The sequence below is a fragment of the Streptomyces canarius genome (assembly GCF_014650735.1).
GTDB lineage: Bacteria > Actinomycetota > Actinomycetes > Streptomycetales > Streptomycetaceae > Streptomyces > Streptomyces olivaceoviridis.
Window position 1 is genome coordinate 1 of sequence record NZ_BMVN01000021.1, and the last position, 115,343, is coordinate 115,343.

Annotated in this window: 87 protein-coding genes, 3 tRNA genes and 1 other RNA gene (1 of these 91 running past the window's edge); 54 read left to right on the plus strand and 37 right to left on the minus strand. The window is 72.6% G+C overall.

The window, feature by feature from the left end:
* Nucleotides 1-155: 155 nt before the first annotated feature.
* The 5 genes from IE294_RS26680 to IE294_RS26700 are packed head-to-tail and all read right to left on the minus strand — an operon-like array spanning nucleotide 156 to nucleotide 5,790.
* Nucleotides 156-1,466, minus strand: a complete 1,311-nt coding sequence (locus IE294_RS26680) for a DUF58 domain-containing protein (RefSeq protein ID WP_189890252.1) — start codon at nucleotides 1,464-1,466, stop codon at nucleotides 156-158.
* Nucleotides 1,466-2,458: an AAA family ATPase gene (locus tag IE294_RS26685; protein ID WP_189890254.1), complete on the minus strand. Its 993-nt coding sequence runs from the start codon at nucleotides 2,456-2,458 to the stop codon at nucleotides 1,466-1,468. The genes IE294_RS26680 and IE294_RS26685 overlap by 1 nt, the downstream gene beginning before the upstream one ends.
* Nucleotides 2,455-3,651, minus strand: coding sequence for a DUF4350 domain-containing protein (locus IE294_RS26690; RefSeq protein WP_189890256.1), 1,197 nt, complete (start codon nucleotides 3,649-3,651; stop codon nucleotides 2,455-2,457). Before IE294_RS26690 ends, IE294_RS26685 begins: the two co-directional genes overlap by 4 nt.
* The gene (locus IE294_RS26695; RefSeq protein ID WP_373315853.1) at nucleotides 3,648-4,436 is read right to left on the minus strand and encodes a DUF4129 domain-containing protein; all 789 of its coding nucleotides are present in this window, start codon (nucleotides 4,434-4,436) and stop codon (nucleotides 3,648-3,650) included. The genes IE294_RS26690 and IE294_RS26695 overlap by 4 nt, the downstream gene beginning before the upstream one ends.
* Nucleotides 4,437-4,440: 4 nt before the next feature.
* The gene (locus IE294_RS26700) at nucleotides 4,441-5,790 is read right to left on the minus strand and encodes a proline-rich domain-containing protein (RefSeq protein ID WP_189890258.1); all 1,350 of its coding nucleotides are present in this window, start codon (nucleotides 5,788-5,790) and stop codon (nucleotides 4,441-4,443) included.
* Nucleotides 5,791-5,930: 140 nt separating this feature from the next.
* Here IE294_RS26700 and mtnA point away from each other — a divergent pair, with 140 nt between their 5' ends.
* The 7 genes from mtnA (at nucleotide 5,931) to IE294_RS26735 (ending at nucleotide 14,807) form a co-directional block, all read left to right on the plus strand.
* Nucleotides 5,931-7,076 carry an S-methyl-5-thioribose-1-phosphate isomerase gene (gene mtnA / locus IE294_RS26705; RefSeq protein ID WP_189890260.1) on the plus strand — a complete coding sequence of 382 codons (1,146 nt, stop codon included), beginning with the start codon at nucleotides 5,931-5,933 and terminating at the stop codon, nucleotides 7,074-7,076.
* Between the two features lie 118 nt (nucleotides 7,077-7,194).
* Entirely contained in the window at nucleotides 7,195-7,884 is a 690-nt protein-coding gene (gene mtrA, locus IE294_RS26710; RefSeq protein ID WP_005316841.1) for a two-component system response regulator MtrA, read from the plus strand.
* Between the two features lies 1 nt (nucleotide 7,885).
* A complete protein-coding gene (gene mtrB / locus IE294_RS26715) occupies nucleotides 7,886-9,997 on the plus strand; it encodes an MtrAB system histidine kinase MtrB (protein ID WP_189890262.1) in 2,112 nt (703 codons plus the stop codon).
* Nucleotides 9,987-11,819: an LpqB family beta-propeller domain-containing protein gene (locus IE294_RS26720; RefSeq protein WP_229917354.1), complete on the plus strand. Its 1,833-nt coding sequence runs from the start codon at nucleotides 9,987-9,989 to the stop codon at nucleotides 11,817-11,819. The genes mtrB and IE294_RS26720 overlap by 11 nt, the downstream gene beginning before the upstream one ends.
* Nucleotides 11,820-11,946: 127 nt before the next feature.
* Nucleotides 11,947-12,849, plus strand: coding sequence for a ComF family protein (locus IE294_RS26725; RefSeq protein WP_189890264.1), 903 nt, complete (start codon nucleotides 11,947-11,949; stop codon nucleotides 12,847-12,849).
* A gap of 312 nt (nucleotides 12,850-13,161) precedes the next feature.
* Nucleotides 13,162-13,860 (plus strand): ribosome hibernation-promoting factor, HPF/YfiA family, encoded by a 699-nt coding sequence (gene hpf, locus IE294_RS26730; protein ID WP_189813664.1) that lies wholly within the window; start codon nucleotides 13,162-13,164, stop codon nucleotides 13,858-13,860.
* Nucleotides 13,861-14,063: 203 nt separating this feature from the next.
* A complete protein-coding gene (locus IE294_RS26735; RefSeq protein ID WP_189813663.1) occupies nucleotides 14,064-14,807 on the plus strand; it encodes a response regulator in 744 nt (247 codons plus the stop codon).
* 3 nt (nucleotides 14,808-14,810) lie between these two features.
* Here IE294_RS26735 and IE294_RS26740 read toward each other — a convergent pair whose 3' ends face one another.
* Both IE294_RS26740 and IE294_RS26745 read right to left on the minus strand, forming a co-directional pair.
* Nucleotides 14,811-15,986, minus strand: coding sequence for a winged helix-turn-helix domain-containing protein (locus tag IE294_RS26740; RefSeq protein WP_189890266.1), 1,176 nt, complete (start codon nucleotides 15,984-15,986; stop codon nucleotides 14,811-14,813).
* Nucleotides 15,987-16,058: 72 nt separating this feature from the next.
* On the minus strand, nucleotides 16,059-16,628 hold the full coding sequence (locus tag IE294_RS26745; protein WP_189890268.1) for a GNAT family N-acetyltransferase: 570 nt from the start codon (nucleotides 16,626-16,628) through the stop codon (nucleotides 16,059-16,061).
* Between the two features lie 253 nt (nucleotides 16,629-16,881).
* Here IE294_RS26745 and secA point away from each other — a divergent pair, with 253 nt between their 5' ends.
* A complete protein-coding gene (secA, locus tag IE294_RS26750) occupies nucleotides 16,882-19,692 on the plus strand; it encodes a preprotein translocase subunit SecA (RefSeq protein ID WP_189890270.1) in 2,811 nt (936 codons plus the stop codon).
* 150 nt (nucleotides 19,693-19,842) lie between these two features.
* Here the strand turns inward: secA and IE294_RS26755 are convergent, their stop codons facing one another.
* The gene (locus tag IE294_RS26755; RefSeq protein ID WP_189890272.1) at nucleotides 19,843-20,337 is read right to left on the minus strand and encodes an Rv3235 family protein; all 495 of its coding nucleotides are present in this window, start codon (nucleotides 20,335-20,337) and stop codon (nucleotides 19,843-19,845) included.
* A gap of 337 nt (nucleotides 20,338-20,674) precedes the next feature.
* Between IE294_RS26755 and IE294_RS26760 the strand changes: the two genes are divergently transcribed.
* A complete protein-coding gene (locus IE294_RS26760; RefSeq protein WP_189890275.1) occupies nucleotides 20,675-21,187 on the plus strand; it encodes a DUF6912 family protein in 513 nt (170 codons plus the stop codon).
* 57 nt (nucleotides 21,188-21,244) lie between these two features.
* The gene (locus tag IE294_RS26765) at nucleotides 21,245-21,913 is read left to right on the plus strand and encodes an HAD family hydrolase (RefSeq protein ID WP_189890277.1); all 669 of its coding nucleotides are present in this window, start codon (nucleotides 21,245-21,247) and stop codon (nucleotides 21,911-21,913) included.
* A gap of 327 nt (nucleotides 21,914-22,240) precedes the next feature.
* Here the strand turns inward: IE294_RS26765 and IE294_RS26770 are convergent, their stop codons facing one another.
* Complete coding sequence (locus tag IE294_RS26770; protein WP_189890279.1) at nucleotides 22,241-22,807, minus strand: DJ-1/PfpI family protein; 567 nt, start codon at nucleotides 22,805-22,807, stop codon at nucleotides 22,241-22,243.
* A gap of 610 nt (nucleotides 22,808-23,417) precedes the next feature.
* Between IE294_RS26770 and IE294_RS26775 the strand changes: the two genes are divergently transcribed.
* Nucleotides 23,418-28,364: an NAD-glutamate dehydrogenase gene (locus IE294_RS26775; RefSeq protein WP_189890281.1), complete on the plus strand. Its 4,947-nt coding sequence runs from the start codon at nucleotides 23,418-23,420 to the stop codon at nucleotides 28,362-28,364.
* 248 nt (nucleotides 28,365-28,612) lie between these two features.
* Complete coding sequence (locus IE294_RS26780) at nucleotides 28,613-30,007, plus strand: hypothetical protein (RefSeq protein ID WP_229917362.1); 1,395 nt, start codon at nucleotides 28,613-28,615, stop codon at nucleotides 30,005-30,007.
* A 39-nt stretch (nucleotides 30,008-30,046) separates the two neighbouring features.
* On the opposite strand, the gene IE294_RS26785 is transcribed toward IE294_RS26780, so the two are convergent.
* From IE294_RS26785 to IE294_RS26800, 4 genes are all read right to left on the minus strand, one after another.
* Nucleotides 30,047-31,711, minus strand: a complete 1,665-nt coding sequence (locus tag IE294_RS26785) for a glycosyltransferase family 2 protein (RefSeq protein WP_189890282.1) — start codon at nucleotides 31,709-31,711, stop codon at nucleotides 30,047-30,049.
* The gene (locus IE294_RS26790) at nucleotides 31,708-33,918 is read right to left on the minus strand and encodes a CDP-glycerol glycerophosphotransferase family protein (RefSeq protein WP_189890284.1); all 2,211 of its coding nucleotides are present in this window, start codon (nucleotides 33,916-33,918) and stop codon (nucleotides 31,708-31,710) included. Before IE294_RS26790 ends, IE294_RS26785 begins: the two co-directional genes overlap by 4 nt.
* Nucleotides 33,919-34,020: 102 nt before the next feature.
* On the minus strand, nucleotides 34,021-34,920 hold the full coding sequence (locus tag IE294_RS26795; RefSeq protein ID WP_189890286.1) for an ABC transporter ATP-binding protein: 900 nt from the start codon (nucleotides 34,918-34,920) through the stop codon (nucleotides 34,021-34,023).
* Complete coding sequence (locus tag IE294_RS26800) at nucleotides 34,913-35,827, minus strand: ABC transporter permease (protein ID WP_189890288.1); 915 nt, start codon at nucleotides 35,825-35,827, stop codon at nucleotides 34,913-34,915. The genes IE294_RS26795 and IE294_RS26800 overlap by 8 nt, the downstream gene beginning before the upstream one ends.
* A 203-nt stretch (nucleotides 35,828-36,030) precedes the next feature.
* On the opposite strand from IE294_RS26800, the gene IE294_RS26805 reads away from it, so the two are divergent.
* Complete coding sequence (locus IE294_RS26805) at nucleotides 36,031-36,669, plus strand: TetR/AcrR family transcriptional regulator (protein WP_189813650.1); 639 nt, start codon at nucleotides 36,031-36,033, stop codon at nucleotides 36,667-36,669.
* Nucleotides 36,670-36,881: 212 nt separating this feature from the next.
* Here the strand turns inward: IE294_RS26805 and IE294_RS26810 are convergent, their stop codons facing one another.
* On the minus strand, nucleotides 36,882-38,498 hold the full coding sequence (locus IE294_RS26810; protein ID WP_189890429.1) for a glycosyltransferase family 2 protein: 1,617 nt from the start codon (nucleotides 38,496-38,498) through the stop codon (nucleotides 36,882-36,884).
* A gap of 66 nt (nucleotides 38,499-38,564) precedes the next feature.
* Nucleotides 38,565-39,836: a glycosyltransferase 87 family protein gene (locus IE294_RS26815; protein ID WP_189890290.1), complete on the minus strand. Its 1,272-nt coding sequence runs from the start codon at nucleotides 39,834-39,836 to the stop codon at nucleotides 38,565-38,567.
* Nucleotides 39,837-40,061: 225 nt separating this feature from the next.
* On the opposite strand from IE294_RS26815, the gene IE294_RS26820 reads away from it, so the two are divergent.
* Nucleotides 40,062-41,546, plus strand: coding sequence for a glycosyltransferase family 39 protein (locus IE294_RS26820; RefSeq protein WP_189890293.1), 1,485 nt, complete (start codon nucleotides 40,062-40,064; stop codon nucleotides 41,544-41,546).
* Here the strand turns inward: IE294_RS26820 and IE294_RS26825 are convergent.
* Complete coding sequence (locus tag IE294_RS26825; protein WP_189890295.1) at nucleotides 41,494-41,958, minus strand: MarR family winged helix-turn-helix transcriptional regulator; 465 nt, start codon at nucleotides 41,956-41,958, stop codon at nucleotides 41,494-41,496. The genes IE294_RS26820 and IE294_RS26825 overlap by 53 nt on opposite strands.
* Nucleotides 41,959-42,059: 101 nt before the next feature.
* Between IE294_RS26825 and IE294_RS26830 the strand changes: the two genes are divergently transcribed.
* Nucleotides 42,060-42,473: an organic hydroperoxide resistance protein gene (locus IE294_RS26830; RefSeq protein ID WP_041665938.1), complete on the plus strand. Its 414-nt coding sequence runs from the start codon at nucleotides 42,060-42,062 to the stop codon at nucleotides 42,471-42,473.
* Between the two features lie 59 nt (nucleotides 42,474-42,532).
* On the opposite strand, the gene IE294_RS26835 is transcribed toward IE294_RS26830, so the two are convergent.
* The 7 genes from IE294_RS26835 to IE294_RS26865 form a co-directional block, all read right to left on the minus strand.
* The gene (locus IE294_RS26835; RefSeq protein WP_189890297.1) at nucleotides 42,533-44,734 is read right to left on the minus strand and encodes a bifunctional glycosyltransferase/CDP-glycerol:glycerophosphate glycerophosphotransferase; all 2,202 of its coding nucleotides are present in this window, start codon (nucleotides 44,732-44,734) and stop codon (nucleotides 42,533-42,535) included.
* A gap of 6 nt (nucleotides 44,735-44,740) precedes the next feature.
* Entirely contained in the window at nucleotides 44,741-46,942 is a 2,202-nt protein-coding gene (locus IE294_RS26840; RefSeq protein WP_189890299.1) for a bifunctional glycosyltransferase/CDP-glycerol:glycerophosphate glycerophosphotransferase, read from the minus strand.
* Nucleotides 46,943-47,067: 125 nt separating this feature from the next.
* Nucleotides 47,068-49,275, minus strand: coding sequence for a bifunctional glycosyltransferase/CDP-glycerol:glycerophosphate glycerophosphotransferase (locus IE294_RS26845; protein ID WP_189890301.1), 2,208 nt, complete (start codon nucleotides 49,273-49,275; stop codon nucleotides 47,068-47,070).
* Nucleotides 49,276-49,430: 155 nt separating this feature from the next.
* The gene (locus tag IE294_RS26850; protein ID WP_189890303.1) at nucleotides 49,431-50,339 is read right to left on the minus strand and encodes a carbohydrate ABC transporter permease; all 909 of its coding nucleotides are present in this window, start codon (nucleotides 50,337-50,339) and stop codon (nucleotides 49,431-49,433) included.
* Nucleotides 50,336-51,616: a carbohydrate ABC transporter permease gene (locus tag IE294_RS26855; protein WP_189890431.1), complete on the minus strand. Its 1,281-nt coding sequence runs from the start codon at nucleotides 51,614-51,616 to the stop codon at nucleotides 50,336-50,338. Before IE294_RS26855 ends, IE294_RS26850 begins: the two co-directional genes overlap by 4 nt.
* Nucleotides 51,617-51,686: 70 nt before the next feature.
* Nucleotides 51,687-53,069 (minus strand): ABC transporter substrate-binding protein, encoded by a 1,383-nt coding sequence (locus tag IE294_RS26860; RefSeq protein WP_189890305.1) that lies wholly within the window; start codon nucleotides 53,067-53,069, stop codon nucleotides 51,687-51,689.
* A gap of 234 nt (nucleotides 53,070-53,303) precedes the next feature.
* Nucleotides 53,304-56,882 (minus strand): FtsK/SpoIIIE domain-containing protein, encoded by a 3,579-nt coding sequence (locus IE294_RS26865; RefSeq protein WP_189890307.1) that lies wholly within the window; start codon nucleotides 56,880-56,882, stop codon nucleotides 53,304-53,306.
* A 396-nt stretch (nucleotides 56,883-57,278) separates the two neighbouring features.
* Here IE294_RS26865 and IE294_RS26870 point away from each other — a divergent pair, with 396 nt between their 5' ends.
* From IE294_RS26870 to IE294_RS26885, 4 genes are all read left to right on the plus strand, one after another.
* A complete protein-coding gene (locus IE294_RS26870; protein WP_189890309.1) occupies nucleotides 57,279-58,982 on the plus strand; it encodes a serine/threonine-protein kinase in 1,704 nt (567 codons plus the stop codon).
* 111 nt (nucleotides 58,983-59,093) lie between these two features.
* Nucleotides 59,094-60,320 (plus strand): serine/threonine-protein kinase, encoded by a 1,227-nt coding sequence (locus IE294_RS26875; protein ID WP_189890311.1) that lies wholly within the window; start codon nucleotides 59,094-59,096, stop codon nucleotides 60,318-60,320.
* An 84-nt stretch (nucleotides 60,321-60,404) separates the two neighbouring features.
* Complete coding sequence (prfB, locus tag IE294_RS26880; RefSeq protein WP_189890313.1) at nucleotides 60,405-61,511, plus strand: peptide chain release factor 2; 1,107 nt, start codon at nucleotides 60,405-60,407, stop codon at nucleotides 61,509-61,511.
* Between the two features lie 296 nt (nucleotides 61,512-61,807).
* Nucleotides 61,808-62,809 carry a hypothetical protein gene (locus IE294_RS26885; protein WP_189890315.1) on the plus strand — a complete coding sequence of 334 codons (1,002 nt, stop codon included), beginning with the start codon at nucleotides 61,808-61,810 and terminating at the stop codon, nucleotides 62,807-62,809.
* Nucleotides 62,810-62,885: 76 nt separating this feature from the next.
* On the opposite strand, the gene IE294_RS26890 is transcribed toward IE294_RS26885, so the two are convergent.
* Nucleotides 62,886-63,086: a hypothetical protein gene (locus IE294_RS26890; protein WP_189890316.1), complete on the minus strand. Its 201-nt coding sequence runs from the start codon at nucleotides 63,084-63,086 to the stop codon at nucleotides 62,886-62,888.
* 274 nt (nucleotides 63,087-63,360) lie between these two features.
* Here IE294_RS26890 and ftsE point away from each other — a divergent pair, with 274 nt between their 5' ends.
* The 5 genes from ftsE to ssrA all read left to right on the plus strand — a co-directional run bounded on the left by ftsE (nucleotide 63,361) and on the right by ssrA (nucleotide 67,366).
* Nucleotides 63,361-64,050 carry a cell division ATP-binding protein FtsE gene (gene ftsE / locus IE294_RS26895; protein ID WP_030610589.1) on the plus strand — a complete coding sequence of 230 codons (690 nt, stop codon included), beginning with the start codon at nucleotides 63,361-63,363 and terminating at the stop codon, nucleotides 64,048-64,050.
* Between the two features lie 42 nt (nucleotides 64,051-64,092).
* Nucleotides 64,093-65,010 (plus strand): permease-like cell division protein FtsX, encoded by a 918-nt coding sequence (gene ftsX / locus IE294_RS26900; protein WP_189813635.1) that lies wholly within the window; start codon nucleotides 64,093-64,095, stop codon nucleotides 65,008-65,010.
* 68 nt (nucleotides 65,011-65,078) lie between these two features.
* Nucleotides 65,079-66,266 carry a S41 family peptidase gene (locus IE294_RS26905; RefSeq protein WP_189890318.1) on the plus strand — a complete coding sequence of 396 codons (1,188 nt, stop codon included), beginning with the start codon at nucleotides 65,079-65,081 and terminating at the stop codon, nucleotides 66,264-66,266.
* Nucleotides 66,267-66,334: 68 nt separating this feature from the next.
* On the plus strand, nucleotides 66,335-66,877 hold the full coding sequence (gene smpB / locus IE294_RS26910) for an SsrA-binding protein SmpB (protein ID WP_229917363.1): 543 nt from the start codon (nucleotides 66,335-66,337) through the stop codon (nucleotides 66,875-66,877).
* 119 nt (nucleotides 66,878-66,996) lie between these two features.
* Nucleotides 66,997-67,366: a transfer-messenger RNA gene (ssrA, locus tag IE294_RS26915) on the plus strand.
* Nucleotides 67,367-67,432: 66 nt separating this feature from the next.
* Here ssrA and IE294_RS26920 read toward each other — a convergent pair.
* The gene (locus tag IE294_RS26920) at nucleotides 67,433-68,671 is read right to left on the minus strand and encodes an MFS transporter (RefSeq protein WP_229917357.1); all 1,239 of its coding nucleotides are present in this window, start codon (nucleotides 68,669-68,671) and stop codon (nucleotides 67,433-67,435) included.
* 84 nt (nucleotides 68,672-68,755) lie between these two features.
* Between IE294_RS26920 and IE294_RS26925 the strand changes: the two genes are divergently transcribed.
* The 3 genes from IE294_RS26925 (at nucleotide 68,756) to IE294_RS26935 (ending at nucleotide 73,748) form a co-directional block, all read left to right on the plus strand.
* Complete coding sequence (locus IE294_RS26925) at nucleotides 68,756-69,733, plus strand: LysR family transcriptional regulator (RefSeq protein WP_189890320.1); 978 nt, start codon at nucleotides 68,756-68,758, stop codon at nucleotides 69,731-69,733.
* Nucleotides 69,734-69,958: 225 nt separating this feature from the next.
* A complete protein-coding gene (locus tag IE294_RS47840) occupies nucleotides 69,959-71,575 on the plus strand; it encodes a hypothetical protein (RefSeq protein ID WP_229917358.1) in 1,617 nt (538 codons plus the stop codon).
* Nucleotides 71,576-71,597: 22 nt separating this feature from the next.
* Nucleotides 71,598-73,748 (plus strand): bifunctional polysaccharide deacetylase/glycosyltransferase family 2 protein, encoded by a 2,151-nt coding sequence (locus IE294_RS26935; protein WP_189890322.1) that lies wholly within the window; start codon nucleotides 71,598-71,600, stop codon nucleotides 73,746-73,748.
* A 10-nt stretch (nucleotides 73,749-73,758) separates the two neighbouring features.
* Here IE294_RS26935 and IE294_RS26940 read toward each other — a convergent pair whose 3' ends face one another.
* Nucleotides 73,759-74,094, minus strand: a complete 336-nt coding sequence (locus tag IE294_RS26940) for a hypothetical protein (RefSeq protein WP_189813630.1) — start codon at nucleotides 74,092-74,094, stop codon at nucleotides 73,759-73,761.
* Between the two features lie 149 nt (nucleotides 74,095-74,243).
* On the opposite strand from IE294_RS26940, the gene IE294_RS26945 reads away from it, so the two are divergent.
* A complete protein-coding gene (locus tag IE294_RS26945; RefSeq protein WP_189890324.1) occupies nucleotides 74,244-74,546 on the plus strand; it encodes a hypothetical protein in 303 nt (100 codons plus the stop codon).
* A 73-nt stretch (nucleotides 74,547-74,619) separates the two neighbouring features.
* Here the strand turns inward: IE294_RS26945 and IE294_RS26950 are convergent, their stop codons facing one another.
* Nucleotides 74,620-75,771, minus strand: a complete 1,152-nt coding sequence (locus IE294_RS26950) for a uroporphyrinogen-III synthase (protein WP_189890326.1) — start codon at nucleotides 75,769-75,771, stop codon at nucleotides 74,620-74,622.
* An 86-nt stretch (nucleotides 75,772-75,857) separates the two neighbouring features.
* Nucleotides 75,858-77,231, minus strand: coding sequence for a nitrate/nitrite transporter (locus IE294_RS26955; RefSeq protein WP_189890328.1), 1,374 nt, complete (start codon nucleotides 77,229-77,231; stop codon nucleotides 75,858-75,860).
* 269 nt (nucleotides 77,232-77,500) lie between these two features.
* Between IE294_RS26955 and IE294_RS26960 the strand changes: the two genes are divergently transcribed.
* From IE294_RS26960 to IE294_RS26985, 6 genes are all read left to right on the plus strand, one after another.
* A complete protein-coding gene (locus IE294_RS26960; RefSeq protein ID WP_189890330.1) occupies nucleotides 77,501-78,094 on the plus strand; it encodes a CGNR zinc finger domain-containing protein in 594 nt (197 codons plus the stop codon).
* A gap of 228 nt (nucleotides 78,095-78,322) precedes the next feature.
* Complete coding sequence (locus IE294_RS26965; protein WP_009188888.1) at nucleotides 78,323-78,907, plus strand: sigma-70 family RNA polymerase sigma factor; 585 nt, start codon at nucleotides 78,323-78,325, stop codon at nucleotides 78,905-78,907.
* A 50-nt stretch (nucleotides 78,908-78,957) separates the two neighbouring features.
* On the plus strand, nucleotides 78,958-79,737 hold the full coding sequence (locus IE294_RS26970; RefSeq protein WP_306433469.1) for an anti-sigma factor family protein: 780 nt from the start codon (nucleotides 78,958-78,960) through the stop codon (nucleotides 79,735-79,737).
* 271 nt (nucleotides 79,738-80,008) lie between these two features.
* Nucleotides 80,009-82,354, plus strand: coding sequence for a HelD family protein (locus IE294_RS26975; protein WP_189890336.1), 2,346 nt, complete (start codon nucleotides 80,009-80,011; stop codon nucleotides 82,352-82,354).
* A 376-nt stretch (nucleotides 82,355-82,730) separates the two neighbouring features.
* Entirely contained in the window at nucleotides 82,731-84,146 is a 1,416-nt protein-coding gene (locus IE294_RS26980; protein WP_189890338.1) for an NAD-dependent malic enzyme, read from the plus strand.
* 322 nt (nucleotides 84,147-84,468) lie between these two features.
* Nucleotides 84,469-84,750 (plus strand): HU family DNA-binding protein, encoded by a 282-nt coding sequence (locus IE294_RS26985; RefSeq protein WP_014673024.1) that lies wholly within the window; start codon nucleotides 84,469-84,471, stop codon nucleotides 84,748-84,750.
* A gap of 177 nt (nucleotides 84,751-84,927) precedes the next feature.
* On the opposite strand, the gene murA is transcribed toward IE294_RS26985, so the two are convergent.
* Entirely contained in the window at nucleotides 84,928-86,268 is a 1,341-nt protein-coding gene (murA, locus tag IE294_RS26990) for a UDP-N-acetylglucosamine 1-carboxyvinyltransferase (protein WP_189890339.1), read from the minus strand.
* Between the two features lie 280 nt (nucleotides 86,269-86,548).
* Between murA and IE294_RS26995 the strand changes: the two genes are divergently transcribed.
* The 10 genes from IE294_RS26995 (at nucleotide 86,549) to IE294_RS27035 (ending at nucleotide 97,487) form a co-directional block, all read left to right on the plus strand.
* Nucleotides 86,549-87,121 (plus strand): YqgE/AlgH family protein, encoded by a 573-nt coding sequence (locus IE294_RS26995; protein WP_189890341.1) that lies wholly within the window; start codon nucleotides 86,549-86,551, stop codon nucleotides 87,119-87,121.
* Between the two features lie 29 nt (nucleotides 87,122-87,150).
* Entirely contained in the window at nucleotides 87,151-87,432 is a 282-nt protein-coding gene (locus tag IE294_RS27000; protein ID WP_030651613.1) for a DUF3039 domain-containing protein, read from the plus strand.
* A gap of 205 nt (nucleotides 87,433-87,637) precedes the next feature.
* Nucleotides 87,638-89,275, plus strand: a complete 1,638-nt coding sequence (locus IE294_RS27005; RefSeq protein WP_189890343.1) for a beta-N-acetylhexosaminidase — start codon at nucleotides 87,638-87,640, stop codon at nucleotides 89,273-89,275.
* Nucleotides 89,276-89,524: 249 nt separating this feature from the next.
* Nucleotides 89,525-90,418 (plus strand): FAD binding domain-containing protein, encoded by an 894-nt coding sequence (locus IE294_RS27010; RefSeq protein WP_014673019.1) that lies wholly within the window; start codon nucleotides 89,525-89,527, stop codon nucleotides 90,416-90,418.
* Nucleotides 90,415-92,511: a 2Fe-2S iron-sulfur cluster-binding protein gene (locus IE294_RS27015; RefSeq protein WP_189890345.1), complete on the plus strand. Its 2,097-nt coding sequence runs from the start codon at nucleotides 90,415-90,417 to the stop codon at nucleotides 92,509-92,511. The genes IE294_RS27010 and IE294_RS27015 overlap by 4 nt, the downstream gene beginning before the upstream one ends.
* Nucleotides 92,508-94,817, plus strand: a complete 2,310-nt coding sequence (locus tag IE294_RS27020; RefSeq protein ID WP_189890348.1) for a xanthine dehydrogenase family protein molybdopterin-binding subunit — start codon at nucleotides 92,508-92,510, stop codon at nucleotides 94,815-94,817. The genes IE294_RS27015 and IE294_RS27020 overlap by 4 nt, the downstream gene beginning before the upstream one ends.
* Entirely contained in the window at nucleotides 94,814-94,942 is a 129-nt protein-coding gene (locus IE294_RS49080; protein WP_268252813.1) for a hypothetical protein, read from the plus strand. The genes IE294_RS27020 and IE294_RS49080 overlap by 4 nt, the downstream gene beginning before the upstream one ends.
* 199 nt (nucleotides 94,943-95,141) lie before the next feature.
* The gene (locus tag IE294_RS27025) at nucleotides 95,142-96,299 is read left to right on the plus strand and encodes an SUKH-4 family immunity protein (protein ID WP_189890349.1); all 1,158 of its coding nucleotides are present in this window, start codon (nucleotides 95,142-95,144) and stop codon (nucleotides 96,297-96,299) included.
* A gap of 106 nt (nucleotides 96,300-96,405) precedes the next feature.
* Nucleotides 96,406-97,281, plus strand: coding sequence for a helix-turn-helix domain-containing protein (locus IE294_RS27030; protein WP_189890351.1), 876 nt, complete (start codon nucleotides 96,406-96,408; stop codon nucleotides 97,279-97,281).
* Entirely contained in the window at nucleotides 97,278-97,487 is a 210-nt protein-coding gene (locus IE294_RS27035; protein WP_189890353.1) for a DUF397 domain-containing protein, read from the plus strand. Before IE294_RS27030 ends, IE294_RS27035 begins: the two co-directional genes overlap by 4 nt.
* Before the next feature lie 70 nt (nucleotides 97,488-97,557).
* Here the strand turns inward: IE294_RS27035 and IE294_RS27040 are convergent.
* The 3 genes from IE294_RS27040 to IE294_RS27050 form a co-directional block, all read right to left on the minus strand.
* Nucleotides 97,558-97,629, minus strand: a tRNA-Cys gene (locus tag IE294_RS27040).
* Between the two features lie 18 nt (nucleotides 97,630-97,647).
* A tRNA-OTHER gene (locus IE294_RS27045) sits at nucleotides 97,648-97,745 on the minus strand.
* 18 nt (nucleotides 97,746-97,763) lie between these two features.
* Nucleotides 97,764-97,861: transfer RNA gene (locus IE294_RS27050), tRNA-OTHER, on the minus strand.
* 178 nt (nucleotides 97,862-98,039) lie between these two features.
* Here IE294_RS27050 and IE294_RS27055 point away from each other — a divergent pair.
* From IE294_RS27055 to IE294_RS27070, 4 genes are all read left to right on the plus strand, one after another.
* A complete protein-coding gene (locus IE294_RS27055; protein WP_189890355.1) occupies nucleotides 98,040-99,485 on the plus strand; it encodes an MFS transporter in 1,446 nt (481 codons plus the stop codon).
* A gap of 172 nt (nucleotides 99,486-99,657) precedes the next feature.
* Entirely contained in the window at nucleotides 99,658-101,457 is a 1,800-nt protein-coding gene (locus IE294_RS27060) for a DEAD/DEAH box helicase (RefSeq protein ID WP_189890357.1), read from the plus strand.
* 405 nt (nucleotides 101,458-101,862) lie between these two features.
* Nucleotides 101,863-102,504, plus strand: coding sequence for an IclR family transcriptional regulator (locus IE294_RS27065; RefSeq protein ID WP_189813605.1), 642 nt, complete (start codon nucleotides 101,863-101,865; stop codon nucleotides 102,502-102,504).
* A gap of 186 nt (nucleotides 102,505-102,690) precedes the next feature.
* Complete coding sequence (locus tag IE294_RS27070; RefSeq protein WP_189890358.1) at nucleotides 102,691-103,482, plus strand: S16 family serine protease; 792 nt, start codon at nucleotides 102,691-102,693, stop codon at nucleotides 103,480-103,482.
* A 20-nt stretch (nucleotides 103,483-103,502) separates the two neighbouring features.
* Here the strand turns inward: IE294_RS27070 and IE294_RS27075 are convergent, their stop codons facing one another.
* Complete coding sequence (locus IE294_RS27075) at nucleotides 103,503-103,982, minus strand: Lrp/AsnC family transcriptional regulator (RefSeq protein WP_189890360.1); 480 nt, start codon at nucleotides 103,980-103,982, stop codon at nucleotides 103,503-103,505.
* Between the two features lie 122 nt (nucleotides 103,983-104,104).
* On the opposite strand from IE294_RS27075, the gene hppD reads away from it, so the two are divergent.
* Entirely contained in the window at nucleotides 104,105-105,253 is a 1,149-nt protein-coding gene (gene hppD, locus IE294_RS27080; RefSeq protein ID WP_189890362.1) for a 4-hydroxyphenylpyruvate dioxygenase, read from the plus strand.
* 9 nt (nucleotides 105,254-105,262) lie between these two features.
* On the opposite strand, the gene IE294_RS49085 is transcribed toward hppD, so the two are convergent.
* Complete coding sequence (locus IE294_RS49085) at nucleotides 105,263-106,729, minus strand: tetratricopeptide repeat protein (protein ID WP_268252814.1); 1,467 nt, start codon at nucleotides 106,727-106,729, stop codon at nucleotides 105,263-105,265.
* 92 nt (nucleotides 106,730-106,821) lie between these two features.
* Between IE294_RS49085 and IE294_RS27090 the strand changes: the two genes are divergently transcribed.
* On the plus strand, nucleotides 106,822-108,228 hold the full coding sequence (locus IE294_RS27090) for an FAD-binding oxidoreductase (protein ID WP_189890364.1): 1,407 nt from the start codon (nucleotides 106,822-106,824) through the stop codon (nucleotides 108,226-108,228).
* A gap of 44 nt (nucleotides 108,229-108,272) precedes the next feature.
* Here the strand turns inward: IE294_RS27090 and IE294_RS27095 are convergent, their stop codons facing one another.
* Nucleotides 108,273-108,686, minus strand: coding sequence for an SsgA family sporulation/cell division regulator (locus IE294_RS27095; RefSeq protein WP_189890366.1), 414 nt, complete (start codon nucleotides 108,684-108,686; stop codon nucleotides 108,273-108,275).
* Between the two features lie 232 nt (nucleotides 108,687-108,918).
* On the opposite strand from IE294_RS27095, the gene IE294_RS27100 reads away from it, so the two are divergent.
* Nucleotides 108,919-110,406, plus strand: coding sequence for an RDD family protein (locus tag IE294_RS27100; RefSeq protein WP_189890368.1), 1,488 nt, complete (start codon nucleotides 108,919-108,921; stop codon nucleotides 110,404-110,406).
* Nucleotides 110,407-110,471: 65 nt separating this feature from the next.
* Nucleotides 110,472-111,179 (plus strand): RDD family protein, encoded by a 708-nt coding sequence (locus IE294_RS27105; RefSeq protein WP_189890370.1) that lies wholly within the window; start codon nucleotides 110,472-110,474, stop codon nucleotides 111,177-111,179.
* 93 nt (nucleotides 111,180-111,272) lie between these two features.
* On the opposite strand, the gene IE294_RS27110 is transcribed toward IE294_RS27105, so the two are convergent.
* Nucleotides 111,273-111,509 (minus strand): hypothetical protein, encoded by a 237-nt coding sequence (locus IE294_RS27110; RefSeq protein WP_189890371.1) that lies wholly within the window; start codon nucleotides 111,507-111,509, stop codon nucleotides 111,273-111,275.
* Between the two features lie 360 nt (nucleotides 111,510-111,869).
* Here IE294_RS27110 and IE294_RS27115 point away from each other — a divergent pair, with 360 nt between their 5' ends.
* The gene (locus tag IE294_RS27115; RefSeq protein ID WP_189890373.1) at nucleotides 111,870-114,227 is read left to right on the plus strand and encodes an immune inhibitor A domain-containing protein; all 2,358 of its coding nucleotides are present in this window, start codon (nucleotides 111,870-111,872) and stop codon (nucleotides 114,225-114,227) included.
* Nucleotides 114,228-114,348: 121 nt separating this feature from the next.
* Complete coding sequence (locus IE294_RS27120) at nucleotides 114,349-114,675, plus strand: hypothetical protein (protein ID WP_189813595.1); 327 nt, start codon at nucleotides 114,349-114,351, stop codon at nucleotides 114,673-114,675.
* 84 nt (nucleotides 114,676-114,759) lie between these two features.
* Here the strand turns inward: IE294_RS27120 and IE294_RS27125 are convergent, their stop codons facing one another.
* A protein-coding gene (locus IE294_RS27125; RefSeq protein ID WP_189890375.1) for an isochorismatase family protein crosses the window boundary here: on the minus strand, nucleotides 114,760-115,343 show its 3' portion. It continues 10 nt past the right edge of the window; only the last 584 of its 594 coding nucleotides appear in the window; its start codon lies beyond the right edge, outside the window; its stop codon occupies nucleotides 114,760-114,762.

A 115,343-nucleotide genomic window follows, 5' to 3' on the forward strand; every position in this document is an offset into this window, starting at 1 on the left:
CTCACAGCGCCGATGGTACTGCAGGGGGGACCCTGTGGGAGAGTAGGACGCCGCCGAACAAATGTTGAGAAAACCCCCGCACCTTCGGTGCGGGGGTTTTCTGCGTTTGAGGGCAATTCGACGTCCCCGAGGGGACGCCGACGGGTCGAAGCATTTCAGAGTCGACCCGCCGCTTTGAGAGCCAGATACGCATCCGCAAGCGCCGGCGCCAGATCCTCAGGGGTCGCGTCCACCACCGTCACCCCATGACGGCGAAGCTGCTCGGCAGTGCGCCGACGCTCGCTCTGTGCCTGAGCCGCTGCCGCCGCTTCGTACACCGCCTCGGTGTCACCCCGGGCCTGCGCCATACGGGCAATGTGCGGATCCGCCACCGAGGCGACCAGAACAGTATGGCGTTGGGTGAGTTGCGGGAGCACGGGAAGCAGTCCCTGCTCCACCGGTGCCGCGTCCAGCGTCGTGAGGAGCACGATCAGGGAGCGGCGAGGCGCGGCACGGAGCGCGGTGGCGGTGAGGCCGCGAGCGTTGGTCTCGACGAGTTCCGGTTCCAGTGTCGCCATCGCATGGACCAGGGAAGGCAGTACATCACCCGCCGCGCGGCCCTGGACCAGGGCGCGGACCCGGCGGTCGTAGGCCAGCAACGCCACGCGGTCGCCTGCGCGCGAGGCGAGAGCAGCGAGCAGCAGGGCCGCGTCCATGGAGGCGTCCAGGCGCGGTGCGTCGCCCACCCGGCCGGCCGAGGTACGGCCGGTGTCCAGGACGAGCAGGATGTGGCGGTCGCGTTCGGGGCGCCAGGTGCGGACGGCGACGGCCGACTGCCGGGCCGTGGCGCGCCAGTCGATCGATCGGGTGTCGTCACCGGGGACGTACTCGCGCAGGCTGTCGAACTCGGTTCCCTCCCCGCGGGTCAGCACGCTGGTTCGGCCGTCGAGTTCACGCAATCGGGCGAGTTTCGAGGGGAGGTGCTTGCGGCTGGTGAACGGGGGCAGAACCCGTACTGTCCAGGGGACCTTGTGGGTGCCCTGGCGGGAGAAGAGTCCGAGGGGGCCGTAGGAGCGGATCGTCACGCGGTCGGCTTGGCGGTCGCCGCGGCGGGTGGGGCGCAGTCGGGTCGTCACGCGTCGGCGCTCACCCGGTGGCACGGTCAGCAGGTGCCGGGAGGCGTCGATCTCGGTGCCCGGCTGCCAGCTGCTCGGTGGCCACGCGTCCCGCAGCCGTGCCCGCAGCGGGCGGCGGGACGGGTTCGTGATCGTGAGTGTGACGTCGGCGCTGTCGCCGAGGCGGATGGAGCTGTCGCCGGAGCGGGCGAGCTGGAGACGGCGTACCGGCGCGGCCAGTGCGTAGTCGCAGGCGCAGGCCAGGGCCAGGGGGCCGTTGACCGCGAGGATGCCCGTCCAGCTTGGTTCCAGGACGCCGACGGGGATCGAGCCGAGGGCCGCGAGGAGGGCGGCGCGTCCGGTGAGTGCCATCAGCGGGGGACCGGGACGTGGGCGAGGATCGCGTGGATGACCGAGTCCGTGGTCACGCCTTCCATCTCGGCCTCGGGGCGCAGCTGGACCCGGTGGCGCAGCGTGGGCAGGGCGAGGGCCTTCACGTCGTCGGGGATGACGTAGTCGCGGCCGGTCAGCCAGGCCCAGGCGCGCGAGGTGGCGAGCAGGGCGGTGGCGCCGCGCGGGGAGACGCCCAGGGTGAGGGAGGGGGACTCGCGGGTGGCGCGGCAGATGTCCACGACGTAGGCGGTGATCTCGGGGGAGACGGCCGTCGTGGCGACCGCGGCACGGGCGGCCTCCAGGTCGGCGGGGCCGGCGACCGGGCGTACGCCGGCGGCGCGCAGGTCGCGGGGGTTGAAGCCCGAGGCGTGCCGGGTGAGGACGTCGATCTCGTCCTGCCGGGAGGGCAGAGGGATCGTCAGTTTGAGGAGGAAGCGGTCCAGTTGGGCTTCGGGGAGGGGATAGGTGCCCTCGTATTCGACCGGGTTCTGCGTCGCGGCGACGAGGAAGGGCTCGGGGAGCGGGCGGGGGGTGCCGTCGACCGTGACCTGGCGTTCCTCCATGGCCTCCAGCAGGGAGGACTGGGTCTTGGGCGGGGTGCGGTTGATCTCGTCCGCGAGGAGGAGGTTGGTGAAGACCGGGCCGGGCTGGAAGGAGAACTGGGCGGTGCGGGTGTCGTAGACGAGGGAGCCGGTCACGTCGCTCGGCATCAGGTCGGGGGTGAACTGGACGCGCTTGGTGTCGAGTTCGAGTGCGGATGCGAGGGCGCGGACGAGCAACGTTTTGGCGACCCCGGGGACTCCTTCTAGTAGTACGTGTCCGCGGCAGAGGAGGGCGACGACGAGTCCGGTCACGGCGGGGTCCTGGCCGACCACGGCTTTGGCGATCTCGGCGCGCAGGGCTTCCAGGGAGGCCCGGGCGGTGCCCGGGTCCGCGCTCTGCCCGGCGTTGTCAGTGGTCGGGTCCGTCATGAACGGCGTACCTCTCTTTCGAGGGCGTCGAGTTGGTCGGTGAGGGCGATGAGGGCCGCGTCGTCGCCGGGTGGCGGCCCGAAGAGGAGGGAGTGCAGGGCCTGTCCGTCGCCGGCCAGGTGGGTGGACAGGGCGGGAAGCAGGGCCTCGGGCGTGTGCGCCTGGGTGACGGGGACGCCGACGAGGGGGGCGAGGCGGGTGCGGGTGGCGGAGCGAAGAGCGGCGGCGGCGCGGTCGCGGGCGTTGGCGCTGCGGTAGAGGCGGGCGCGGCCTTCGGCGGTCTCGGAGGCACGGATCGCGACGGGGAGTCTCTCGGGCACGAGGGGGCCGAAGCGGCGCGCTCGCCAGAAGGCGGCGAGAGCTGCCGCGATGAACAGTTGCAGGGTGGCCCAGAGCCATCCCGAGGGGAGCAGGTCGAGGAAGCTCTTCCGCTCGCCGTTCTCGGTGGCGGAGGCGTCGGACAGTGAGGGGAGGTACCAGACCAGATGGGGGCGGGAGCCGAGGAGTTGCAGGGCGAGCGAGGCGTTGCCCTGCTCGTCGAGGCGGTCGTTGTAGAGGATGTCGGGCGCGCCGAGCACGACGGTGTCACCGCCTCCGGAGGTCGCGGGGACGCGCAGCAGAGTGGCGAGGCGTTGGCTGGGGTAGCAGGAGTCGGCGTCGAGGCGGGTGGTGGTGTAACGGGTGCCGCCGGTGTCGGCGGGGCCCGCGCGCCGGGCTTCGGGCAGCGTGCAGTCCGGGTCGAGGGTGGAGCTGTCGCTGGTGGCGGGGTCCGCGGCGACCCCGGGGGCGAGCCGTTCGACGGACCAGCTGCCGGCCGCGACGAGGACGGTCCGCCCGCCGGAGGACGCGGTCGCCGCGTGCAGCTGGGTCTGTTGGCGGTGGGTCAGCAGGTCGGGTACGGCGACGAGCAGGGTGGTGTCCGGGCCGGTGGCGGCGCGGGCCGCACCGAGGGTGGTGACCACGCGGGTGGAGACGCCGCGTTCGGCCAGGAGTTGGGCGACGGCGCGGCTGCCGTAGGGGTCGGGCGAGCGCGGGTCCAGGTCGCCGTGGCGGGTGGTGGAGCGTACGGCGGCCATGGCGACGGCCGCGGCCAGGAGCAGGACGACGGCGAGTGCGATGCCTCGTGTCCGGGTCCACAGCTGGCGGCCGGAGGACGCGGTGGAGGTGGTCGCCGGGGTGGCCTCGGTGGTCACTCGGCGGCCCCCTGGCGGGTGTTCTGGGCCTTGGTGGTGGCGCTGGCGGGGCTGTGGGCGAGGGCCGGTCTGGTGTGTTCCAGGTCGCGGTCGAGTTCGGCGAGGCGGTGGTACGACGGCTCGCCGGCCGTGCGTCCGCCGTATGTGACGTCGTCGAACTCACGGGCGGCGGCGCGCAGTCGGTCGGTGTGCGCGGGCAGGACGCTCCCGGCCTCGGCGGCTGCTTCGTCGGCGGTGCGGCCGGGGCGTACGTCGAGCAGGGCCCGTTCCTCCAGGGAGCGGACGAGGGCCCGCATGCGTTCCTGGACGGCCTGGTTCCAGTGGCCCTGGGCCGCGTGGGCCTCGCTGGCGGCGCGGTGTTCCGCGGCGCTGCGGGGGCGCTCGTCGAAGAGGACTGCGGCCGAGGCGGGCCGGCGGTGGGGGGTGCCCAGGCGCCACCACAGGGCGGCCAGGACGGCGACGACGAACAGGATGACGACGACCAGGCCGACCGCGCCGCCAGGGGTCGCCGAGGCAGCCGAGCCGAGGGCCCGGTCGAGCCAGTCCCAGAACGCGTTCAGGGCACGCTGGAGCAGGCTGGGGTCGTTCTCGTGGTACATCCCCTTGGACAGCTCGCGTCGGGCCGCCTCGCGTGCGGGATCGCGCCCGATGGTCACTGGTGGCTCGTCTCCCGAGCCACTGGCCGCCAGCACGACCCGGTCCGTCGCACGCAGCAGCCGGCCCGCGACCGCGGTGGCGGTGCCCGATGGGGGCGCCGCCGTGAGAACTCCCCCCGTGAGGCTCACCGCATCAGCTCCCGGGGACGGGGCCGGGGACGCCGGTGCCGTGACCCTGGACGCCGGCGGCGCGGGCCAGTTCGAGGTCGAGGGCCTCGCGGCGGATGCGCTGGTCGATGTAGAGGAGCACGGTGACGCCGGCGCTGATCGGAAGGGTGAGCGTGGTGCCGATCAGGGAGCCGATGCCCCGGATGATCAGGAACGCCCAGCCGACGTGCCCGCCGCTGGTGCCGAGGAAGTCGTCCATGCCGTCACCGCTGACGGCGGCCCCGATGAGGGCGAAGGGGATGGTGACGATGGCCGAGACGATGTTGGCGATGAGCCAGGCGAGCAGCTGGATGCCGAAGACGCGCCACCAGGAGCCGCGCACCAGCTTGGCGGAGCGGCTCATGGCCTTGGTGACGCTCTGGCGTTCCAGCATCAGGGCGGGAGCGGCCAGGTAGTAGCGGATGGCCAGCCACACCGCGACGACGACTCCTCCGAGGATGCCCAGGGCGAACAGGGCGGCCCCGCCGGCGTCGCTGCCGCCGCTCAGCAGGACCAGGAAGCCGGGCAGTGCGCCGACGACGATCACCCCGATGGTGATCAGGCCGAGCAGGATGAGCAGTCCGGCCAGCTTCGGGATCTGCGGACGGGCCTCGCGCCAGGCCTCGCCGGTGCTGACCGGCCTGCCGAGCACGGCGCGGCTGGTGATGGTCGTGAGCAGGGCGGTGGCCACGATGACGGCGGCTGCGGAGATGACCGTGACGATGCCGGTGCCGATCATGGAATCGCGCAGGGAGCGGTAGGCGTCGTCGAGGGTGGCGGTGCGGCTGTCGAGCGATGTGCGGGCGAGGGCGTCGTTGACGAAGAAGCCCTGGACGAGGACCAGGCAGGTGTCCGTGACGACGGCGACGGCCAGCGCGATGCCGAGGACCGTGCGCCAGTAGGTGCGCATGGTGGAGACGGCGCCGTCGAGGATCTCGCCGACGCCGAGCGGGCGCAGCGGGATGACGCCGGGCTTGGCCGCCGGCGGGGGACCTCCCCAGCCGCCGCCCCAGGCGGGGTAGCCGCCCGGGGTGCCGTACCCGCCGGGGCCGGGGCCGGGGCCGCCGGGCTGCTCGCCGCCCCAGCCCGGGCCGGGTGGCGGGGGCGGGGGTGCCTGGTTCGGGCTCGGGGCACCGGTGGGCGCGGACCACTGGCCGGCCGGCGGCTGCGCCGTGGACCACTTCGAACCCGGGCCCTGCGGGTCCGCGCCCGGCTGCGGCGCCGGTTCGCTCGGGCCGGGGCGGTCTGCGGGCTCGGCGGGGCCGGAAGCACCGGGTTCCCGCCCCTCGGACGACGGGGCGGATCCGGGCGAGGCCCAGCCCGGAGTGTCAGTCATCGAAGCTCCTTCTCGGTGCCCGTCCGCGGTCGCGGCGGCAGGTTGGCAGCCATCGTGCCATGGGCCGGTCACCGGGGGATCGGCCATGGTGGCGGCTGGATGCCTTCAATTGTCCGCCGGATCCGGGGCAGACTGACGGCATGGTTGATCAGCAGGCGCGAACCGGCGGGGACAAGCGGCCGACCGAGATACCGGCGATCCGATGGGAGGAACCACCAGAAGGTCCCGTACTGGTCCTTCTCGATCAGACGAGGCTTCCGGCCGAAGAGGTCGAGTTGGTGTGCACGGACGCGGCGGCGCTGGTGGAGGCGATCCGTTCGCTCGCCGTGCGCGGGGCGCCGCTGCTCGGGATCGCGGGGGCGTACGGCGTCGCGCTCGCCGCCGCGCGGGGCTTCGACGTGGCCGAGGCCGCGCGGGCGCTCGAAGAGGCCAGGCCCACCGCGGTGAACCTGTCCGTCGGGGTGCGCCGGGCGCGGGCGGCGCACCAGGCGGCGCTGGCCCGGACCGGCGACCCGACCGCGGCCGCCGTGGCCGCGCTGGCCGCGGCGCGGGCGCTGCACCAGGAGGACGCCGAGGCCAGCGCCCGGATGGCGGCCCATGGTCTGGCGCTGCTGGACGAGGTGCTGTCCGGCGGCGGGCACCGGATTCTGACCCACTGCAACACCGGGTCGCTGGTGTCGGGCGGGGAGGGCACGGCCTTCGCGGTGGCCCTCGCCGCGCACCGGGCGGGCCGGCTGCGGCGGCTGTGGGTGGACGAGACGCGTCCGCTGCTGCAAGGCGCTCGCCTGACGGCGTACGAAGCGGCCCGCAGCGGTATGGCGTACACCCTGCTCACGGACAACGCGGCGGGTTCCCTGTTCGCGGCGGGTGAGGTGGACGCGGTGCTGATCGGAGCGGACCGGATCGCGGCCGACGGTTCGGTGGCGAACAAGGTGGGGAGCTATCCGCTCGCCGTGCTCGCCCGGTACCACCATGTGCCGTTCATCGTGGTGGCGCCGCTGACGACGGTCGACCCGGGCACTCCCGACGGGGCGTCCATCGAGGTCGAGCAGCGTCCCGGCTTCGAGGTGACCGAGATGGCGGCGCCCCAGGCGGCGGGAGCAGGAGGTGGGATTCCGATGGCACCGCTGGGGACACAGGCGTACAACCCGGCGTTCGACGTGACCCCGCCTGAACTGGTGACAGCGATCGTCACCGAGGAGGGCGTGGTCTCGCCCGTGACGGCCGAGGCGCTCGCGGAACTGTGCGCCCGGCCACCGGCTGGGGCTCCGCAGGCGTCGAGTTGACATCGGTGACTGGCGTCGTCGTCGACGGACAGGGGCAGACAGTGACGGCCCCGTACGACTATCGTCACCGGCCAGTGACCTCCCTCACCAGGGCGCCTGTCGCTGTTATGAGAATGGGATGATGTCGTTTATGAAGGGACGAGTCCTTGTCGTCGACGACGACACCGCACTGGCCGAGATGCTCGGCATCGTGCTGCGTGGTGAAGGTTTTGAGCCGTCTTTCGTAGCCGACGGCGACAAGGCGCTGGCCGCTTTCCGTGAGGCGAAGCCCGATCTGGTGCTGCTCGACCTGATGCTGCCCGGACGGGACGGCATCGAGGTGTGCCGGCTGATCCGGGCGGAGTCCGGTGTGCCGATCGTGATGCTCACGGCCAAGAGCGACACCGTCGATGTCGTCGTGGGCCTGGAGTCGGGCGCCGACGACTACATCGTCAAGCCGTTCAAGCCGAAGGAGCTGGTGGCCCGGATCCGGGCACGGCTGCGCAGGTCGGAGGAGCCGGCACCGGAGCAGCTCACCATCGGTGACCTGGTCATCGATGTCGCCGGGCACTCGGTGAAGCGGGACGGGCAGTCGATAGCGCTGACCCCGCTGGAGTTCGACCTGCTGGTCGCGCTCGCGCGCAAGCCCTGGCAGGTGTTCACCCGTGAGGTGCTGCTGGAGCAGGTGTGGGGCTACCGGCACGCGGCCGACACGCGGCTCGTCAACGTGCACGTCCAGCGGCTGCGCTCCAAGGTCGAGAAGGACCCGGAGCGGCCGGAGATCGTGGTGACCGTCCGTGGTGTCGGTTACAAGGCCGGACCGAGCTGACATGTCCGGGGACAGCGCCGCTTCGGCTCCCGGCGGTTCTGGGGCCCGTCCGGGGCGGCCTGTCGGCCGGACGGCGGCGGGTGCGCGCTGGCGCGCCATGTTCGACGGCGGGCTGCTTGAGGGCGGGGTCCAGGGCAGCCCGGTCCTTCGCCTGTTCCTGCGCTGGGTGCGCCGTCCGCTGCTGCCGGTGATGCGGTTGTGGCGGCGCAACATCCAGCTCAGGGTCGTCGCCACCACCCTGCTGATGTCGCTCGGTGTGGTTCTGCTGCTGGGCTTCGTCGTGATCGGGCAGGTGCGCAACGGCCTGCTCGACGCGAAGGTCAAGGCGTCGCAGAGCCAGGCCACGGGCGGGTTCGCGGTGGCCAAGCAGAAGGCCGACGAGGCGGCCGGCGGGACCGGTGCGGGAGCCGGGGCCGATACCGCTGACGGCACGGCGACCGGGGACGGGCGGCAGTCGCAGAACGTCATCCAGTGGATGAGCGACCTCGTGGAGTCGCTGTCCAGCGGCGGCGCGGGCGCCTTCGACGTGGTGACGCTGCCCGTGGGCGACGACAGCGGCGGCGGGCGCAGCCCGCGCGGCTCCGGGAACGTCAACCCGACGTCCAGCGTGCCCGCCGCCCTGCGCGAGCGGGTCAACAGCGGCACGTCGGCCGTCCAGAGCAACACGCGGATCGTCTACTACGGCGGCAAGGACTCGCAGCCGGGGCTCGTCATCGGCAAGCAGGTCAACGACCCCAACGGCCGCCCGTACGAGCTGTACTACCTCTTCCCGCTCACGCAGGAGGAGAAGTCCCTGAGCCTGGTCAAGGGCACGCTCGCCACCGCGGGGCTGTTCGTCGTCGTCCTGCTCGGCGCCATCGCCTGGCTGGTGGTGCGGCAGGTCGTCACGCCGGTGCGGATGGCGGCCGGGATCGCGGAGCGGTTGTCGGCCGGGCGGTTGCAGGAGCGGATGAAGGTCACCGGCGAGGACGACATCGCGCGTCTGGGCGAGGCCTTCAACAAGATGGCGCAGAACTTGCAGGGCAAGATCCAGCAGATGGAGGACCTGTCGCGGATGCAGCGGCGGTTCGTCTCCGACGTCTCGCACGAGCTGCGCACCCCGCTGACCACCGTCCGGATGGCCGCGGACGTCATCCACGAGGCGCGCGAGGACTTCGATCCGGTCACCGCGCGGTCGGCCGAGCTGCTCGCCGACCAGCTGGACCGGTTCGAGTCGCTGCTCGCCGACCTGCTGGAGATCAGCCGTTTCGACGCCGGGGCGGCGGCGCTGGAGGCCGAGCCGATAGACCTCAGGGAGGTCGTCCGGCGGGTCGTGAGCGGTGCCGAGCCGCTCGCCGAGCGCAAGGGCACGCGCATACGGGTGCTCGGTGACCAGCAGCCCGTCGTCGCCGAGGCGGACGCCCGGCGGGTGGAGCGGATTCTGCGCAACCTCGTCGTCAACGCCGTCGAGCACGGCGAGGGCAAGGACGTCGTCGTCAAGCTGGCCGCCGCGGGCGGAGCCGTGGCCGTCGCGGTGCGGGACTACGGCGTAGGACTCAAGCCCGGTGAGGCGACCCGGGTCTTCAGCCGTTTCTGGCGGGCCGACCCGGCACGCGCGCGTACCACCGGCGGTACCGGCCTCGGGCTGTCGATCGCCCTGGAGGACGCGCGGCTGCACGGCGGCTGGTTGCAGGCGTGGGGCGAGCCGGGCGGTGGCTCCCAGTTCCGGCTGACGCTGCCGAGGACGGCGGACGAGCCGCTGCGGGGCTCGCCGATACCGCTGGAGCCCAAGGACTCCCGCCGCAACCGCGGCCTCGACGACGCCGGCCTGCCCAGGGCGGGCGAGGAGAAGCGGGCGACCGTTCCGGTGCAGCAGAACGGCGTCCAGGCGCCCGCGCTGCCGCCGCGGGCGGAGATCGCGCCGCGGCTGGCCACTGCCACCCCGGCCGTCGACCCGACCGCGCTGCCCGGCAACGGCAACGGCGCGCGCGTCGTGCCCCGGCCCACCGCCGGCGCACGGCGTCCGGTCGACGGGCCCGCCGCACGTCCGGCGCCCGGCGCGAACGCGGGCCGGCCGGACGCGGCCACGCCGCAGGACTCGACCGAGCCAGGGGAGGCATTTCGTGGCCGCTGACCGCGAGGGGGGCGCACGGCGGCGGTCGTGGCGCGCGGTGGCGTACGCCGCCTTGGGTGTCGTACTGCTGGCCGGTTGTGCCTCGATGCCCGACAGCGGGGACCTGCGGGACGTGGAGTCCACGCCGCGGCAGGACACCGGGGTCCGGGTGTTCGCCATGCCGCCTGCCGACGGCGCCGGTCCGGGCGAGATCATGCAGGGCTTCCTGGAGGCGCTGACCAGCGACGACCCGGGATATGACACGGCTCGCAAGTACCTGACGGCCGACGCGGCCCGCACCTGGCGGCCCGAGCAGTCGACCACCGTCCTCGCGAACGGTCCGACCATCGAGACCGACTGCCGTCCGGGCGGCCGGGAGGAGACCAACAGCGTCACCTGCGTGCTGTCCGGCAGCCAGGTCGCCACGGTCGACGAGCAGCAGGCCTACCAGCCCGCCGACGGCACCTACCGCAAGAAGCTGCACCTCACGAAGGACGCGAAGAACGGGCAGTGGCGCATCGACGGGCTGCCCAACGGGGTCGTCATGGGCAAGTCGGACTTCCAGCGCAACTACAGGTCCGTCGACAAGTACTACTTCGCCTCCGACGCGTCCGTCGGGGCGAGCGGCCAGCCGGTGGCGGTCGCCGACCCGGTGTTCGTGCGCAGCAAGGTCGACCCGATGACCCAGCTGGTCCGCTCGCTGCTGAACGGACCCACGACGTGGCTCGGACCGGTGGTCAGGTCGAGCTTCCCGACCGGCACGGCGTTGCAGAAGGGCGTCTCCGGGCTGGCACCGGACGACCAGAACAAGCTGACGGTGCCGCTGAACCTCAAGCCGTCCCGGGTGGCGCCGGGCAGGTGCACCGAGATGGCGACGCAGATGCTGTTCACCCTGCGGAACCTGGCGCCGACGCTGGACTCCGTCGAGCTGCGGGGGACCGGCGGCGACCGGCTGTGCGAACTGACCGGGGAGCGCGCCGAGTCCGTCGCCTGGCACGGGTCGTCCAAGCGTCCCGATTACCTGTACTTCCTCGACGGCAAGCACCGGATGGTACGGATGCAGACCGGGAGCACGGGGACGGCGTCCGTGCCGGTGCCGGGTCCGCTGGGCGAGAGCGGCCGGGGCTTGCAGTCGGTGGCGGTGTCGCGGGACGAGCACACCGCGGCCGGGATCGGCGACGAGGGCAGGACGCTGTACGTGACGTCGCTGGCGTCGGACGGATCGCTCGGTGATCCGCTGCTGACCAGTGCCGGCACGACCCCCGACCACCGGCTCGCCACCCCGAGCTGGGACGCCCGCGGCGACCTGTGGGTGGCCGACCGCGACCCGCACCGGCCGCGGCTGTTCGTCCTGGAACAGGGCGCCGACAAGCCGGAGCCGGTCGCCGTCCCGGACCTGTCCGGCCAGATCGAGGACGCGCGGGTGGCCGCCGACGGGGCGCGGATCGCGCTGGTCGTGGAGAAGGACGGCAAACAGTCCCTCTTCATCGGACGGATCCAGCGCGACGACGGAACCGGGCAGGGCATCTCGGTGGACGGACTGCGGTCGGCGGCGCCCGACCTGGAGCAGGTCAGCGCCATCTCCTGGGCCGGGGACAGCAGGCTGCTGGTCGTCGGCCAGGAGCAGGGGGGCGTGCAGCAGATGCGGTACGTCCAGGTCGACGGCTCCACCCTCGACGGCCCGGCACCGGGGGCGCTCACCAGCGTCAAGGCGATCGCCGCGTCCGAGGACGAGCGGGTGCCGCTGGTGGCCTACTCGGAGGACGGGATCGTACGACTGCCGTCCGGGGCGCAGTGGCAGAAGGTCGACAAGGACGGGTCGGCGCCGGTCTATCCGGGCTGAGCGCGAGACGGGTACGCATGGGACGGCTCAGAGCGGAACGCTCCTCCCGTAGTCGCGCGCCGAGTTGTCCACAGGGCGTTGTCCACAGGGGTGGCCGACCCGCGGTCGCGTTGGCACAGTGGTGGTCATGCGGGGGTGGTGGCAGGACCTCACCGACCTGGTGCTGCCGGCCGACTGCGCGGGCTGCGGCGCACCTTGTACGGCGCTCTGCCCGCGGTGCCGGGCCACGCTGCACGGGAGCGCGGCGCGGCGGGTGCGGCCGGTGCCGGAGCCGGCCGGGCTGCCGGTGGTGCACGCGGTGGCTCCCTACGCGGCCGAGGTGCGCGCGCTGCTGCTCGCGCACAAGGAACGGGGCGCGCTGACGCTCACGGGAGCGCTGGGCACGGCGCTGGCGGGAGCCGTGCGGGCGAGCCTGGCCGCGGACTGCGGTGCCCACGCCGGCGCGGACCGCGGTGCCCACGTCGGCGCCGGGTCGGCCGGGTGGCCGGGGCGCGGGCCCGTGCTGCTGGTTCCCGTGCCCTCGGCGCGGTGGGCCGTGCGGGCGCGTGGGCACGATCCGGTGCGGCGGATGGCGCTCGCGGCGGCGGGCGAGCTGCGGCGCACCGGGACGGCGGCCCGGGTGGCGGCTGTGCTGCGCCAGCGGCGGGCCGTGGCCGACCAGGCGGGGCTGGACGCGCGGCGGCGTCTGGAGAACCTGGCCGGGGCGCTGGAGGTCGGTCCGGGAGGCGGCCGGCTGCTCGGCGCGGGCCCCGTCGTGCTCGTCGATGACCTGATGACGACGGGCGCCAGCCTCGCGGAGGCGGCGCGGGCCCTGCGGGAGGCGGCCCTGACCCGTCCCGAGGGCAGGACGGCCGTGTATGAGGCCGCAACTCGGGAAGGTAGGGAGGAACGATGGATCGGTGCGCCGCCGGGGAGAAGGGAGTCGGTGCATAGTGCACCGGAAAATGCGGTGCCGAACGCCCTGCGGTGGATCCTCCATGCCGCCGTGATCGCAGCTCCTCACGATTCTTTCGAAATGAACAGGAACTGATCGTCAACGTGCATCGTTCCAGCTAGTGACAGGGGTAATTCACCTGAATGGAGGTACGTCGCAGTAGAGGGTGACGACATCCGTCCGGGCGAGATATGTTCGGGTGTGAGGAAAGGCGCAGGCCACACCTCTCATATCCGATTGCCGTGCCGCGGGTTTTCTGCAATCACCCGCACCGGTGGGGTGGAGATCTCGCCCATGGGGGAGGAGGAGGTGGAAGTCACCGAGTCCGAGGTCCGGTGATCACCGGACCTGGTGCGAAAGGGAGACGCTCCGCCGACGCAGCGGAGCGATCCGGGAACGGAGTTCTGCGTGGACATCGTCGTCAAGGGCCGCAAGACCGAGGTGCCCGAGCGGTTCCGCAAGCACGTGGCCGAGAAGCTGAAGCTGGAGAAGATCCAGAGGCTCGATGCCAAGGTGATCAGCCTCGACGTCGAGGTGTCCAAGGAGCCGAACCCCCGACAGGCCGACCGCTGTGACCGAGTGGAGATCACGCTCCGCTCCCGCGGTCCGGTGATCCGGGCGGAGGCGGCGGCCAGCGATCCGTACGCGGCGCTCGACCTGGCGGCGGAGAAGCTGGACGCCCGGCTGCGCAAGCAGCACGACAAGCGGTTCTCGCGCCGTGGCGCACGTCGGATCTCGGCGGCAGAGGTCCCCGACCACGTCCCCGGCGCGGCGACACTGAACGGCAGCGGCCTCCCCGTCCACGAGGAGGAGACGGACGGAGTGCCGACCAAGAAGATCGGTTCGCTGGAGGTCAAGGGTGAGGGACCCCTGGTCGTCCGCGAGAAGACCCACGTCGCCTCCCCGATGACGCTCGACCAGGCCCTGTACGAGATGGAACTGGTCGGCCACGACTTCTACTTGTTCGTCGACTCCGAGACGAAGGAACCCAGCGTCGTCTACCGGCGACACGCCTACGACTACGGCGTGATCCACCTCAGCACCGACCCGATGGTCGCGGAGGCGCAGGCGCAGCCCCCCGCGGCGGGTGGCACGCTGGGCGGCTGATCCCCCCGGCTGAAGCTGTGCGGGTGCCCCTGGAGCGCGTGTGCGCCCCCAGGGGCACCGGTGTGCGACCACTTCGCGCCCCGCACGTCACCTCGGTGCCGCCCGGGCATGAAATCATGGCCGCACCGGCCCAACCGGTGGGCCGCTGCCTTGGGTTGGCGATGGCACAGGACCACAGGCCACAGCCTTCAGGGGGAGGAACGATGGCGGACACCTTCGGACCGATGCGGGACGGGGGCGCCGACGACGATGTCATCGGCAGGGGCCCGGACGCGGGCTCGTCGCGCGAGCCGATCAGAGTCCTGGTCGTGGACGACCACGCCCTCTTCCGGCGCGGCCTGGAGATCGTGCTCGCGGCCGAGGAGGACATCCAGGTCGTCGGTGAGGCGGGCGACGGGGCCGAGGCCGTCGACAAGGCCGCCGACCTGCTGCCCGACATCGTGCTGATGGACGTCCGCATGCCCAAGCGCGGCGGGATCGAGGCCTGCACCTCCATCAAGGAGGTCGCCCCCAGCGCGAAGATCATCATGCTGACGATCAGCGACGAGGAGGCCGACCTCTACGACGCGATCAAGGCGGGCGCGACCGGATACCTCCTCAAGGAGATCTCGACCGACGAGGTGGCCACCGCCATTCGCGCGGTGGCCGACGGACAGTCGCAGATCAGCCCGTCGATGGCGTCGAAACTCCTCACCGAGTTCAAGTCGATGATCCAGCGCACCGACGAGCGCCGGCTGGTGCCCGCGCCCCGGCTGACCGACCGGGAGCTGGAGGTCCTCAAGCTCGTCGCCACGGGCATGAACAACCGGGACATCGCCAAGGAGCTGTTCATCTCCGAGAACACCGTGAAGAACCACGTCCGCAACATCCTGGAGAAGCTGCAACTGCACTCCCGGATGGAGGCCGTGGTCTACGCGATGCGGGAGAAGATCCTGGAGATCCGCTAGCGCCTATCCGAGCAGCCCGGCGAGTTCCCTGGTCAGGGGCTCGCGCAGCTCGGGTGCGTCCACGCGCTCGACGCGGACGTCGGTGCAGCTCACCCATGTCGCCGCCTCGACCAGCGCCCGGGCCACCGCCGGGACCGCCTTCGGTCCGTCCAGGGTGACCTGCTTGGCCACCAGCGTGCGGCCCTCCCGGGCCGGGTCGACACGCCCGACCAGCCGGCCGCCCGCGAGCACCGGCATCGCGAAGTAGCCGTGGACCCGCTTGGGCCTGGGGACGTACGCCTCCAGCCGGTGGGTGAAGCCGAAGATCCGCTCCGTGCGCGCCCGCTCCCAGATCAGCGAGTCGAACGGCGACAGCAGCGTGGTGCGGTGCCGGCCGCGCGGCGGCGTCGCCAGGGCCGCCGGGTCCGCCCAGGCCGGCTTGCCCCAGCCCTCGACCTCGACCGGCACCAGGCCCGAGTCCGCGATCACCGCGTCGACCTGCTCGGCCTTGAGACGGTGGTAGTCGGCGATGTCCGCGCGCGTGCCGACCCCGAGCGACTCGCCCGCCAGCCGGACCAGACGGCGCAGGCACTCGGAGTCGTCCAGCTCGTCGTGGAGCAGCGTGGCCGGGACCGCCCGCTCGGCCAGGTCGTACACCCGCTTCCAGCCGCGCCGCTCCACGCACACCACCTCGCCGTACATCAGCGCGCGCTCCACGGCGACCTTCGTGCCCGACCAGTCCCACCAGTCGTTCGTCTTCTTCGCGCCGCCCAGTTCGGTGGCGGTCAGCGGGCCCTCCGCGCGGAGCTGCTTGATGACCTGGTCGTAGGCGCCGTCGGGGAGTTCGTGGTGCCAGTGAGGCCGGTCCCGGTAGGCGCGGCGGCGGAAGGCGAAGTGCGGCCACTCCTCGATGGGGAGGATGCAGGCCGCGTGCGACCAGTACTCGAAGGCGTGGGCGTCCGTCCAGTACGCGGCCTCCACGGCCTTGCGGCCGACCGCGCCCAGCCGGGCGTAGGGCACCAGTTCATGGGAGCGGGCGAGCACCGAGATCGTGTCGAGCTGGACCGCGCCGAGGTGGCGCAGCACCCCGCGGACGCCCGCGCGCCGGTCGGGCGCGCCGAGCAGGCCCTGGGCCCGCAGGGCGATCCGGCGGGCGTCGTCCGCGGTGAGAGTGGTGGTCGGGCGCGGAAGGGTCGTCATGCGTCGGACGATAGAGGGTGCCACTGACAGCCCGCGACGAGTTGTCCGTTCCCTCGGGAACGGCGAACGGGCTCAGGAACGCGCAGGCAGGTACGGGGCCGTGGAGGGCAGGCCCAGGTCGGAGGGGAGCAGGGAGCCGACCCAGCAGTCGCGGCGCACGCCCTTGTTGTTGAGGCCGGAGCGCAGGGTGCCCTCGATGGTGAAGCCCGCGCGTTCGGCGACCGCGCGGGAGGCGTGGTTGCCGACCTCGGCCCGCCATTCGACACGGTCGACGCCCACCTCGGTGAAGATCCACCGGCAGGCGGTGAGCGTGGCCTCCGCGACGTATCCGTTGCCGCGGTGTTCCTTGGCCGCCCAGAAGCCGACCTCGGCCGTGCCCAGTGAGCGCATCGTCAGGGCGAGCATGGCGACCAGCTCGCCGGCCGTGAGGAAGACGCCGAAGGTGAACGTCGAGCCCTGCGACCAGCCGTCCGGGACGATCTGCTCCGTGAAGCCGATCGCGTGCTCCGGGAGATAGGGCGAGGGGACCAGCGTCCAGCGCTGGATGTCGGGGTCCTGCGCCGCCGCGTACACCGCGTCGGTGTCGGCGGGGCCGACCGGGCGCAGCAGCAGACGGTCCGTGGTGAGCGTGACGGGTTCCATCGCCCGATTCTGCTCGGGTCGCCCCGTGCCGGCCATGGATTTTCGCAATGAGTGAGCGGGTGATCACGTTTCGCGTAATTCCCCGTGCCGGTGCGGCACCATCCGGTCGCCCCGTCCGTTGTCCTGGGTGAGGCAGCCGTCGGGTCGCCAGGCCTCCCGGCGCAGCCGGGTCCTCGCATACGATGGCCGTTGCTCAGTACGTCAGAAGGAAAACCGACCGTCCCAGGCCCGACCGGCAAGGAGACCAGCCCCCGTGTCCGTCCTCTCGAAGATCATGCGTGCAGGCGAAGGCAAGATCCTGCGCAAGCTGCACCGCATCGCGGACCAGGTCAACTCCATCGAAGAGGACTTCGTCGACCTCTCCGACGCCGAGCTGCGTGCCCTCACCGCGGAGTACCAGCAGCGCTACGCCGACGGTGAGAGCCTGGACGACCTGCTCCCCGAGGCGTTCGCCACGGTCCGCGAGGCCGCCAAGCGCGTCCTCGGCCAGCGTCACTACGACGTGCAGATGATGGGCGGTGCCGCGCTCCACCTCGGCTATGTGGCCGAGATGAAGACCGGTGAGGGCAAGACCCTCGTCGGCACGCTGCCCGCGTACCTGAACGCCCTGTCCGGGGACGGCGTCCACCTCATCACGGTCAACGACTACCTGGCCGAGCGCGACTCCGAGATGATGGGCCGCGTCCACAAGTTCCTGGGCCTGAGCGTCGGCTGCATCCTCGCCAACATGACGCCGGCCCAGCGCCGCGAGCAGTACGCGTGCGACATCACCTACGGCACGAACAACGAGTTCGGCTTCGACTACCTGCGCGACAACATGGCGTGGTCGAAGGACGAGCTGGTGCAGCGCGGCCACAACTTCGCCATCGTCGACGAGGTCGACTCCATCCTCATCGACGAGGCCCGTACGCCGCTGATCATCTCCGGCCCGGCCGACCAGGCCACCAAGTGGTACGGCGACTTCGCCAAGCTGGTCACGCGCCTCAAGCGCGGTGAGGCCGGCAACCCGCTCAAGGGCATGGAGGAGACCGGCGACTACGACGTCGACGAGAAGAAGCGCACGGTCGCCATCCACGAGTCCGGTGTCGGCAAGGTCGAGGACTGGCTGGGCATCGACAACCTGTACGAGTCGGTGAACACCCCGCTCGTGGGCTACCTGAACAACGCCATCAAGGCCAAGGAGCTCTTCAAGAAGGACAAGGACTACGTCGTCATCGACGGCGAAGTCATGATCGTCGACGAGCACACCGGCCGTATCCTCGCCGGCCGCCGCTACAACGAGGGCATGCACCAGGCGATCGAGGCGAAGGAAGGGGTGGACATCAAGGACGAGAACCAGACGCTCGCCACGATCACCCTCCAGAACTTCTTCCGCCTCTACAAGAAGCTCTCCGGCATGACCGGTACGGCGATGACCGAGGCAGCCGAGTTCCACCAGATCTACAAGCTCGGCGTGGTCCCGATCCCGACCAACAAGCCGATGGTCCGCAAGGACCAGTCGGACCTGATCTACCGCACCGAGGTGGCCAAGTTCGAGGCGGTCGTCGACGACATCGCCGAGAAGCACGAGAAGGGCCAGCCGATCCTCGTCGGCACGACCTCCGTCGAGAAGTCGGAGTACCTCTCGCAGCAGCTCAGCAAGCGCGGCATCCAGCACGAGGTGCTGAACGCCAAGCACCACGAGCGCGAGGCGCAGATCGTCGCCCAGGCCGGCCGCAAGGGCGCCGTGACGGTGGCCACCAACATGGCCGGCCGTGGTACGGACATCAAGCTCGGCGGCAACCCCGAGGACCTCGCCGAGGCGGAGCTGCGCCAGCGCGGCCTCGACCCCGAGGAGCACATCGAGGAGTGGGCCGCCGCCCTGCCGTCCGCCCTGGAGAAGGCCGAGCAGGCCGTCAAGGCGGAGAAGGACGAGGTCGAGGAGCTGGGCGGCCTCTACGTCCTCGGCACCGAGCGGCACGAGTCGCGGCGCATCGACAACCAGCTGCGCGGCCGTTCCGGCCGTCAGGGCGACCCGGGCGAGTCCCGCTTCTACCTGTCGCTGGGCGACGACCTGATGCGCCTGTTCAAGGCCCAGATGGTCGAGCGCGTGATGTCGATGGCCAACGTGCCGGACGACGTGCCGATCGAGAACAAGATGGTCACCCGCGCCATCGCCTCCGCGCAGGCCCAGGTCGAGACGCAGAACTTCGAGACCCGTAAGAACGTCCTGAAGTACGACGAGGTCCTCAACCGGCAGCGCGAGGTCATCTACGGCGAGCGCCGGCGCGTCCTGGAGGGCGAGGACCTGCACGAGCAGGTCCGGCACTTCATGGACGACACCATCGAGGCGTACGTGCGCGCCGAGACCTCCGAGGGCTTCCCCGAGGACTGGGACCTGGACCGGCTGTGGGGTGCCTTCCGGCAGCTGTACCCGGTGAAGGTCACCATCGAGGAGCTGGAGGAGGCGGCCGGCGACCGGGCCGGCCTCACCGCCGAGTTCATCGAGGAGTCCATCAAGGAGGACATCTACCAGCAGTACGAGGCCCGCGAGGCGCAGCTCGGCTCCGAGATCATGCGTGAGCTGGAGCGCCGGGTCGTGCTGTCGGTCCTGGACCGCAAGTGGCGCGAGCACCTCTACGAGATGGACTACCTCCAGGAGGGCATCGGCCTGCGCGCGATGGCGCAGAAGGACCCGCTGGTCGAGTACCAGCGCGAGGGCTTCGACATGTTCACCGCGATGATGGACGGCATCAAGGAGGAGTCCGTCGGCTACCTGTTCAACCTGGAGGTCCAGGTCGAGCAGCAGGTCGAGGAGGTCCCGGTCGAGGAGGCCCAGCCGGTGGGCGAGGGCGTCCAGGACACCGTTCCGGCGCAGGCGGGCGCGCGTCCCGAGATCCGTGCGAAGGGGCTGGACGTTCCCCAGCGGCGGGATCTGCACTTCTCCGCGCCGACGGTGGACGGTGAGGGCGGCATCGTCGAGCGTGACCTGGAGGAGGACGAGCCGGTGCGGTCCGAGTCGGACGGGCTCACGCGGGCCGAGCGGCGCCGGCAGGCCAAGGGCGGGCGGCGCCGCAAGAAGTAACGGTCGCCCGCGGCGCTTCAGCGGTCGAACAGGGCCGGGTTCCCTTCCGGGGGCCCGGCCCTGCTGCGTTGCCTGCTGGTCGGTGCCCTGTGCCGCCGCAGCCGCGCGGGTACCGGCCGCGCCCGAGGAGCGGCCCGCGCCGCCCCGGCCCTACGTCGTGCCCGTCTCCACCGCCGTGCAGCGCCAGCGGAGGTCCTTGCCCAGTTCCAGGCGGAAGGCCATGGCGCGCAGCTGGTCACCGGCGGCGATGCGGGCGAAGACCTCCAGGGCGCCCCGGCTGGGGACGTAGTAGCCGATGTCCTGGACGACGGGGCGGGAGCCGAGGGCGCGCAGGGGGCTGCGTTCGGCCAGGCGGGCCAGGTCGTCGTAGGCGCGCCCCGCGGTGTGCCGCAGCATCCAGTGGACGGGCCGCTGACCGCTCAGGACGGCCAGCAGGCGCTCGGCGAAGAGGTCGGTGGGCCGGGGCTGCCGTACGGCCGTTCCGGGCAGCGTACGGGCCGCCGCCGTCCGTGTGGCCACCGTCCGTGTGGCCGCCGGGTGGCTGGGCGTGCGGGGCGGGGCGCCGCCGGGGCGGCGGGAGTCGCGGCGGGTCGGCGGGCGGTGCCGCGGGTGGGGCTGGGCGGTACGGCTCATGACCTTGTTCATGGGGCGTCCCCGTTCGGCGGGCCCGGGGGATACCGGGCGGTAACTGGATGGTGGGGATCTTGTACGGGGCGCCGGAGAGGGTGGCAAGGAGCGGCGGCGGGCGGGAGGGGAGCCGGCGATGTTCACCTATCCGAGGGACCGGGGGAGCCCCGCGCCCCAGGGCCAAGCGGCCGGCGAGGGTGAATCGACGGCCTGGAGTGGACGCCTCCGCGGGTGCGGGCAGGGGCCCGAAGGGGGACGGCCGCACGTATCCTGAAGGCCCTCCGGGAGACGCGCCAGCCGCCCTCCCCGGGGCCCCAGCGGAGCCTTTGACCAGGAACAGGAAAGAGCGGCCAGCATGCGCGTCTACGTCCCCGTGACCCTCCCCGCTCTCGCCGAGGCGTACAAGACGGGTGAGCTGGGGACCGGCCCCTTCGTCGCGTACGCCGTCACGCCCGCGCTGCGCGAGTGGTACCTCTCCGAGGACGTCGAGGAGCTGGAGTACGCCGCGCTCAGCCGGGCCGCGCTGGCCTCGCTGCGGCTGCTCGCGGCGGACCCGGACGCGGTACGGCGCCGGGTCGTGGTCGCCGTGGACGTGCCCGACGGCGCCGCGAGCGTCGACCCGGACCGCGCGCTCGAACCCGCCGCGCTCGGCGAGGTCACCGTGCGGGTCGCGGTGCCGCTCGCGAAGGCGGCCTCCGTGCACGTCGACGCCGAGGACGCGGAGCCGGACGTGGCCGCCGCGGCGGACGCGCTGGAGGCGGCGGACGGCGGGGACGACGACGCGCAGTTCGCCGTGGACGGGGCGGACGACCACGAGCTGCTGTGGTACGCCACCCAGGAGATCCCCAGCCTGGTGGGGCTGGGCTGACCTGCGCTGATCCCGGTGGTGCCCTGATTGTCAGTGGGGGCGGGTACGGTCTTGGACATGGGGACGCAGGGAAGCGCGCACATCGTCTGGGACTGGAACGGGACGCTGTTCCACGACAATGACGCGATCATCGGGGCGACGAACGCGGCCTTCGCGGAGCTGGGGCTGGCGCCGATCACACTGGAGCAGTACCGGGCGCTGTACTGCGTGCCGGTGCCGAAGTTCTACGAGCGGCTGCTCGGCCGGCTGCCGACCGACGCCGAGTGGGAGCTGATGGACGGGGTCTTCCACCGCCACTACACCGCGCACCGGGTGCGGTGCCGGCTGACCGAGGGTGCGGAGGACCTGCTCTCGGGGTGGCGGTCGGCGGGGCACAGCCAGTCGTTGCTGAGCATGTACGGGCACGAGGACCTGGTGCCGCTGGTGCGGGGCTTCGGGATCGAGGCGCACTTCATACGGGTCGACGGGCGTACGGGACCGTCCGGTGGCAGCAAGGCCGAGCACATGGTGCGGCATCTTCAGGCGCTGGCGGGGAGGGTGGCGCCCGAGCGGACCGTGGTCATCGGGGACGCGGCGGACGACGCGGTCGCCGCGCGGCACGTGGGGGCGCGGGCCGTGCTGTACAGCGGGGGGTCGCACAGCCGGGTGAGCCTGGAGGGGGTGGGGGTGCCGGTGGTGGACACGTTGGCCGAGGCGGTGGCCGAGGCACGGAGGATGGCGGCGTAGCCCTGCGGGGCGCGGGGCGGGTCCGCGAGGGCGCCGGGCGCTGTGGCCGACCAGGAGAGGGCGTGCCATGCCGACAGCTGCGGCTCCCCGGGGCGCGGGGATCCGCGCGACCGGCCACAGCGACCCGACGCCTGGCGGCGTGCCGCGAGTGCGGACTGACGCCGACGGCGTGCCCCGACCGCGGACCCGAAGCCGGCGGCGTGCCGCGAGCGCGGACTGACGCCGACGGCGTGCCCCGACCGCGGACCCGAAGCAGCCGGTGTACCGCGAGCGTGGACCTGACGCCGCCGGTGTACCGCGAGCCCGACGGCGCCAGGCCGACGTCTCTCAGCTCACCGGTGCCTTGGAGCGGAGCACCTTCAGGAACTCCCGCATCCACGCCGGATGGTCCGGCCAGGCGCGGGAGGAGACCAGGGTGCCGTCGACGACCGCCTCGGCGTCCTGGAAGCCCGCGCCGGCTGCCTGCATGTCCGGCTCCAGCGCCGGGTAGGCCGTGACCCGGCGGCCCCGCAGCGAGTCGATCGCCGCGGTGAGCAGCGGGCCGTGGCAGATCTGGGCGACCGGCTTGTCGGCGTCGAAGAAGGCCTTGAGGATCTTGCGCAGTTCGGGGTCGTTGCGCAGATACTCCGGGGCCCGGCCGCCGGGGATGACGAGGGCCGCGTAGTCGCCCGGGTCGACCTCGGAGAAGGCCAGGTCGGCGGGCCAGGTGTAGCCGGGCTTCTCGGTGTAGGTGTCGAAACCGGGTTCGAAGTCGTGCACGACGAAGCGGAGGGTCTTGCGGGTCAGGGCGGCGATGTGGACGTCGTAGCCTTCTTCGCGCAGCCGCTGGTAGGGGTAGAGCACCTCCAGGGACTCCGCCGCGTCGCCGGTGACGATGAGGATCTTGGTGGGCATGTCGGCTCCTCCGGGGAGACTCCGCACAGTGTCCTGGGCACCGTGCCTCCGCCGGGCGCCCCTTGCCAAGAGGGCCCGGCGCTTTTCAGGGTGCGACCACGGGCACGGGGGCGCGACCGGGTGACCCGGACGGGAACCGGCCGTCGGCCGGCCGTCGGTTACGCCACCCGCCCCCGCCCCGCCGCTGTGCAGAACGTCAAACTTCGCCCCTCGGTTTTGTACACATACGGCTCATGACGGGCCCGGGGTAAGTGGCGATAGCCTTGTGGCGTGATCAGCGCGATATCTCGCGGGGGCGATCCTGCTCCTGCCCTGCGCCCGGGTTGCACGGAACACCTCCGTGACCGGGCCGCGGTCGCTGGTCCTCGCGGGCGGGACGGGGGCGCGGACGCCTCCAGGACGCCGAGTGCGGCCCGGGACACGGCGGTGCCGAGAGCAGCGTCACACTCCACGGACGTGCCGAGAATGGCCGAATTCCCCCCGCTCATCTCACCTCGCGGCATAGCGTCGGATCGGACCGGACACCCCGGGCCGTGGCGTCGAGCCGGAGGGAAAGAGACCGTACTTCCTTCTACGTCACGCAACGGCGCGCGACAGGAGCCAGAGGACAATGCAGACCAAGCTGGACGAAGCCAAGGCCGAGCTGCTCGAACGGGCCGCCCGGGTAGCTGAGAACAGCCCGGTCGGGGGGCACCTACCGACCGGGACGACGAGCGAGGGCACCCCCGGCACCCCGGACAGCGAATCCGTGCTCGCGTTCCTCCAGCGCTACTACCTGCACACCGCCCCGGAAGACCTCGCCGACCGCGACCCGGTCGACGTCTTCGGCGCCGCGGTCTCGCACTACCGTCTCGCCGAGACCCGCCCCCAGGGCACCGCGAACGTCCGGGTGCACACCCCGACGGTGGAGGAGAACGGGTGGACGTGCAGCCACACCGTCGTGGAGGTCGTCACCGACGACATGCCCTTCCTCGTGGACTCGGTCACCAATGAGCTGACCCGGCAGGGGCGCGGCATCCACGTCGTGATCCACCCGCAGTTCGTCGTGCGGCGGGACCTGACCGGCAAGCTGATCGAGGTGCTGCCGGCCCAGTCCGCCGGGCTCACCGGCGACCTCCCGCACGACACGCACGTCGAGTCCTGGATCCACGTCGAGATCGACCGCGAGACCGACCGCGCCGACCTGAAGCAGATCACCGCCGACCTGCTGCGCGTGCTGTCCGACGTCCGCGAGGCCGTCGAGGACTGGGAGAAGATGCGGGAGTCGGCGATCCGGATCGCCGACGGCCTGGAGGGCGAGCCCGTCCCCGGCGACCTGCCCGGGCCGGAGGCCGAGGAGGCCCGCGAGCTGCTGCACTGGCTGGCCGACGACCACTTCACCTTCCTCGGCTACCGCGAGTACCAGCTGCGCGACGACGACACGCTCGCCGCCGTGCCCGGCACCGGTCTCGGCATACTGCGTTCGGACCCGCACCACGCCGAGGACGACCAGCACCCGGTCAGCCCCTCCTTCGAGCGTCTCCCGGCGGACGCCCGGGCCAAGGCGCGCGAGCACAAGCTGCTCGTGCTGACCAAGGCCAACAGCCGGGCCACCGTGCACCGGCCGTCGTACCTGGACTACATCGGCGTCAAGAAGTTCGACGCGGACGGCAACGTCGTCGGTGAGCGGCGCTTCCTCGGTCTGTTCTCCTCCGCCGCGTACACGGAGTCCGTGCGCCGCGTTCCGGTCATCCGCCGCAAGGTGGACGAGGTGCTGGAGCGCGCTGGGTTCTCGCCCAACAGCCATGACGGCCGCGACCTGCTCCAGATCCTGGAGACCTACCCGCGCGACGAGCTGTTCCAGACGCCCGTCGCGGAACTCCAGTCCATCGCCACGAGCGTGCTCTACCTCCAGGAGCGCCGCCGGCTGCGGCTGTACCTGCGCCAGGACGAGTACGGCCGCTACTACTCGGCCCTCGTCTACCTCCCGCGCGACCGCTACACCACCGGTGTGCGCCTTCGGATCATCGACATCCTGAAGGAGGAGCTGGGCGGCATCAGCGTCGACTTCACCGCCTGGAACACCGAGTCGATCCTGTCCCGGCTGCACTTCGTCGTCCGGGTCCCGCCGGGCACCGAGCTGCCCGAGCTGTCGGACACCGACAAGGAGCGCATCGAGGTCCGCCTGGTCGAGGCGGCCCGCTCCTGGGCCGACGCGTTCGCCGAGGCGCTGACCGCCGAGTGCGGCGAGGAGCGCGCGGCCGAGGTGCTGCGCCGCTACAACAACGCCTTCCCCGAGGGCTACAAGGCAGACCACAGCCCGCGGGCCGCGGTCGCCGACCTGGTCCACCTGGAGCAGCTCAGCGAGGACAAGACCTTCTCGCTGAGCCTGTACGAGCCGGTGGGTGCCGCGCCCGAGGAGCGCCGCTTCAAGATCTACCAGAAGGGCGGCTCGGTCTCCCTCTCCAAGGTGCTGCCGGTGCTGAGCCGGCTCGGTGTCGAGGTCACCGACGAGCGGCCGTACGAGCTGCGCTGTGCGGACCGCACGACCGCCTGGATCTACGACTTCGGTCTGCGCATGCCCAGGGCGGCGGGCGGCGGGGAGTACCTCGGCGACGACGCCCGCGAGCGCTTCCAGGAGGCCTTCGCCGCGACCTGGACCGGCCAGGCCGAGAACGACGGCTTCAACGCGCTCGTGCTGAGCGCGGGGCTGACCTGGCGGCAGGCGATGGTGCTGCGCGCCTACGCCAAGTACCTGCGGCAGGCCGGCTCGACCTTCTCGCAGGACTACATGGAGGACACCCTCCGCAACAACGTCCACACCACCCGGCTCCTCGTCTCCCTGTTCGAGGCCCGGATGTCCCCGGAGCGGCAGCAGGCGGGTGTGGAGATCACCGACGCGCTGCTGGAGGAGCTGGACGCGGCCCTGGAGCAGGTGGCCAGCCTGGACGAGGACCGCATCCTGCGGTCCTTCCTGACCGTCATCAAGGCGACCCTGCGCACGAACTTCTTCCAGGACGCGTCCGGCGGCCGGCCGCACGACTACGTCTCCATGAAGTTCGACCCGCAGGCCATCCCGGACCTGCCCGCGCCGCGCCCGGCGTACGAGATCTGGGTGTACTCGCCGCGCGTGGAGGGCGTGCACCTGCGCTTCGGCAAGGTCGCCCGAGGGGGCCTGCGCTGGTCCGACCGGCGCGAGGACTTCCGTACCGAGATCCTCGGCCTGGTCAAGGCGCAGATGGTGAAGAACACCGTCATCGTGCCGGTCGGCGCCAAGGGCGGCTTCGTCGCCAAGCAGCTGCCCGACCCGAGCGTGGACCGCGACGCCTGGCTCGCCGAGGGCATCGCCAGCTACAAGACGTTCATCTCCGCGCTGCTCGACATCACCGACAACATGGTGGCCGGCGAGGTCGTGCCGCCGCGGGACGTGGTCCGGCACGACGGTGACGACACCTACCTGGTGGTCGCCGCGGACAAGGGCACCGCGACCTTCTCGGACATCGCCAACGAGGTCGCGAACACCTACAGCTTCTGGCTCGGCGACGCCTTCGCCTCCGGCGGCTCCGCCGGTTACGACCACAAGGGCATGGGCATCACCGCGCGCGGCGCCTGGGAGTCCGTCAAGCGGCACTTCCGCGAGCTGGGCGTGGACACGCAGAGCGAGGACTTCACGGTCGTCGGCATCGGCGACATGTCCGGTGACGTGTTCGGCAACGGCATGCTGCTGTCCGAGCACATCCGTCTGGTCGCCGCCTTCGACCACCGGCACATCTTCATCGACCCCACCCCGGACGCGGCCGTCTCCTACGCCGAGCGCCGCCGCCTGTTCGAGCTGCCCCGCTCCAGCTGGGCCGACTACAACACCGAGCTGCTGTCGGCGGGCGGCGGCATCTACCCGCGCACGGCCAAGTCGATCCCGCTCAACAGCCACATCCGCGAGGCGCTGGGCATCGAGGGCAAGGTCACCAAGATGACCCCGGCCGACCTGATGAAGACGATCCTCACGGCGCCGGTGGACCTGCTGTGGAACGGCGGCATCGGCACGTACGTGAAGGCGTCGTCGGAGTCGAACGGGGACGTCGGCGACAAGGCCAACGACGCCATCCGCGTCGACGGCCAGGACCTGCGGGTCAAGGTCGTCGGCGAGGGCGGCAACCTGGGCCTGACCCAGCTCGGCCGGATCGAGTTCGCCCTGCACGGCGGCAAGATCAACACCGACGCGATCGACAACAGCGCCGGTGTGGACACCTCCGACCACGAGGTGAACATCAAGATCCTGCTGAACGGCCTGGTCGCGGACGGCGACATGACCGTCAAGCAGCGCAACAAGCTGCTCGCCGAGATGACCGACGAGGTCGGCGCGCTGGTCCTGCGCAACAACTACGCGCAGAACACCGCCCTCGCCAACGCCCTGTTCCAGGCGAAGGACATGCTCCACGCCCAGCAGCGGTTCATCCGCCACCTGGTGCGCGAGGGCCACCTGGACCGGGCGCTGGAGTTCCTGCCCACCGACCGGCAGATCCGCGAGCGCCTCGCCCAGGGCCAGGGGCTGACCAGCCCGGAGACCGCCGTCGTGCTCGCGTACACGAAGATCACGGTCGCCGAGGAACTGCTGCACACCTCGCTGCCGGACGACCCGTACCTGCGCGGACTGCTGCACGCGTACTTCCCGACGGCGCTGCGCGAGCGGTTCGCCGACGCGATCGACAACCACCCGCTGCGCCGCGAGATCACCACGACCGTGCTGGTCAACGACACGGTCAACACGGGCGGTACGACGTATCTGCACCGGCTGCGTGAGGAGACCGGCGCCTCCCTGGAGGAGATCGTCCGCGCCCAGACCGCGGCCCGCGCGATCTTCCGTTCGGCGCCCGTGTGGGACGCCGTCGAGGGCCTGGACAACCAGGTCGACGCGGGCGTCCAGACCCGCATCCGCCTGCACTCGCGCCGCCTGGTCGAGCGCGGCACCCGCTGGCTGCTGAACAACCGGCCGCAGCCGCTCCAGCTCGCCGAGACGGTGGAGTTCTTCGCCGAGCGGGTCGAGCGGGTCTGGCAGGAGCTGCCGAAGCTGCTGCGCGGCGCGGACGTGGAGTGGTACCAGCACGTGTACGACGAGCTGTCCGCGGCCGGCGTCCCGGACGAACTCGCCACCCGCGTGGCCGGTTTCTCCTCCGCCTTCCCGACGCTCGACATCGTGTCGGTGGCCGACCGCATGGACAAGGAGCCGCTGGACGTCGCCGAGGTCTACTACGACCTCGCCGACCGGCTGGACATCACCCAGCTCATGGACCGCATCATCGAGCTGCCGCGCGCCGACCGCTGGCAGTCCATGGCCCGCGCCTCCATCCGTGAGGACCTGTACGCGGCGCACGCGGCCCTCACCGCGGACGTCCTCGCGGTGGGCAACGGCACCTCGACGCCGGAGCAGCGGTTCAAGGCGTGGGAGCAGAAGAACAGCGCGCTTCTGGGCCGTGCCCGCACCACGCTGGACGAGATCCGCAGCTCGGACTCGTTCGACCTCGCCAACCTGTCGGTGGCGATGCGCACGATGCGGACGCTGCTGCGGACGCACTCGTAGCCGTACGGCAAGGAAGGGCGCCCCGGGGAGACGGTCCCCGGGGCGCCCTTCTTCTTGCCCGTTTCTCGTCCGGAACGTGCGCCGAATTTACCTTTTCCTGCTCTTCGCGATGGTTCGGATAGGGTCGGCGTGTGCACACCGCGCCGTCTGACACCGAACAGGTGGGCCGTACGGCACCACCGGGAGGCTCCGCGTCGCGCGTGGGCCGTGAGCTGCCGCAGGTCGCCGCCGCGCTCGTCGTGGTGCTGATGTTGTGTGTCGTCGTCCGCCTGCCGTGGGCGGGCGACCTCGGCATGCACGCGGCTACGGTCCAGCGCTTCCGGCACAGCCTGCTGCATCCCGGCAACCCGCTGGTCGACGCCGACACGCCGAGCCCGTACCACTCGCCCTGGATGCTGTTGCTCGGCACCGTCGCCAAGCTGACGGGCCTGTCGGTCTTCGTGGTGCTGCGCCTGGCCGCGCTCACCGGGCTGGGCCTGCTGGTGACGGGCGTCCGACGCTACGTCCGTACGCTGAGCGGCCACCGCGCCGCCCCCGCGCTGGCCTTCCTGAGCCTGGTCCTCCTCTGGGGGCCGCTGCTGTTCAACTGGAGCGGCTTCCTCGGGCTGAACTCCCTCGCGCTGACGGTGTCGTACCCCAGCGTGTTCGCGCTCGGGCTCACCTTCCACTTCTGGGCCTGGCTGACGCGGACGGTGCGCGGGGAGGTGACGTGGGGCGCGTGCCTGGGGCTGGGTGCGCTGTGGGCGGTGATCCTGCTGTGCCACCAGTTCACCGGCGTGGTGGCCTCGTTGGGCGGGCTGGCGATGGTGCTCGCGGCGCGGCCGGCGCGCGGGGTGCTGCTCCGGCTGGGCACCGGGTTGCTCCTGGGCCTGCTGGTGCTGTGGCTCTGGCCGTACTACGACTTCTTCGCGCTGTTCTCCGCGGGCGCGGACCTGGAGGCCGTCCACCGGCCGCTGTACCAGCACCTGGCCGGGCGGTTCGGGCTGGTGCTGCTCGGGGTGGTGGCGCTGGGCCTCCGCCTGCGCAGGGACCACCGCGACCCCCTCGCCCTCTTCTTCCTGTTCGGCGCGCTGGTGTTCGCGGCGGGGGGCCTGACCGGCCACTACTCCTGGGGCCGCGCCCTGCCCGCCGCGCTGATCCCGGCGCAGCTCGCGGCGGCGCTGGAGGCGGTGTCGGCGGGGCGGGACCTGGTGCGGCGGGGGTGGGCGTGCGTGCTGCTCGCCGCGCTGGCGGTGGGGGCGTGGACGCAGGCCGGGACACTCGGGTACGCGGTGCCGCGGGGCGCGCTGCCCGGGGTGGTCGCGGCGAAGTACCGGACGCCGTGGGCGGGTTACCAGTGGATCATGCGGGCGGGGGTGCGGTACGGGGACGTGGTGATGGCGCGCAGGTTCCCGGCCCGGCAGATCCCCGCGTACGGTCCGTACACCGTGGCGCCCGGGTACCCGGATTTCTTCCTTCCGGACGCCGGGCGGAGGGAGGCCGCGGTGGAGCGGTACTTCTCGCCGGCGGCGGGCGTCGCGGAACGGCGGGGGATCCTGCGGGAGTACGGGGTGAAGTGGGTCGTGGGGGGCAGCGAGGCACCGTGGCTCCACAGGACGGCCGTCGGTCCGGGCGGCCAGATCCTGTACCGAGTGGTCCCCTGAGCCGCTCACGAGAACCCCGACGGCGCTGGAACCCCCCCGTTACTTCAGCACACTGGCCACCAGCCGCGCGGCGTTCCGGACGCGGGGCCGGGCCAGACGGCGGATGACGGGCCGGGTGATCCGGGCCGTCACCCCCACCGGACGCCAGCGGAGCTGGAGGCGGCCGGGGTTGCGGCCTTCCGGTTCGACGGTGAGTTCGTGCGGGGCCGCCCCGGAGTGGTAGTCGATGCGGGCGGTGCGGGTCGGGAAGTCCAACGGGGCCAGCAGCAGACCGGAGTTGGACAGGCCCTGCTGGTCCAGGCGGACCAGGGGGTGTCGTACGCCCTGGAATCCGTGGAGCGGGACCGGCGCGGACACGAGGTCGAGGTGGACCGTGCCCTCGAAGACGCCGGGGCGGACCGGGTCCAGACGGAAGGGGACCGTCATGCGGCGTCGGCCGGGGCTCAGGAGCAAGGACGCGCGCTGGGGCCCGACCGGCAGGCGCAGGCCGGGGTCGTAGGTGCGGATCGCCAGGGTCAGGGTCGCCCCCGCCCCGGGCGTCAGCTCCGTGATCTCATGACGGAACAGGGCGGCCGGGAACGGCCGGGTGTCCAACTCCAGCTCGGACACGTCCAGTTCGCGGCGGGCGCGATCCGTCGGGGGCACGGTGTCCCCCCAGTACGGGACCCCCGTACCGTCGGCCGTCACCCGCCGCGGTGCCACCGCGTGCCCCAGTCCGCGCGCCGCCAGCCGGGCCTCGGCCGGGCGGCCGTCCCGCAGCAGCTCCAGCACCACCCGCTCGGCGCGCGGCAGCCGGCCGTACGCCTCGGGGGAGAGCGTGTCCAGGTACGGGTTCATGATCTCCGCGAAGGACGTCAGCCACTCCTCGTCCCGGTACGGCAGGTCACCGGCGTACATCCGGAAGTCGTGCTTGAGGAACTTGTAGTCCTTGTCCTCCCGCAGCCCCGCGTGCCCGCTGCTCACCAGGAACTCGTCGATCAGCCGCTGGACGTGCACGCGGTCGGCGACGTTGGAGATCTTGTGCCGCTGGTTGGAGATGGACGCGGAGGACGCGTCCGCGAACGGCTCGATGTACCAGACGTACACCGGGTCCGGGATGATCGTGAACGCCTCCGCCAGGCAGTACGCCTGCGCCGAGAACAGCTGGTCCTCGTAGTGGATGCCCTCGGGGAAGCGGAGCTGGTGCCGGTCGAGGAAGGCACGCGCGTACATCTTGCTCGTCGACAGGTGCTCGAAGAGGAGACGCGGGTCCGCCTCGATGCCCTCCAGCGTGCGGCGCTCGGCCACCAGGTGCGGCATCCAGGTCGAGCGGCGGCCGTTGTCCACCCGGACCCGGCGGACCGCGCCCATGGTGAAGTCGACGTCCCGCTCGCGGTGCGCGGCGAGCAGCGACTCGACGGCGCGCGGCGGGAGTTCGTCGTCGCTGTCGAGGAACATCAGGTACGGCGCCCGCGCGATCTCGATGGCCCGGTTGCGCGGGGCGCTGCACCCGCCGCTGTTCTCGGGCAGCCGGATGTAGCGGATGCGGTGGTCCTGGGCCGCCAGCTCCCGGGCCACCGTGGGGGTCTCGTCCGTCGAGTGGTCGTCGCTGATGACGATCTCGATGTTCGCGTGGGTCTGCGCGCGCAGCGAGGCGACCGCGCGGGGCAGGCGGGCCGCGTCGTTGTAGACGATGACCGTGACCGTGACGTCGGGGCGGGTCATGCCGTGGCCTCCTCGGGCGTCGGGGCGGGGGTGCGGTCCTCGACGGGGAGCACGGGCGGCAGCGCGTCCTCCGGTTCGCCCAGGAACACCCGGCGTACGACCCGTTCGGCGGCGCGCCCGTCGTCGTACTCGCAGAACCGGCGCCGGAACGCGGCCCGCGCCTTGGCCGCGCTCTCGTCGCGCCAGGCGCCGGAGAGGAAGACCTCGGCCAGCTCCTCCTGGGTGCGGGCGACCTGGCCGGGGTGCTCGGCCATCAGGTCGAAGTAGACACCGCGGGTGGTCCGGTACGTCTCCCAGTCGTCGGCGTAGACCACGATCGGCCGGTTCAGGTTGGCGTAGTCGAACATGATCGACGAGTAGTCCGTGACCAGCGCGTCGGCGGCCAGGCACAGCTCCTCGACGGGGTCGTAGGAGGAGACGTCGATGATCCGGCCGGAGCGGCGCAGGCCGGTCAGCGGGGAGGCGGCGCCGCCGTAGAAGTAGTGGGCGCGGACGAGGAGGACGGTGTCGTCGCCGAGGCGGTCGGCGAGGGCGGCGAGGTCGAGGCGGGGGGTGTAGCCGGCCTCGTAGTCGCGGTGGGTGGGGGCGTACAGGACGGCGGTCCTGCCCGGGGCGATGCCGAGGCGGTCGCGGGCCGCGCGGACGTCCGCGGCGGTGGCCGTGTAGAAGACGTCGTTGCGCGGATAGCCGTGGTCCAGGGACGTGTAGCGGGACGGGTAGGCGCGTTCCCACATACGGGTGGAGTGGCTGTTGGCGCTGACGCTGTAGTCCCACTTGTCGACCCGGGTCAGCAGGGCGGCGAAGTCCAGGCCCTTGGCGGCGGCCGGGTGGTCCATCTGGTCCAGGCCCATCCGCTTGAGCGGGGTGCCGTGGTGGGTCTGGAGGTGGACGGCGTCCGGGCGTTTGACCACCGCGTTCGGGAAGTTGACGTTGTTCGTCAGGTACTTGGCGGTGGCGAGGGTCTCCCAGTAGCGGCGGGTGCCGGGGACGACGTGGTCGGTGCCGGGCGGCAGCAGGGCCTCGCTCTGCTTGTTCACCACCCACACCGGGCGGATGTGCGGGGCGAGTTCGGCGAGCTTGGCGGCGATGGCGGCCGGGTTGCAGGCCACGCCGCGGTCCCAGTAGGCCGCGAACACGGCGAGGTTCGGGTCCACCGGGCGGCTCAGGGCGCGCTGGTACTGGTGGTCGCGGATCCTGGTGCTCAGCTGCCGCTTGCGGGTGCGTACGGCCTTGCGGGCGGTGCGGCGGGTGCGGTTGGCGGCCTGGAACGCGCGGTACTTGGTGTACGCGCCCTCCTCCAGCAGCGCGTGCCGGACGCCCTCCAGGCCCGCCGGGCGCCGGTGGTCCTCGGGGCGCCAGCGGACCGCGGCCACGGAGGCGCGGCGGAAGAACTCGCGGGCCACCGGGTCGGGCAGCTCCTCGCGGGCGAAGGTGCGGATGAGGTCGCGCACCATCAGGTCGTACAGCACCGCGCGGGGGGCGCGGCGGTCCTTGGTGAGCGGCAGCAGGGACTCGTAGCGGTCGATGAGCCGGAGCCGGTCCTCGGGGGAGCGCTGCGGCAGGCTCTCGGGGCGCAGCACGCGGTGCTCGTACGCCGTCTGGTTGAGGCAGGCGACCCGGCCGGCGTACAGCAGGGCCGCGTGGGCGGCGCGCGGCTCGTCGTCGGTGTTCAGCCGTTCCCCGTGGGCGCGCCAGAACGCGGTGCGCAGGGCGCGGTTGCCCAGCAGCGGGGTGAGTCGCAGCAGGTCGGCGGCCTCGTCCAGGGGCCGGCCCGCCCGGCCGACGGCGGCGAGGTGGCGGCCGTCGCGGGAGGGTCTGGCGGCGGTCTGCCAGGTGGTGGTGACGTGGTCGAAGAGGAGGACGTCGACCGGTTCGGCGCAGGTGGTGGCGTCCAGTTCGGCGGTCCGCTCGGCGATCAGGCGGGGCGCGCCGGCCGGCAGGCCGTCCTTGGCGTGGACGAAGTGCAGCCAGCGGCCGGACGCCCGGGCGGCGCCGGCCGCCCGGGCCGCCGGGTCGCCGGTGCCGTCCGGCAGCGGGACGACGATCGTCTCCAGTGCGTGGTGCTCGGCCGTCTCCAGGGCCCAGTCGCCGACGGCGGCGACGATCACCTCGACGTCGGTGAGGGGGTGGGCCTCCAAGGAGTCCAGCAGATCGGTCAGATGCCCCTGTGCGTTCGGCCCGTGGACGATCACGCTCAACTGGGGCATCGCGATGGACTCCTTCGACTCGTCGTCTCCCGGTGCACCCTTCATAACATACTGTCATTAAGAGGATGAAAGGGATAACTACGGTTGGCGTAAGAGCTGCGCTCAGGAAGGAAGACCGACTTTCGGGGCGTCCGGTTGCGGTGTGTCCGCGTTTGTGGCGGCCGGCTTCGCTTTTGCGGCATCCGCTTTCGGCGCGGGCTTCTTCGGGGCCGGTTTCTTGTCGCCGGTGAACGCCTCGTACTCCTTCATGACGTCCTCGGTCGGCCCGTCCATGCGCAGCTCGCCGCGTTCCAGCCACAGGACCCGCTCGCAGGTGTCACGGATCGACTTGTTGTTGTGGCTGACCAGGAAGACCGTGCCCGCGTGCTGCCGCAGCTCGCGGATGCGCGCCTCGGAGCGCTTCTGGAAGGAGCGGTCGCCGGTGGCCAGCGCCTCGTCGATCAGCAGGACGTCGTGGTCCTTGGCGGCGGCGATGGAGAAGCGCAGGCGCGCCGCCATGCCGGAGGAGTACGTGCGCATCGGCAGGGTGATGAAGTCGCCCTTCTCGTTGATCCCCGAGAAGTCGACGATGTCCTGGTAGCGCTCCTTGATCTGCTCCCGGGACATGCCCATGGCGAGCCCGCCGAGGAAGACGTTCCGCTCACCCGTGAGGTCGTTCATCAGGGCCGCGTTGACGCCCAGCAGGGAGGGCTGGCCGTCGGTGTAGATACGCCCGTTCTCCACCGGGAGCAGGCCCGCGACCGCCTTCAGCAGGGTCGACTTGCCGGAGCCGTTCGTCCCGATGAGCCCGATCGCCTCCCCCTTGTGGGCGACGAACGACACCTTCTTCACCGCGTGCACCTTGCGCACGCCGGCCGCCTTCTCGGTCTGCTTGCGACGGAGGATGCGGTTGAGGGCGGCGGTGGCGGAGCCCCGCCCGGCGCCGGTGCCGTTCACCCGGTAGACGATGTCGACGCGGTCGGCGACGACGGTGGGGACCTTCTCTTCGCTGCGCTCAGCCACGGCCGTACGTCTCCTCAGCCTTCCAGAAGTAGATGAAGCCGCCGATGCCCGCGGCCAGGGCCCAGCCGATCGCCGCCGCCCACACGTGCGGGGGCAGCTGGCTCGCGTGGAAGCTGTCGATCAGCGCGAACCGCATGAGGTCGAGGTAGACGGCGGCCGGGTTGATCTCCAGCAGGACGGTGACGATGTGCGGCAGGTCGTCCTTGTCGGCCAGCTTGTCGATGCTCCACATCACGCCGGACACGTACATCCAGGTGCGCAGCACGAACGGCATCAGCTGGGCGATGTCCGGGGTCTTCGCGCCCATGCGCGCCATGACCATCGACACGCCGGCGTTGAACGTGAACTGGAGCGCCAGGGCCGGCAGGGCCAGCACCCAGGAGGCGGAGACCGGCACGCCGAAGCAGAGCAGGATGACGACCAGCGCTGCCATCGAGAACAGCAGCTGCTGGAGCTGCTGGAGCGCGAAGGAGATCGGCAGGGCGGCGCGCGGGAAGTGCAGGGCGCGGACCAGGCCGAGGTTGCCGGAGATCGCGCGGGTGCCCGCCATGATCGAGCTCTGCGTGAAGGTCCAGATGAACACGCCCGTGACCAGGAACGGCACGTAGTCGGGCACGTTGTGCTTGGTGCCGAGCAGCACGCCGAAGATGAAGTAGTAGACCGCCGCGTTCAGCAGCGGGGTCATGACCTGCCAGACCTGGCCGAGCTTCGCCTGGCTGTACTGCGCGGTGAGCTTGGCGGTGGCGAAGGCGCCGATGAAGTGGCGGCGGGCCCACAGCTGGCGGACGTACTCCGGCAGGGTGGGGCGGGCGCCGCTGACCGACAGGCCGTGCCGGGCGGCCAGCGCCGCGAGATCGTCGTCTGCCGGGGCCCGGGTGGGGGGCGGTGTGTGGAGGACCTGGCTCACATCCGCTGCTTTCGCTCGGGGGGAGGGGGGTGCTGCGCCCGGCTTTCGCCGGACCGCCGCGTCCGTGCCCGTCGTCCGGCGTTTCCTTACGCTTCTCTTCACGTTCTCTTACGTCGGGACGGGACCGTATCGTCGCAACGCGAGCGTAGGCGCAACAGACGTCGGAACGCAACCGTTTCGTCGTAACGCCCTATGCTGTGGGTATGACGACGAACGCCGCCGAGTCCGCCGACGAGCCACCGGCGCGTCCGCGCCGTCGGGCGCCCGCCGGGGCGGCCGTGCTCCGGGAGGACGTGACCGAGGCGATCCGCGCCGCCGTCTTCGAGGAACTGGCGGCCGTCGGTTACGCGCGCATGTCCATCGAGGGGATCGCCCGGCGGGCCGGGGTCGGCAAGACGGCGGTCTACCGGCGGTGGCGTTCGAAGCTCCACCTGGTCCTGGACGTCGTCTCGGCGATGGCGGTGACCGGGTTCCCGGTGCCCGACACCGGCTCCCTGGAGGGTGACCTGCGGCTCCTCTACGAGCTCACGTCCCGCGCCCTGCGCCATCCGGTCGCGTCCCAGATCATCCCCGACCTCCAGGCCGAGGCGGCCCGCAATCCCGAGATCGCGGAGGCCTTCCAGAAGGCGCTGCGGGACGGGCAGGAAGGGGTCGCGAGCAGGATCGTGGCGGCGGCCGAGGGGCGGGGCGAGGTCCGCGCGGGCATCGATCCCGACCTGGCCCTGGACCTGATCTCCGGGCCGCTGTACTGGCGCTCGGTGGTCATCCGCTCCCCGAAACCGCCGAAGGGGTACCTGGAGAAGCTGGCGCGGGCGACGGCGGGTGCGCTGAAGGCGCTGTGAGGCGCTGAGGCGCCCCGAAGGGGTGCGGGGCGTACGGCCCCGGGCCCCGGCGGCGGGTCTCCTGCGACCGGGCCGCCTCCGGATGCCGCCGTACCCGGCCCTCCCGCGCCGACGCGATCATGCCGTCCGTACGATGTGCGCCCCGCTGTGTCCGGCGCCGCCGGTGGTCAGCCAGGCCGTCCGCGGCCACCCCTCGCCGGTCGGCCCGTGTCTCAGTGGAGCAGGCGGCGGAGCCGGCCGCGGACCACGGTCAGCAGGCCGTGGAGCCCGGTGGCCACCCGCAGGGCCAGTGCGCCGGAGTGCGTGGCGTACGGCTGTGCCAGGAGCACGCCGTGCAGGGCGCTCGGCACGGCGCGCCGGCGCAGCAGGCCCGCGCCCGCGAGGGCGTGCGCCGTGGTCTCGCGCCGGGTGCCGTCCGGGAAGCGGAGGGTCAGGCGCAGGTCCCAGGTGCCCGAGCCGAGCCCCGCCAGGTCGACGGGCACCTCGGCGGACCAGCTGTCCGGGCCGGAGGGCGTGAGTGCCACCGTCGTGCGCCCGCGCCCGCGCTCGTCCTCGCGCGCGTGCCACGCCACGTCCACCTCGGGCGGGCCCGCCTCGGCCACCTTCCCGTACAGCTCGTGCAGCCTCAGGCGCAGCACCGAGGCCCGCGCGCGGGGGCGCAGTTCCGCGTCGACCGCGAGCGGCAGCGCGGCGACGGGCCGGGTCAGCAGGGGGCGCAGACCTACCTCGGGGAGGTCGGCGGACCAGACCGGGTCGCCCTCGGGGGTACGGGCGTACGGCGGGAGCAGGCGCGCCGGGCGGGCGGCGAGTTCGCGCAGGCGGGGCAGGTCACGCGGCTCGGGGGAGGCCAGGACGACCCGCGCGAGCAGTCGGCCGGGGGCGTCGGGGTCCAGCTCCCGGCCGGCCGCGTCGTAGCGCGCGAGGTACGCCCGGGTGTGCTCCCACCAGGCACGCCGGTAGGGCGCCTCGCGCAACCCCAGCTCGCGCGCGTACATGCGCACGTCGTGGTCGAGGAACTTGGCGCGTGCCGCCCGCGCCAGCTCCTTCTGCCCGGCGCCCAGCAGGATGTCGTACGCCAGCGCGCACGCCTGGACGCGCGCCGTCCAGTTCTCGATGCCGCCCCGGTCCAGCGAGAGCGACAGCCGCCCGGCCGACCGGCGTACCTGCCACACGTACACGCGGTCCGGTACCAGCGCCATGCGCGGGGACGCGGCCAGCACGCGCGCGGTGAAGACGAAGTCCTCGTAGAGGAAGCGGCCCTCGGGGAAGCGGATGCCGTGGTCGCGCAGGAAGTCGGTGCGGTACAGCTTGTTGACGCACAGCGTGTCGTGGACCAGCCGGGGGTGCTGCGCGGGGCGCGCGAGGACGCAGTGCGCCGTGTACAGGGGCGCCTGCCAGGGCTGTTCGCGCCCCGACGGCAGCTCCCGGCGCACACACAGACCGCTCGCGACCTGGGCGCGCGCGTCCGTGGCCGCCGCCAGCAGCGCGTCCACCGCGCCGGGCGGCAGCACGTCGTCGCTGTCCAGGAACATCACGTACGGCGCGGTCGCCGCGTCGATCCCGGTGTTGCGCGGACTGCCGCAGCCGCCGCTGTTCACGCTCCGGCGCACCACCCGCAGCCGTGGCTCACCGGCGGCCAGCCCGGTGAGCAGTGCGTCGCTGCCGTCCGTGGAGCAGTCGTCCACGGCGATCACCTCGGCGACCGCGGGCCCCTGCGCCAGCGCCGAGCGGACGGCCTCGCCCACATGGGCGCGGTCGTTGTAGCCGATGACGACCACGGCGACCTGGGCCACCGGTGCCGGATGCTGGTCTCGCGGTTCTGGATGCATGGAGTCCACGGGCCGGGAGCGTAGAAAGATTCGGCAAGACGCCGTTGAGAGGCGCTTGGTGCTCGTTCAAGAGATGGTGAGTACTCGCTCCGCAAGACGGTCGGAACCGGGCCGGGGTTGCGTCCGCGGTACCGACTTCTCGGCCGGTGGCCGCGTGGACCGCCACAGCCGTACGAAGGACAGCACGGCGGCGGCCGTCAGCAGCCCGTTCCGGGACAGCATCAGCAGGCATCCGGTCCAACTGCCGTCGATCACCTCGCGGTAGTGCATCGGGAACGCGACCGTGCTCAGCGCGGAGGCCAGGAGGATCAGCACCGCCACCGGCCGCTGGCCGGTGTGCCGCGAGGTCAGGCACACGGCGGCCAGCCCGATCAGCCAGATCATGTACTGGGGGCTGATGACCCGGCTGGTGACCGTGAACAGCAGCACCGCGCTCAGCGCCGCGTCGTACGGCGTCGCCGCGCTCCAGTGCCGCGCCCGCACCCGCCACAGCACCAGCAGCCCGAAGGCGACCGCCGTCAGCGCCAGCGAGGCGGTCGCGACGGCGTGCACATGGGGGCCGGTCATCTCCATCGCGCCGTACTGGTAGCGGACCCGGCCCGGCCAGCCGAAGTGCCGGGCCAGATTGAGCGCCGTACCGCCGAGCGACTCGATCTGCACGCCCCGGCCGCCCTGCTCCCGCAGGAAGGACAGCGGATGCGTGAAGAGGGCCGCGAGCACGGCCAGGCACGCGACCCCGGCCCACGCCCCCCACGCCCACGCCGTGCGGGTCGGCCGGCCCCGGGGCGTGCCCAGCAGCACCAGCGCCGGCCACACCTTCACCAGCGCGCCCAGTGCCGCGAGCACACCGCCCGCGCGCGGGGAGCGCGCCGAGGCCAGCAGGGACAGCACGGCCAGGGCGGTGACCTGGACGTCGTACCGGGCGAGCGGCATGTGCAGCAGCAGCGGCAGACCGCCGGTCCACAGGGCCGCGCCGAGCAGGCTCCGCCCGGGCCGGGTGCCCGCGCGGAGCAGCGCGAGCGCGGTCAGCGCGTCCACGGCCAGCGTGAGCGCCACGAACGCCTCGAAGTACGTCAGGCCCGGCAGCAGGCCCGGCGCCAGCAGCACCGCGCCCGCGCCCGGCGGGTACTGCCACAGCGTGTCGTGCACCGGGAAGGAACCGTGCGTGAGGACGCCGTACCAGTGGAAGTACAGCCGCCACACCTCACGGGTCACCGAACCGCCGCCCAGCAGCCGGGCGCCGCCGTGGACGAGCAGCCACAGCATCAGGGCGCGGGTGGTGAGCCACAGGACGGCGAGGGTGAGGACCGGGCCGGGGGTGACACGGAGACGGTTCATCACATGGGAGCCTAAGCGGTACGGATGGTGTATTGATGCTGATACGCCGTCAAGGGCTGCAAATATTGGCTAATCGCAAGAGATCGGGCCATGGTGAACGTCGGGCTTCCTGCGAAACCGCAGTCGCGTCGGGCGGCTGGAACGACCACGGACGTACCGACAGGTGCAACGAGCCACCCCCCGCACGGGGCACTGGGGCACACCCGTCTCCACCGGGCCGCCGTCGTGGGCGTGCCCGCGCTGGTGATGCTCGCGCTCGGGCTCTGGGGCCTGGACCGGGGCGGCATGTGGCGCGACGAGGCCGTCAGCTTCCAGGTCGGACGCCGTACGGTGCCGCGGATCTGGCTCCTGCTGCACGACGTGGACGCGGTGCACGGCCTGTACTACCTGCTGCTGCGGCCCGTCCTCGCCGTCCATCCCGGGGAGGTCGCCCTCCGGCTGCCGTCGGTGTGCGCGGCGACCGTCACGGCGGCTCTGGTCGCCGCCCTCGGCGCCCGGCTGGCCCGGCCGCGGGTCGGTCTGTGGGCCGGGCTGCTCTACGCCGTCGCGCCGATGGCCGGCCACTACGCGCAGGAGGGCCGCTCCTACGCCCTGGTCGCGGCCGGCGCCACCGCGGCGACCCTGCTGTTCGTCCGGGCCGTGCGGGACGGGTCGTGGTGGCCGTACGGCGCGGTCCTCGGACTCACCTGCTGGCTCCACGAGTTCGCGGTGCTGCTGCTCCCCGCCCACGCGGTGTCGCTGGCGCTGGCCAGGGCCGGGGCGCGGGTGTGGCGGGGGTGGGGGAGCGCGGCGGCGGCGGTCGTGGCCGCGCTGGTGCCGATGGTGGTGGTCTCGCGGGGGCAGTCGGCGCAGCTGGCCTGGTTGCGCACGCCTACGGCGGATACAGCGGAAAGGTTGCTGCGGAGGTTTCTGGGGCCGACGGACGAGGTGTTCTGGGTGTGTCTCGCGCTGGCCGTGGTGGGGCTGGTCGGGTTGGTGGGGCGGCGGGGCGAACCGACGTGTGCGGGGGTGGCGCTGCCGCTGGTGGTGGTGCCGCCGGTGGTGCTGATGCTGGCGTCCCAGTTCTCACCGCTGTATGTCGACCGGTACGTGCTCTACGCGCTGTCGGGGGCGCCGTTGCTCGTGGCGTCGGGGGCCGAGCGGGTGGCGGGGGTGGTCGGACGGCGTCCGCTCCTTCAGTCCCCCTCCGTCCCCCTCGCCGGCGTCCTCGCCATCGCCCTCTCCCTCCTCCACCAGTTCCCCCTCCTCCAGGAGGACCGCGATCCCCGGAGCCGGCCGGATGATCTCGGTGCCGTCTCCCGCGCGGTCGCGCGCAAGGTGGAGCCCGGCGATCCCGTGCTCTTCCTGCCGGCGTCGACGCGGAACGTGGCGCTCACGTACCCGGGGGCGTTCCGGGGGACGCGGGACGTGGCGCTGGTGGCGGGGGCCGCCGGGTCCGGGACGTTGTACGGGCGGGAGGCCGGTCCGGCGGAGGTGCGGCGCAGACTGGCGCGGGTGGACCGGGTGTGGGTCGTCGCGGACCGGAAGCTGCTCGCCGGCCGCGGGGCCCCGGGCAGTCCCGTCGAGCGGGCGAAGACCGACGTGCTGGGGCGGGAGTTCCTCGGCCAGGACGAAGTCGTGCGGGGCGGGGTGACCGTACGGCTGTACGTCCGCCCGGTCAGCCCGCTGCTCGCGCCTCAGCCTCCGCCGCCGCGTCCAGGGCCGTCGTGAGCCGCTCCAGGCGGGCGTGCAGGTCGACGACCTCCGTCAGGTCCAGGCCGGTCGACGACATGATCCGCCGGGGCACCTCCAGGGCCCGCTCGCGCAGTGCCGTGCCCTCCTCGGTGAGGTGGACCCGGACCGAGCGCTCGTCCTGCGCGCTGCGCTCGCGCCGCACCAGACCGGCCCCCTCCAGCCGCTTGACGAGCGGGGACAGCGTGCCGGAGTCGAGCCGCAGCCGTTCGCCGAGCTTCTTGACCGGCAGGTCGCCCTGTTCCCACAGGACCAGCATCACCAGGTACTGGGGGTAGGTCAGCCCGAGGTCCTTGAGGATCAGGCGGTAGACGCTGTTGAAGGCGCGGGACGCCGCGTGCAGCGAGAAGCAGATCTGGCGGTCCAGTCGCAGCCACTCCGTGTCGGTCATGGGTCCATGGTAGCTCTTGCGGTCGATTTAGTTGTGCGCAACTCAGTTGTGTGCTCTACTTGTGCTCGCAACGAACCGAACACCCCAGAGGGATGGTCTTCATGGACGCGCTCTACACCGCTGTCGCCACCGCCACCCACGGCCGCGAGGGCCGCGCCGTCTCCTCCGACGGCAAGATCGACCTCGCCCTGGCCATGCCGGTGGAGCTGGGCGGCAACGGCCAGGGCACCAACCCGGAGCAGCTCTTCGCCGCCGGGTACGCCGCCTGCTTCGGCAGCGCCCTCGGTCTCGTCGGGCGCCAGGCGAAGGTCGACGTCAGCGACGCGGCCGTGACCGCCGAGGTCGGCATAGGCAAGGAGGGCGAGAGCTTCGGGCTGAAGGTGACCCTGCGCGTCGAGCTGCCCGACACCGTGGACGAGGAGACCGGCCGCAAGCTGGTCGAGGGCGCCCACCAGGTCTGCCCGTACTCCAAGGCCACCCGCGGCAACATCGAGGTCGACCTCGTCATCGAGTAGGCACCCCGCACGCCCGAGGGGGCCGGCCCGGGTCGGGGCCGGCCCCCTCGGTGTCCCCGCTAGGCCGACGTCAGCGTGTCCGGGGAGGACGCCTGGCCCGGGATCCGGGGTGCCGGAGCGGGCATCCGCTCGCCCAGCAGCAGGGTCCGTACCACCCGTTCGGCGGCCCGCCCGTCCTCGTACGCGCAGAACCGGGCCCGGAAGTCCGCGCGCAGCCGCGCCGACTCCTCGTCCCGCCACCCGCCCGAGGCGAACAGCCAGGCCAGCTCCCGGTAGGAGTGCGCGACATGGCCGGGCGGCTCTGCGGTGACGTCGAGGTACGTGCCCCGGCTCGCCGTGAACGCGGCCCAGTCGTCGGCGTGCACCACGACCGGCCGGTCCAGGTTGGCGTAGTCGAACATCACGGACGAGTAGTCGGTGACCAGCGCGTCCGCCGCCAGCAGCACGTCGGACAGCCGGGGTTCGTCGGTCGCGTCGACCACGACCCCGCGCCGGGCCAGCTCCGCGAGGCCCATGCCGCGCGCGGGACCGTTCGCCAGCGACGGGTGCAGCCGGACCACCAGGGTGTGCCCCTCGCCTAGGTCGGCCGCGAACCGGGCCGGGTCGAACCGCTCCACGTACCCGCCGCGGCGGTAGTCCCGCCGGGTCGGCGCGTACAGCACGACCGTGTGGTCCGCCGGGATGCCGTGCCGCTCCCGGAAGTCGCTGTGACCGCCGTTCACCAGTACGTCGTTGCGCGGGCTGCCGGTGCGCACCGAGGTGAAGTGGCAGGGGTAGGCCCGCTCCCACACCAGCTCGGAGTGGCGGTTGGCGACCAGGCTGTAGTCCCAGCGGTCGGCCCGGCGCAGCATCTGCGGCACGTCGAAGCCCAGCCGGGCGCCCGGCTTGTCCAGCAGGTCGGCGCCCAGGTACTTCAGCGGGGTGCCCTGATGGGTGTGGATGTGCACGCTGCCGGGGCGCTTGGCGAGGCCGCCGGGCCAGTTGACGTCGTTGACGAAGAACTTCGCGCGCGCGGTCACCTCCAGGTAGCGCCGGGAGCCGACGATCACGTGCTCGGCGCCGGGCGGCAGCCGCGCGGCCGTCTCCGCGTCCCGCACCACCCACACGCCGCGCAGCCCCGGGGCGATCTCCCGGGCGGCGGCGTGGACGGCCGCCGGGTCGCCGAGCAGGCCCCGGTGCGAGGACGCCGAGTAGACCACGAGGTTCTCGTCGAGCGGCCGGCGGGCGTGCAGGGCCGTCCAGCCGGTGCGGGCCCGCGCGGCGGCGGCCCGGCGCGCCCGGTCCGCCCGCCGGTCCGCCTCCCGCCCGGCCCGCGCCGCCTGCCGCCTGACCCGGTACCCGGCCCAGGAACCGGTCAGTACGGAGACCTCGCCGTCCACCTGGGCGTCCTTCGGCCGGTGCCGGCGGAACATCTCCGCCGTCCGCCGGAAGAACTCGGCCTTGTCGGCGGGCGGCAGCCGGTCCGGCTTGGCCAGGATGTCCAGGCAGTGCTCGCCCATCTTGCGGTGCAGATACGGCCGCCAGGCCGCCAGCTCCGGCCGCTCGGCCACGAAGGCGAAGACCCGCTCGTACTGGTCGTGGATGTCGAAGTGCTTGCGGCTGGTGGTGGACAGGATGTTGCCCTGCCGGCGCTGCCGGTAGTTCAGGCAGATCCGGTCCAGGGCGGCGATCCGGCGGGCGCTGAGCATCACCGGGAACGTCCAGGGGGTGTCCTCGTAGTAGCCCGGCGGGAACGCGAAGCCGTTCTCCGTGACGAACCCGCGCCGGTAGACCTTGTTCCAGACCACCATCAGCAGGTCGAGGATCTGCGGGTACTCCGAGACGGCGAACGTGCCGGGTGCCTGGGCCAGGACGTGTGCGAGGACGTTGCGCCGGGTGCCGCCCCACCAGTAGGTGCGCGCGTAGTCGAAGACGAGCACGTCCGGGTCCTCGGCCTCGGTGAGCCGGTCGGCGACGGCCCGCAGCGCGCCCGGGGTGAGGGTGTCGTCGCTGTCCAGGAAGAAGAGGTAGTCGCCGGTGGCCTGCGGCATGCCCGCGTTGCGGGCCAGGCCGAGGCCCACGTTCTCCGGCAGGTGCAGCACCTTCACGCGCGGGTCGCGCTCGGCGTACTCGTCCAGGATCGCGCCGCAGCCGTCCGGGGAGCAGTCGTCCACGGCGATCAGTTCGAAGTCGCCGAAGGACTGGCCGAGCACCGAGTCCAGGCACTCGCGCAGGAATCCCTGCACCTTGAAACAGGGCACGATCACACTGAAGCGGGGCACGGCGGGTCAGCTCCTCACGAGGGTCGCGGCGGCGGGGGCGGGGATGCGTTCCGCGAGCGGGATCACGGCCGGCACCGCCTCCGGCGGCTCGCCGAGCAGCACCCGCCGCACGACCCGCTCGGCGGCCCGCCCGTCGTCGAACTGGCAGAACCGCCGCCGGAACGCCGCCCGCAGCGCCTTGGCCTCCGGGCCCGCGTACGAGCCGTCGCGGAAGACGGCGGCCAGTTCCGCGGGGGTGCGGGCGACCAGTCCGGGCGGCTCGGCCGGCAGGTCGAAGTAGACGCCCCGGGTCTCCCGGTAGACGTCCCAGTCGTCGGCGTAGACGACGATCGGCCGGTCCAGGTTGGCGTAGTCGAACATGATCGACGAGTAGTCGGTGACCAGCGCGTCCGCGGCCAGGCACACGTCCTCGGAGGAGCGGTGGGCGGTGACGTCGATGATCCGGTCGGAGCCCCGGACACCGCCCCGGTCGTAGAAGTAGTGGGCGCGCAGCAGCACGACGACGTCCTCGCCGGCCGCCGCGCAGAACGCCTCCAGGTCGAGGCCGGGCTCGAAGCCGGTGTGGTGGTCGCGGTGGGTCGGCGCGTACAGCACGGCCGTCCGGCCCTCCGGGATGCCCAGCTCCCGCCGGATCCGGGCCACGTCCCGCGCGGTCGCCGTGTAGTAGACGTCGTTGCGCGGATAGCCGTACTCCAGGTGCTCGTAGGAGCCGGGGAAGGCGCGCTCCCACATCTGGGTGGAGTGGCGGTTGGACGACAGGTTGAAGTCCCAGCGGTCGACCCGGCCCAGCAACTTGGTGAAGCTGCCGGACTGCGCGGCCACCACCGGGTACGTCGACTGGTCCACGCCCATCGTCTTCAGCGGGGTGCCGTGCTGGGTCTGCACGTGCACACTGCCCGGCCGTTTGACCACGCCCTCGGCGAAGTTGGCGTTGTTGACCAGGTACGTGGCGCGGGCCAGCACCTCCCAGTAGCGGCGGGAGCCGATCACCGCGTACTCCACGTCCTGCGGCACGGCGTGCTCCTGGCCGGCCTCGACCAGGAACACCGAGCGGATGTGCGGGGCGAGTTCACGGGCCTTGGCGTGGATCGCGGCCGGGTTGCAGGTGTAGCCGCGGCCCCAGTAGGCGCAGTACACCGCGAGGTTCGGGTCCAGCGGGCGGCGCAGGTCACGGGCGTAGCGCAGCCGGGTGCGCAAGCTGTGCGGGCGGGGCAGCCGGCCGGTGGCGCCGCCGGCGGCCCGGTTGGCGCCGCGCAGGGCACGGAACGCGGTGTACGCGCCCGCCGCCAGCAGCCGGTGCTGCACGCCCAGGCTGCCGCCCGGCACCCGGTGGCCGGCCGGCCGGTGCCGCCGGTAGAGGCGGGCCGCGCGGCGGAAGAACGCCCGGCGTCCGGAGAGCAGCCGCTCCGGGCGGGACGCCGTCTTCAGCACCACGGCGAACAGCTGGTCGAACAGCGGCCCGGTCCGCTCGGCCGGCAGGGCGCGCTCGGCCGCCCGGGTCAGCACCCGCTCCACCTGGTCCAGCAGGGTGTGCTGGTGCGGTCCGGGCAGATTGAGCCGGCTGCCCTGGCGGCGCAGCCGGTGCCGTACGACGGTCCGGCGCAGCACCGCGATCCGCTCGGCGGCGACCGTCACCAGCCCGCCCCAGCCGAGGTCGGTGAAGTGCCCTTCGGGGAAGGTGAGTTCCCGCTCGGTGAGGAAGGCGCGGCGGTAGACGGCGCTCCACGCGGGCAACGGGACGCCGGTCAGCGCGGGCCGGTCGGCGGGGGCGAAGGCACCCTTCGGGGCCCCGGCGAGCAGTGGCGCGGCCGGGTTCGTCGGCTCGCCCTCCCACCAGGGGGCGCGCTCGTGCTCGGTGTACAGCACGTCCACGCCGGCGGTCTCGGACAGCCGGGCGTCCAGCGCCGCGAGCGCGCCCGGCAGCAGCAGGTCGTCGCCGTCCAGGAACAGCAGGTACGTGCCGGTCGCCGCCCGGATCCCGGCGTTGCGCGCCCCGCTCAGCCCGGCGGACGGCGGCGAGTGCACGGGGGTCACCCGGGAGTCCCGCTCGGCGTACCCGGCGGCGACCTCGGCGGCCGGGGCGTCGGGGGCGTCGCAGACCGGGACCAGTTGCAGGTCGCCGAAGGACTGGCCGAGGACCGAGTCCAGCGCCTGGGACAGCCGGCCGGTGACCCCGTGGGACGGGACGATGATGCTGAAGCGGGGCATTCTGTTCTTTCTGTCGTCGTGCGGACGCGGCCGGGCCGTCCCGCCGGACGCCAGGTGGACGGCCGGCTCGGGGTGGGCCGCGTCGAGCCGAGGGGCATGGGAACTCCCGGTATGACCAACGCCGTTCAGCGGCTCTCGGTGACGGGGACGGGGCCGGAAGGTTGCGGCACGGTGGCCAGCGGAGAGCGCGCGCAGGACGACGGGGCCGGGGTGCGGTCCGCCAGGGGCACCGCCGCCGGTGGCTCCGTCTCGCCGAGGACCACCCGCCGCACCACCCGCTCGGCGGCGTGCCCGTCGTCCCACGGGCAGAACCGCTCCCGGAACGCCGCCCGCAACTGGGCCGAGCGCGAGCCGCGCCAGTGCCCGGACGCGAAGATGTCGATCAGCTCGTCCTCGCTGCGCGCCACCGCGCCCGGCGGGAACTGACGCAGGTCGAAGTAGGCGCCACGGCACGCCTCGTACGCCGCCCAGTCCTCGGTGTGCACCACGATCGGCCGGTCCAGGCCCGCGTAGTCGAACAGGACCGGCGCGTAGTCGGTGAGCAGCGCGTCCGAGGCGAGGCACAGCTCCGCCAGGTCCGGATGGCCGCAGACGTCGATGATCCGGGCGCCCCGGACCGGGACGGGGGTGCGGGCCAGGACCACGAAGCGCGGGCCGAGGCGGCGCAGGATCCGCTCCAGGTCGAGCAGCGGGCGCTGGGTGCGCCGGTGGTCGCGGTGCGCGGGCGCGTACAGGACGGCGACCGTGCCCTCCGGGACGCCCAGCTTCTGCCGGATCCGGGCCACGTCCGCCGCGGTCGCCCGCTGGAGGACGTCGTTGCGGGGCAGCCCGCACTCCAGCGTGGTGTAGCCGCCCGGCAGGACCCGCTCCCAGGTCAGGGTGGCGTGCCGGTTGCCCGACAGGACGTAGTCCCACTGGTCCACGTCCCGCAGCAGCTCCGCGAAGTCCAGGTCACGGGCCGCCGCCGGGCGCTCCAGCAGGTCCAGGCCCGCGTGTCCGAGCGGGGTGCCCTCCAGGGCCCGCACGACGACCTGCCCGGGCCGCTTGCGCAGCCGCCGCTCGAAGCGGGCGTCACTGACCAGGTAGCGGGAGCGGGCCAGCGCCGTCCAGTAGGCGGCCGTGCCGGGCGTCAGCCGGCGCGGGCCCGGCGGCACCGCGCCCCCGGGCGTGGCGACCCACGCCGTGCGCAGCCGCGGGGCGTGCGCCCGGAACGCCTCCTCCAGCGCGGCCGGGTCGCCGTACCCCTCCCGGGCGGCGAACACCGCCCGGTCGGACCGCAGCGGCAGCCGCAACTGGATGCCGTAGTGCAGCCGGAGCGCGCCGGTGCGCAGGGCGCGGGCGAGCTTCAGCGCCGACCTGAGCACGCGCCGGCGGACGGCCGCGGCCAGCCGGAGCGCACGGAACGTGCGGTGCAGCCCGAAGCGGATCAGGCCGTGCCGCAGCCGCGGGCGCGCTCCCGGCACGCGGTGGCGGCGGTAGTGGGCGCGGGCCCGGCGCAGGAACTCGCCGTGGCTGCCGCGCGGCAGCCGGCCCCGCTTAGTGAACACCACGGCGTAGTGGTCGAGCATCCGGCGGAACAACTCCGGGCGCCAGCGGGCCAGTTCGGGCCGCTCCTCGACGTACGCGAACACCCGGTCGTACTGCTCGAACAGGTCGAAGTGGCTGCGGCTGGTGGTGCCGAGGATGCTGCCCCGCCGGCGCTGCCGGTAGTGCACGCACACCCGGTCCAGGGTGGCGAGCGACTCGGCCGTCAGCAGCACCGGGAAGGTCCAGGGGGTGTCCTCGTAGTAGCCCGGCGGGAACGTGAAGCCGTGCCGGGCGACGAACTCCCGCCGGTACGCCTTGTTCCAGGCCACCATCAGCACCCGCAGCAGCCCCGGCCGGTCCTCCAGCCGGAACGGCGCCGGGCCCTGCTCGGTGAGCTGGGCGGCGAGCTGGTTGCGGACCTGGAGGCCGTCCCAGTAGGTGCGCGCGTAGTCGAAGACCAGGACGTCCGGGTCGCCGGTCTCCTTCAGCCGGTCGGCCACCGCCCGCAGCGCGCCCGGGGTGAGCGTGTCGTCGCCGTCCAGGAAGACCAGGTAGTCGCCGGTCGCCTCGGCGAGCCCCGCGTTCCGGGCCCGGCCCAGCCCCTGGTTCGCGGCCAGGTGGACGGGCTTCACGCGCGCGTCCCGGGCCGCGTACTCGTCGATGACCGCGCCGCAGGCGTCGGGTGAGCAGTCGTCCACGGCGATCAGTTCCAGATCGGGACAGGACTGCGAGAGCACCGAGTCCAGGCACTCGGGGAGATACGCCTGGACCTTGTACGCGGGGACAATGACACTGAACCTGGGCAAGGGACATCCATGGGTCGGTCGGCGCGGGCGTTCTGCCCGGGAACGGCCGGTGGAGTGACTTGGTTACGGACCCTGCGGCATTCGGGCTACACCAGGGGCGCGCGAAGGGGCGGGCCGCCGACGGCCCGCCCCGAGCAAGTTCGCCCCTTCCGCGGCTACTTGACCGCGCCCGCCATCACCCCGGACACGAACTGCCGCTGGAACGCGAAGAACACGGCCAGCGGGATCACCATGGAGATGAACGCGCCGGGCGCCAGTACGTCGATGTTGTTGCCGAACTGCCGTACCTGCGTCTGCAACGCCACCGTGATCGGCTGGGTGCCCGACTTGGTGAACACCAGCGCCACCAGCATGTCGTTCCACACCCACAGGAACTGGAAGATGCCGAGGCTCGCGATGGCCGGACCGCCGAGCGGCATCACCACCCGGGCGAACAACCGGAGTTCACCGGCGCCGTCCAGCCGGGCCGCCTCCAGCAGCTCGCGCGGGATCTCCGCGAAGAAGTTCCGCAGCAGGAACACCGCGAACGGCAGACCGAAGCCGGTGTGGAACAGGATCACCCCGAGGATCGTCCCGAACAGCCCGATCCTGCCGAACAGTTCGGCGATCGGGATCAGCGCCACCTGCACGGGCACCACCAGCAGGCTCACCACGCCCAGGAACCACCAGTCCCGGCCCGGGAACTCCATCCACGCGAACGCGTACCCGGCCAGCGCCCCGACCACCACGACCAGGACGGTCGCCGGAACCGTGATCAGCACCGTGTTCACCAGGGAGTGGGTGATGTCGGAGTTCTCCAGCAGCCTCTGGTAGCTGTCCACGGTGAGCTGGGACGGCTCGGTGAACACCGTCCACCAGCCGCTCGCGCTCATGTCCTGCGGGGTGCGCAGCGAGGAGATGAGCAGGCCGATGGTCGGCACCAGCCAGAACAGGCCCACCACGATCAGGACCACACGGACCAGTCCGCCGCCCAGCCGCTCCGTGATCCGGGACGCCACCGACTGCCCGGCCTTCACCGTCCCGGCCGGATCGGCCTTCACGGTGCTTCCGGCGGTCGCCGTCATCGCCGCACCTCCCGCCTGAGCCGACGCACGTTGAACAGCATCACCGGAATCACCAGCAGCAGCAGGAACACCGAGATCGCGCTCGCGACGCCCGGCTGGCCCTCCGCGAACCCCTTGCGGTACAGCTCCAGCGCCAGCACGTTCGCGTCGTCCTGGGAGGAGCCCGGCGCGATGATGAACACCAGGTCGAACACCTTCAGCACGTTGATCATCAGCGTGACGACGACGACCGCCAGCACCGGTGCCAGCAAGGGCACGGTGACCTTGCGGAACACCTGCCACTCGGTGGCGCCGTCCACCCGTGCCGCCTCCAGCAGCTCCCGGGGGACGCCCGCGAGCCCGGCCGCGATCAGCACCATCGCGAAGCCCGCCCACATCCACACGTACGACCCGATGATCGCCGGGGTGACCAGTGCCGGGCCGAGCCAGTCGACCCCGTTGTACGGCTCCCTGAAGTTGCTCGCCGGCAGCCGGAGCAGCGCCCCGTCGGCCGCCGCGGGCAGGGTGAAGGTGCCGTCGCCGGACGCCTTCGCCGAGGCGACCACCTTGCCGTCCTTCACCGCCTCGATCCGCATCCCGGCATAGCCCACCTCGGACGGATCGGGCGCGCCGAGCCTCCCGACGCCCTTGCCCCGGGTGAAGTCCTGCCAGGTGGTGCCGGTGACCTTCCCCGGCTCCGGCCGTGCGGCGGCGGCCTTCTTCGCGTCGTCCGGCAACTGGTCCGGGGCGACGCCGACGAGCGGCAGGGCGACCGGCTGCCCGGCGCGCACCGCGGTCTTGGTGACGAAGCCCCCGCCCTGGGCCACGAGCGGCGACCGGCGGCCCGGGTGGGCCTTCGGGAACGCCGACGACTGCGCGAACGTGTCGTGCACGCCCACCCACACCGCGTTCGCCACGCCCTTGTCCGGGTCCTGGTCGTACACCAGCCGGAAGATGATCCCGGCGGCCAGCATCGAGATCGCCATCGGCATGAAGACGACCAGCTTGAACGCCGTTCCCCAGCGCACCCGTTCGGTCAGCACCGCGAAGACCAGGCCGAGGGCGGTGGAGACCGTCGGCGCGAACACCACCCACAGGACGTTGTTCTTCAGGGCGGTGCGGATGCCGTCATCGGTGAAGAGGGTCTTGTAGTTGTCGAAGCCGGCGAAGCCGTCACCGGAGGCGTTGTAGAAACTGCGGACGAGCGAGTACCCGATCGGGTAGACCACGAGCGCGCCCAGCAGCACCAGCGCGGGCAGCAGGAACAGCACCGCCACGGTCCTGCGGGTGCCGGTCACGCTCTTGCGACTGCGGGGCACGGCGGGACCCGGTGGGGCCCCGGCCGCCGCTGCCGACGCCATGACCGGATCAGCCCCCGTTCCCGTAGGCCGCCGCCGCGTCCTTCTCCAGCTTCGCCTGGGCGCCCGCCACGTCCTTCGGGTTCTTCAGGAAGTCCTGGAGGTCCTTCCACTCGCCCTTGCCGGGCGTCCCGCCGAAGGCCTGCGGGGCCTGGTCGGACATGTCGAAGCGGAAGTCGTCACCGGACGCGATCAGCGCCTTGGCGATCTTCTGCTGCACCGCGTTCGGGTACGCCGAGATCGGCACGTTCTTGTTCGGCGAGAGGTACCCGCCGAGCTTCGCCTGGATCGTGGCCGCGTCCGGGGAGGCGAGGAAGGTGACGAGGGCCTGTGCCGCCTTGGAGTCCTTCAGGATCACCGCCGCGTCACCGCCGGAGACCACGGGCGCGTTCGCGCCGACCGCGGGGAACGGGAACACCTTCGCGTCCGTGCCCACCTTCGCCTTGGTCTCACCGATGTTCACCTGCACGAAGTCGCCCTCGTAGACCATCGCGGACTTCGGCTGGTCGCCGCCGGTGAAGGTCTGGGTGACCGACTGCGGGAACTCCGTCTGGAGCGCGCCCTTCTGGCCGCCCGCGAGATAGTCCTTCTTGCCCCAGATCTCGGCGAGCGTGGTCAGGGCCTGCTTCACCGAGGGATCGGTCCACTTGATCTTGTGCTGGGCGAGCTGGTCGTACTTCTCCGGGCCCGCCTGCGACAGGTACACGTTCTCGAACCAGTCGGTCAGCGGCCAGCCGTCCGCGCCGGCCACCGAGAACGGGGTGACACCCGAGTCGTACACGGCCCGCGTGGCGGTCAGCAGGTCCTTCCAGGTCTTCGGCTCCTGGGCGCCCGCGTTCTCGAAGACCTTGGCGTTGTACCAGATCAGCGACTTGTTGGCGGCCTTGTAGTAGACGCCGTACTGCTTGCCGCCGACCTTGCCGATGTCCTGCCAGCCCTGCGAGTAGTTCTTCGCCAGTTCCTGCCGGGCCTCGGCCCCGAGCGGCTTGGCCCAGCCCTTGTCGACGGCCTGCTTGATCGCGCCGGGCTGCGGCAGCAGCGCCACGTCCGGCGGCTGGCCGCCCGCGATCTTCGAACCGAGGAAGTTGATGATCGGGTCCTGCGCGGGCACGAAGGTGACCTGCGCGCCGGTCCGCTTCTCGAACTCGGCGAGGACCTTCTTGAAGTTGGCCTGCTCCCCGCCGGTCCAGACGGCGGCCACCTCCAGATGGGCGCCGTTCAGCTTCGGCAACGTGACGGTGGAGCCGGCGGTGGCCCCGCTGCTCCTGTCCCCGTTGTCCTTCTTGTCGTCGTCGCTTCCGGAGCAGGCGGAGAGCGCGAGTGCCCCCGTGAGCAGTGCGGCGAGTGTGGTGACGGCCCTGTGTGTCCGGAACGTGCTGCTCTTGCTGCGCATCACTTCCCCGTTCGTCGTTCTTTCGTTGAACGCTGTTGAACGTCAGAACTCTGTCCCGTGCGGTCCGGTGTACGCCGGGCCGCGACGGGTGGGCAAGAGCGCCTGCGGTGTCCACCGGCTCATCGTGACCGGCTCGTGACCAGGGGTGCATGCCCGCGGACTTCCGAGGGCGCGGGGGCCGGGCGGGGGCGCCGGGGAGGGGCCGGGTTCACCTGGAGGGGTGACGCGGTTCCGTCAGAGAAGGGAGGGCACCTCCGCCGCCGCGACCTCACGGGCCGCCCGCTCCACCGCGCTCGCCAGCAGCGCCAGGTCGGTCGGGCCGTTGCCCAGTTCCCGCACGGGGCGACGGGCCGGTGGGTCGCCCATGCGCTCCCAGTCCAGCGGGACGACGGTGGGCCGCTGGGTCGCGGTCCGCGGGATACGGCCCGTCACCCGGCCGCCCTGGAAGCCGGTGGCCCGCCCGTCCGCGTGCAGCAGCGTGCCGCGGCCCGGCGCCGGCTGGTCCGGCCCCGGCTGCGGGGCGTCCAGCGTGATCCGCAGCGCGGCTTGGCGCGCCGGCTCGGACTCCGCCGTACGGCCGCCGGTCCCGGCCGCCGCCACCAGGTGGACGCCGAGCCGCTCGCCTTCCCGGGCCACCGCCTCCAGCGCGCGTATCACCGAACCGGCGGCGGGCCGGCCCGGCGAACCGAGCGGCGGGGAGACCAGTGCGTCCAGGTCGTCCACGACCACGACCAGCCGGGGCAACGGCGACACGGCCGCGGCCCGCTGCCGGGCGGCGGCACCCGGCCGCAGCCGGAGCGTGGAACTGGGGGGTGTCTCGATGTCACCGGAGGAGGGTGCGGCACCGGGGTGGGGCGTGCGCTGGGCGACCAGCCGGCCGGAGACCTCCTGCCCGGCGTGCCACTGGGCGAAGTCGGTCCGGCCCAGCAGCTCCGCCCGGCGCTTCAGCTCGGCGGCCAGCGACTGTGCGAACTCCCGCATGCGGACCGGGTCGTTGGCGATGAGGTGCGTGGTCACATGCGGTATGTCCGTGCACACCCGCAGGCCCTCACCGCGGCCGGCGCCCGTGCCGACCCCGTCCCGGCCGTCGAGCAGGACCATGGCCAGCCGGTCCGGCCGCTCGGCTGCGGCCAGCGAGGCGACCACGGCCCGCAGCAGCTCGGTACGGCCGCTGCCGGCCGGCCCCTCGATCAGCAGATGCGGCCCGTCGGCCACGAGATCGACGGTGACCGGCCCGCGCGGCCCCGCGCCCAGCACCGCGCGGGCCCGGCCGCCCAGCGACCGCGTGTCGTCGGCCGCGTCGGCCCAGCGGGCCATCAGCGACGCCGGGGTGGCCCGGGCCAGCCCCAACTCGTCCAGCAGCCGGGCCGACTGGGGCAGCGGCGTGGCCACGCGCGCGTGGTGCTCGCCTGCGGGGCCGTCCGGGCGCAGCGGTGCGAGCGCCCGCGCGAACCGCTCGGCCCAGGCGGCGGAGACGGCGTCGACGGTGGCGGGCGAACCGGGGCCCACGGGACCGCCCGGCGCGACCCGCGTCAGCCGCAGCGTGGCGGCGACGTCTCCGCTGAGCAGTGCCACGGCACCGCAGTGCCGGAACGTCGGCGTCACCGCGCAGGCGGCCTCGTACGTCTCCGCCACCGGGGAGGCGGGCGACGCGGTCGGGGTCTCGGCGAGACACACCACGTGGACCCCGGCCCGCGGTCCGGCCACGGCCAGCCGCGCGAGCGCGTCCCGCAGTCCGGCACCGCCCGGATCCCCGTCCACGACGACGACGGTGAACGGTCCGCCGAAGCCGCCACCGGCACCGGGGGCTTCCCTGGCCCAGGAGGGGCGGCGGGCGGGCGGCTCGGTGTGCGAGGGGGCCCCGGCCGGGGTGGGCGTGCCGGGGCTGCCGGGGCGCACCGCGTGTCCAGGGCCACCGTAGGTCCCATAGGTCCCGTGGGTCAGGTCGTAGGTCCCGCGGGAGGCGTCCGGTGCGTGGGGGGCGTCGGTGCCGGCCGGGCCCGGGGCGGCCGGGGCGCCGGGGACCGCGGTCGGCCCCTGGACGTTCGTCGCCCCCGCCGCGTCGCGCGCGAGCGTGGGGTGGGCCGTCGTACGGCCCGTCGCCGCGTGGTCCTCCACCCGGCGCAGCAGCTCCTCCGCGCGGGCCGCCGCCTGTTCACGGTCGTAGGCCAGCAGCAGCCGGCAGTCCTGGCCGTGGCCCGGCCGGACGTGCGGGAGCCAGCCCAGCCAGGCCCACTCGGCGGTACGGTCCGCCACCGGACGTGAGTGGTCCGCGCTGATCAGCACGATCTCCAGCAGGTCGGGGGAGTGCAGCGCGGCGAGCTGGGCCAGCACCGCGCGGGCCAGCCCGGACAGCCGGGGGCGCGGACCGGCCAGGCCCAGCGCGCCCGCCTCCCGCAGCGCGGCCGTCACCGGCACCGCCGGCAGCAGGCCCGTGCCGTCCGGCGTGCTCCGGTCGGCCGTGCCGAGCCGCACGGTCAGCGCCTCGGGGTGTCCCGGCCCGCGCTCCCACAGCCGGGGCCCGGGGCCCAGCGCGGTGAGCAGCAGGGCGGCCGGGTCCGGCCAGGTCTCCGGCTGCCGCGGGGCATCGGCCGCCGGGGCGCCGCCGGCGGGGGCGGCCGTGCCGTCGTACTCCTGCGGTCCGGCCGGCTGCTCCCCGCGCCCGCCGGCCAGCCGACGCGCCCAGGCCCCGAGCCCGCGCCGCCGTACACCCTGCGGGACGTCGGTGCCCCGCAGCGGGGTCCCCGTGCGCCCGCGCGCCCGCGCGTCCTCGTCACCGGTCCCGGCGACGCCGAACCGGCCCGCGTGCGTGTCCGCACCGGATGCCGCACCGGACGCCGTGCCGCGCGCACCGGCGGAGCCACCGTCCGGGCTCTCCACGCTCGGCGCGCCGGCCTGCCCCGGCACGACGGGCGACTGCCCACGCCGGTGCTCCTGGGCCCCCGCGTCCCAGCCGGCGGAGCCGTCGTCGTAGGCGTGCCGGACACCGCCGGAGGCCCCCCACGCACCGGAACGCCCACTGCCGGAAGGCGCCACGCCGTGCGGATGCCCCGCGCCCCCGGCGGCGGAAGACGTCCGCGCGGGGGGCACAGCGGAGCCGGCCCCCGGCGGAGCCGCGTCCGACGACCCCCGCTCCTCGCCCACGGCGACCCGCACGTACCCCTCGCCGTCGGCCACCGTCCGCACCCGCATCCCGGGTCCCCCGGACGGAGTCACCCGCAGGGCGGACTCGCCGATGCGCAGCAGGCCCCCGGCAGGGACCCGTACCGGCCGCTCCGTCACCCGTACGCCGTCGAGGGACGTGCCGTTCGTGGAGCCGAGGTCGGCGACCGAGACCCGGCCGTCCGCGCCGACGGTGACCACGCAGTGCAGCCGGGAGACGTCGGGGTCGTCCAGCGGGACGTCGGCGTCGGCGGAGCGGCCGACCGTGATCCGGCCGCCGTGCAGCAGGTGGACCCCGCCCGCGTCGGGGCCGGCGACCACGTGCAGTTGGGTCGGCGCGTCGTCCAGTTCGGGATGCGGCTCGGGTGCCGCCGGGGCGCCCAGGGACAGCACGGCGCCGTCGACCAGCGGAGGTTCGCCGAGCGTGCCGCGGCGCGGGTCGAGCCGCTCGGTGCCCGCGTACAGCACCACGGACGCGCCGCCGGTCTCCCGCCCCGTGCCGCCGTCTGCGGTGACCGCCCCGGCCAGCGCCGCCGCGACCGCGGCCAGCTCCGTGCCCGCGGGAGCCGTGACCAGCACGTCGCGGCTCGCGGCGCGGCCCCGCTGCGGGGACGGGCCGAGCGGGTCTACGACGGTCAGCCGGATCTGCATCGGCGTCAGCGGTCCCTTCTGCGCGGATCTGCGCGGGCGCGGACTTCCCCCCACCCCCGCACGAGCACGTCGGCCAGCAGTCACTGAAGGCATCCCAGGGAGCTGCTGCACGCATCCTCGCACCTGCCACCGACAACGTGCCTGTGACCCGGGCAGAAGTGATCTTGATTGGTCGGCTCTGCCCCCAAAAATGCCTGACCAATACGTCATCGGCGATCAGTTGAGATCGGTCACGTCCCTCCCCGGCAACCAGCGGCCCGGGACGCGCGTCTTCCCGTCGAGCCCGCGAACGCGGTCGGGAACGCGTGCGTGGTGCCGTGGAGCACGGCCTACAGTGGGTCGGAGCACCGGAACGCAGGCAAGCGAAGCAACAGCAACCAGCAGGGAGCGCGAGACGTGCGGCCAGTCGGCAGCAAATACCTGCTTGAGGAACCGCTCGGACGCGGCGCCACAGGCACCGTCTGGCGTGCCCGCCAGCGCGAGACCGCGGGGGCCGAGGCGGCCGTGCCCGGACAGCCGGGAGAGACGGTCGCGATCAAGGTCCTGAAGGAGGAGCTGGCGAGCGACCCGGACATCGTGATGCGCTTCCTGCGCGAGCGTTCCGTGCTGCTCCGGCTCACCCACCCGAACATCGTCCGGGTCCGTGACCTGGTCGTCGAGGGTGATCTGCTGGCGCTGGTCATGGACCTCGTCGACGGTCCCGACCTGCACCGCTACCTGCGCGAGAACGGACCCCTCACCCCGGTCGCCGCGGCCCTGCTGACCGCCCAGATCGCCGACGCCCTCGCCGCGAGCCACGCCGACGGCGTCGTCCACCGCGACCTGAAGCCCGCCAACGTGCTGCTCATGCAGCACGGCGGCCAGATGCACCCGATGCTGACGGACTTCGGCATCGCCCGCCTCGCCGACTCCCCGGGCCTGACCCGCACCCACGAGTTCGTCGGCACGCCCGCGTACGTGGCGCCGGAGTCCGCGGAGGGCCGCCCGCAGACCTCCGCCGTCGACGTCTACGGCGCCGGCATCCTGCTGTACGAGCTGGTCACCGGCCGTCCGCCGTTTTCCGGCGGTTCCGCGCTCGAGGTCCTGCACCAGCACCTGAGCGCCGAGCCGCGCCGTCCCTCCACCGTCCCCGAGCCGCTGTGGACGGTCATAGAGCGCTGCCTGCGCAAGAACCCGGACGAGCGGCCGAGCGCCGAGAACCTCGCGCGCGGGCTGCGGGTCGTCGCCGAGGGCGTCGGGGTGCACGCGAACGCCGCGCAGATCGCCGCCGCCGAGGGCGTCGGCGCGCTGCTCGCCCCCGACCCGGCCCCGGCCGCCGTCCCGGGCGTGCCCGGTGCCGCCGACCCCACCCAGGTGCTGCCGACGAACGCGCCGCAGGGGGCGTACGACCCGAATGCCGCGACCAGCGTGCTGCCGCACACCGGCGGCCCGGCCGGCGCCGCCGACCCCACCGCCGTACTGCCGAACACGGGCGCGGCGGACCCGACGGCGGTCCTGCCGCCCGTCCCGCAGGGCCAGCAGGGGCAGTACGGCCAGCAGGGGCAGGGCGATCAGCCGCATCCCTGGCAGACCCAGCTGCGGGCCGCCCGCGACCGCAACGAGCAGACGCAGATCCAGTACCTGGACCCGGACGAGGACCCGTTGCGCCGCCGTCCCCAGCGGCAGGTGGCCCGGCCCCAGCAGCAGCCGCGCCCGGCCCCGCAGGGCCGCCCGCAGCAGCCGCAGCCGCGCGGCCGGCAGCAGGGCGCCGGGTACGGCTATCCGCAGCAGCAGCCCCAGCAGTACGCCCCGCAGCAGCAGCCCCAGCAGCCGCAGCGGTACGCGCCTCCCGCCCCGCCCGCGCCGCAGCGGCCCGCGCGGGAGCCCCGGGAGCCGCGGCAGCGCAGCGCCAACCGGATGAAGATCCCCGGGCTGGGCTGTCTGAAGGGCTGCCTGTTCACGATCGTCATCCTGATCGTGGCGAGCTGGCTGATCTGGGAGCTGACCCCGTTGCAGGACTGGATCGGCACCGGCAAGGGCTACTGGGACCAGATGACCGACTGGATCGGCACGGTGGGCGGCTGGATCAAGGATCTGGGCGGTTCCGGCAGCGGAAACTGATCGCTGGTTCGGAGATTTGTCGACATCTGCCGGGTGATTTCCGCCTCCGCGGTGAAGGTTGGCTCGTCGGACGCGTAGTTTTGGCGACAACACGCGTCTGTAGGAGCAGTCTTGGCACGGAAGATCGGCAGCCGGTACACCGCGAACCAGATCCTGGGGCGGGGGAGCGCCGGCACGGTGTGGCTGGGCGAGGGACCGGACGGCCCCGTCGCCATCAAGCTGCTGCGCGAGGACCTCGCCTCCGACCAGGAGCTCGTCGGGCGCTTCGTGCAGGAGCGCACCGCGCTGCTCGGCCTGGAGCACCCGCACATCGTCACCGTGCGCGACCTGGTGGTCGACGGCAACGACCTGGCCCTGGTCATGGACCTCGTGCGCGGCACCGACCTGCGCACCCGGCTGGAGCGGGAGCGGCGGCTCGCGCCCGAGGCGGCCGTGGCGATCGTCGCCGACGTCGCCGACGCGCTGGCGGCGGCCCACGCGGCCGGGGTCGTCCACCGGGACGTCAAGCCCGAGAACGTCCTGCTCGACATGCGGGGCCCCATCGGGCCGGGCGGCTCCCACCCCGCCCTGCTCACCGACTTCGGCGTCGCCAAGCTGATCGACTCGCCCCGGCGGACCCGCGCCACGAAGATCATCGGTACGCCGGACTACCTGGCCCCGGAGATCGTGGAGGGCCTGCCGCCCCGGGCCGCCGTGGACATCTACGCGCTCGCCACGGTCCTGTACGAGCTGCTGGCCGGCTTCACGCCCTTCGGCGGCGGCCACCCGGGCGCGGTCCTGCGACGGCACGTCACCGAGGCCGTCGTCCCGCTGCCCGGCATCCCCGAGGAGCTGTGGCAGCTGCTGGTGCAGTGCCTGGCCAAGGCCCCGGCCTCCCGGCTGCGCGCCTCGGAGCTCGCGGCGCGGCTGCGCGAGCAGCTGCCCACGCTGGCCGGGATGCCGCCGTTGGACGTGGACGAGCCCGACCTCTCCGAGGAGGCCGCCGAGGAGTCCGTGCCGTCGGCTCCGCAGGGTGAGCCGGTACGGCGGCGAGGGGCGGTGTCCCTGGTCCCCGGGGCCAAGCCCGACTCCAACCGCGACACGCACACCTCGATGCGGGTGCCGGGGCCGGACGAGCTGGCGGGGGGCGCGCACGGGACCGCTCGGGCCCCTCGGGCCACGGGTGCGCCCCGGCCGGGCTCGGCCCGCCACAAGGCCGCGGTGCGGCGGCGCCGGGTGACCCTCGGGGTGGCCGGGGTGGTGGTGGCCGCTGCCGTGGCCGTCGGCGCCTGGTTCGCCTCCTCCGGCGGGGACGACGACCAGCCGGCCCCGGGCACCCACAGCACCTCGGCCCCCTGACCCGGGCCCGGCCCGCCTCCCTCCCGACCCCGTCGGCCGGGAGGCGGGCCGGGGTCGCTTGCCACAGCCGTTACGCTGGAAGGCGTGGCAGTCGTCGATGTATCCGAAGAGCTGAAGTCCCTCTCCTCGACCATGGAGTCGATCGAGGCCGTCCTGGACCTCGACAAGATGAGGGCAGATATCGCCGTGCTTGAGGAGCAGGCGGCGGCCCCGTCCCTGTGGGACAACCCGGACGAGGCGCAGAAAATCACCAGCAAGCTCTCCCACCTCCAGGCCGAGGTCAGGAAGGCGGAGGCGCTGCGCGGCCGGATCGACGACCTCGCGGTCCTCTTCGAGATGGCCGAGGAGGAGAACGACCCGGACACCCGCGCCGAGGCCGAGTCCGAGCTGACCTCGGTGAAGAAGGCGCTGGACGAGATGGAGGTCCGTACCCTCCTGTCCGGCGAGTACGACGCCCGTGAGGCGCTCGTCAACATCCGCGCCGAGGCCGGTGGCGTCGACGCCGCCGACTTCGCCGAGAAGCTCCAGCGCATGTACCTGCGCTGGGCCGAGCAGCACGGCTACAAGACCGAGCTGATCGAGACGTCGTACGCCGAAGAGGCCGGCATCAAGTCGACCACCTTCGCCGTGCACTCGCCGTACGCCTACGGCACCCTCTCCGTCGAGCAGGGCACGCACCGCCTCGTGCGCATCTCGCCCTTCGACAACCAGGGGCGCCGGCAGACCTCCTTCGCCGGTGTCGAGGTGCTGCCCGTGGTCGAGCAGTCCGACCACGTCGAGATCGACGAGTCGGAGCTGCGCATCGACGTCTACCGGTCCTCCGGTCCCGGCGGCCAGGGCGTCAACACGACCGACTCCGCGGTCCGCATCACGCACCTGCCCACCGGCATCGTGGTCTCCTGTCAGAACGAGCGGTCGCAGATCCAGAACAAGGCCACCGCGATGAACGTCCTCCAGGCCAAGCTGCTGGAGCGGCGCCGGCAGGAGGAGCAGGCCAAGATGGACGCCCTCAAGGGCGACGGCGGCAACTCCTGGGGCAACCAGATGCGTTCGTACGTGCTGCACCCGTACCAGATGGTCAAGGACCTGCGTACCGAGTTCGAGGTGGGCAACCCGGAGGGCGTGTTCAACGGCGAGATCGACGGGTTCCTGGAGGCCGGGATTCGCTGGCGCAAGCAGCACGAGAAGTAACTTTGTCGACATGACAACTGCCGCCCCGGAGGCGGCAGTTGTCGTTTGTCTGGGTTTTACGTCACACTCACAGGCTTCAACTCTCCGCAAACCCCGCCCCACCGGACATTGCGCCCGCAACGGCCTTGACGTTGCTGTGAAAAGTCGGAAGGGTGGGGCGCGGCATGCGTACTCTTGGGGCGCATGTGAACCGGGGGAATCGAGTTGACGCCACTTCGTCACCAGCTGCCTCCGTCGATCACGGCACGCCCCACGCGAAGCCTCATTGACGAACAGCTACTGGGGGTAGCAACCATATGACGAAGAAGACGCGGATCCGGGTCGCGCGGATAGCCGCCGGCGCCGTGATCGCGGCCGGTGCGTCGCTGACGGCGGCCGGCGCGGCTTCCGCCCTGGACCTCGATGTCCAGGCGGGCCCGATCAGCCTCGGCGTGAGCGGTGTGGGCGCCGACGGCGGCAACACGGACGGTGGCGGCGGCTGCCCGGTCGGCATCTGCACCGACGGCGGCACCACCACCGGCTCGGCCGGCACCGACGGCTCGGGCGGCGCGGCTGCCAGCGGTGGCGACGCCTCCACGGGTGGCGACGCCTCCACGGGTGGCGACGCGGCCACGGGCGGTGACGCCTCCATCGGCGGTGACGCTTCCGTCGGCGGCGATGCCTCCATCGGCGGCGACGCTTCCATCGGCGGCGACGCTTCCATCGGTGGCGATGCCTCCATCGGTGGCGACGCTTCCATCGGCGGTGGCGACAGCACCTCCGGCGGCAACGGCAACGGCGGTGACGCCTCCACCGGCGGTGACAACGGCAACTCCGGCGGCAATGGCAACTCGGGTGGCAACGGCAACTCGGGTGGCAACAGCACCGACGGCGGCAACGGCAACGGTGGCGGCAACGGCACCGACGGCGGCAACGGCAACTCGGGTGGCAATGGCAACTCGGGTGGCACCGGCAACAGCGGTGGCAACGGCACCTCCGGTGGCGACAGCGGCACCAGCGGCTCCACCGACGGTGGCGACAGCGGCACCAGCGGTTCCACGGGCGGCGGTTCCACCACCGGCGGCAACCACACCGGCCCCGACGGCGGCAACAACAACGTCCCGCAGGACGAGGGCTCCTCGGCGCTGACCGACACCGGCTCCGACACCTCGGCCCAGGGCGGCGACAAGCAGCTCGCCGAGACCGGTGCCGGCCAGACCGCGTTCCTGCTCGTCGGCGCCGCGACGATGATCGCCGGCGGCATCGGCTTCCGCGTCCTGCCGCGCCTGGTGAGCGGTCGCGGCGGCGCCGCCGCCTGACCGTAGCCACACGGTCACGCACGGCACACGCGCAAGGGCCCGGAGCCTCAGCTCCGGGCCCTTGTGACGCTTCGGGTCAGGCGGTCTGGTGCGCCAGCAGTGCCACCGCGGCGATCAGTACCGCCAGCAGCGCGATCAGCGCCATCGGGTTCACACCGCCGAGGCCTCCGAAGAAGCCCTCCTGTTGCAGTCGCTCGCGGTTGGCACGGCACACCGGGCACCGGCCCTCGCTCACGGGCGACGCGCAGTTCGCGCACACCAACCGGTCGTACGTCATGCGCTCGCCCTCCTTGCACCGGCCATCACATGCACAACGCTCACGGGGACGAGAACGTTCCCCCGCGTTCCCGTCGTCCTTCGTTTCCCTTCCACTGTGCCAGGTTCCCGCGGCGCGTGCGCGGGGCCTCCGGGAAGGGGGGCGCGGGAAGCGACCGGTGCGCGGCCGGTACAAAAACGTACAAGTATTGCCCAACCTCATCCCGCGACTGCACTTGCACACCCGGTTCGCGTATGGTCACGCTCATCTACCCCCGGCGACCCGTGGTGCATCCGTGATCCGATTCGACAATGTCTCCAAGGTCTACCCCAAGCAGACCCGGCCCGCACTCAGGGATGTCTCCCTGGAGGTGGAGAAGGGCGAGTTCGTCTTCCTCGTGGGGTCCTCCGGCTCCGGAAAGTCGACCTTCCTGCGGCTCATCCTCCGCGAGGAGCGGTGCAGCCACGGTCAGGTGCACGTGCTGGGCAAGGACCTCGCGCGCCTGTCCAACTGGAAGGTGCCGCAGATGCGCCGCCAGCTGGGCACGGTCTTCCAGGACTTCCGGCTGCTGCCGAACAAGACGGTCGCCGAGAACGTGGCCTTCGCCCAGGAGGTCATCGGCAAGTCCCGTGGCGAGATCCGCAAGTCCGTGCCGCAGGTGCTCGATCTCGTCGGCCTCGGCGGCAAGGAGGACCGCAGGCCCGGGGAGCTGTCCGGTGGTGAGCAGCAGCGCGTCGCCATCGCGCGCGCGTTCGTCAACCGGCCGAAGCTGCTCATCGCCGACGAGCCCACCGGCAACCTCGACCCGCAGACCTCCGTCGGCATCATGAAGCTGCTCGACCGCATCAACCGGACGGGCACCACCGTCATCATGGCGACGCACGACCAGAACATCGTGGACCAGATGCGCAAGCGCGTCATCGAGCTGGAGAAGGGCCGCCTCGTCCGCGACCAGGCCCGCGGCGTCTACGGCTACCAGCACTGACCGCACCAGCACCCAGTTCCGGAAAGGCCTGAAGAACCCGCCATGCGCGCCCAGTTCGTCCTGTCGGAGATCGGTGTCGGTCTCCGCCGCAATCTGACGATGACCTTCGCCGTCATCGTCTCCGTCGCCCTGTCCCTGGCCCTGTTCGGCGGCTCGCTGCTGATGAGCGACCAGGTGAGCACCATGAAGGGCTACTGGTACGACAAGGTCAACGTCTCGATCTTCCTGTGCAACAAGCACGACGCGGAGAACGACGTCCACTGCGCCAAGGGCGCGGTCACCGAGGACCAGAAGAAGCAGATCCTCGTGGACCTGGACAAGATGCCGGTCGTCGAGAAGGTGACCTACGAGTCGCAGGACGAGGCGTACAAGCACTACAAGGAGCAGTTCGGCAACTCCCCGCTGGCCGGCTCGCTGACGCCGGACCAGATGCAGGAGTCGTACCGGATCAAGCTCAAGGACCCGCAGAAGTACCAGGTGATCGCGTCCGCGTTCAACGGGCGGGACGGCGTGCAGTCGGTGCAGGACCAGAAGGGCATTCTGGACAACCTCTTCCAGCTGCTGAACCTGATGAACCGGGGCGCGCTCGGCGTGATGGCGATGATGCTGATCGTCGCGCTGCTGCTGATCGTCAACACCGTGCGCGTCTCGGCGTTCAGCCGACGGCGGGAAACCGGGATCATGCGCCTGGTCGGTGCCTCGGGCTTCTACATCCAGGCGCCGTTCATCGCCGAGGCCGCGGTCGCCGGACTCATCGGCGGCGGCCTCGCCTGCGTGGCGCTCGTCGTCGGCCGGTACTTCACCATCGACCACGGCATGGAGCTGTCCCACAAGCTCACGCTCATCAACTTCGTAGGCTGGGACGCGGTGTTGACCAAGCTGCCGCTGATCCTCGCCACCAGTGTCCTGATGCCGTCGCTCGCCGCGTTCTTCGCGCTGCGCAAGTATCTGAAGGTGTGACGCACGCCAACGGGGTCGTACGGGCATCCGGCCGTACGGCCCCTTCGCGTTGCCCTAGACTCGCCGCCATGTCAGGCCGTGACCTGTTCTGTCAGCCCCGCCGCGTCCGCCGTGGGGCCACCCTGACATTGGTCTTCGCCGGTGTGCTGATCGCCGGTGCCGCCACCGGTTCCTTCCCGGAATCCGACCGTCCCGCGCGGAAGGCCGCCGCCGGCCCGGTGGGCCCGGCGGCCCGGCACGAGGCCGTCGAGAGGGCCGCCGCGGAGGCGCTGGCCGACGGCAAGTCCCCGATGGAGGCGGCGGAAAGGGCCGTCAGCCGCAGCGGGGACCGCTGGGCCGCGGTCTACTCCGAGGGCGAGTACGAGGAGTTCCAGGACGCGCTCGACGGCCGGTACACCGGTGTCGGCCTGTGGGCGCGGCAGGAGGCGGACGGCGGGATCGAGGTCACCCGGGTGCAGTCCGGCTCGCCCGCCGCCGACGCCGGGATCCGGGCGGGCGACCGGTTGCGCAGCGTCGACGGGAAGAAGGTCGACGGGTGGCCGGTGACCGAGGTGGTCGCCCGGCTCCGCGGCGACGCGCTGCGCGGCGACAGCGATGACGGCCCGGCCGGTACGACGGTCACCCTCGGTCTGGAGCGCGGCACGCGCGCGTGGACCGAGACCCTGCACCGGGCCCGGCTGTCCACCGACTCCGTGACCGTGCGCCGGCTGTCCGGCGGCGTCACCGTGCTCAGGATCGCCGCGTTCACCAAGGGTTCGGCCGACGCGGTCCGCGAGGCGCTGCGCGCCGCCCCCGGCGACGGCCGGACCGTCCTGGACCTGCGGGGCAACTCCGGCGGCCTGGTCACCGAGGCCGTGGACACCGCCTCCGCCTTCCTGGACGGCGGCCTGGTCGCCACCTACGACGTCGACGGCGCCCAGCGCGCCCTGCACGCCGCCTCCGGGGGCGACACCACCCGTCCCCTGGTCGTCCTCGTCGACGGCGGCACCATGAGCGCGGCCGAGCTGCTCACCGGCGCCCTCCAGGACCGGGGCCGCGCGGTGGTGATCGGCTCCCGCACCTTCGGCAAGGGCTCGATCCAGATGCCGACCGAGCTGCCCGACGGCTCGGTGGCCGAGCTGACCGTCGGCCACTACCGCACCCCCTCCGGCCGCACCGTGGACGGCCGGGGCCTCACCCCCGACCTGGAGGCGGGGCCGGGGCAGGCCCTGTCCCGGGCGCGGACCGTCCTCACCGGACTGGGCGCCCCGTCGTAGCCAGCCGTAATCGGCTGTACGCACACCCCCTGTGTGGTGCGAAAATGGTGGGCACTATGAGCAAGGGAATGTACGTACCGAAGGAGTCCCAGCCCAAGCAGGGCGGCGGGGCCGCCAAGGGCAGGGACGGCGAGAAGGGCGGCAAGCGCAAGATCGTCGCCCAGAACAAGAAGGCCCGGCACGACTACGCGATCATCGACACCTACGAGGCCGGGCTCGTGCTCATGGGCACGGAGGTCAAGTCGCTGCGCGAGGGACGGACCTCGCTGACCGACGGCTTCGTCCAGATCGACCGGGGCGAGGCGTGGCTGTACAACGCCCACATCCCCGAGTATCACCAGGGCAGCTGGACCAACCACTCCGCGCGCCGCAAGCGCAAGCTGCTCCTGCACCGCGAGGAGATCGCCAAGCTGGAGTCGAAGTCCCAGGAGACGGGACACACGATCGTGCCCCTCGCCATCTACTTCAAGGACGGCCGGGCGAAGGCCGAGATCGCTCTCGCGCGGGGCAAGAAGGAGTACGACAAGCGGCAGACGCTGCGGGAGCATCAGGACCGGCGGGAGGCGGACCGGGCCATCGCGGCGGCGAAGCGCAGGCAGCGCGGCGTCTAGCCGGCCGACCGGCCGACGGGAATAGGCTGGCATCGTCGGGCGTTGGTCACGTACGATGGCAGTGCACTCCACAGAGGGTGCGCGAACCCTCCTCGCGGAGGGGTTTGAAAAATCAACATGGGGATGATCGGTTTCGACAGCGGCTGTCGAAGCAGGGGAAGCGTGTCGAGGAAGCGGCAATGATCTCGTAAACCATATGTCGCAAAAAATAATCGCCAACACCAAGCGCGATTCCTTCGCCCTCGCTGCCTAAGTAGCGACTTGCGAAGTGTCAGCCCGGGGCTGTTCCCGACCCGGATCCTGGCATCAGCTAGGGAACTAAACCTCTAGACCCGGTCACGGGGTGTAGAGGGAAATCAAACAGTGACTGAGCCCGTCGGAGACTTGTCCGCGTGATCTCCGGGGCCGAGAAACTCGTAGCGGACTGCACACGGAGAAGCCCTGATTCCGCACCGTTGGACGCGGGTTCGATTCCCGCCATCTCCACGAGGCCCCTTCGGGGGGCCGACCCCATGTGGGCAAAGGCCCCGTCGCTTCCGAGCGGCGGGGCCTTCGTCATGGGGCGGCTCTGTCGGCGCGGGTGAGCGTGGCCACGCCGAGGGCGAGGGCGAGGGCGGCGGCGGCCAGCGGTACGGCGTACGCGGTGGTGGGGGCGAGGTGTTCCGCCGCCCAGCCGCCCGTCGCCGAACCGCACGCGATACCGGTGAGCAACCCCGTCACCATCAGACTCATCCCCTCATTGAGCCGGTCACCCGGGGTGCGCCGCTGCACCAGCGTCATCGCCGTCACCATGGTCGGCGCCGTCGCCATCCCCGCCACCAGCAGCGCACCCGCCAGCGCCGGCAGGGACCGGGTGGTGGCCGCGAGCCAGGGCAGCGTCATGAGCCCGGCCATGGCCGCCAGACACCAGGAGAAGCGCACCCCCGACGGCTTCCGTGCCCCGTACACCAGCCCCGCCGCGCACGAGCCCGCCGCCTGGAGCGCGAGCACGGCACCGGCAGCCGCGCGGTGCCCCTGCGCGTCGGCGTAGGCGATCGTGACGACCTCCATGGAGCCGAACACGGCGCCGGTCGCGGTGAAGCAGGCCAGCAGGGACGGGACACCCGGGCTGCGCAGCGGCGAGGGCCCCTGTGAACGGGGCGTCGGCGGCGGCTCGGTCGCCCGCTGGGCGAGGAACAGCAGCATGCCGGCGAGCAGCAGGAGCGCCCCGGTGAGCGTGCCCGCCTCCGGGAAGAACGTGCCGGTCAGGAAGGACGCGAGCACCGGCCCGAGCATGAAGCACAGCTCGTCCGCGGCCTGCTCGAACGCGTTCGCGGTGTGCAGCGCCCCGGGCTCGTCCCGCAGCAGATGGGCCCAGCGGGCGCGGGACAGGCCGCCGGTGTTGGGGGTGGCCGCGGTGCCGGCGTAGGCGGCGAACAGGGTCCAGTCCGGGGCGTCGTAGTGGACGCACAGCAGCAACGCGAGGCTGCCCAGCACGGACACGACCGTGGCCGGCAGCGCGACCCGGGCCTGCCCGTGCCGGTCGACCAGCCGGGCGAGCCAGGGGCCGGCCAGCGCGGTCGCCGCGAGCCCCGTCGCGGTGACGGCACCGGCGAGGGCGTACGAGCCACGGGAACCGGCGATCATCACGACCGCGCTCACGCTGAACATGCCCATCGGCAGGCGGGCGAGGAGGTTGCCGGTGGTGAAGGCACGGGTGCCGGGGAGACGGAACAGGCGGCGGTACCCGCCGGCCTGACCTCCCTTGCCGTCTATTCGGCTGTCCTGGGCGTCTCGGGTGGTCTCTTGGGGCATGGCTCAACAGTCGCCCGGAGTGGATCAGCAGGTCCAACACCTTCCGTGCCCCGATCCACGCGTTCTCGTTGTAAATTCGCCGCCATGTCCGCCCCCGCCGCCCACATCGACCCCCGCCTGCTGCGTGCCTTCGTCGCCGTCGCCGAGGAACTGCACTTCACCCGGGCGGCGGCCCGGCTGTACGTCGCCCAGCAGGCGCTCAGCCGGGACGTACGGCGGCTGGAACGGGAGCTGGGCGCCGAGCTGTTCGTACGGACCACCCGGCAGGTCACGTTGGCCCGGGACGGCGAACGCCTGCTGCCGCACGCGCGCCGGGTCCTCGCGGCCCAGGACGACCTGCTCGCCGCGTTCTCCGCCGGCCAGGCCCGCCCGCTGCTGGTCGACCTCAACTCACCGGGCCTGGCCACCGGCCGCCGCGTACTGCACCGGGCCCGCGAACTCGCCCCGGACTGCGAGCTGATGGCCCGCTACGAGAGCGGCCTCACCGGAGCCGCCGCCGAGTTGCTCGCCGGCCGTCTGGACGTCTCCTTCGGCCGGTTCGCCGGCCTGGACCCGGCGCTCCGCTCCGGCCTGGAGCAGCGGCCGGTGCGGTACGAGCCGATGGCCGTCGTGCTGCCCGAGGACCACCCGCTGGCCGCGTCGGCGCGGGTGCCGCTGTCCGCGCTGGCCGGCGAGACGGTGTACGCCGGGGCCGGCAACCCGGGCACCCGGGAGTGGACCGACCTGGCCCAGCGCCTCTTCCAGGACCGCGCCATCCGGCTCGCCCCGCCGCTCCCCCTGGCCGTCGGTGACGAGGAGTTCGGCCGCATCATGGCGAAGACCCGCAATCCGGTGCTGGCCGTCGTGGACTTCCCGCCCATGCCCGGGACGGTACGACGGCCCCTCGTCGACCCCGTCCCGCTGTCGCCCGTCTCCCTGGTCTGGCGGAAGGGGCTGGTACATCCCGGATTGACCGCGCTGCGGAAGGCGGTGGCCGAGATCGCACCGGTGGAGGGGTGGCTGCGGCGGCCCGTCGACGGATGGATTCCGGCCATGGATGAAGAGGTGATGAACGGCGGGTGACGGGCGGTGACGGGCGTGCGCCCGTGCCGACCGCGCGCGCAGCACCCCTTCGCGTGCGTTACATTCTTGGCCCGGGCACAGGGTGGTAGTGGGGGCGCTCGGGCCGGGTGGGGGCCTGGTCCGGTCGACGGGTGCCCGGATCGTGAGCGCGCCCGGAACTGTCCCGTGGGGGGATGAACGCGCGTGAAGAAGTGTCCTGAAGACGCCCAACCTGAGGGGCGAGAGGTGGCGTCCACGGGGCGCGGTGAGCCGGTGGGCGGGGGCGACGAGCGGATGAAATCGGACGCGGGGGCTGTCGCCGACGCCTGTGCCGGTGCCGGTGGTGACGCCGGCGGGGCTTCGGAGGCAGTTGAGACGGTTGCCGAGTCGGCCGGGTCCGCCGGGCTCGGTGAGCCGGGCTACTCCGCCGAACCCGGGCAGCCCGCCGGGACCGTGGCGCGCGCCGAATCCGAGGCATCCGGTGAATCCGAGGCGTCCGCCGAACCGGAGCGGCCCGCGGAACCCGTCGAGCCCGGTAAGTCCGCGGAGTCGGCCGAAGCCGGCATGCCCGTCGAGCCTGTGGCCGTTGGACCCGGTGTGCCCGCCGAGCGAGCCGACCAGGCGGAGCCTGTGGTGCCCGTCGAGCCCGGCAAGTTCGCGGAGTCCGCCGAAGCCGGTACGACCGCCGACCCGGCCGGACCCGGCGTGCGCGCCGAGTCTGTGGCCGTTGGACCGGGTGTGCCCGCCGAGCGAGCCGACCAGGCGGAGCCTGTGGAGCCCGTCGAGCCCGGCAAGTCCGCGGAGTCGGCCGAAGCCGGCATGTCCGTCGAGCCTGTTGAGCCTGTGGCTGCTGGACCCGGCATGCCCGCCGAGCGAGCCGACCAGGCGGAGCCTGTGGTGCCCGTCGAGCCCGGCAAGTTCGCGGAGTCCGCCGAAGCCGGTACGACCGCCGACCCGGCCGGACCCGGCGTGCGCGCCGAGTCTGTGGCCGCTGGACCGGGTGTGCCCGCCGAGCGAGCCGACCAGGCCGCGTCTGTGGAGCCCGTCGAGCCTGTTGAGCCTGTGGCCGCTGGACCCGGCGGGCCCGCCGAGTCTGCCGAGCCCGTCGCCGCTGGACCCGGCAAGTCCGCCGAGCCAGCCGACCAGGGCGAGCCCTCCGCCGTGAAGGAGCCCTCCGAGACCTCCGACGGCGCCGCCGCTTCCCCGGCGCCTTCCCCCGCCCCCACCCCGCAGGACGAGACCATCCAGCTGGGCGACGTACAACTCGGCGCTGTGGGCGCGGAGTCGGCCGTACGGGACACCCGTGGCTCGGACGGGCCGGTCTTCGTTGACGAGTCGGGCCGTCGTAGCCGCCGGTTCCGCCGGCTCGGCGTGGCCGTGGCCGTCGCGTGTGCCGGTTACGCCGCCGTCATCGTCGCCACCCTGCTGTCCGGCAACTCCGCCGCCCCCTGGCTGCCGGTGCCGGGCCAGCACGAGGACAAGCCGGCCGGCAAGGTGCACACCTCGCCGCTGCCCAGCGTCTCCACGACCCCGACCCCGACCCCGCCCCCGCCGGGAGCCGGCGCGGTGACCGCACCCGTGGTCGGCGCCGAGGCGGGCGGCACGGCCGTACCGGGCAGCGGAGCGCCCGCCGGCGCCGACGCCTCCGCGTCCACCGAGCCGGACGGCGGCACCGCCTCCGCGCCCGCCGCCGACGCCGGCACCACCGGTTCGCCGACCCCGTCGGCCCCGGCCACCGACGTGTCCCCGGCACCGTCCGCCACCGGCACCGCCACCGCTCCGGCACCCACGCCGACCCCGTCGGGCCGCACCCACACCCCGCCCGGTCACACCCGGCGCCCGCACCCCAAGCTCTCCCTCTGACGACCAGGCGGAACACCCCCAGATGGCCTCACACCCCCGCCGCCGTACCCGGCTGCCACTGCGCTACCTGCTCCCCCTCCTGGTCCTGGTGGCGACCCTGGCGATGCTCATGCTGCGCGGCTACGTGCACAACGAGATCCTCGCCGACCACCGCATCCGGCCCTCCGCGGCGCACGACAGGGTTCCGCAGCGCATCCTGGACGGCGGCCCGGTCATCGACACGCGCGACGGCCGCAGCGACAGCCTGCGCATACCCGACCACCACATCGTCCTCACCTTCGACGACGGCCCCGACCCGACCTGGACCCCGAAGGTGCTCGACGTGCTGAAGAAGCACCACGCGCACGCGGTCTTCTTCGTCACCGGCACCATGACCTCCCGCCACCCCGAGTTGGTCCGGCGCATGGTCGCCGAGGGCCACGAGGTCGGCCTGCACACCTTCGGCCACCCCGACCTGTCGTACCACTCCACGAAGCGCATCGACTGGGAGCTGTCGCAGAACCAGCTGGCGCTCGCCGGGGCGGCCGGCATCCGCAGCTCGCTGTTCCGGCCGCCGTACTCCTCCTCCGCCGACGCCCTCGACAACCGGTCCTGGCCGGTGACGCGGTACATCGGCAGCCGGGGCTACCTCACGGTCGTGGACGACACCGACAGCGAGGACTGGCGCAAGCCGGGCGTCGGGCGGATCCTCCGCAACGCCACGCCCCACGGCGGCCGGGGCGCGGTCGTCCTCATGCACGACTCGGGCGGCGACCGGCACCAGACCGTCCAGGCGCTCGACCGGCTCCTGCCCCGGCTCCAGCAGCAGGGCTACACCTTCCAGACCCTCACCGGAGCGCTGCGGGCCCCGAGCGCCGACACCCCGGTCACCGGCCTCGACCTGTGGAAGGGGAGGGCCTGGATCTTCCTGGTGAAGGCGTCCGACGACATCACCACGGTCCTCGTCGCCGGTCTCGCCGTCGTCGGCTGCCTCGTCTTCGCCCGCTTCGGCCTGATGCTGCTGCTGTCCGGCGCGCACGCCCGCCGCACCCGGCGCGCCGGTTTCCGCTGGGGCGAGGAGCCGGTCACCGAGCCGGTGTCGGTGCTGGTGCCGGCGTACAACGAGGCCAAGTGCATCGAGAACACGGTCCGTTCGCTCATGCGCAGCGAGCACCCCATCGAAGTGCTGGTCATCGACGACGGCTCGGCGGACGGCACGGCCGACATCGTCGAGGCGCTGGACCTGCCGGACGTACGGGTGATCCGCCAGGCCAACGCGGGCAAGCCGGCCGCGCTCAACCGGGGCCTGGCGAACGCCCGTCACGAGCTGGTCGTGATGATGGACGGCGACACCGTCTTCGAACCGGCGACCGTCCGCGAACTCGTCCAGCCCTTCGCCGACCCGCGCGTCGGCGCCGTCGCCGGCAACGCCAAGGTCGGCAACAAGAACCGGCTCATCGGCGCGTGGCAGCACATCGAGTACGTGATGGGCTTCAACCTCGACCGCCGCATGTACGACATCCTGCGCTGCATGCCGACGATCCCGGGTGCGGTCGGGGCGTTCCGCCGCTCGGCGTTGGAGCGGGTCGGCGGCATGAGCGACGACACGCTCGCCGAGGACACCGACGTCACGATGGCCCTGCACCGCGACGGCTGGCGCGTGGTGTACGCCGAGAAGGCCCGCGCCTGGACGGAGGCGCCCGAGTCGGTCCAGCAGCTGTGGTCCCAGCGCTACCGCTGGTCGTACGGCACCATGCAGGCCATCTGGAAGCACCGCCGTGCGCTGTTCGACCGGGGCCCGTCGGGCCGCTTCGGCCGTGTGGGCCTGCCCCTCGTCTCGCTCTTCATGGTCGTGGCCCCGCTCCTGGCCCCCCTGATCGACCTCTTCCTGGTCTACGGCCTGGTCTTCGGCCCGACGGGCAAGACGATCCTGGCCTGGTGCGCGGTCCTGGCCGTGCAGGCGCTGTGCGCGGCGTACGCCTTCCACCTGGACCGCGAACGCCTCACCCCGCTCCTCTCCCTCCCCCTCCAACAGCTGCTCTACCGCCAGCTGATGTACGTCGTCCTGCTCCAGTCCTGGATCACCGCCCTCACCGGCGGCCGACTGCGCTGGCAGAAGCTCCGCCGCACGGGCGGGGTGGCGGCACCGCTGACCGAGCGCCCCCCGGTCCCGGAGGCGACCCCGGCCGGCTGACCGGAAGGTCCTACTCCTGATGGGCCACGGCGTCCTTCTGCAACTGCACCGCCGCCAGCAGGCTCAGACCGGGCTCGGCCTGACGCAGCGCCTTGACGGCGGCGACGGAGGCGAGGTCCCCGGTGAACCCGACGTCGGCCAGCCTGGCGCGGACCCAGTCGGCCCGCAGCCGTCCCTCACTGGCGCCGGCGGTGGCCCCGACGAGCGCGACCGCCCGCTCCAGCCCCGCCCGCTCCTCCTCCGGGGCCCCGTCCAACGCCTCCCGCAGCGCCGCCGCGACCAGGTCGGAGTCCCGGATGACCAACACCAGATCCTGTTTCTTGCCGAACCCCGCGAATCCCTTCATACGCACCAGGGTGACCGCCGCGAGCCGCCCTCTTCAAACAACTTGAGGAGTTCCAGAGGCTTGGCCCGCCCGGACGTGGGGAAGGAAGTCCGCCCAGGTGGAGGGGCCCCCAGTGGAGTGTCTGCACGGTGACGCGGGGGAGTTCGCCCATGTCGAGCCGTGCACAGCGCCGACAGCCGGGACGACCCCGAGTTCCGCAGGGCGATGGCGGAGCTCCGCACGGCCGAGGCCGAGGCCCGGCAGGCGGTGTCCGCGGGACGTGGCGGTGGGAGTACGTCCCGGACGAGGCGTACGTCGTCGGCGGCGCTCCGCCCGCCTTCGTGGCCGAGGTGGAGAAGCAGGCCGACGGGCTGGTCCGCGCGGCAGCCGCGTTCTGCCTCGACGGTGCCTCGTACCAGGAGGCGGGTCCGAAGGGGAACGTCTCGCACGTGCCCGGCGGGTTCTTCCTCTAGTTGATCGTCCCGAGGCGCGAGTGCCTGTACGTCCACCAGGCCACCCACCTGTCAGCAGAGCCCCGGCGCCGCCTCACGCGTCCGCGTACTTCGCGTCCGCCGCCGGGTCCAGGGCCAGGCGGTAGCCCCGCTTCACCACCGTCTGGATCAGCTTCGGCGTGCCGAGGGCCGTGCGGAGGCGGGCCATCGCCGTCTCGACGGCGTGTTCGTCACGGCCCGCGCCCGGCAGCGCGCGCAGGAGGTCGGCACGGGGGACGACCCAGCCGGGCCGGCGGGCCAGGGCGCGCAGGAGGGACATGCCCGCCGGGGGGACCGGCTTGAGGTCGCCGTCGACCAGGACCGCGTGGCCGCGGATCTCCACCCGGTGCCCGGCGACGGGCAGGGAACGGGCGCGGGCCGGGAGTTCCTGGCACAGGAGCTGGACCAGCGGGCCGAGCCGGAAGCGTTCCGGCTGGACCGTGTCCACCCCGCGGGCCTGGAGGGGGATCGCGGTGACCGGTCCCACACAGGCCGGGAGGACGTCGTGGACCAGGGCGGCCAGCAGGTCGTCCAGCAGGCCGCGGTCCTCCGCGCGGGACAGGAGGGAGGCCGCGGCGGGGGCACTGGTGAAGGTGAGGGCGTCCACGCCACGGGTGACGGCCGCGTCCAGGAGGCGGTCGAGCGGGCTGAGGTCCTCGGGGGGCATCCAGCGGTAGACCGGGACGGGCACCACTTCCGCCCCGGCGGCCCGCAGCGACTCCACGAAGCCTGGCAGGGGCTCGCCGTGGAGCTGTACGGCGACGCGGTCGCCCTCGACGCCCTCCTCCAGGAGGCGGTCGAGCACCTCGGCCAGGGATTCCGAGGAGGGCGACCATTCCTCGGTGAGCCCCGCCGCGCGGATCGCGCCCTTCACCTTGGGGCCGCGGGCCAGCAGGCGGACCCCGCGCAGCCGGCTGAGCAGCTGTTCGCCCAGGCCCCAGCCGTCGGCGGCCTCGACCCAGCCGCGGAAGCCGATCGCCGTGGTGGCGACCACGACGTCCGGCACCTGGTCGATGAGCTCCTTCGTGGCGGCGAGCAGTTCGCCGTCGTCCGCGAGCGGCACGATCCGCAGGGCCGGGGCGTGCACAACGGTGGCGCCGCGCCGCTGGAGCAGGGCGCCCAGTTCCTCGGCCCGGCGCGCGGCGGTGACGCCCACCGTGAACCCGGCGAGGGGGCCGTGCTCGGGGTGCTGCTCTTCGTCGTCCATGGGCTCTCCTCGCTGACCGGCACGCCGATCGAGCCTGTCAACGATGCGTGACGGGCTCGGTTCGGCTCGATGTCACCGGTGTTACGTCACACCTCGGCATAGCCGAGCTGGGCCTTCGCCTCCGACGCGGGGGCCGTGGCCGGGACCCGCACCGCCGTACGACGAAGGTATACGGCCCAGGTGACCGCGAAGCAGACACCGTAGTAGGCGAGGAAGGCGACGAACGCGCCGGTGCCGGAGCCGTAGGAGAGGAAGGACTGGCGGAAGGCCAGGTTGATGCCGACGCCGCCGAGGGCGCCGACCGCGCCGATGAGGCCCATGGACGCGCCGGACAGCCGCCGGCCGTGGGCCACCGCCGCCTCGCCCTCCAGGCCCTTGGCCAGCGCCTTGGCCTGGAAGATGCCGGGGATCATCTTGAACGTCGAGCCGTTGCCGAGCCCGCTGAGCACGAACAGGACGACGAAGACGGACACGAACAGCGGCAGCGACTTCTGCATGCTGGCGACGACGAGCACGGCGGTCGCGGCGGCCATGCCGACGTAGTTCCACAGGGTGATGCGGGCGCCGCCGTAGCGGTCGGCGAGCCAGCCGCCGAGGGGGCGGATGAGGGAGCCGAGCAGCGGGCCGACGAAGGTGAGGTACGCGGCCTGGAGCGGCGTCCGGCCGAACCCGTTCGTCAGCACCTGGCCGAAGGCGAAGCTGTAGCCGATGAAGGAGCCGAAGGTGCCGATGTAGAGCACGGACATGATCCAGGTGTGGGCGTCCCGGGCGGCGTCCTTGGCCGCGCCGGTGTCGTTCTTCACCGAGGAGAGGTTGTCCATGAACAGCGCGGCGAGTACGGCGGCCACGACGATCAGCGGGATGTAGATGCCGAGCAGCACGCGCGGCCCGCCGCTCGCGCCGATGATGGCGAGGGCGACCAGCTGGATGACGGGGACGCCGATGTTGCCGCCGCCCGCGTTGAGGCCGAGCGCCCAGCCCTTCTTCCTGAGCGGGAAGAAGGCGTTGATGTTGGTCATGGAGGAGGCGAAGTTGCCGCCGCCGATGCCGGCCAGCAGGCCCACCAGGAGGAAGGTGGAGTACGACGTCCCCGGCTCCATCACCACGAACGCGGCGACGGTCGGGATCAGCAGCAGGCTCGCCGAGACGATCGTCCAGTTACGGCCGCCGAAGACGGCCACGGCGAAGGTGTACGGCACCCGGACCACCGCGCCGACCAGCGTGACCACCGACGTCAGCAGGAACTTGTCGGCGGGCGTGAGGCCGTACTCCGGGCCCATGAACAGGACCAGGACCGACCACAGGGTCCACACGGAGAAGCCGATGTGCTCGGAGAGGACGGAGAACCAGAGGTTCCGGCGGGCGATCCGCTCCCCGGTCGACCGCCAGAACGCCTCGTCCTCCGGATCCCAGCGCTCGATCCAGCGGCCACTGCGACGGGTTGGGGCTGGGCCTGTCATCACGCCTCCACGGTGCTCCGGCTGCTCGGTCTGCCGACCACTGACTCAGCCCGAAGGTAGGGAGGACGCGTTTCCGGCCTGTGGCTGTGGGTGACCGCGAGGGAACGTTGCTCTCACTCGGCCGGGGACGAGCCGGTGAGGCGGGACGCCGGCCCCCGGGGTTCCCCGGGATCCCCCGCGAGCGTGACGCGAGGGGTTCCGGTGTCTCCTCTGCGCGGGCACTGTGGGGGAGACCCCCGCACGGTTCCTGCCCAGGCGGTGACTGGCCCATGGCACTCGGTAGCGCCCCCTCCGCGTCCGCGCCGCGGTTCGACGCCGGGCGGGTGTGCCTGGATCTCCTCGCCACCACGCATCCGGGCGAACGGCTGGACGGCGTCGGCGCGTTGTGCGCGTGGATCGGGGGCGCCGGGCTCGTGCCCGAGGGGACGGCGCTCGGTCACGCCGACGCGTCCTGGCCGGCCGGGTTCCGCGAACTGCGCGGCTGCGTCGGGGTGTTGGTGCGCGGGCCGTGTCCCGGGGACACGTCGTCGTACGGGCGGGCGCTCGGGCGGGTCAACGAGCTCGCCCTCTCGGCGCCCCCCGCGCCCGTCGCCGTACCCGTGGAAGGCGGCGGACTGGTGCGGGAGTTGGCCGGGCCGCCCGGCTGTGCCGCGCTGCTCGCCCTCGTCGCGCGGGACGCCGTCGAGTTGCTCACCGACCCCGTCGCGCGGGCCGCCGTACGGGAGTGCGAGGGGGACGACTGCCCCCTCGTGTACCTGGACACCTCCCGCGGCCGGCGCCGGCGCTGGTGCTCCAGCGGGGTGTGCGGCAACCGGGAACGGGTCGCCCGGCACCGGCGGCGGGCGGCGCTGGCGCGGGCCTGAGGCCGGAGTGATTTCTGCAACACCGGGTTCGGATGGCCCGTACACGGGGATTTCCCGGCGACCGCACCCACGTGTCGGAGATGTGGAGATCGCGCGGTGGGAATGTGCGCGCATGTCCCGCTCGTCACGCCACCCCCAGGAAATCCGTCCCTCGGGTTTGAACACCGGGCCGCCCCCGTCCGTACGGGTGGGCGAGCGACCGACTGGGGGAACCCCCGGACACCGGAGGTGGGCGTGCGCAAGGATGCGGCCGTGGCCAATGAACGTGGAGCGAGGGCCCGACATCGCATGTCCTCACAGCCCTCGGAGCCGGATGAGGAGCTGATGCGTGCGCTGTACCGGGAGCACGCCGGACCCCTGCTCGCGTATGTCCTGCGGCTGGTCGCCGGTGACCGGCAGCGCGCCGAGGACGTCGTACAGGAAACGCTCATCCGTGCCTGGAAGAACGCCGGTCAGCTCAATCGGGCGACTGGTTCGGTACGCCCCTGGCTGGTGACGGTCGCGCGCCGCATCGTCATCGACGGCCACCGCAGCCGGCAGGCCCGGCCGCAGGAGGTCGATCCGTCGCCGCTGGAGGTCATCCCCGCGGAGGACGAGATCGACAAGGCGCTGTGGCTGATGACGCTGTCGGACGCGCTCGACGACCTGACCCCGGCCCACCGGGAGGTGCTCGTCGAGACGTACTTCAAGGGGCGTACCGTCAATGAGGCGGCCGAGACACTGGGCATACCGAGCGGAACGGTCCGTTCCCGGGTGTTCTACGCCCTGCGGTCGATGAAGCTGGCACTGGAGGAGCGGGGGGTGACGGCGTGATGAGCAGCGGGTACGGGGGAATGCAGGGATTCGGACCGGGTGGTCCGGGTATGTCTGGGCCCATGAGCCCCAGTCAGGGATCTTCGGTGCCGAGTGAGCACGAGACCGTCGGCGCCTACGCCCTCGGAATTCTCGACGACGCCGAGGCGACCGCTTTCGAGGCTCATCTCGCCGGCTGCGAGTGGTGCGCCCAGCAACTGGACGAACTGGCCGGGATGGAGCCGATGCTGGCCGCGCTCGCGGACCTGCCGGGCTCCGGCAGCACGCCCGCGATCGGCGAGTCGCTGTCCGCCAAACCCAGCCCGCGGCTGGTGGAGAAGCTGGTCGACGAGGTCGCCGAGAAGCGCGCCCAGAAGCGCCGGCGCAGCTTCTACATGATCGCCGCGGCTGCAGCGCTGATCATCGCCGGGCCGCTGGCTGCGGTGGCGGTGAACGGCGGCTCGGACGGGGGCGGGCAGGTCACCGCGACGCCGGCCCAGGCGACCTTCCGGACCATGTCCGACAAGAAGTCCGCCACGGACGCGTCGACCCACGTCAGCGCGACCGTCGCCATGGCGCGCAAGGACTGGGGCACCCAGGCGGTCCTGGAGCTGAAGAACGTCAAGGGTCCGCTGAAGTGCTCCCTGGTGCTCGTCGCCAAGAACGGGCAGCGGGTGACCATGTCGTCGTGGTCCGTGCCCGACTGGGGGTACGGCATCCCGGACGCCAAGACCGAGCAGTCGAAGCAGCCGCTGTACATCGGCGGGGCCGCGGCCTTCCAGCCCAATGAGATCGATCACTTCGAGGTGGTGACGTTCGAGGGCAAGAAGCTGGTCCAGGTGGACGCGTGAGGCCCGCGGCAGCCGGGGCCGAGCCAGGGGGGCGCCCGGCCGCCGGAAGCCCCGGTCCCCGCCCGGGGGCTCCCGGCGGAGCGCGGGCGGGTGCCGCGCCGTAGCCGGGCCCGGCGTGTCGTCGTGGTCGCGGGGAATCCCCGCGCCGGCTGCCCGCGGGCTCCGGTCCGCCCGCGCCGTCTCCCGGGACGCCGCCGGAGTACCTCCCGTAGCTTCGACGGGCCCCTTCGCGTACGGTTGACGGCTGCCCAGCACGTCAGAAGGGGGCCCGGTGGCCGCTCAGGTTCAGCAGTCCGCGGTCGGCTCGGTACAGGACGCACCCGATTCCGTCCGTGACCGGGAGATCAGCGTCGAGCAGGAACACCTGGACCGGGTGTACCAGCGCCTGGAGGAGAAGATCCACGAGGCCGAGTTCCTGATGCACGACGCGGCCAAGCGCGGCCAGGTGGGCACCCCGGGCGCGCTCGCCGAACGGGACGCGCAGGTCTTCCGGGCCGGTATCCACCTCAACCGGCTCAACAACGAGTTCGAGGACTTCCTCTTCGGGCGGATCGACCTGCTGCTCGGCAAGGACGGCAAGAAGGGGCCCGACGGGGCCTACACGGCGGTCGAGCCGGCCGAGGGGGCCGTGCGGCCGGACAACACCGCCGACATCGCCGAGACGCTGCACATCGGCCGTATCGGCGTCCTGGACGAGGACTACTCCCCGCTGGTCATCGACTGGCGCGCCCCCGCCGCCGCCCCCTTCTACCGGGCCACGCCCGTGGAGCCGGGACGGGTGGTGCGGCGCCGGGTCATCCGCTCCAAGGGACGCCGGGTCCTCGGCGTGGAGGACGACCTGATGCGGCCCGAGCTGACGGCCTTCCTCGACGGCGGCGAGCTGCCCGTCATCGGCGACGGCGCCCTGATGGCCGCGCTCGGCCAGGCCCGCGGCCACACCATGCGGGACATCGTCTCGTCCATCCAGGCCGAGCAGGACCTGGTCATCCGGGCCCCCGCGGCCTCCATCACCTACGTGGAGGGCGGCCCGGGCACCGGCAAGACCGCCGTCGCCCTGCACCGCGCGGCCTACCTGCTCTACCAGGACCGCAGACGCTACGCGGGCGGCATCCTCATCGTCTCCCCGACCCCGCTGCTCGTCGCCTACACCGAGGGCGTGCTCCCCTCGCTCGGCGAGGAGGGCCAGGTCGCGATCCGCGCGATCGGCTCGCTGGTCGACGGCGTGCAGGCCACGCTGTACGACTCCCCGGCCGTGGCCCGCGCCAAGGGCTCGTACCGGATGCTGAAGGTGCTGCGGAAGGCCGCCCGGGGCGCCCTTGAACTGGGGCCGGCCGCTCCGGCGGACGCCACGGAGCAGGACACGGTCGCCGGTCCGCCCGGCCGCCTGCGCGTCGTCGCCTTCGGGCGCCGCCTGGAACTGGAGGCCGACGAGCTGGAACGCGTCCGCCGGACCGCCCTCGGCGGCACCGCGCCCGTCAACCTGCTCCGCCCGCGCGCCCGCAAGCTGCTCCTGGACGCCCTGTGGGACCGCTCCGGCGCCGCCGCCCGGCACACCGACCCCGAGCTGGCCGCCGAGCTGCGCTCCTCCTTCGACGAGGACATCACCAGCGAGGACTCCTTCATCACGTTCCTCGACGCCTGGTGGCCCGAGCTGACCCCGAAGGCCGTGCTCGCCGCCATGGCCGACGAGAAGCGGCTCAGCCGCTGGGCCCGGCGGATCCTCAACCCCGGCGAGGTCCGCAAGGTCGCCCGCTCGCTCAGGCGGGACGGGTACTCCGTGCACGACATCGCCATGCTCGACGAGCTCCAGGCGATCCTCGGCGCCCCGGCCCGGCCGCGCAGGAAGCGGGAGCTGGACCCGCTGGACCAGCTCACCGGCCTGGAGGAGCTGATGCCGGTGCGGGAGGAGTCGCAGTGGGAGCGGGCCGAGCGGCTGGCGCAGGAGCGCACCGAGTACGCCCACGTCATCGTGGACGAGGCGCAGGACCTCACGCCGATGCAGTGGCGGATGGTCGGCCGCCGCGGCCGGCACGCCACCTGGACGGTGGTCGGCGACCCGGCGCAGTCCTCCTGGTCCGACCCGGACGAGGCGGCCGAGGCCCGCGACGAGGCCCTCGGCACCCGGCCCCGGCGCCGCTTCCAGCTCACCGTGAACTACCGCAACCCGGCCGAGATCGCCGAGCTGGCCGCCAGGGTGCTGGCGCTCGCCATGCCCGGCTCCGAGGCGCCGTCGGCGGTGCGCTCCACCGGCGTGGAGCCGCGCTTCACCGTCGTACGGGACGCGCTGGAGAAGACCGTGCGCGCGGAGGCCGAGCGGCTGCTCGGGCTGGTGGACGGCACGGTCGGCGTGGTCGTCGCGATGAACCGGCGCGAGGAGGCCCGGCGCTGGCTGGCCGGGCTCGGCGACCGGGTGGTGGCCCTCGGCAGCCTGGAGGCCAAGGGCCTGGAGTACGACGCGACGGTCGTCGTCTCGCCCGCGGAGATCGCCGACGAGTCGCCGGCCGGCCTGCGCGTGCTGTACGTGGCGCTGACCCGGGCCACCCAGCAGCTCACGGTGGTGTCGGGGGAGCGGGACGAGCCGGACGCGGCGGGGGTCCCGGACCTCCTGAGGGACTGAACCTCCCGCACGGGAATGGCCTTACCGGATCCGTTTGTTAGCCTTGGTGTGGCACCGGCCCGATCCAAGCCCCCGGGCCCAACCTTCGTCCCTCAGAGGGACCACTTGCCGCGAGGCGAGCATGGCGGGTCGGTGTCATGAACGTAGGAGACCCACGTCACCACAGTGACGTGGGTCTCTTTCTTTGCCTCGCGCGCCTCTTCCCCCGACTGATCGTTTCTCGTATGGTGGAAGTAGTTTTCCGAAATCAGCGCCTGCCGGGAAACCCCGCGTGAACACAACGTCCGTAACCCAGGGCGACTACCACGTACTGAGCGGTAGGTGCGACGATCGGACGGCACAACCCGCGACACGGTGAAAGCAGAGGAAGTCGGCCATGGCAACGGCGCCCAGCGTCTCCTACTCGATGACGATCCGGCTGGAGGTGCCCGCGAGCGGAACCGCCGTCTCGCAGCTCACCAACGCCGTGGAGTCCTCCGGAGGCTCGGTGACCGGCCTCGACGTCACCGCGTCCGGCCACGAGAAGCTCCGCATCGACGTGACCATCGCGGCCACCTCCACGGCCCACGCCGAGGAGATCGTCGAGAAGCTGCGCGGCATCGAGGGCGTCACCCTGGGCAAGGTCTCGGACCGTACGTTCCTCATGCACCTCGGCGGCAAGATCGAGATGGCGTCGAAGCACCCCATCCGCAACCGTGACGACCTCTCCATGGTCTACACGCCCGGTGTGGCCCGGGTCTGCATGGCCATCGCCGAGAACCCCGAGGACGCCCGCCGTCTCACCATCAAGCGCAACTCCGTTGCGGTCGTGACGGACGGCTCCGCCGTGCTCGGCCTCGGCAACATCGGCCCCAAGGCCGCGCTGCCCGTCATGGAGGGCAAGGCCGCCCTCTTCAAGCGCTTCGCCGGCATCGACGCCTGGCCGATCTGCCTGGACACCCAGGACACCGACGCGATCGTGGAGATCGTCAAGGCGATCGCCCCCGGCTTCGCCGGCATCAACCTGGAGGACATCTCCGCGCCGCGCTGCTTCGAGATCGAGGCCCGGCTGCGCGAGGCCCTCGACATCCCCGTCTTCCACGACGACCAGCACGGCACCGCCATCGTCGTGCTCGCCGCGCTGACCAACGCCCTGCGGGTCACGAACAAGGCGATCCAGAACATCCGGGTCGTCATGTCCGGCGCCGGCGCGGCCGGCACGGCCATCCTCAAGCTGCTGATCGCCGCCGGCGTGAAGAACGCCGTCGTCGCCGACATCCACGGGGTCGTGCACGCCGACCGCGAGGACCTCGTGAACGCCCCGGCCGACTCGCCGCTGCGCTGGATCGCCGACAACACCAACCCCGAGGGCCTCACCGGCACCCTGAAGGAGGCCGTGCGCGGCGCCGACGTCTTCATCGGCGTCTCCGCCCCGAACGTCCTGGACGGCGCCGACGTGGCCGCCATGGCCGAGGGTGCCATCGTGTTCGCGCTCGCGAACCCGGACCCCGAGGTCGACCCGGCGGTCGCCCGGCAGACCGCGGCCGTCGTGGCCACCGGCCGCTCCGACTTCCCGAACCAGATCAACAACGTGCTGGTCTTCCCGGGCGTCTTCCGCGGCCTGCTGGACGCCCAGTCCCGCACGGTCAACACCGAGATGATGCTCGCCGCCGCGAAGGCCCTCGCCGACGTGGTGACCGAGGACGAGCTGAACCCGAACTACATCATCCCCAGCGTCTTCAACGACAAGGTCGCGGGCGCCGTGGCCGGGGCGGTCCGCGAGGCCGCCAAGGCGGCCGGGGCGACCGTCTGATCAGGGCGTGCCGTAATGTGCAGGGGGCTGTGAGCATCACCACGGCGGCCCCCGCACCGGCGCGTCGTGGAACCCCGCGATGCCGGGCGCGCTCTAGGGTGACGGCCGAGCAGGCGCTTTTCGTGTGACTCCCCAGGGTGTTCTCACGACTCCTACGGGTGCCGGATTGGCTTTCCCGCCGCAGGTAGGGGCAGGATGCTCCCCCAGGGACCTTCGTCCCCGGGGGCACCCCCAAGGGCGCGAGCGCATCGGCATCGCAGTGCCTCGGGCGGCTTCGCCGCGTGGCACACCCCAACGGCAAGAAAAATACGGGAGTAACAACATGAACCGCAGTGAGCTGGTGGCCGCGCTGGCCGACCGCGCCGAGGTGACCCGCAAGGACGCCGACGCCGTGCTGGCCGCGTTCGCCGAGACCGTCGGCGAGATCGTCGCCAAGGGCGACGAGAAGGTCACCATCCCCGGCTTCCTGACCTTCGAGCGCACCCACCGTGCCGCTCGCACCGCGCGCAACCCGCAGACCGGCGAGCCCATCAACATCCCGGCCGGCTTCAGCGTGAAGGTCACCGCGGGCTCCAAGCTCAAGGAAGCCGCCAAGGGCAAGTAAAGCTCCGCTTCGAGGCGCCGTCCCACTGGAGCGCCGTGGCATGGAGCGCCGTGGGTGACTGCGGGCCGGTCGTGGCCGGCCGCGCAGTTCCCCGCGCCCCTTCGGGCGCGAACGGCCGAAGACGTCGAAAGGGCGGCCCCCGCAAGAGGGGGGCCGCCCTTTTGGCGTCGGTGATGCCTAGCCGAGGGCCTTGCCCGGCAGCTCGACCTTCGCGCCCAGTTCCATGAGCTTTTCCATGAAGTTCTCGTAGCCGCGGTTGATCAGGTCGATGCCGTGGACACGGGACGTGCCCTCGGCCGCCAGGGCCGCGATGAGGTACGAGAAGCCGCCGCGCAGGTCGGGGATGACCAGGTCGGCACCCTGGAGCTTGGTGGGGCCCGAGACGACCGCGGAGTGCAGGAAGTTGCGCGCGCCGAAGCGGCAGGCGGAGCCGCCCAGGCACTCGCGGTAGAGCTGGATGTGGGCGCCCATCTGGTTCAGCGCCGAGGTGAAGCCGAGGCGGGACTCGTAGACCGTCTCGTGGATGATGGACAGGCCCGTGGCCTGGGTCAGGGCCACCACCAGCGGCTGCTGCCAGTCGGTCTGGAAACCGGGGTGCACGTCCGTCTCCAGCGCGATGGACTTCAACTGGCCGCCCGGGTGCCAGAACCGGATGCCCTCGTCGTCGATCTCGAAGGCACCGCCCACCTTCCGGTAGGTGTTCAGGAACGTCATCATCGAGCGCTGCTGGGCGCCGCGGACGTAGATGTTGCCGTTGGTCGCGAGCGCCGCGGAGGCCCAGGACGCGGCCTCCAGGCGGTCCGGAAGGGCGCGGTGGGCGTACCCGCCGAGCTTCTCCACACCCGTGATGCGGATCGTGCGGTCGGTGTCCATCGCGATGATCGCGCCCATCTTCTGCAACACGCAGATGAGGTCCTCGATCTCCGGCTCGACGGCCGCGTTGGACAACTCCGTGACGCCTTCGGCCAGTACGGCCGTCAGCAGCACCTGCTCCGTCGCGCCCACGGACGGGTACGGCAGCCGGATCTTCGTGCCGCGCAGCCGCTGCGGAGCCTCCAGGTACTGCCCGTCGGCCCGCTTCTCGATGGTCGCGCCGAACTGCCGCAGCACGTCGAAGTGGAAGTCGATGGGCCGGCCGCCGATGTCGCAGCCGCCGAGGCCCGGGATGAAGGCGTGGCCGAGGCGGTGCAGCAGCGGACCGCAGAAGAGGATCGGGATGCGGCTGGAACCCGCGTGGGCATCGATGTCAGCCACGTTGGCGCTCTCGACCCGCGTGGGGTCGAGCACCAGCTCGCCGGGCTCCTCGCCCGGACGGACCGTCACCCCGTGCAGCTGGAGCAGGCCGCGGACGACCCGCACGTCACGGATGTCAGGAACGTTGCGCAGTCGGCTCGGTTCGCTGCCCAGCAGGGCGGCGACCATGGCCTTCGGCACGAGGTTCTTCGCACCGCGGACACGGATCTCGCCCTCCAGCGGGGTTCCGCCGTGGACAAGCAGGACATCGTCGTTGACGGTCATGAATCTCGCGTTCCGATGAGTTGGTCAGGGGGGGCGGCCGATCACTGTGCGCACGGGCCGGGAAGACAGGGTAATCGCCGATCACCCCCCGCCCGTAAGTCCACGTACCGCCCAGCCGCGTCATAGCTGTGTCACAACACGAACCGTTCCCTGCCGGGCACATGGGGTCACCGGCGCGGAGACGTGCGCCTGGGTCGCTCCCGTACGCCCTGAGCTGCCTTCACTCCCGTGCCCCCGATTGGCTCCCCACTCCGGGGGAAGATGCGGGATCATGTCTGGCATGACCGAGGTGTCCTCGCTCACAGGGCGGCTGCTCGTGGCCACCCCCGCCCTGGCGGACCCGAACTTCGACCGTGCGGTGGTGCTCCTTCTCGACCACGACGAGGAGGGCTCCCTCGGTGTCGTCCTCAACCGGCCCACCCCGGTCGGCGTCGGCGACATCCTGGAGGACTGGGCCGACCTCGCCGGTGAGCCCGGCGTCGTCTTCCAGGGCGGCCCCGTCTCGCTGGACTCGGCGCTCGGCGTCGCCGTGATCCCGGGCGGCGCGGACGGGGAGGGCGCGCCGCTCGGCTGGCGGCGGGTGCACGGCGCGATCGGACTGGTCGACCTGGAGGCCCCTCCGGAACTGCTCGCCTCCGCCGTCGGCTCCCTGAGGATCTTCGCCGGGTACGCCGGCTGGGGCCCGGGCCAGCTGGAGGACGAGCTGGTGGAGGGCGCCTGGTACGTCGTCGAGTCCGAGCCGGGCGACGTGTCCTCCCCGGCCCCGGAGAGACTCTGGCGCGAGGTGCTGCGCCGCCAGCGCAACGAGCTCGCGATGGTGGCCACGTACCCGGACGACCCGTCGCTCAACTGATGCCTGCGAGCTTCAGTACCCTTGCTGATATGAGCACTCTTGAGCCCGAGCGCGGGACTGGTACGGGGACCCTCGTAGAGCCGACGCCACAGGTGTCCCACGGCGACGGCGACCACGAGCGCTTCGCCCACTACGTCCAGAAGGACAAGATCATGGCGAGCGCCCTCGACGGCACCCCCGTCGTGGCGCTGTGCGGCAAGGTCTGGGTGCCGGGCCGCGACCCGAAGAAGTACCCCGTCTGCCCCATGTGCAAGGAGATCTACGAGTCCATGGGCAGCGGCGGCGACGAGGGCAAGGGCGGCGACAAGTAGGTCGCGCCCCTGTCCGCCCGCGGACGGTGAGATCCCCGGGGCGCGCGTGCGGCGCGTCCCGGGGATCTTCGTGTTTTCCGGCCGGCAACTGGTCCAGACCTCTTGTGGGGTCCTCGCGCAGTCCCTAGCCTTCGAGGCGACGGGGCACGCGTGGTGCAGGGCGGCAGGAGCGTTGCGTCGGACGCAACGCGGGAGGGGCGATGTCATGGAACTGATTCCGGCGCCGCGCGCGATCGAGGGCCGGCAGGAGCCGGCCGCAGCCTTCGGCCCCGGCACCACGCTGTGGGCCGCCCCGGGCACCGAGCGCACCGAACGCTGGCTGCGCGCCACCCTCGGCGCGGCGCTCGGCCTGCCGCTGCGCCCCGGACCGCGGGACGCCCGCGACGGCGTGCGGCTGCTGCTGGACGACACGCTGGAACCGGAGGCGTACCGGCTCAGTGCCGCCGCCGGCCGGGGCGTGGAGATCCGCGGCGGCGGCCCCGCCGGCGTGTTCTGGGGCGCCCAGACCCTGCGCCAGCTCCTCGGCCCCGACGCCTTCCGGCGCGCCCCCGTACGCCCGGACACCGTCCTCGGCGTCCCGCACCAGGTCATCGAGGACGCCCCCCGGTTCCGCTGGCGCGGGCTGCTCCTCGACGTCGCCCGGCACTTCATGCCCAAGGGCGGCGTGCTGCGCTACCTGGACCTGATGGCCGCGCACAAACTCAACGTCCTGCACCTGCACCTGACGGACGACCAGGGCTGGCGCATCGAGATCAAGCGCTATCCGCGGCTGACCGAGATCGCCTCGTGGCGCACGCGGTCGAAATTCGGCCACCGGGCCTCACCGCTGTGGGAGGAGAAACCCCACGGCGGCTTCTACACCCAGGACGACATCCGCGAGATCGTCGCCTACGCCGCCGAGCGGCACATCGCCGTCGTCCCCGAGATCGACGTACCGGGCCACTCGCAGGCCGCCATCGCCGCGTACCCCGAACTCGGCAACACCGACGTCATCGACACCACCGCCCTCTCCGTCGGGGACAACTGGGGCATCTCGTCCAACGTCCTGGCCCCCACCGACGCCACCCTGCGGTTCTACGAGGGGGTGTTCGAGGAGGTCCTGGAGCTGTTCCCCGCGGACGCCGCCGCGTTCTCGGAGTTCGTCCACATCGGCGGCGACGAGTGCCGCAAGGAGCAGTGGACCGAGTCCGTCACCGCCAAGACGCGGATCGCGGACCTCGGCCTCGCCGACGAGGACGAGTTGCAGTCCTGGTTCATCGGGCACTTCGACGCCTGGCTCGCCGCGCGCGGGCGCCGCCTCATCGGCTGGGACGAGATCCTGGAGGGCGGCCTGGCGCCCGGCGCCGCCGTCTCCTCCTGGCGCGGCTACGGGGGCGGCGTGGCCGCCGCGCGGGCCGGCCACGACGTGGTCATGTGCCCCGAGCAGTACGTGTACCTGGACCACCGTCAGGCCCCGGGCGAGGACGAGCCCGTGCCGATCGGCTTCGTGCGCACCCTGGAGGACGTCTACCGGTTCGAGCCCGTGCCGGACGGGCTCACCGACGAGGAGGCCCGGCACGTGCTGGGCACCCAGGCCAACGTGTGGACCGAGGTGCTGGAGGACGCCGCGCGCGTGGACTACCAGACCTTCCCCCGGCTCGCCGCCTTCGCCGAGGTCGCCTGGAGCCCGCTGCCGGCCCCCGCGGACCGGGACTACGCCGGCTTCGAACGCCGGATGGCCGCCCACTACCGGCGACTTGACGCCCTCGGCGTCGCCTACCGGCCGCCGGCCGGCCCCCGCCCGTGGCAGAAGCGCCCCGGTGTGCTCGGCCGCCCGATCGAGGGGCCGCCCCCGAACAGGTGACGGCGGGGCCCGCCCCGAACGGGCAACGGAAAAACCCCGGCGGCATCACCGAAGAGTGGCAATCCGTGCACACCGGTGATGCCGTGCGAAAACGCCCACCTCCCTGCTGGGGTGGGCGAATGCCTCCTGACGGACCCCTGCGTCCGGGCGTCGCGAAGATGTGCCAGAGTTGCGTCGTCCGCCCTGTCAGCACGTACCGTACGGCAGCACAGGCGGGACCAGGTGGGGCAGCGGGAAGGGGCAGCCGGTTTGACCACGCACGCACCGCAGGCGGCGCAGGCCGTCACCTTGCCCACGACACTGGACGAGGCCGTGGCGGCCCTCGCCGCCATGCCCACCGCCGTCCCGGTGGCGGGCGGCACCGACCTGATGGCCGCCGTCAACTCCGGCCAGCTCAGGCCCGCCGCGCTGGTGGGCCTCGGCCGGATCAGCGAGATCCGCGGCTGGCAGTACCAGGACGGCCACGCGCTGCTCGGCGCCGGCCTCACGCACGCGCGCATGGGCCGTCCCGACTTCGCGGCCCTGATCCCGGCGCTCGCCGCCGCCGCGCGCGCCGCGGGCCCGCCGCACATCCGCAACGCGGGCACCCTGGGCGGCAACATCGCCTCAGCCGCCCCCACCGGGGACGCGCTGCCGGTGCTGGCCGCCCTGGAAGCGACCCTGATCATCGCGGGCCCGGGCGGAGCCCGCCGGGAGATCCCGGTGTCGCACCTGCTGGCCGGCGTGGAGATGCTGCGCGGCGGCGAACTCATCGGCTACGTGCGCGTACCGCTGCTGCACGCCCCGCAGGTCTTCCTGAAGGCGACCGGGCGCACCGGCCCCGGCCGCGCGCTCGCCTCCGTGGCGCTCGTCCTCGACCCGGCCCGGCGCGGCGTGCGCTGCGCCGTCGGAGCCATAGCGCCGATGCCGCTCCGGCCGCTGGAGGCCGAGCAGTGGGTCGCCCAGCTGATCGACTGGGACAACGACCGCGCCCTCGTCCCGGAGGCCCTGCACGCCTTCGGCGAGTACGTCGCCGCGGCCTGCATCCCCGACCCGGCCCCCGAGCCCGACGGTTCGGTGGTCCCGCTTCCGCCCGCCGTACTGCACCTGCGGCGCACTGTCGCCGCGCTGGCCCGACGAGCACTGGGGAGGGCGCTGTCGTGACCGACGACCAGCACGGAGAGGGCACGCCCCAGGGCGGCGGACGCTGGGACCCGCTGCCCCAGGGCGACTACGACGACGGCGCCACCGCCTTCGTCGAACTCCCCGAGGGCGGCATCGACGCCCTGCTGTCCGGCGACAGCCCGCTGGCCGCGCCCGGACACGGCTACGTGCCGCCGCGGATCACGGCCACGCACACGGACGGCACGCACACCGACGGCACCACGGGCACGTGGCCCGCGCCCGACGGCGGCGGCCAGTGGCCCGACCCGAACGCCACGCAGGCCCCGCCGCACGCCGCGGACGACCGGTTCACCTACCAGCCCGCCGCCACCCAGCACTGGACCTTCGAGGAGCCCGCGGCGCCGGCCGCCCCGGGGCACGACGTCACCGGGCAGTGGTCCATCCCCGTCGCCGGGGGCGACCTGCCGGACGAGTCGGGCGAGTTCACCACGTCCTCGCTGGTCGAGCAGTGGGGCGCCGCACCGCCCGCCACACTGCCCGGCGGCGCGCCGGCCCCCTGGGCGACGGACGGCACGGGCCACGCGTACCCCTCCGGGGGCGAGCCGGCGGACGCACCGGCGGGTGGCGCTCCGGCGGGCGCGCCGGACGGGTACGGCGTGGCCGACGGGTACGGGCCGGAGGAGGCGTACGGCGCCGAAGGGACGTACGGCTCGCAGGACGGGTACGGCGCCGCGCAGGCGTACGTCCCGGAGGACGGGTACGGGCACGGTCCGGCCGGTCAGACGGAGGAGGGTCACGCCGGTCAGGCGGAGGTCGGTCACGCCGGTCACGCGGAGGAGGGTCACGCCGGTCACGCGGAGGACGGTCACCGGGACGCCGGTCACGTGCACGCCGGTCCCGACGAGGGCGGCCACGACGGAGCCGCTCGTCCGCACGCCGGTCACGCCGGTGCCCCCGACGCCGACACGCCCGGCGGTACGACGGCTCCCGCCGCGCCCGCCGAACCGGCTCCGCCGGCGCGGGAGTCGGGGGAACCCGGTACGGCGCCGGAAGGTGACGCCCACGGCCCCGCCGAAGCCCCTGAACGCCCCGCTGAGGCCCCGGCGGACCACGAGCGGCCGGCAGACCCGGCGACCGCGTCCCAGCCCGCCACAGCGCCGGACACGGGCGACGCGGAGGCGCCGGCGGCCCCAGCCGACTCCACGGCCCCCGACACGCCCGGCACGCCCGACTCCCCGCCGGGGTCCGAGGCAGCCGGACCCGAGGGTGCCGTCGACGCGTCCGGGCCGGACACCCCCTCCGAGGGCACCGAAGCCGAGAGGGCGGCCGAGGAGGACGCCGAGGGGGCCGCCGTACCCCTCCCGCCGAACGACGACCACCCGCTCGCCTCCTACGTCCTGCGCGTCAACGGCACCGACCGCCCGGTCACCGACGCCTGGATCGGCGAGTCCCTGCTGTACGTGCTGCGCGAGCGGCTCGGCCTCGCGGGCGCCAAGGACGGCTGCTCGCAGGGCGAGTGCGGCGCCTGCAACGTGCAGGTCGACGGCCGTCTCGTGGCCTCCTGCCTGGTCCCGGCGGTCACCGCGGCCGGCAGCGAGGTGCGCACGGTCGAGGGCCTGGCCGAGGACGGCCGGCCCTCCGACGTACAGCGCGCGCTCGCCCGCTGCGGAGCCGTGCAGTGCGGTTTCTGCGTGCCCGGCATGGCGATGACCGTGCACGACCTGCTGGAGGGCAACCCGGCGCCGACCGAGCTGGAGACCCGGCAGGCCCTGTGCGGCAACCTGTGCCGGTGCGCGGGCTACCGGGGCGTCCTGGAGGCCGTCAAGGAGGTCGTCGCCGAGCGCGAGGCGTCCCACGCCGGCCCCGGGACGGACACGGACGAGGCGCGCATCCCGCACCAGGCGGGCCCCGGCTCCGGCGGCGTCCACCCGTCGGCGTTCGAGGCGCCCGGCGCGTTCGACACCCCGCGGCGACAGGAGACGTACGACGCGCCGGACACGTACGAGTCGCCGGACACGTACGACACGCCCGACGCGTACGGCGGACCGGACCGGTACGACGCGCCGGACCCGTACGGCACGCCGCCGGGACCGCACGACCAGCACTACGGCCAGGACGGAGGCCAGGCGTGAGCAACGAAGCCGGCACCGCGACCACCGCCGCGGAACCCGCCCCCGCGGCAGAGGAGTTGCCGCACGGCCTCGGCGCCTCCCTGCCGCACGCCGACGCCCGCGCCAAGACCGAGGGCACCTTCCCGTACGCGGCCGACCTGTGGGCCGAGGGCCTGCTGTGGGCGGCCGTCCTGCGCTCCCCGCACGCGCACGCGCGCATCGTCTCCATCGACACCACCCACGCGCGCGAGATGCCCGGCGTCCGCGCGGTCGTCACCCACGAGGACGTGCCCGGCACCCCCCGCCACGGCCGGGGCACGCCCGACCGGCCGGTGTTCGCCTCCGAGGTCGTACGCCACCACGGCGAGCCCATCGCGGCCGTGGCCGCCGACCACCCGGACACCGCGCGGATGGCCGCCGCCGCCGTCATCGTCGAGTACGAGGTGCTCGACCCGGTCACCGACCCGGAACGGGCCTTCGAGGCCGAGCCGTTGCACCCCGACGGCAACCTGATCCGGCACATCCCGCTGCACCACGGCGACCCGGGCGCCGTGGGCGAGATCGTCGTCGAGGGCCAGTACCGCATCGGCCGCGCGGACCCGGCGCCCATCGGCGCCGAGGCCGGTCTGGCCGTACCGCGCCCGGACGGCGGGGTGGAGCTGTACCTGGCCTCCACCGACCCGCACACCGACCGCAACACGGCCGCCGCCTGCTACGGCCTGTCCCCCGACCGAGTGAAGATCGTCGTCACCGGGGTGCCCGGCGCCACGGCCGACCGCGAGGATCAGGGCTTCCAGCTCCCGCTCGGCCTGCTCGCCCTGAAGACCGGCTGCCCGGTGAAACTGACGGCGACCCGCGAGGAGTCCTTCCTCGGCCACGCCCACCGGCACCCGACGCTGCTGCGCTACCGCCACCACGCCGACACCGAGGGCAGGCTGGTGAAGGTCGAGGCGCAGATCCTGCTGGACGCGGGCGCGTACGCCGACACGTCCTCCGACGCCCTCGCCGCCGCCGTCTCCTTCGCGTGCGGCCCGTACGTCGTCCCCAACGCCTTCATCGAGGGCTGGGCCGTCCGCACCAACAACCCGCCCTCCGGTCATGTCCGCGGCGAGGGCGCCATGCAGGTCTGCGCCGCCTACGAGGCGCAGATGGACAAGCTGGCGAAGAAGCTGGGCCTGGACCCGGCCGAACTGCGCCTGCGCAACGTCCTCGCCACCGGTGACGTCCTCCCCATCGGCCAGACCGTGACCTGCCCGGCCCCGGTCGCCGAACTCCTCCAGGCGGTCCGGGACTTCCCGCTCCCGGCACTGCCCAAGGACAGCCCGGAGGAGGAGTGGCTGCTGCCCGGCGGCCCCGAGGGCGCGGGCGAGCCGGGCGCGGTGCGCCGGGGCGTCGGCTACGGCCTGGGCATGGTGCACATGCTCGGCGCGGAGGGCGCCGACGAGGTGTCGACCGCGACGGTCAAGGTCCACGACGGCATCGCGACCGTGCTGTGCGCGGCCGTGGAGACCGGCCAGGGCTTCACCACCCTGGCCCGGCAGATCGTCCAGGAGACCCTCGGCGTCGAGGAGGTCCACGTCGCCCCCGTCGACACCGACCAGCCGCCGGCCGGCGCGGGCTGCCGGGGCCGGCACACCTGGGTGTCGGGCGGCGCGGTGGAGCGGGCGGCCAAGATGGTCCGCACGCAACTCCTCCAGCCCCTGGCGCACAAGTTCGGCATGTCCACCGAGCTGCTCCAGATCACGGACGGCAAGATCACCTCCTACGACGGCGTGCTGTCGACCACCGTCGCGGAGGCGATGGAGGGCAAGGAGCTGTGGGCCACCGCCCAGTGCCGCCCGCACCCGACCGAGCCCCTGGACGCCTCCGGCCAGGGCGACGCCTTCGTGGGCCTCGCCTTCTGCGCGATCCGCGCGGTGGTGGACGTCGACGTCGAGCTGGGTTCGGTCCGGGTCGTGGAGCTGGCGGTCGCCCAGGACGTGGGCCGGGTGCTCAACCCGGCGCAGCTCGCCGCGCGCATCGAGGCGGGCGTCACCCAGGGCGTGGGCATCGCCCTCACCGAGAACCTGCGCACCCCTCGCGGCCTCGTCCGCCATCCCGACCTGACCGGCTACGCCCTGCCGACCGCCCTGGACGCCCCCGACATCCGGATCGTGAAACTGGTGGAGGAACGGGACGTGGTGGCCCCCTTCGGCGCCAAGTCCGTCAGCGCGGTCCCGGTGGTGACGTCCCCGGCGGCCATCGCCTCCGCCGTCCGCGCCGCCACCGGCCGCCCGGTCAACCGCCTCCCGATCCGCCCGCAGGCCGCGGTGGTGACGGACCGGTGAGCACGCCGCCGCCCGAGGAGCCGCGCTACGAACCCGCGCCCGGCGTGGGCAAGTTGTTTCTGTGGATCCTGCTGTTCGTGGTCGCAGCACTGGCCGTGGTCCTGGGCGGGATCTACTTCACCTGAGGAACCCGGCCCGGCGAACGGAGTCGTCCTGCTCGGTTCCCGCGGACGCGCAACGGCTCCGGGCCGCGAGACGTCCTTCCTCGTGAGGGTCGTTGTCAGTGGGGCGGCGTAGTGTGCTGAGCAGTGGGGGCACCTGCCCGGAGCCGGCGTACGACGGGGTACGCGGGCCGGCCACGCACCGGGAGATCGCGGGGGAGCGATGAGCACGACGGACGCCGAAGTTCCGGCGATCACGCTGACCGAGGCGGAACTGGACCGCTACGTCACGCACGCGCCGACGCGCGGCCTGCTCGCGGGCGCCGGACTGCCCGCGGAGACCGCCCTGCTGACCTTCTCCCCGCTGCGCACGTACGGCCTGCGCACGCTCGCCGACGCCGCTGACAGCCCCTTCCACCTGGCGGAGGAGCTGCGGGGCCGCCTGGTCATCGGCGAACTGCTCACCCCGGCCGGCATGGAGCGCCAGTCGATCCTGCTCGACGGCGCCACGGGTGAGCTGACGACGGCCTACCTCTTCGACGCGTCCGACCCGCGCCCCTTCGCGCCCTCCCTGAACACGCTGCTGCGCTTCGCCGCGGTCACCGAGGAACTGGCGGGCCTGCGCGGCCGGTTCGCCGCCCTGGCGGGCCAGTACGGCCCCAGGACCGTGACCGAGGCCTCCCGCCGCCTCCTCACCCTCTTCGAGGAGGGCACGGGCGGCGAGGTCCCGCCGTACTGGAAGGCGGCGGCCCTGATCCGCCCGCTCTCCCTCATCGCCGGCCCCGGCACGGCGTCGGGCCTCACCCTGGACGTCCCCGCGCGCGTCCTGGACCAGCAGTTCGGGCACGGCAGGGTGGCCCGCTTCGAGGAGGTCGACTTCCCGAAGACGCTCACCCACGAGCCGACCCGCCGCTTCCTGCGCGAGACGGGCCTGCCGGAGGAGGCGGTCTTCTTCCACGCCGACACGGACGTCCCGCTCCCCACGCTCCGCGAGTACGTCACCCAGGAACGCCCCGACTACCCCCTCGCCGAACTCCCGGCCCACTGCGACCACCTGATCCGCCTCGGCCACCTCCTGGAGGACAACAGCCTGGTGATCGACGGCAGAACGGGCGCGATCCTCACCTTCAACGAGCCGGAGGCGACCCTCTACCCCCTCAACACCGACGTCTCCACCCTGGCCTTCACCCTGTGGCTCATCCACCACGAGCGCACGATCGACGCCCACCTGTCCCACGAACTGTCCACCCACGCCTACGACCACCTGGTCGCCCTGATGATCGACACCCTCCACTCGGTCGACCCGACGGGCACCACACCGGAAACGACCTGGCACTACTGGACGAACCTCTTCCAGGACGAAGCGGGCGGGGTGTTCTGAGACACCTCGTCCCGGTGCAATTCCGGGTTCTGGTCACTCAGCGTGGCCACACCGCCCTACCGTGGGACGTGATGGTGTCGGCACACACGGTGACGGAGGGGTGGGAATGACGGTCGGCGTGGACACGAAGCCGCTCAAGGACGAGGTGAGTGAGCGGGGCTGGGAAGTGGACCCGGACGACGAGTGGGGCGTCGCCGTCGTCACCACGGTCGGAAGGCAGTTGAAACTGCGCCGGGAAGCGGTGGGCATGAGGGCCGGTGACTTCGCCAAGGCCGTCGGCTACGGCGAGGACCTGGTCTACAAGGTCGAGAGCGGGCAGCGGATTCCCAGGCCCGAGTACCTGGACAAGGCCGATGACGTCCTGGGGGCCGACGGCCTGCTCTCGGCGATGAAGGAGGACGTGCAGAAGGTCCGCTACCCGAAGAAGGTGCGGGCGCTGGCGGAGATGGAGGCCAAGGCGGTCGAGATCGGCGTCTACGAATGCAACAGCGTTCACGGGCTCTTACAGACACCGCAGCACGCCCGGGCCCTGATCGAGGCAGCGCAGCCGCCGTACTCGCCGGATGATGTGGACCGCATGGTGGCTGCTCGACTGGCCCGGCGCTCGGTCTTTGAACGCACACCTGCCCCGTCCATCCACTTCGTGCTGGAAGAAGCATCGCTGCGCCGCCGGGTCGGAGGCACAATGGTGTGGCAACGGCAGCTCGAACACCTGTTGGAGGCGGGGCAGTTGAACAACGTCTCGCTCCAGGTCATGCCGACGGATACGGATGCCCACCCCGGGCTCGACGGAAAGATCGAGCTGCTGAAGTTCTCGGACGGCAAGGCGGTGGGCCGCTCCGACGGCCTGTTCAACGGCCGGCCCGTCTCCGACCCGAAGCAGCTCCGCATCCTGGAGTTGCAGTACGGCACCATCCGGGCGCAGGCCCTCCCCCCGCGGGAGTCGCTTGCCTTCATCCAGAAACTGCTGGGAGAGACATGATGCGCGAGGCCTCCGCCGGGCACCCCTCGGAACTGGCGTGGTTCAAGAGCAGCTACAGCAGCGGCACCAACGGCGAGTCCTGCGTCGAGGTGGCCGTGACTCCCCGTACGGTGCACGTCCGCGACTCGAAGTCCCTGGGCGGTCCACAGCTCGCCGTCACGTCCGGCGCCTGGACGGACTTCGTCTCGTACGCGTCCCGGAGCTGAGGCGACAGAAGGAGAGGGCGGCGTCCCGCACGGGGTGCCGCCCTCTCGCTTCGCCTGGCCCAGGCGTCAGAGGCCGTGGCGGGAATCGAACCCGCGTAACTCGCTTTGCAGGCGAGTCCCTGAACCACTCGGGCACACGGCCGTGTTGTGTTGTCGTTCTCGGCCGTGGTGGGGATCGAATCCGCGTGACTCCCCGCGAGCGGAGCTCGCTGATGGATGCAGCGCGGGCGAGTCCCTGAACCACTCGGGCACACGGCCGTGTTGTGTTGTCGTTCTCGGCCGTGGTGGGGATCGAATCCGCGTGACTCCCCGCGAGCGGAGCTCGCTGATGGATGCAGCGCGGGCGAGTCCCTGAACCACTCGGGCACACGGCCGTGTTCGTGTTCAAGAACGTACGGGGGCCGGGGCCGGGGGCTCAAGGGGATGGGGTGGGGTGCAATGGGACTGCCATGTGCCGTTCATGAAGCGGGGCGGGACGTACGACCAAGGGCCTAGTGGGGGTCGGTCTCCTGACAGGGGCCAAAGGTGGCTGTGGGCCTTACTCTGTCGCACATGAGTGCCCTTGGATCCCGTGAGCCCGCCGTCCTCGATCCGCCCGCCGAGCAGGACGGCGGTGTGCTGAGCAGGGCGTACCGGGCGCTCAGCGTCGGGATCGTCTCCGTCGTGGTCCTCATCGCGTTCGAGGCGACGGCCGTGGGGACCGCCATGCCGGTCGCCGCGCGGGAGCTGGACGGACTGGCGCTGTACGCGTTCGCCTTCTCCGGGTACTTCACCACCAGCCTCCTCGGGATGGTGCTCGCCGGGCAGTGGTCCGATCGGCGCGGCCCGCTCGGGGCGCTGACGACCGGCATCGCGGCCTTCGCGGTGGGCCTCGTCGTCGCCGGGACCGCGCAGGTCATGTGGATGTTCATCCTGGGGCGGGCCGTGCAGGGGCTCGGGGGCGGGCTGGTCATCGTGGCGTTGTACGTCGTCGTGGGCCGCGCCTATCCGGAGCGGTTGCGGCCCGCGATCATGGCCTCCTTCGCCGCCGGCTGGGTGGTCCCCTCGATCGTCGGTCCCCTCGCCTCCGGCGCCGTCACCGAGCACCTCGGCTGGCGCTGGGTCTTCCTCGGCATCCCGGTCCTCGTCGTGTTCCCGCTCGCCCTCGCCCTGCCCCAGATACGGCGGCGGGCGGGCGGCCCGGTGGACGCGGAGGCCGGCACCGGCTCCTTCGACCGACGGCGGATCCGGCTCGCGTTCGGGATCTCCCTGGGCGCCGGGCTCCTCCAGTACGCCGCCCAGGACCTACGGCCCCTCGCCCTGCTCCCGGGGCTGGCCGGGGTGGCCCTGCTGGTGCCCGCCGTGCTCGGGCTGCTGCCCCACGGCACCTACCGGGCCGCCCGCGGCCTGCCCTGCGTCGTACTGCTGCGCGGGCTGGCCGCGGGGTCCTTCGTCGCCGCCGAGTCCTTCGTGCCGCTGATGCTGGTCACCCAGCGCGGGCTGTCCCCGACGCTCGCCGGGTTCTCGCTGGCGGCCGGCGGCGGGACATGGGCGCTGGGGTCGTTCGTGCAGTCCCGGCCGCGCCTGGCGCCGCACCGGGAGCGGCTGATGACCGTGGGGATGGCGCTGGTCTCGGTCGCGATCGTCACCGCGCCGAGCGTGCTCCTGCACTCCGTGCCCGTGTGGACCGTGGCCGTCGCCTGGGGCGTCGGCTGCTTCGGGATGGGCCTGGTGATCTCCTCCACCAGCGTGCTGCTGCTCAAGCTGTCCGCCCCGGAGGAGGCCGGCGCCAACTCCGCCGCGCTCCAGATCTCCGACGCACTCTCCAACGTCGTGCTCCTGGCGGCCACCGGCGCGGCCTTCGCGGCCCTGGGCGGCGGCAGCACCGCGGTCACCACGGGTTCCGGTGGCGGGCATCCCGCCGCCTTCGCCGCCGTCTTCCTGCCGATGGCGGCGGTGGCGGTGGCGGGTGCCTGGGTGACCACGCGGCTGCGGGAGCGGTCGGCGCCGACGCGGTGAGGGGGCGGTGAGCGCGGCCGGGCCGTGGGTGCGGTGGGGTGGGGCGGTCGGGGCTGCTGTGACGTCGCTCCCACCCGCGGGCGACCCGGGGTCGTCCGCGCGTTGAGCGCAGGGCGGCGCCGGTAGGGTGGCCCGGTTGTCATACGTAGCCGCCCTACCCCGCTCGGAGACCGTGACTACCACCGCCGCCTCGTCCGCTTCCTCCCACCACCTCTCGCCCGCCTTCCCGGGCCGGGCCCCCTGGGGTACCGCCAGCAAGCTGCGCGCCTGGCAGCAGGGGGCGATGGAGAAGTACGTCCAGGAGCAGCCGCGTGACTTCCTCGCCGTCGCCACGCCCGGCGCCGGCAAGACGACCTTCGCGCTGACGCTCGCCTCCTGGCTCCTGCACCACCACGTCGTACAGCAGGTGACCGTGGTCGCGCCCACCGAGCACCTGAAGAAGCAGTGGGCCGAGGCCGCGGGCCGGATAGGGATCAAGCTCGACCCCGAGTACAGCGCGGGCCCGCTCGGCAGGGAGTACGACGGCGTCGCCGTGACGTACGCCGGTGTCGGGGTGCGTCCGATGCTGCACCGCAACCGGGTCGAGCAGCGCAAGACGCTGGTGATCCTGGACGAGATCCACCACGCCGGCGACTCCAAGTCCTGGGGCGAGGCGTGTCTGGAGGCCTTCGAGCCGGCGACGCGGCGCCTCGCGCTGACCGGTACGCCGTTCCGGTCCGACACCAACCCCATCCCCTTCGTCACCTACGAGGAGGGGGCGGACGGGATCCGGCGGTCCGCCGCCGACTACACGTACGGCTACGGGTCGGCGTTGTCGGACGGGGTCGTCCGGCCGGTGATCTTCCTCTCCTACAGCGGCAACATGCGCTGGCGGACCAAGGCCGGCGACGAGGTCGCCGCGCGGCTCGGCGAGCCGATGACCAAGGACGCGATCAGCCAGGCCTGGCGTACGGCCCTCGACCCGCGCGGCGACTGGATGCCGAGTGTGCTGCGCGCCGCCGACCAGCGGCTGACCGAGGTCCGCAAGGCCATCCCGGACGCGGGCGCGCTCGTCATCGCCACCGACCAGGACTCCGCGCGCGCGTACGCCAAGCTCATCCGGGAGATCACCGGGACGAAGGCGACGCTCGTGCTGTCCGACGACGTCGGGGCGTCGAAGCGGATCGACGAGTTCAGCGCGAGCGACGACCGGTGGATGGTCGCCGTGCGGATGGTGTCCGAGGGGGTCGACGTGCCCCGGCTCGCGGTGGGCGTGTACGCGACGACCATCTCGACACCCCTGTTCTTCGCGCAGGCCGTCGGGCGGTTCGTACGGTCCCGGCGGCGCGGCGAGACCGCGTCCGTGTTCCTGCCGACCGTGCCCGACCTGCTGACCTTCGCCAACGAGATGGAGAAGGAGCGGGACCACGCCCTCGACAAGCCGAAGAAGGAGGGCGAGGAGGACCCGTACGCCGAATCCGAGAAGGAGATGGAGGAGGCGAACAAGCAGCAGGACGAGGACACCGGCGAGCAGGACATGCTGCCGTTCGAGGCGCTGGAGTCCGACGCCGTGTTCGACCGGGTGCTGTACGACGGCGCCGAGTTCGGCATGCAGGCGCACCCCGGGAGTGAGGAGGAGCAGGACTACCTGGGGATTCCGGGGCTGCTGGAGCCCGAGCAGGTGCAGTTGCTGTTGCAGAAGCGGCAGGCCCGGCAGATCGCGCACAGCCGGAAGAAGCCGGACACCGAGGCCGACCTGCTGGAGCTGCCGGCCGAGCGGCGGCCGGTGGTCACGCACAAGGAGATGATGGAGCTGCGGAAGCAGCTGAACACGCTGGTCGGCGCGTATGTGCACCAGAGCGGCAAGCCGCACGGGGTGATCCACACCGAGCTGCGGCGGGTGTGCGGGGGGCCGCCGAGCGCGGAGGCCACGGCGGGGCAGTTGCGGCAGCGGATCGAGAAGGTCCGGGAGTGGGCCACGCGCATGCGGTGACGCCGCGCCGGGCCTGGGCGGCTGCCTCGCCCCCGGCCCCCCGGACTCGGTCCGCCCGGAGGCACCGCCCAGAACCCCCGGGGCTCGGGTGGGTGAGAGGGCGCCGTACGGAGACCTCGCCCTGGATCTTCGTGTGTGCGTATCCGGACGAATGCAGGCAGGCCGGATCTGGGCTTGCCCGGATTCTGGACGAAGACTTCCGCTCAGCGAACCGGCTTCGCTACTGTCCCGCTACGCACACGCCCCGTGGCAGCGCCGCCGCGGAGCGCAGCCGTGAAGCGACTCGGCCCGGGAGCCGCCGGGCCGTCCTGCCGATCGGCGGCCTCTGAAGCGCGTCGCCGACGGGACTCGGTGACGCATCCGCCGAACAGGGGCCGCCGCCTCACCGCCAAAGGAGTGGGCGTCGTGACCGCGGAGACCTCTCAGACGCTCGACCGGGGACTGCGCGTCCTCAAGCTGCTGGCCGACACCGACCACGGGCTGACCGTCACCGAGTTGTCCACCAAACTGGGCGTGAACCGGACCGTGGTGTACCGGTTGCTCGCGACGCTGGAGCAGCACGCGCTCGTACGGCGTGATCTGGGCGGGCGAGCCCGGGTCGGACTCGGCGTGCTGCGGCTCGGCCGGCAGGTGCATCCGCTGGTACGGGAGGCCGCGCTGCCCGCGTTGCGGTCGCTCGCGGAGGACATCGGGGCGACGGCGCACCTCACGCTCGTGGACGGGTCCGAGGCGCTGGCCGTCGCGGTGGTGGAGCCCACCTGGACGGACTACCACGTGGCCTACCGGGCCGGGTTCCGGCACCCGCTGGAGCGGGGCGCGGCCGGCAAGGCGATCCTCTCCGCGCGGCAGTCGCCGTCCTCCGATCCCGGGTACACGCTCACGCACGGGGAGCTGGAGGCGGGGGCGAGCGGGGCCGCGGCGCCCTTGGTCGGGGTGACGGGGGTCGAGGGCAGTGTGGGCGTGGTGATGCTCGCGGACGCCGTACCGGAACGGGTGGGTGCGCGCGTGGTGGAGGCGGCGAGGGAGGTCGCGGAAGCGTTGCGCTGAGCCCCCCGCGGCCGACCGCACCGCGGCGCCCCGGAAGGGGGCGCGGGACCCGCGCGACCAGCCGCCCGCTCGCCGCACTCGACGGTGGTCCCCTGCCCTCCTCGGCCACCGGCGGCACCGGTACACGCGATGACGGGACCCGTACGCGGCAGAAGGCGCACGTGGTCGTCACGTTAGATTGAGCTCGTGCTCTCACGTCTCTCACGCCCCCAGGCCCTCGCCGTCTGCGCGCTGCCCGTCGTGGCCCTGCTCGCCACGGCGGCGTTCGCCCCGCTGCCGTTCTCGGTGGCGCAGCCCGGCATGACGGCGAACGTGCTCGGGCGGAACCAGGGCACCCCGGTGATCACGGTCTCGGGGGCGGAGACCCGCAGGACCAGCGGGCAGCTGCGGATGACCACGATCGAGGCGACCGGTCCGGACGCCGAGGTGAGGCTCGGTGACGTGGTCGACAGCTGGTTCCGCACCGACCGCGCGGTGCTGCCGCGCGACTCGGTCTACCCGAGCGGCGACACCGTCAAGGAGATCGAGCAGCACAACGAGGCACAGATGCGCCAGTCCCAGGGCGCGGCGACCCAGGCCGCGCTGAAGTACCTCGGGCTCGGCGCCGGCGAGGTGAAGGTGACGCTGAGGCTCGCCGACGTGGGCGGGCCCAGCGCGGGGCTGCTGTTCTCCCTGGGGATCGTCGACAAGCTGGACGGCGACGGCAGCGGCGGCGACCTCACGGGGGGCCGCGTCGTCGCCGGTACGGGCACGATCGACGCGGCCGGCAAGGTCGGCGCGGTCGGCGGGGTGGCCCTGAAGACCCAGGCCGCGCGGCGGGACGGGGCCACCGTCTTCCTGGTGCCGAAGGCGGAGTGCGCCGACGCCGAGGCGGAGCTGCCGAAGGGGCTGCGACTGGTCCCGGTGACCACGCTCAAGGGCGCGGTCGACTCCCTGGTGGCGCTGGAGAAGGGCAAGGGCCCGGTCCCGAGCTGTTGATCCCCGGGCCCCGGATTCGCCTACGACCGTTCGGCGTCCGCCGCCGCCTGCTCCACCAGCGGGATGATCCGCAGCGGAACGGGGTTCTCCATGACGATCGCCGTGGAGGCCCGGACGATGCCGTCGAAGCCGACGACCCGGTCGATCACCCGCTGGAGATCGGCGTTCGAGCGGGCCACCAGCCGGCACAGCATGTCCCCGCTGCCGGTGGTGGTCAGCAGTTCCAGCACCTCCGGCACGGTCGTCAGGTGCGCCCGTACGTCGGCACCCTGGCCCTGCCGGATCTGGAGGGTGGCGAACGCGGTGACCGGGTAGCCGAGGGCCGCCGGATCCACCTGCGGGCCGAAGCCGCGCACGACCCCGTTCGACTGGAGCCGGTCCAGCCGCGCCTGCACGGTCCCGCGCGCCACGCCCAGCCGCCGGGACATCTCCAGCACCCCGATGCGCGGCTCCCGGGCCAGCAGCACGATGATGCGCCCGTCCAGATGATCGATCGCCACGGGACCCCCTGAGATGGTCATCCTGTACAGAAAGACCGCCGGGGCGGTCGTACCACTGGTCAGATTGCCCAGCGATTGCGCGAACTATTGCGCACCTTGCAGAGCAGAGCCACCCTTCCGCTATGACGCAGACCACAGACCTCACTCCCGACACGACCGCCCGGCAGGACGACCCCTTCCCGGTCAAGGGAATGGACGCGGTCGTCTTCGCCGTGGGCAACGCCAAGCAGGCGGCGCACTACTACTCCACCGCCTTCGGCATGCGGCTGGTCGCCTACTCCGGACCGGAGAACGGCAGCCGTGAGACCGCCAGTTACGTGCTGGAGAGCGGCTCCGCCCGCTTCGTCTTCACCTCCGTGATCAAGCCGAGCAGCACCTGGGGCCACTTCCTCGCCCAGCACGTGGCCGCGCACGGCGACGGCGTCATCGACCTGGCCATCGAGGTCCCGGACGCGCGCGCCGCGTACGCGTACGCCGTCGAGCAGGGCGCGAAGAGCGTCGCCGAGCCGTACGAGCTGAAGGACGAGCACGGCACGGTCGTCCTCGCCGCCATCGCCACCTACGGAGAGACCCGGCACACCCTGGTCGAGCGCACCGGCTACGACGGCCCCTACCTGCCCGGCTACACCGCCGCCCGGCCGATCGTCGAGCCGCCCGCCCAGCGCGTCTTCCAGGCCGTCGACCACTGCGTCGGCAACGTCGAACTCGGCCGGATGAACGAGTGGGTGGCCTTCTACAACAAGGTCATGGGCTTCACGAACATGAAGGAGTTCGTGGGCGACGACATCGCCACCGAGTACAGCGCGCTGATGTCGAAGGTGGTCGCCGACGGCACCCTCAAGGTCAAGTTCCCGATCAACGAGCCCGCCATCGCCAAGAAGAAGTCCCAGATCGACGAGTACCTGGAGTTCTACGGCGGCGCGGGCGTCCAGCACATCGCGCTCAACACCAACGACATCGTGCAGACGGTCCGCACCATGCGGGCGGCCGGCGTCGAGTTCCTCGACACCCCCGACTCCTACTACGACACCCTCGGCGAATGGGTCGGCGACACCCGCGTGCCGGTCGAGACCCTGCGCGAGCTGAAGATCCTGGCCGACCGCGACGAGGACGGCTACCTGTTGCAGATCTTCACCAAGCCGGTCCAGGACCGTCCGACCGTGTTCTTCGAACTCATCGAACGGCACGGCTCCATGGGCTTCGGCAAGGGCAACTTCAAGGCGCTGTTCGAGGCCATCGAACGCGAGCAGGAGAAGCGGGGCAACCTGTAACGGCGGGCCCTACTCGCTGGGCGGCGGCTCGTCGGGTACGTCGCCCAGCTCCCGCAGCGCCTCCCGCGCCAGCGGCGCCTTCAGCGGCGAGAAGTACGGGTTGATGCGCAGCGCCTCCTCCAGGTGCCGCCGCGCGGGGGCGTACCGCTCCAGTTCCGCCTCGATCACGCCCCGGTGGTACGCGTACAGCGCGCTGCGCACCCCGCCCCCCTTCTCCTTGTCCGTCGCGGTGGTCGCGAAGGTCAGCGCCTCCTCGTCCTCACCGGCCCGGTGCAGCGCCCAGCCCAGCGCGTCGGCCACCTCGATCCCCGGCTGCCGCCGCCACTCCTCCCGCAGCCGCTCCACGCCGTCCCACGGGTCCCCGTGGTCGGCCTCGTACCGCCCGATCAGCACCTCCTCGTCCACCCCGCCGGACACCGCCCGCCGTACCGCCTCCTTCATCCGCGTGTACTGCTCCTCGGCGACCCCTGGCTGCCCCAGCGACTCGTACAGCTCGCCCAGTTCCAGCAGATCCGCGGGGTTCGGCTGCTTCGCGACGACGGCCCGGTACGCGGCCAGCGCCTGCGCCGTGTGCCCCAGCGCGGCCAGCGTCCGCGCCCGCCCGGTCGCCGCCGCCCGCTGGTCGGGATCGAGCCGCAGCGCCGCCTCGAAGTGCCGCAGCGCGTCCGCGAGGTCCCCGCGCTCCCAGGCGAGCTGTCCCAGTCCGGCCAGCCACGCCGCCTGCTCCGCCGGGGTGCGGGCCGCCGCCGCCGCGTCGGTCAGCTGGGCCACCGCGTCCTCACGCCAGCCCCGGTCCCGGTACACCGCCGAGGCCCGCGCCATCACGGCCGGCCGGGCCGCCGCATCGGTGCGCAGCGCCAGCAGCTTGTCCAGGGTGGAGCGGGCCTTCTCGTAGTCGCCGAGCCCGGTGTACGCGTCGATCAGCGGCGGATACGCCTGCCACCGCTTCGGCGCCGCCTTCAGCGCCTGCTCGCCGTAGCCCTTCGCCGCCGGGAAGTCCCGGCGCGCCAGCGCCAGCGCGGCCAGGCCGTCCAGCGCCCCGGTGTTCCGGCCGCCCCGCACCTTCAGCGACTCCCGCAGCGCCCGCTCGGCCTTCGGGTAGTCCGCCGCGTCACCTGCCCGGCGTCCCCGCTCCACGTACGCCGACCCCAGCACCGCCCAGGCCCGGGCGTCCTGCGGCTGTGCCCGCACCAGCCGCTCCTGCCGCCCGATGAGCGCCGTCAGTCCGGGCAGCGCGGCCGGCACCCCGTAGGTCACCGTCGTCAGTACCGGCACCTGCGCCCGTGGCCGCGCCTCGGGACCGGCGGCGGGCGGTGCGGCCGGCCCGTGCCGCCGCTCGTGCGGCAGCAGCATCAGCACGGCGCCCGCCACGACACCGCCCGCCAGCGAGGCGACCAGCACCCGCCGCAGCACCCGCCGGCGCGGCGCCGGCGGCTCCGGGACCAGTGACGTACCCACGCACTGTCGGTTGTCCATGGCGCTCACTGTGCGTCAATACGACGAGCACATCCGCGTGGCCCCGGAGCGGCGCGGGCGGGGTTCACACCGATGGCCGTGAGTGACACGCTGTGATCATGAGCCGTATCGAAGCACCGCGCGACGAGCACACCGGTAACCTCACCGACCGGCTCCTGGCCGGCCTGCCGCCCGAGGCCGTCCTGACCGACCCCGACGTCACGGCCTCCTACGCCCACGACATGGCGAGCTTCTGCCCGGCGGGCAGCCCCGCCGTCGTCGTCCTCCCGCGCACCGTCGAGCAGGTCCAGCACGTCATGCGCACGGCCACCGAGCTGCGCGTGCCCGTCGTCCCGCAGGGCGCCCGCACCGGCCTGTCCGGCGGCGCCAACGCCACCGAGGGCTGTGTCGTGCTGTCCCTCACCAAGATGGACCGCATCCTGGAGATCAGCCCCGTCGACCGGATCGCCGTGGTCGAACCGGGCGTGGTCAACGCGACCCTGTCCCGCGCGGTCGAGGAACACGGCCTGTGCTACCCGCCGGACCCGTCCAGCTGGGAGATGTGCACCATCGGCGGCAACATCGGCACGGCCTCCGGCGGCCTGTGCTGCGTCAAGTACGGCGTGACCGCCGAATACGTCCTCGGCCTGGACGTCGTCCTCGCCGACGGCCGCCTGATGTCCACCGGCCGCCGCACCGCGAAGGGCGTCGCGGGCTACGACCTGACCCGGCTCTTCGTCGGCTCCGAGGGCTCCCTCGGCATCGTCGTCCGGGCGGTCCTCGCGCTGAAGCCCAAGCCGCCCCGGCAGTTGGTGCTGGCCGCCGAGTTCGCCTCCGCGGCGGCGGCCTGCGACGCCGTCTGCCGGATCATGGAGGGCGGTCACGTGCCGTCCCTCCTCGAACTCATGGACCGTACGACGGTCAAGGCGGTCAACGACCTCGCCCACATGGGACTGCCCGAGACCACCGAGGCGCTGCTGCTGGCCGCGTTCGACACCCCGGACCCGGCCGCCGACCTGGCCGCGGTCGGCGCCCTGTGCGAGGCCGCCGGCGCGACCCAGGTCGTCCCGGCCGAGGACGCGGCCGAGTCCGAGATGCTGTTGCAGGCCCGGCGGCTCTCGCTGACCGCGCTGGAGGCGGCGAAGGGCACGACGATGATCGACGACGTGTGCGTGCCCCGCTCGCGGCTCGGGGCCATGCTGGAGGGCGTGGAGCGGATCGCCGCCGCGTACGGCCTCACGATCGGGGTCTGCGCGCACGCAGGCGACGGCAACACGCACCCCACGGTCTGCTTCGACGCCCGCGACCCCGAGGAGTCCCGCCGGGCCCGCGAGTCCTTCGACGAGATCATGGCCCTCGGCCTGGAGCTGGGCGGCACCATCACCGGCGAACACGGCGTCGGCGTCCTGAAGAAGGAGTGGCTGGCCCGGGAGATCGGCCCGGTCGGGGTGGAGATGCAGCGGGCGGTGAAGCAGGTCTTCGACCCGCTGGGCATCCTCAACCCGGGCAAGCTCTTCTGACGCCGGGCTCACCGGGCTCACCGGGCTCATCGGGCTCAGCGGGCTCACTGGGCGAGCAGGTGGTCGAGCGCGTCGTCGATGCCCAGCTGCCCGCCCTCCGTGCCCGGCGGCACCGCCCGCAGCGTCCGCTCCAGCCAGGCCGACACCTGCGGGACCGGTGCCTGAAGCAGCGCGTCGCCGTCCGGCGAACTCAGCGCCATCAGCACGACACCGCGCCCGTCCGCCTTCGCCGGCCACACCCGTACGTCCCCGTGCCCGCACGGCCGGAACACCCCCTCCACCAGCAGGTCGCGGGCGAACGTCCAGTCGACGGGGTGCGCCGAGTCGATGTGGAAGGTGATGTGGACGGCGTAGGGGTCGTCGGAGCGGTAGGCGAGCCGGGCCGGCACCGGGACGCTCCGCTCCGGTGACAGGACGAGCCTCAGCTCCAGTTCGCGCTCCACCACGGTGTGCCGCATGACCTGCGTCTCCTCTCGCGTCGGGGCCACCGGACGGGCCCGCACCGGAGGAGAGGCGGCGGGGGCCGGACCATTACGCGGGTTCGGGGAACTTCTTTTCGCAAACCCGGGGAGTCCCGTGCGGCGTTGCCCGGAAAGGGGTGGGTCCGGCGGGACTGGCGGTGGGGGATGCCCGGGTCTGATAGATGTGGAGGCCCCCATCCCACCCCCGAGCAGATACGGGACGACGGACATGAGCGCCCCAACCCCGGCCCCAGGCGACGACCGGCCCCGCGAGGGCTACTACCCGGACCCGTCCATCCCCGGCTACGTCCGGTACTGGAACGGCGCCTCCTGGGTGCCCGGCACGAGCCGCCCGGCGCCGAAGAACGGCGAACCGCTCACCCCGCCCCCCGGCGCCCGCCCGGCGTCCCCTTCCGTGGAGGAGACGGGTCCGCACTTCTTCGACGAGGACCCGCCGGACGAGGAGCAGCCGGGCGGCGCGGACCAGCGGGACCCGCAGGGCGGGCAGCCCGCGCAGCCCGCGCAGGGTGCGCAGTGGGGGCGGCCGGGTGGGCCGGGCCGGCCCGCTCAGCCCGGGTCACCCGGTCGGCCCGGTGGACCCTGGGGTGCCGACCCCCGGGTGCCGGCCGACGCCTCCACCGCCCCCGACGGCCGGGCCGCCACCCGGACCGACGGCGCCGCGACGATCCCGCCGACGCAGGACGACGACCCCCACGACCCCGGCACCTTCATCTTCCGCCGCCCGATCCCCGGCCCGGCGGCGGCCGACCGCACCGACGACGGCACGATGACCTTCCGCCCGGTCCCGTCCGCCCCGCCGGCCCCGTCCGGCACCGACAGCGGCCCGGCCGGCTTCGGCGCGCAGGGCCCGGTCGGCGCGCCCGCGACCCCGGGCTTCGGCGCCGGAAAGGCCGCCGCGGCCCGCGCCGCCGCCGCACAGACACCCCCAGCGGCCCAGGGACCGCAGTCACCGTCGATCCCGCAGCCCTCTCCCACGCCCCAGCCTTCCCCGGCCGCTCCCGCCCCCGCCCCCGTGGCCCCGTCGGTGCCGCACCAGGCGGGTCCCGGCCAGGCCGGTGCCCCCGTCACCCCGCTGACCAGCGGACCCGGTGGCGGGCAGGCCTCCTGGGCGCAGCAGGTGCACCAGCTCGCCGGGGGCGGGGACGAGCAGCCCGTGGCGCCGTGGAAGCCTCCGGTGGAGGACCTCTTCCAGGCCGCCGCGCGCCGGCAGGCCGCCGCCCGCCCCGCCGGACTCGGCAAGCGGCTCGCCGCGCGGCTGATCGACCTGCTGGCCATCGGCGCCGTGACGGCCGCCGCGGCGGTCCCGCTCGGCATCCGGGCCGTGGACCACGTCCAGCAGAAGATCGACGCGGCCCGGCTCTCCGGCCACGAGGTCACGGTCTGGCTGCTCGACGGCACGACCGGCACCAGCCTCGGCATCGTCCTCGCCGTCCTGCTCCTGGCCGGTGTCCTGTACGAGGTGATCCCCACGGCCAGGTGGGGCCGCACCCTCGGCAAGAAGCTGTGCGGTCTCGAGGTCCGGGACATCGAGGCGCACGAGCCCCCGGCGTTCGGCGCGGCACTGCGCCGCTGGCTGGTCCTCAGCGTGCCGGGCCTGCTGGTCGTGGGCATCGTGGGCGTGCTGTGGTGCCTGTTCGACCGGCCCTGGCACCAGTGCTGGCACGACAAGGCGGCCCACACCTTCGTGGCCGGCTGAGCGCGCGTACTCCGTCCGGCCGTCTGCCGGATGCGGAGCCCGGATCTTCGGGTTCCACTCGGGCCATGAGCAGCGAACCGCCCCCCGGCTCCGGAGAGCAGCCCCCCGAGGACGACCCCTTCAGGAAGCGGCCCCCGTCGGACCGGGGCTCGGGCTCGCCGTACGACGCCCCGTACGGCGGCGCCCAGCCCCCTCCCCCCGGCGGCGGCGCGGGGGGTCCTTACGGCGGCGGTCCGGGCGGCCCTTACGGCGGGGGCCCCTACGGCGGCGGTCCGGGCGGCGGCCCCTATGGTCCCGGCGGCTACCCCGCCGACCCGCTGGCCGGGATGCCCCCGCTCGCCGACAGCGGCAAGCGGACGCTCGCGCGCATCATCGACATGATCCTGGTCGGCATCGTCGTGCTGCTGCTCACCTGGGCGATCGGGGTGAGCGCGTACACGCTCGACAGTGAGCGCGCGGAGGTCGGCAGGTCCCTCGCCCAGTCCGTCATCGCGGCCGTGCTCTACATCGCGTACGACACCATCCTGATGACCAGGTCGGGGCAGACCCTCGGCAAGAAGTGGCTCGGCCTGCGGGTGGCCAACCTGGAGAACGGCGCCACGCCCTCCGTGCAGACCATGCTGATCCGCTCCCTGGTGCTGTGGGTGCCGTTCGCCTTCTGCTGCGCCTGCATCTGGACGGCGATCTCCGGCGGTTGGAGCTTCTTCGACAAGCCGTACAAACAGGGCCTGCACGACAAGGCGGCCAAGACGGTGGTGGTCAGCACCGGTTGAGCCGGCCGCCGGCGGTGCTCGCGCGACGGTGGCGGTTCCGGGACGTCCGGAACCGCCGCTGTCGCGGCTCTGCGGCGCTGTGTCCCTGTCCGCTCACAGGGTCGTGGGAACGCGTTCCTCCTCCGCGACGGGCTCGGCCGGCGCCCGCTCCGCGCGCACCCCGGGGACGGGGACCGTCAGGGCGACCAGCAGGCCCAGCGCGAGTGCCGCGAGGGCGATGACGGCGACCCCGAGGCCCGAACTCGTCTGGGACAGCAGCAGCATGGCGAGCGTCGAGAAGATCACGGTGCAGGAACCGTAGGCGAGCTGTGCGGCGGTCGGACGAGGCATGGCAATCGTGTCCTCGGCAGTCTTCGGAAGTCGGGGGGTGCCACTCTGTTGGCCTGCATGCCCGAGCGGGACGCCCGGTAAGCGTGACCTAACCCACGGTACCGGTGCACAGGGGGCGCATGGAGTCACCGTCCCGCCAAACGGGCGTTCCCCTGCGCCGGTCGGCGGGGTGGCACGCGTTCGTAAAGCGGACGTCACCTCCGCATAGTGCACTTGTCCTGTTCAAGTCAAGGTCTGTTTTTTCAGCTAAACCTCTAGTCAAATGTCGTCACTTGACTACACGCGTTGATCGTGCGCGCACGGATTCCTCCAAGACCCGGAACCATCTGTCCGTGTGCGCGGCGCGGGGGAGGAACTCAAGTGACCAGCAGATCCTGGACGTTCAGAGCGGCCGCCATCGGCGTGACGCTCGCGGCGGCCTCCGCCACGTTCGCCACCTTCGCCGTCGCGGAGGCGGGCACCCAGGCCCGGAACGCCGCGGCCAACCGGCACGACCCGGCTCCGGTGAAGCAGCGCGCGCACGACCTGGACGGCCCCCTGAGCAAGACCCAGGAGGCCCAGCGCGAAGAGGCCCTGAACCAGCTCATATCGGGCAAGGCCACCGCGAAGGAGCGCAACGGCTCCAAGGTCGTCGAGCTCAAGAGCCGCAAGGGCCGGAGCAAGTACGTCGAACTGAGCCGCGAGAAGACCGACAAGATCTTCACGATCCTGGTGGAGTTCGGCGACCAGACAGACCCCAAGTTCGGCGGCACCCCGGGCCCGCTGCACAACAAGATCGCCGCGCCGGACCGCAAGAAGGACAACTCGACGGCCTGGCAGAAGGACTACGACCAGAAGCACTTCCAGGACCTCTACTTCGGCACCGGCAAGAAGGCCGAGTCGCTGAAGAAGTACTACGAGAAGCAGTCCTCGGGCCGCTACTCGGTCTCCGGTGAGGTCACCGACTGGGTCAAGGTCCCGTACAACGAGGCCCGTTACGGCAACAACGCCTGCGGCGACACCAACTGCCCGAGCGTGTGGAACGTCGTCAGCGACGGCCTGAACGCCTGGGTCGCCCAGCAGAAGAAGGCCGGCCGCACCGACGCCGACATCAAGTCGGACCTCGCCAAGTACGACCAGTGGGACCGCTACGACTACGACGGCGACGGCGACTTCAACGAGCCGGACGGCTACGTCGACCACTTCCAGATCGTGCACGCCGGTGAGGACGAGTCCGCCGGCGGCGGCGCCCAGGGCGAGGACGCGATCTGGGCGCACCGCTGGTACGCCTTCGGCACCGACGCCGGCGCCACCGGCCCCGAGGACAACAAGCTCGGCGGCACGCAGGTCGGCGACACCGGCATCTGGGTCGGCGACTACACCATCCAGCCGGAGAACGGCGGCCTCGGCGTCTACGCCCACGAGTACGGCCACGACCTCGGCCTGCCGGACGAGTACGACACCGCCGGCGGCGACAACTCCACCGGTTTCTGGACGCTGATGTCCTCCGGTTCCTGGCTCGGCACCGGCAAGGAGTCCATCGGCGACCTGCCGGGCGACATGAACGCCTGGGACAAGCTCCAGCTGGGCTGGCTGAACTACGACACCGCCAAGGCCGGCAAGCAGTCCACGCACAAGCTGGGCGTCGCCGAGTACAACACCTGGGACAAGCAGGCCCTCGTGGTGACCCTGCCGGACAAGGCGGTCACCACCACCATCACCGAGCCGGCGCAGGGCGCCACCCAGTGGTGGAGCGGCAGCGGCAACAACCTGAAGAACACGCTGACCCGTTCCGTGGACCTGACCGGCAAGTCCTCGGCGAGCCTCACCCTGGACGGCTGGTGGGCCACCGAGGCCGGCTACGACTACGTCTACACCGAGGTCTCCACCGACGGCGGCGCCAACTGGACCGCCCTGGACGGCACGGCCGACGGCCAGGCCCTGCCGCGCGACGCCAGCGGCAAGCCGGCGCTGAGCGGCTTCTCGCAGACGCACAAGAAGCTGGCGTTCTCCCTCGACTCCTACGCGGGCAAGAAGGTCGACCTGCGCTTCCGCTACGCCACCGACGGCGGTGTCGCGGAGAACGGCTTCACGGCCGACGAGATCGCGGTGACCGCCGACGGCACCCCGCTGTTCTCGGACAACGCCGAGACCGCGGACGCCGGTTGGACCGCGGACGGCTTCTCCCGCATCGGCGCGTCCTTCACCAAGGACTACCGGCAGTACTACATCGCCGAGAACCGGCAGTACGTGTCGTACGACAAGACGCTGAGGACGGGCCCGTACAACTTCGGCTTCGCGTCGCGCCCCGACTGGGTGGAGCACTACCCGTACCAGAACGGCCTGCTGATCTGGAAGTGGGACACCTCCCAGGCGGACAACAACACGAACGCCGCGAGCGGCCACCCGGGCTCCGGTCTGATCCTGCCGATCGACTCGCACCCGAAGGCGCTGAAGTGGACCGACGGCACGCTGCTGCGCAACCGCATCCAGGCCTACGACTCGCCGTTCAGTATCTACGGCACGGACGGCATCACGCTGCACAAGGCCGACGTCGCGCTGAAGATCAAGGGCTCGAAGGGTGTCCGGGTCTTCAACGACCACACCAGCACCTACTACGACCCGTCGAACCCGACGGGCGGGGTGAAGGTCACTGACACCAACACCAAGATCACGATCGTCAAGGAGGCCAAGGACGGCTCCACGATCCAGCTCAAGGTCGGTCCCGCGGTGAAGTAGTCCGCGTCACCGCAGGTCAGAGGCGTATCGGCGGCAACCCCTTGGCGGGTTGCCGCCGGTCGTGTTTAGGTGCGTCCTGTGGACCGCTTATTGACACCGACCGGAACGGGGATGTGACCGCATGGCCGCTGGAGGCTTCTGCAAGCTGCCGAACGGCACGGTGGTGGTGGCGCTGAACCTGCCGTACGGCCCCGCCGGGGTGCGGGTGCTCGTGCACGCCCGGAACCGAGCGCGGGCCCTGACCAGGCTGCGCAACCTGGGCCTGCGGGCGATCTACCTCCGGGGGAACGCCGAGCCTCCGACACCGGACGAGATCACGGCGGTCCTGCACCACCCCGACGGCCTGATATGGCGCACCGCCCCGGCCGACAACGGTGTCATGGTGAACGAGCTGTGGCACCCGATCCGGGCGCTGCTGCGCGGACCGGCGCTGGTGCGGCAGGGGTGACGCCTCGGTGGGGCCCGCGGGTACGGCGACCGCGGGCCCGCCGTGGCCGCCCGCGCAGTTCCCCGCGCCCCGTCGGGCGCTCTCCTAGCCGCTCACCACGGGCTTGCCGGTGAGTTCCACGCCCGCTTCCCGCAGCTCCTCCAGGGCCCGCTCGGTGGTCTCGCCCGCCACGCCGGCCGTCAGGTCCAGGAGGACCTGTGTGCGGAAGCCCTCCCGCGCGGCGTCCAGGGCCGTGGCCCGTACGCAGTGGTCCGTGGCGATGCCCACCACGTCCACCTCCGTGATCTCCCGGGCGCGGAGCCAGTCGGCCAGGGCGACGCCGTTCTCGTCCGTGCCCTCGAAGCCGCTGTACGCGGCCGCGTAGGCACCCTTGTCGAAGACGGCGTCCACCGCGCCGGAGGCGACGGCCGGGGCGAAGTTCGGGTGGAAGCCCACCCCCTCCGTGCCCGCGACGCAGTGCGCGGGCCAGGAGCGGACGTAGTCGGGGTTGTCCGCGAAGTGGCCGCCGGGCGCGATGTGGTGGTCGCGGGTGGCCACCACATGCCGGTATCCGGTGCCCGCCGCCTGGCCGATCAGCTCGGTGATGGCGGCGGCCACGTCGGCACCGCCGGCCACCGCGAGGCTGCCCCCCTCGCAGAAGTCGTTCTGCACGTCTACGACGATCAAGG

Coding starts and splice junctions, on each gene's coding strand:
- IE294_RS26935 (WP_189890322.1), top strand. CDS start 71,598: ATGGCCTCACACCCCCGCCGCCGTACCCGGCTGCCACTGCGCTACCTG.
- IE294_RS26885 (WP_189890315.1), top strand. CDS start 61,808: ATGACGAAGAAGACGCGGATCCGGGTCGCGCGGATAGCCGCCGGCGCC.
- IE294_RS26740 (WP_189890266.1), bottom strand. CDS start 15,986: ATGACGACCCTTCCGCGCCCGACCACCACTCTCACCGCGGACGACGCC.
- IE294_RS26755 (WP_189890272.1), bottom strand. CDS start 20,337: ATGAACAAGGTCATGAGCCGTACCGCCCAGCCCCACCCGCGGCACCGC.
- IE294_RS26905 (WP_189890318.1), top strand. CDS start 65,079: ATGTCAGGCCGTGACCTGTTCTGTCAGCCCCGCCGCGTCCGCCGTGGG.
- IE294_RS27035 (WP_189890353.1), top strand. CDS start 97,278: ATGATGCGCGAGGCCTCCGCCGGGCACCCCTCGGAACTGGCGTGGTTC.
- mtrB (WP_189890262.1), top strand. CDS start 7,886: ATGTCCGGGGACAGCGCCGCTTCGGCTCCCGGCGGTTCTGGGGCCCGT.
- IE294_RS26830 (WP_041665938.1), top strand. CDS start 42,060: ATGGACGCGCTCTACACCGCTGTCGCCACCGCCACCCACGGCCGCGAG.
- IE294_RS26810 (WP_189890429.1), bottom strand. CDS start 38,498: ATGCATCCAGAACCGCGAGACCAGCATCCGGCACCGGTGGCCCAGGTC.
- IE294_RS27055 (WP_189890355.1), top strand. CDS start 98,040: ATGAGTGCCCTTGGATCCCGTGAGCCCGCCGTCCTCGATCCGCCCGCC.
- IE294_RS27105 (WP_189890370.1), top strand. CDS start 110,472: ATGAGCAGCGAACCGCCCCCCGGCTCCGGAGAGCAGCCCCCCGAGGAC.
- smpB (WP_229917363.1), top strand. CDS start 66,335: ATGTACGTACCGAAGGAGTCCCAGCCCAAGCAGGGCGGCGGGGCCGCC.
- IE294_RS26890 (WP_189890316.1), bottom strand. CDS start 63,086: ATGACGTACGACCGGTTGGTGTGCGCGAACTGCGCGTCGCCCGTGAGC.
- IE294_RS26770 (WP_189890279.1), bottom strand. CDS start 22,807: ATGCCCACCAAGATCCTCATCGTCACCGGCGACGCGGCGGAGTCCCTG.
- IE294_RS26940 (WP_189813630.1), bottom strand. CDS start 74,094: ATGAAGGGATTCGCGGGGTTCGGCAAGAAACAGGATCTGGTGTTGGTC.
- IE294_RS26955 (WP_189890328.1), bottom strand. CDS start 77,231: ATGACAGGCCCAGCCCCAACCCGTCGCAGTGGCCGCTGGATCGAGCGC.
- IE294_RS26840 (WP_189890299.1), bottom strand. CDS start 46,942: ATGCCCCGCTTCAGCATCATCGTCCCGTCCCACGGGGTCACCGGCCGG.
- IE294_RS26985 (WP_014673024.1), top strand. CDS start 84,469: ATGAACCGCAGTGAGCTGGTGGCCGCGCTGGCCGACCGCGCCGAGGTG.
- IE294_RS27025 (WP_189890349.1), top strand. CDS start 95,142: ATGAGCACGACGGACGCCGAAGTTCCGGCGATCACGCTGACCGAGGCG.
- mtrA (WP_005316841.1), top strand. CDS start 7,195: ATGATGTCGTTTATGAAGGGACGAGTCCTTGTCGTCGACGACGACACC.
- mtnA (WP_189890260.1), top strand. CDS start 5,931: ATGGTTGATCAGCAGGCGCGAACCGGCGGGGACAAGCGGCCGACCGAG.
- IE294_RS26785 (WP_189890282.1), bottom strand. CDS start 31,711: ATGACCCGCCCCGACGTCACGGTCACGGTCATCGTCTACAACGACGCG.
- IE294_RS26850 (WP_189890303.1), bottom strand. CDS start 50,339: ATGACGGCGACCGCCGGAAGCACCGTGAAGGCCGATCCGGCCGGGACG.
- IE294_RS26925 (WP_189890320.1), top strand. CDS start 68,756: ATGTCCGCCCCCGCCGCCCACATCGACCCCCGCCTGCTGCGTGCCTTC.
- IE294_RS26865 (WP_189890307.1), bottom strand. CDS start 56,882: ATGCAGATCCGGCTGACCGTCGTAGACCCGCTCGGCCCGTCCCCGCAG.
- IE294_RS27120 (WP_189813595.1), top strand. CDS start 114,349: ATGGCCGCTGGAGGCTTCTGCAAGCTGCCGAACGGCACGGTGGTGGTG.
- IE294_RS26815 (WP_189890290.1), bottom strand. CDS start 39,836: ATGAACCGTCTCCGTGTCACCCCCGGCCCGGTCCTCACCCTCGCCGTC.
- IE294_RS49085 (WP_268252814.1), bottom strand. CDS start 106,729: ATGGACAACCGACAGTGCGTGGGTACGTCACTGGTCCCGGAGCCGCCG.
- IE294_RS26775 (WP_189890281.1), top strand. CDS start 23,418: ATGCAGACCAAGCTGGACGAAGCCAAGGCCGAGCTGCTCGAACGGGCC.
- IE294_RS26970 (WP_306433469.1), top strand. CDS start 78,958: ATGTCTGGGCCCATGAGCCCCAGTCAGGGATCTTCGGTGCCGAGTGAG.
- IE294_RS26995 (WP_189890341.1), top strand. CDS start 86,549: ATGACCGAGGTGTCCTCGCTCACAGGGCGGCTGCTCGTGGCCACCCCC.
- IE294_RS26685 (WP_189890254.1), bottom strand. CDS start 2,458: ATGACGGACCCGACCACTGACAACGCCGGGCAGAGCGCGGACCCGGGC.
- IE294_RS26860 (WP_189890305.1), bottom strand. CDS start 53,069: ATGCGCAGCAAGAGCAGCACGTTCCGGACACACAGGGCCGTCACCACA.
- IE294_RS26725 (WP_189890264.1), top strand. CDS start 11,947: ATGCGGGGGTGGTGGCAGGACCTCACCGACCTGGTGCTGCCGGCCGAC.
- hppD (WP_189890362.1), top strand. CDS start 104,105: ATGACGCAGACCACAGACCTCACTCCCGACACGACCGCCCGGCAGGAC.
- IE294_RS27030 (WP_189890351.1), top strand. CDS start 96,406: ATGACGGTCGGCGTGGACACGAAGCCGCTCAAGGACGAGGTGAGTGAG.
- IE294_RS26780 (WP_229917362.1), top strand. CDS start 28,613: ATGTTGTGTGTCGTCGTCCGCCTGCCGTGGGCGGGCGACCTCGGCATG.
- IE294_RS27005 (WP_189890343.1), top strand. CDS start 87,638: ATGGAACTGATTCCGGCGCCGCGCGCGATCGAGGGCCGGCAGGAGCCG.
- IE294_RS26950 (WP_189890326.1), bottom strand. CDS start 75,771: ATGGACGACGAAGAGCAGCACCCCGAGCACGGCCCCCTCGCCGGGTTC.
- IE294_RS26760 (WP_189890275.1), top strand. CDS start 20,675: ATGCGCGTCTACGTCCCCGTGACCCTCCCCGCTCTCGCCGAGGCGTAC.
- IE294_RS26980 (WP_189890338.1), top strand. CDS start 82,731: ATGGCAACGGCGCCCAGCGTCTCCTACTCGATGACGATCCGGCTGGAG.
- IE294_RS26680 (WP_189890252.1), bottom strand. CDS start 1,466: ATGGCACTCACCGGACGCGCCGCCCTCCTCGCGGCCCTCGGCTCGATC.
- IE294_RS27095 (WP_189890366.1), bottom strand. CDS start 108,686: ATGCGGCACACCGTGGTGGAGCGCGAACTGGAGCTGAGGCTCGTCCTG.
- IE294_RS26960 (WP_189890330.1), top strand. CDS start 77,501: ATGGCACTCGGTAGCGCCCCCTCCGCGTCCGCGCCGCGGTTCGACGCC.
- IE294_RS26825 (WP_189890295.1), bottom strand. CDS start 41,958: ATGACCGACACGGAGTGGCTGCGACTGGACCGCCAGATCTGCTTCTCG.
- IE294_RS27100 (WP_189890368.1), top strand. CDS start 108,919: ATGAGCGCCCCAACCCCGGCCCCAGGCGACGACCGGCCCCGCGAGGGC.
- ftsX (WP_189813635.1), top strand. CDS start 64,093: ATGCGCGCCCAGTTCGTCCTGTCGGAGATCGGTGTCGGTCTCCGCCGC.
- IE294_RS26700 (WP_189890258.1), bottom strand. CDS start 5,790: ATGACTGACACTCCGGGCTGGGCCTCGCCCGGATCCGCCCCGTCGTCC.
- IE294_RS27000 (WP_030651613.1), top strand. CDS start 87,151: ATGAGCACTCTTGAGCCCGAGCGCGGGACTGGTACGGGGACCCTCGTA.
- IE294_RS26790 (WP_189890284.1), bottom strand. CDS start 33,918: ATGCCCCAGTTGAGCGTGATCGTCCACGGGCCGAACGCACAGGGGCAT.
- IE294_RS26735 (WP_189813663.1), top strand. CDS start 14,064: ATGGCGGACACCTTCGGACCGATGCGGGACGGGGGCGCCGACGACGAT.
- IE294_RS26765 (WP_189890277.1), top strand. CDS start 21,245: ATGGGGACGCAGGGAAGCGCGCACATCGTCTGGGACTGGAACGGGACG.
- IE294_RS26945 (WP_189890324.1), top strand. CDS start 74,244: ATGTCGAGCCGTGCACAGCGCCGACAGCCGGGACGACCCCGAGTTCCG.
- IE294_RS26805 (WP_189813650.1), top strand. CDS start 36,031: ATGACGACGAACGCCGCCGAGTCCGCCGACGAGCCACCGGCGCGTCCG.
- murA (WP_189890339.1), bottom strand. CDS start 86,268: ATGACCGTCAACGACGATGTCCTGCTTGTCCACGGCGGAACCCCGCTG.
- IE294_RS26745 (WP_189890268.1), bottom strand. CDS start 16,628: ATGGAACCCGTCACGCTCACCACGGACCGTCTGCTGCTGCGCCCGGTC.
- IE294_RS26920 (WP_229917357.1), bottom strand. CDS start 68,671: ATGCCCCAAGAGACCACCCGAGACGCCCAGGACAGCCGAATAGACGGC.
- IE294_RS27110 (WP_189890371.1), bottom strand. CDS start 111,509: ATGCCTCGTCCGACCGCCGCACAGCTCGCCTACGGTTCCTGCACCGTG.